At 63.9% G+C, this 95,105-nt stretch carries 72 protein-coding genes, 4 tRNA genes and 15 pseudogenes; 58 read left to right on the plus strand and 33 right to left on the minus strand.

The genetic code is table 11. The annotated features are described in order from the left end of the window. Positions 1–210: 210 nt before the first annotated feature. A pseudogene (locus BQ7477_RS12740) lies at positions 211–453 on the plus strand (class I SAM-dependent methyltransferase); the annotation flags it as partial. Here the strand turns inward: BQ7477_RS12740 and BQ7477_RS02400 are convergent. Next, positions 447–1,001, minus strand: a pseudogene (locus tag BQ7477_RS02400) (chorismate-binding protein); the annotation flags it as partial. The pseudogenes BQ7477_RS12740 and BQ7477_RS02400 sit on opposite strands and share 7 nt — an antisense overlap. 2 nt (positions 1,002–1,003) lie before the next feature. On the opposite strand from BQ7477_RS02400, the pseudogene BQ7477_RS02405 reads away from it, so the two are divergent. The 18 genes and pseudogenes from BQ7477_RS02405 to BQ7477_RS02500 all read left to right on the plus strand — a co-directional run. Continuing rightward, positions 1,004–1,426: pseudogene (locus BQ7477_RS02405) on the plus strand (ubiquinone/menaquinone biosynthesis methyltransferase); the annotation flags it as partial. 317 nt (positions 1,427–1,743) lie between these two features. After that, a complete protein-coding gene (locus BQ7477_RS12255) occupies positions 1,744–2,775 on the plus strand; it encodes an FAD-dependent oxidoreductase (protein ID WP_234968651.1) in 1,032 nt (343 codons plus the stop codon). After that, positions 2,666–3,355 (plus strand): annotated as a pseudogene (locus BQ7477_RS02425) (geranylgeranyl reductase family protein); the annotation flags it as partial. The gene BQ7477_RS12255 and the pseudogene BQ7477_RS02425, both read left to right, overlap by 110 nt. Before the next feature lie 28 nt (positions 3,356–3,383). Further along, positions 3,384–3,743: an NADH-quinone oxidoreductase subunit A gene (gene ndhC / locus BQ7477_RS02430; RefSeq protein ID WP_073982685.1), complete on the plus strand. Its 360-nt coding sequence runs from the start codon at positions 3,384–3,386 to the stop codon at positions 3,741–3,743. A 22-nt stretch (positions 3,744–3,765) separates the two neighbouring features. Beyond that, positions 3,766–4,320 carry an NADH-quinone oxidoreductase subunit B gene (locus tag BQ7477_RS02435; protein ID WP_073982686.1) on the plus strand — a complete coding sequence of 185 codons (555 nt, stop codon included), beginning with the start codon at positions 3,766–3,768 and terminating at the stop codon, positions 4,318–4,320. Further along, positions 4,317–5,054 (plus strand): NADH-quinone oxidoreductase subunit C, encoded by a 738-nt coding sequence (locus BQ7477_RS02440; RefSeq protein ID WP_073982687.1) that lies wholly within the window; start codon positions 4,317–4,319, stop codon positions 5,052–5,054. Before BQ7477_RS02435 ends, BQ7477_RS02440 begins: the two co-directional genes overlap by 4 nt. Next, the gene (locus BQ7477_RS02445) at positions 5,054–6,400 is read left to right on the plus strand and encodes an NADH-quinone oxidoreductase subunit D (protein WP_073982688.1); all 1,347 of its coding nucleotides are present in this window, start codon (positions 5,054–5,056) and stop codon (positions 6,398–6,400) included. The genes BQ7477_RS02440 and BQ7477_RS02445 overlap by 1 nt, the downstream gene beginning before the upstream one ends. Continuing rightward, positions 6,397–7,182 (plus strand): NADH-quinone oxidoreductase subunit NuoE, encoded by a 786-nt coding sequence (gene nuoE / locus BQ7477_RS02450; protein WP_073982689.1) that lies wholly within the window; start codon positions 6,397–6,399, stop codon positions 7,180–7,182. The genes BQ7477_RS02445 and nuoE overlap by 4 nt, the downstream gene beginning before the upstream one ends. Then, complete coding sequence (gene nuoF / locus BQ7477_RS02455; RefSeq protein WP_073982690.1) at positions 7,179–8,483, plus strand: NADH-quinone oxidoreductase subunit NuoF; 1,305 nt, start codon at positions 7,179–7,181, stop codon at positions 8,481–8,483. Before nuoE ends, nuoF begins: the two co-directional genes overlap by 4 nt. Continuing rightward, complete coding sequence (locus BQ7477_RS02460; protein ID WP_073982691.1) at positions 8,480–10,912, plus strand: NADH-quinone oxidoreductase subunit G; 2,433 nt, start codon at positions 8,480–8,482, stop codon at positions 10,910–10,912. Before nuoF ends, BQ7477_RS02460 begins: the two co-directional genes overlap by 4 nt. After that, positions 10,909–12,237 carry an NADH-quinone oxidoreductase subunit NuoH gene (gene nuoH / locus BQ7477_RS02465; protein WP_073982692.1) on the plus strand — a complete coding sequence of 443 codons (1,329 nt, stop codon included), beginning with the start codon at positions 10,909–10,911 and terminating at the stop codon, positions 12,235–12,237. Before BQ7477_RS02460 ends, nuoH begins: the two co-directional genes overlap by 4 nt. Then, on the plus strand, positions 12,230–12,880 hold the full coding sequence (nuoI, locus tag BQ7477_RS02470; RefSeq protein ID WP_073982693.1) for an NADH-quinone oxidoreductase subunit NuoI: 651 nt from the start codon (positions 12,230–12,232) through the stop codon (positions 12,878–12,880). Before nuoH ends, nuoI begins: the two co-directional genes overlap by 8 nt. Next, complete coding sequence (locus BQ7477_RS02475) at positions 12,880–13,857, plus strand: NADH-quinone oxidoreductase subunit J (RefSeq protein WP_073982694.1); 978 nt, start codon at positions 12,880–12,882, stop codon at positions 13,855–13,857. The genes nuoI and BQ7477_RS02475 overlap by 1 nt, the downstream gene beginning before the upstream one ends. Continuing rightward, positions 13,854–14,153: an NADH-quinone oxidoreductase subunit NuoK gene (gene nuoK / locus BQ7477_RS02480; RefSeq protein ID WP_073982695.1), complete on the plus strand. Its 300-nt coding sequence runs from the start codon at positions 13,854–13,856 to the stop codon at positions 14,151–14,153. The genes BQ7477_RS02475 and nuoK overlap by 4 nt, the downstream gene beginning before the upstream one ends. Positions 14,154–14,168: 15 nt before the next feature. Next, the gene (gene nuoL / locus BQ7477_RS02485) at positions 14,169–16,145 is read left to right on the plus strand and encodes an NADH-quinone oxidoreductase subunit L (protein ID WP_073982696.1); all 1,977 of its coding nucleotides are present in this window, start codon (positions 14,169–14,171) and stop codon (positions 16,143–16,145) included. A 25-nt stretch (positions 16,146–16,170) separates the two neighbouring features. Beyond that, positions 16,171–17,638, plus strand: a pseudogene (locus tag BQ7477_RS02490) (complex I subunit 4 family protein). 11 nt (positions 17,639–17,649) lie between these two features. Beyond that, positions 17,650–19,203, plus strand: a complete 1,554-nt coding sequence (gene nuoN / locus BQ7477_RS02495) for an NADH-quinone oxidoreductase subunit NuoN (protein WP_073982987.1) — start codon at positions 17,650–17,652, stop codon at positions 19,201–19,203. Next, on the plus strand, positions 19,200–20,213 hold the full coding sequence (locus BQ7477_RS02500; protein WP_073982697.1) for a polyprenyl synthetase family protein: 1,014 nt from the start codon (positions 19,200–19,202) through the stop codon (positions 20,211–20,213). The genes nuoN and BQ7477_RS02500 overlap by 4 nt, the downstream gene beginning before the upstream one ends. Before the next feature lie 296 nt (positions 20,214–20,509). Here BQ7477_RS02500 and BQ7477_RS12965 read toward each other — a convergent pair. Then, positions 20,510–20,650, minus strand: a pseudogene (locus tag BQ7477_RS12965) (IS3 family transposase); the annotation flags it as partial. 451 nt (positions 20,651–21,101) lie between these two features. Here BQ7477_RS12965 and BQ7477_RS02505 point away from each other — a divergent pair. Both BQ7477_RS02505 and htpX read left to right on the plus strand, forming a co-directional pair. Next, complete coding sequence (locus BQ7477_RS02505; protein ID WP_073982698.1) at positions 21,102–22,613, plus strand: FAD-dependent oxidoreductase; 1,512 nt, start codon at positions 21,102–21,104, stop codon at positions 22,611–22,613. Between the two features lie 252 nt (positions 22,614–22,865). Beyond that, a complete protein-coding gene (htpX, locus tag BQ7477_RS02510) occupies positions 22,866–23,744 on the plus strand; it encodes a zinc metalloprotease HtpX (RefSeq protein WP_073982699.1) in 879 nt (292 codons plus the stop codon). Positions 23,745–24,202: 458 nt separating this feature from the next. On the opposite strand, the gene BQ7477_RS02515 is transcribed toward htpX, so the two are convergent. Next, positions 24,203–24,706, minus strand: coding sequence for a YajQ family cyclic di-GMP-binding protein (locus BQ7477_RS02515; protein ID WP_073982700.1), 504 nt, complete (start codon positions 24,704–24,706; stop codon positions 24,203–24,205). Positions 24,707–24,805: 99 nt separating this feature from the next. Between BQ7477_RS02515 and BQ7477_RS02520 the strand changes: the two genes are divergently transcribed. From BQ7477_RS02520 to BQ7477_RS02540, 5 genes and pseudogenes are all read left to right on the plus strand, one after another. Further along, positions 24,806–24,890: transfer RNA gene (locus tag BQ7477_RS02520), tRNA-Tyr, on the plus strand. Positions 24,891–24,981: 91 nt separating this feature from the next. After that, positions 24,982–25,054, plus strand: a tRNA-Thr gene (locus BQ7477_RS02525). Between the two features lie 27 nt (positions 25,055–25,081). Then, positions 25,082–25,158 (plus strand) — tRNA-Met (locus tag BQ7477_RS02530). A 54-nt stretch (positions 25,159–25,212) separates the two neighbouring features. Further along, on the plus strand, positions 25,213–25,383 hold the full coding sequence (rpmG, locus tag BQ7477_RS02535; RefSeq protein WP_003792256.1) for a 50S ribosomal protein L33: 171 nt from the start codon (positions 25,213–25,215) through the stop codon (positions 25,381–25,383). Positions 25,384–25,485: 102 nt separating this feature from the next. Further along, positions 25,486–26,510 (plus strand): annotated as a pseudogene (locus BQ7477_RS02540) (sialidase family protein). 27 nt (positions 26,511–26,537) lie between these two features. On the opposite strand, the gene BQ7477_RS02545 reads toward BQ7477_RS02540, so the two are convergent. Next, on the minus strand, positions 26,538–27,302 hold the full coding sequence (locus tag BQ7477_RS02545) for a FadR/GntR family transcriptional regulator (RefSeq protein WP_234968652.1): 765 nt from the start codon (positions 27,300–27,302) through the stop codon (positions 26,538–26,540). 67 nt (positions 27,303–27,369) lie between these two features. On the opposite strand from BQ7477_RS02545, the gene BQ7477_RS02550 reads away from it, so the two are divergent. The 8 genes and pseudogenes from BQ7477_RS02550 (at position 27,370) to BQ7477_RS02585 (ending at position 35,320) form a co-directional block, all read left to right on the plus strand. Beyond that, a complete protein-coding gene (locus BQ7477_RS02550; protein ID WP_073982701.1) occupies positions 27,370–28,911 on the plus strand; it encodes an ABC transporter substrate-binding protein in 1,542 nt (513 codons plus the stop codon). A 115-nt stretch (positions 28,912–29,026) separates the two neighbouring features. Then, positions 29,027–29,566 (plus strand): annotated as a pseudogene (locus BQ7477_RS02555) (ABC transporter permease); the annotation flags it as partial. Between the two features lie 179 nt (positions 29,567–29,745). After that, a complete protein-coding gene (locus tag BQ7477_RS02560) occupies positions 29,746–30,867 on the plus strand; it encodes an IS1249 family transposase (RefSeq protein ID WP_073982702.1) in 1,122 nt (373 codons plus the stop codon). Positions 30,868–30,900: 33 nt separating this feature from the next. Beyond that, a pseudogene (locus BQ7477_RS02565) lies at positions 30,901–31,317 on the plus strand (ABC transporter permease); the annotation flags it as partial. Between the two features lie 3 nt (positions 31,318–31,320). Further along, on the plus strand, positions 31,321–33,378 hold the full coding sequence (locus BQ7477_RS02570; protein ID WP_073982703.1) for a dipeptide/oligopeptide/nickel ABC transporter permease/ATP-binding protein: 2,058 nt from the start codon (positions 31,321–31,323) through the stop codon (positions 33,376–33,378). Beyond that, positions 33,375–34,142 carry an ATP-binding cassette domain-containing protein gene (locus tag BQ7477_RS02575; protein ID WP_073982704.1) on the plus strand — a complete coding sequence of 256 codons (768 nt, stop codon included), beginning with the start codon at positions 33,375–33,377 and terminating at the stop codon, positions 34,140–34,142. Before BQ7477_RS02570 ends, BQ7477_RS02575 begins: the two co-directional genes overlap by 4 nt. A gap of 256 nt (positions 34,143–34,398) precedes the next feature. Next, a complete protein-coding gene (locus BQ7477_RS12970; RefSeq protein WP_478209448.1) occupies positions 34,399–34,653 on the plus strand; it encodes a hypothetical protein in 255 nt (84 codons plus the stop codon). A 31-nt stretch (positions 34,654–34,684) separates the two neighbouring features. Next, positions 34,685–35,320 (plus strand): DNA alkylation repair protein, encoded by a 636-nt coding sequence (locus BQ7477_RS02585; RefSeq protein ID WP_073982705.1) that lies wholly within the window; start codon positions 34,685–34,687, stop codon positions 35,318–35,320. 1,024 nt (positions 35,321–36,344) lie between these two features. On the opposite strand, the gene BQ7477_RS02590 is transcribed toward BQ7477_RS02585, so the two are convergent. The 5 genes from BQ7477_RS02590 to BQ7477_RS02610 form a co-directional block, all read right to left on the minus strand. Further along, a complete protein-coding gene (locus BQ7477_RS02590; protein WP_073982706.1) occupies positions 36,345–36,740 on the minus strand; it encodes a ribonuclease HepT family protein in 396 nt (131 codons plus the stop codon). After that, on the minus strand, positions 36,737–37,207 hold the full coding sequence (locus tag BQ7477_RS02595) for a helix-turn-helix domain-containing protein (RefSeq protein ID WP_073982707.1): 471 nt from the start codon (positions 37,205–37,207) through the stop codon (positions 36,737–36,739). The genes BQ7477_RS02590 and BQ7477_RS02595 overlap by 4 nt, the downstream gene beginning before the upstream one ends. Before the next feature lie 990 nt (positions 37,208–38,197). Further along, entirely contained in the window at positions 38,198–38,833 is a 636-nt protein-coding gene (locus BQ7477_RS02600) for an amidohydrolase family protein (RefSeq protein WP_073982708.1), read from the minus strand. Positions 38,834–38,836: 3 nt separating this feature from the next. Beyond that, positions 38,837–39,646: an alpha/beta hydrolase gene (locus BQ7477_RS02605; protein ID WP_073982709.1), complete on the minus strand. Its 810-nt coding sequence runs from the start codon at positions 39,644–39,646 to the stop codon at positions 38,837–38,839. Next, positions 39,646–40,851, minus strand: a complete 1,206-nt coding sequence (locus BQ7477_RS02610; RefSeq protein ID WP_073982710.1) for a pyridoxal phosphate-dependent aminotransferase — start codon at positions 40,849–40,851, stop codon at positions 39,646–39,648. Before BQ7477_RS02610 ends, BQ7477_RS02605 begins: the two co-directional genes overlap by 1 nt. Positions 40,852–41,032: 181 nt before the next feature. Here BQ7477_RS02610 and BQ7477_RS02615 point away from each other — a divergent pair. From BQ7477_RS02615 to BQ7477_RS12975, 12 genes and pseudogenes are all read left to right on the plus strand, one after another. Then, positions 41,033–41,105: transfer RNA gene (locus BQ7477_RS02615), tRNA-Trp, on the plus strand. A gap of 35 nt (positions 41,106–41,140) precedes the next feature. Continuing rightward, positions 41,141–41,437 carry a preprotein translocase subunit SecE gene (secE, locus tag BQ7477_RS02620; protein ID WP_073982711.1) on the plus strand — a complete coding sequence of 99 codons (297 nt, stop codon included), beginning with the start codon at positions 41,141–41,143 and terminating at the stop codon, positions 41,435–41,437. 75 nt (positions 41,438–41,512) lie between these two features. Continuing rightward, on the plus strand, positions 41,513–42,343 hold the full coding sequence (gene nusG / locus BQ7477_RS02625) for a transcription termination/antitermination protein NusG (RefSeq protein WP_073982712.1): 831 nt from the start codon (positions 41,513–41,515) through the stop codon (positions 42,341–42,343). Positions 42,344–42,504: 161 nt separating this feature from the next. Beyond that, complete coding sequence (gene rplK, locus BQ7477_RS02630; RefSeq protein ID WP_073982713.1) at positions 42,505–42,936, plus strand: 50S ribosomal protein L11; 432 nt, start codon at positions 42,505–42,507, stop codon at positions 42,934–42,936. Positions 42,937–43,003: 67 nt separating this feature from the next. Beyond that, on the plus strand, positions 43,004–43,711 hold the full coding sequence (rplA, locus tag BQ7477_RS02635; protein ID WP_073982714.1) for a 50S ribosomal protein L1: 708 nt from the start codon (positions 43,004–43,006) through the stop codon (positions 43,709–43,711). 186 nt (positions 43,712–43,897) lie between these two features. Beyond that, positions 43,898–44,497, plus strand: coding sequence for an MptD family putative ECF transporter S component (locus BQ7477_RS02640; RefSeq protein ID WP_073982715.1), 600 nt, complete (start codon positions 43,898–43,900; stop codon positions 44,495–44,497). A 34-nt stretch (positions 44,498–44,531) separates the two neighbouring features. Then, entirely contained in the window at positions 44,532–45,386 is an 855-nt protein-coding gene (locus BQ7477_RS13210) for an energy-coupling factor transporter transmembrane component T (protein WP_478209449.1), read from the plus strand. A 23-nt stretch (positions 45,387–45,409) separates the two neighbouring features. Next, complete coding sequence (locus BQ7477_RS02650; protein ID WP_478209445.1) at positions 45,410–45,934, plus strand: ATP-binding cassette domain-containing protein; 525 nt, start codon at positions 45,410–45,412, stop codon at positions 45,932–45,934. 95 nt (positions 45,935–46,029) lie between these two features. Continuing rightward, positions 46,030–46,551 carry a 50S ribosomal protein L10 gene (rplJ, locus tag BQ7477_RS02655; RefSeq protein WP_009057834.1) on the plus strand — a complete coding sequence of 174 codons (522 nt, stop codon included), beginning with the start codon at positions 46,030–46,032 and terminating at the stop codon, positions 46,549–46,551. A 90-nt stretch (positions 46,552–46,641) separates the two neighbouring features. Then, positions 46,642–46,794: pseudogene (locus tag BQ7477_RS02660) on the plus strand (50S ribosomal protein L7/L12); the annotation flags it as partial. 49 nt (positions 46,795–46,843) lie between these two features. Beyond that, positions 46,844–48,433: an ABC transporter ATP-binding protein gene (locus tag BQ7477_RS02665; RefSeq protein WP_234968654.1), complete on the plus strand. Its 1,590-nt coding sequence runs from the start codon at positions 46,844–46,846 to the stop codon at positions 48,431–48,433. 1 nt (position 48,434) lies between these two features. Further along, positions 48,435–50,409: pseudogene (locus tag BQ7477_RS12975) on the plus strand (ABC transporter ATP-binding protein). A gap of 426 nt (positions 50,410–50,835) precedes the next feature. Here the strand turns inward: BQ7477_RS12975 and BQ7477_RS11830 are convergent. The 3 genes from BQ7477_RS11830 to BQ7477_RS02690 form a co-directional block, all read right to left on the minus strand. Next, on the minus strand, positions 50,836–50,979 hold the full coding sequence (locus tag BQ7477_RS11830; RefSeq protein ID WP_159430574.1) for a hypothetical protein: 144 nt from the start codon (positions 50,977–50,979) through the stop codon (positions 50,836–50,838). A 134-nt stretch (positions 50,980–51,113) separates the two neighbouring features. Continuing rightward, entirely contained in the window at positions 51,114–51,647 is a 534-nt protein-coding gene (locus BQ7477_RS02685; RefSeq protein ID WP_073982716.1) for an antirestriction protein ArdA, read from the minus strand. Positions 51,648–51,789: 142 nt separating this feature from the next. Beyond that, positions 51,790–54,774 carry a UPF0182 family membrane protein gene (locus BQ7477_RS02690; RefSeq protein ID WP_073982989.1) on the minus strand — a complete coding sequence of 995 codons (2,985 nt, stop codon included), beginning with the start codon at positions 54,772–54,774 and terminating at the stop codon, positions 51,790–51,792. Positions 54,775–54,949: 175 nt separating this feature from the next. Between BQ7477_RS02690 and BQ7477_RS02695 the strand changes: the two genes are divergently transcribed. Further along, positions 54,950–55,519, plus strand: coding sequence for a PPA1309 family protein (locus BQ7477_RS02695; RefSeq protein ID WP_073982717.1), 570 nt, complete (start codon positions 54,950–54,952; stop codon positions 55,517–55,519). Positions 55,520–55,614: 95 nt separating this feature from the next. Here the strand turns inward: BQ7477_RS02695 and BQ7477_RS02700 are convergent, their stop codons facing one another. Next, entirely contained in the window at positions 55,615–56,793 is a 1,179-nt protein-coding gene (locus BQ7477_RS02700) for a YlbL family protein (protein WP_073982718.1), read from the minus strand. A gap of 136 nt (positions 56,794–56,929) precedes the next feature. On the opposite strand from BQ7477_RS02700, the gene BQ7477_RS02705 reads away from it, so the two are divergent. Both BQ7477_RS02705 and BQ7477_RS02710 read left to right on the plus strand, forming a co-directional pair. Beyond that, entirely contained in the window at positions 56,930–58,399 is a 1,470-nt protein-coding gene (locus BQ7477_RS02705) for a zinc-dependent metalloprotease (RefSeq protein WP_073982719.1), read from the plus strand. A 95-nt stretch (positions 58,400–58,494) separates the two neighbouring features. Beyond that, on the plus strand, positions 58,495–59,373 hold the full coding sequence (locus BQ7477_RS02710) for a hypothetical protein (RefSeq protein WP_073982720.1): 879 nt from the start codon (positions 58,495–58,497) through the stop codon (positions 59,371–59,373). Between the two features lies 1 nt (position 59,374). Here BQ7477_RS02710 and BQ7477_RS02715 read toward each other — a convergent pair whose 3' ends face one another. Together BQ7477_RS02715 and nudC are read right to left on the minus strand one after the other, a co-directional pair. Further along, entirely contained in the window at positions 59,375–61,387 is a 2,013-nt protein-coding gene (locus BQ7477_RS02715; RefSeq protein ID WP_073982721.1) for an ATP-dependent DNA helicase UvrD2, read from the minus strand. A gap of 25 nt (positions 61,388–61,412) precedes the next feature. Continuing rightward, positions 61,413–62,348, minus strand: a complete 936-nt coding sequence (gene nudC / locus BQ7477_RS02720) for an NAD(+) diphosphatase (RefSeq protein ID WP_073982722.1) — start codon at positions 62,346–62,348, stop codon at positions 61,413–61,415. A 36-nt stretch (positions 62,349–62,384) separates the two neighbouring features. Between nudC and rph the strand changes: the two genes are divergently transcribed. Next, positions 62,385–63,152, plus strand: a complete 768-nt coding sequence (rph, locus tag BQ7477_RS02725; RefSeq protein WP_073982723.1) for a ribonuclease PH — start codon at positions 62,385–62,387, stop codon at positions 63,150–63,152. Continuing rightward, positions 63,149–63,763, plus strand: coding sequence for an RdgB/HAM1 family non-canonical purine NTP pyrophosphatase (rdgB, locus tag BQ7477_RS02730; protein WP_073982724.1), 615 nt, complete (start codon positions 63,149–63,151; stop codon positions 63,761–63,763). Before rph ends, rdgB begins: the two co-directional genes overlap by 4 nt. Before the next feature lie 111 nt (positions 63,764–63,874). Here the strand turns inward: rdgB and BQ7477_RS12665 are convergent, their stop codons facing one another. Together BQ7477_RS12665 and BQ7477_RS02735 are read right to left on the minus strand one after the other, a co-directional pair. Beyond that, positions 63,875–63,997: a hypothetical protein gene (locus BQ7477_RS12665; RefSeq protein WP_268753698.1), complete on the minus strand. Its 123-nt coding sequence runs from the start codon at positions 63,995–63,997 to the stop codon at positions 63,875–63,877. A gap of 249 nt (positions 63,998–64,246) precedes the next feature. Further along, positions 64,247–64,576 carry a CBU_0592 family membrane protein gene (locus BQ7477_RS02735; protein ID WP_073982725.1) on the minus strand — a complete coding sequence of 110 codons (330 nt, stop codon included), beginning with the start codon at positions 64,574–64,576 and terminating at the stop codon, positions 64,247–64,249. A gap of 86 nt (positions 64,577–64,662) precedes the next feature. Between BQ7477_RS02735 and BQ7477_RS02740 the strand changes: the two genes are divergently transcribed. Beyond that, positions 64,663–65,577, plus strand: a complete 915-nt coding sequence (locus tag BQ7477_RS02740; protein ID WP_073982726.1) for a LysR family transcriptional regulator — start codon at positions 64,663–64,665, stop codon at positions 65,575–65,577. A gap of 48 nt (positions 65,578–65,625) precedes the next feature. Here the strand turns inward: BQ7477_RS02740 and BQ7477_RS02745 are convergent, their stop codons facing one another. The 4 genes from BQ7477_RS02745 to clpS are packed head-to-tail and all read right to left on the minus strand — an operon-like array spanning position 65,626 to position 68,134. Beyond that, positions 65,626–66,426 (minus strand): MBL fold metallo-hydrolase, encoded by an 801-nt coding sequence (locus BQ7477_RS02745; protein ID WP_073982727.1) that lies wholly within the window; start codon positions 66,424–66,426, stop codon positions 65,626–65,628. Beyond that, complete coding sequence (gene murI, locus BQ7477_RS02750; RefSeq protein ID WP_073982728.1) at positions 66,423–67,253, minus strand: glutamate racemase; 831 nt, start codon at positions 67,251–67,253, stop codon at positions 66,423–66,425. The genes BQ7477_RS02745 and murI overlap by 4 nt, the downstream gene beginning before the upstream one ends. A 16-nt stretch (positions 67,254–67,269) precedes the next feature. Next, positions 67,270–67,842 carry a DUF2017 family protein gene (locus tag BQ7477_RS02755; RefSeq protein ID WP_073982729.1) on the minus strand — a complete coding sequence of 191 codons (573 nt, stop codon included), beginning with the start codon at positions 67,840–67,842 and terminating at the stop codon, positions 67,270–67,272. 4 nt (positions 67,843–67,846) lie between these two features. Beyond that, positions 67,847–68,134, minus strand: coding sequence for an ATP-dependent Clp protease adapter ClpS (gene clpS / locus BQ7477_RS02760; protein WP_073982730.1), 288 nt, complete (start codon positions 68,132–68,134; stop codon positions 67,847–67,849). An 81-nt stretch (positions 68,135–68,215) separates the two neighbouring features. Here clpS and BQ7477_RS02765 point away from each other — a divergent pair, with 81 nt between their 5' ends. Next, positions 68,216–69,559, plus strand: a complete 1,344-nt coding sequence (locus BQ7477_RS02765) for a nicotinate phosphoribosyltransferase (RefSeq protein ID WP_073982731.1) — start codon at positions 68,216–68,218, stop codon at positions 69,557–69,559. Positions 69,560–69,661: 102 nt separating this feature from the next. Here BQ7477_RS02765 and BQ7477_RS02770 read toward each other — a convergent pair. The 7 genes and pseudogenes from BQ7477_RS02770 to BQ7477_RS02800 all read right to left on the minus strand — a co-directional run. Next, positions 69,662–70,987: pseudogene (locus BQ7477_RS02770) on the minus strand (DEAD/DEAH box helicase); the annotation flags it as partial. After that, entirely contained in the window at positions 70,879–71,238 is a 360-nt protein-coding gene (locus tag BQ7477_RS02775; RefSeq protein WP_420884429.1) for a DUF3039 domain-containing protein, read from the minus strand. The pseudogene BQ7477_RS02770 and the gene BQ7477_RS02775, both read right to left, overlap by 109 nt. A gap of 129 nt (positions 71,239–71,367) precedes the next feature. Then, on the minus strand, positions 71,368–72,141 hold the full coding sequence (nagB, locus tag BQ7477_RS02780) for a glucosamine-6-phosphate deaminase (RefSeq protein WP_073982732.1): 774 nt from the start codon (positions 72,139–72,141) through the stop codon (positions 71,368–71,370). Positions 72,142–72,214: 73 nt separating this feature from the next. Further along, complete coding sequence (locus BQ7477_RS02785; protein ID WP_073982733.1) at positions 72,215–72,895, minus strand: copper homeostasis protein CutC; 681 nt, start codon at positions 72,893–72,895, stop codon at positions 72,215–72,217. After that, entirely contained in the window at positions 72,892–73,824 is a 933-nt protein-coding gene (locus tag BQ7477_RS02790) for an ROK family protein (protein WP_073982734.1), read from the minus strand. The genes BQ7477_RS02785 and BQ7477_RS02790 overlap by 4 nt, the downstream gene beginning before the upstream one ends. Further along, entirely contained in the window at positions 73,821–75,278 is a 1,458-nt protein-coding gene (locus BQ7477_RS02795; protein ID WP_073982735.1) for a M81 family metallopeptidase, read from the minus strand. The genes BQ7477_RS02790 and BQ7477_RS02795 overlap by 4 nt, the downstream gene beginning before the upstream one ends. Beyond that, a complete protein-coding gene (locus BQ7477_RS02800) occupies positions 75,275–76,423 on the minus strand; it encodes an ROK family transcriptional regulator (protein WP_073982736.1) in 1,149 nt (382 codons plus the stop codon). Before BQ7477_RS02800 ends, BQ7477_RS02795 begins: the two co-directional genes overlap by 4 nt. Before the next feature lie 249 nt (positions 76,424–76,672). Between BQ7477_RS02800 and BQ7477_RS02805 the strand changes: the two genes are divergently transcribed. The 4 genes from BQ7477_RS02805 to BQ7477_RS02820 all read left to right on the plus strand — a co-directional run bounded on the left by BQ7477_RS02805 (position 76,673) and on the right by BQ7477_RS02820 (position 82,531). Continuing rightward, complete coding sequence (locus BQ7477_RS02805; RefSeq protein WP_073982737.1) at positions 76,673–78,469, plus strand: peptide ABC transporter substrate-binding protein; 1,797 nt, start codon at positions 76,673–76,675, stop codon at positions 78,467–78,469. Positions 78,470–78,522: 53 nt separating this feature from the next. Next, entirely contained in the window at positions 78,523–79,566 is a 1,044-nt protein-coding gene (locus BQ7477_RS02810) for an ABC transporter permease (RefSeq protein ID WP_073982738.1), read from the plus strand. Further along, positions 79,563–80,462, plus strand: a complete 900-nt coding sequence (locus BQ7477_RS02815) for an ABC transporter permease (RefSeq protein WP_073982739.1) — start codon at positions 79,563–79,565, stop codon at positions 80,460–80,462. The genes BQ7477_RS02810 and BQ7477_RS02815 overlap by 4 nt, the downstream gene beginning before the upstream one ends. 8 nt (positions 80,463–80,470) lie before the next feature. Continuing rightward, entirely contained in the window at positions 80,471–82,531 is a 2,061-nt protein-coding gene (locus BQ7477_RS02820) for an ABC transporter ATP-binding protein (RefSeq protein WP_073982740.1), read from the plus strand. A 174-nt stretch (positions 82,532–82,705) separates the two neighbouring features. On the opposite strand, the gene BQ7477_RS02825 is transcribed toward BQ7477_RS02820, so the two are convergent. Further along, positions 82,706–82,987: an HU family DNA-binding protein gene (locus BQ7477_RS02825; protein WP_003790058.1), complete on the minus strand. Its 282-nt coding sequence runs from the start codon at positions 82,985–82,987 to the stop codon at positions 82,706–82,708. 478 nt (positions 82,988–83,465) lie between these two features. On the opposite strand from BQ7477_RS02825, the gene BQ7477_RS02830 reads away from it, so the two are divergent. Beyond that, the gene (locus BQ7477_RS02830; RefSeq protein WP_073982741.1) at positions 83,466–85,406 is read left to right on the plus strand and encodes a solute carrier family 23 protein; all 1,941 of its coding nucleotides are present in this window, start codon (positions 83,466–83,468) and stop codon (positions 85,404–85,406) included. A gap of 1,210 nt (positions 85,407–86,616) precedes the next feature. Here the strand turns inward: BQ7477_RS02830 and BQ7477_RS02835 are convergent. The 4 genes and pseudogenes from BQ7477_RS02835 to BQ7477_RS02865 all read right to left on the minus strand — a co-directional run. Further along, positions 86,617–87,471: a hypothetical protein gene (locus tag BQ7477_RS02835; RefSeq protein ID WP_159430575.1), complete on the minus strand. Its 855-nt coding sequence runs from the start codon at positions 87,469–87,471 to the stop codon at positions 86,617–86,619. Positions 87,472–87,900: 429 nt separating this feature from the next. Then, positions 87,901–89,604, minus strand: a pseudogene (locus BQ7477_RS02840) (Ig-like domain-containing protein); the annotation flags it as partial. Positions 89,605–90,210: 606 nt separating this feature from the next. Further along, positions 90,211–94,072: pseudogene (locus BQ7477_RS12260) on the minus strand (leucine-rich repeat domain-containing protein); the annotation flags it as partial. A 385-nt stretch (positions 94,073–94,457) separates the two neighbouring features. Then, positions 94,458–95,105, minus strand: a pseudogene (locus BQ7477_RS02865) (S8 family serine peptidase); the annotation flags it as partial.

Below are 95,105 nucleotides of genomic sequence, written 5' to 3' on the forward strand. Positions count from 1 at the left end.
CCGAGGCCCACCATCTGGCGGCGCTCGCCCAGCCACGCCGCGCCACCCGACGCAGGCAGCAGGGACGTCAGTGAGCAAGTAGACCCCGGGTGCTCGGCGGGCAGGCCCAACGCCCGAAAAACAAGGCGCGAGCAACCAAAGTCTTCATGCATGGGTCCAATGGTAGGAGCAGGGGCGGCGGCGCGCTAAAAGACGTGGGAGGATTAACGCATGACACAAGCCCCACGCGCCGACCTCACAAAGGTCCCCGAAGAGATTGCAACGATGTTCGACTCCGTCGCCACGCGTTACGACATGATGGACACGCTGATGACGGGCGGTTTGAACCATGTCTGGATGACCGCGCTGCGCAAGGCAGTCGCCCCCCACCCCGGCGAACGCATCCTCGACCTGGCAGCCGGCACGGGGGCGTCCGCGGCTGCGCTAGCCAAAGGGGGCGCCGAANGCGCGGCCACCAGGTCCAGCAGGTGAGCTGCCCCCAAACGCGCACGCACATCCGTCGCCAAGTGCACGACGTTGGGGAGAGACAGCAGGAACGGGCCCTGCGAGCGCACATCGGAACACAGAGACGTCAGAATCGACGACACGGATTCCGACGCCAGCGCGTGTTCGCGCAGGTCCTTCGCACTCGACGCCAAGGCCTGCCCCTCGCCCGGCTTGCAGGTGCCAGCCAGGACGCGCGACGACACGGTCCCGTGCGAAGCAGCAATCAGCATCTCCGGGGACGCCCCCACCAGCGAATCCACGCTAAAACGCCACGTCGACGGATACAGCTCGGTCAGGCGCTCCAACAGGAAACGCTCATCAAAGCCCCACGAGCACCGAATCGTCATGTCGCGCGCCATCACGGCCTTGTCGGCGGCGCCCTCGCGCAGGCGAGCCGCCATCGAGCGCACCGAATCACGCCACTGGGTCCGCGACATCGACCCCTGCCCAAACGTCAAGGACTCCGGCACACGGGGAGCGGGCCTCGCCTCGGCCAGGGCAGCATCAACCGCCGCNCCACCCCGAACTCGAATTCGTCCACGGTAACGCCATGGACCTCGACTTCGAAGACGGCTCCTTCGACGCGGTCACCATCTCCTGGGGCCTGCGCAACATCCCCGATCCCGCGCTCGCGCTGCGTGAAATGGCTCGCGTCGTGCGCCCCCGCGGGCGCCTCGTCATCCTAGAGTTCTCGACGCCGCCCTCGCGCGCGTTCCGCAGCCTGTACAACGTCTACCAGAAGACGGTCATGCCGACGATTGCGCGCCTGGCCTCCACGAACGACGGGGCCTACGACTACCTCGTCGAGTCGATCCGCCAGTGGCCCGCGCAGGAGGTAATCGCGCGCATGGTGGCCGCCAACGGCTGGAGTGAGGTCGAATACCGCAACCTGACCGGCGGCATCGCCTGCATGCACCGCGCCGTCAAGCCGCTCCCGTAACGATCGCGACGACGAGGCCGGGACCCCCTGCGTGGTGCCCCGGCCTTTGTCGTGTGCAGGTAAGGCGGGTTCTGCGAGTGCGCTCGCGAGAACGAGCCCCGGCGGACATTTACGACAGAGAAACGTTGCGCAAATGATGTGTGCGCGTGAGGATCGCGACGGCCTCCTCGCCCGACAATGCGCCGAAAAATGCCCCTACCCGGCGAGGTGAGGGTGACCTAGCTAGGCTGACGAGCGGATCGGGGTGACGTGCACACCTCATCCGCCTTGCACACTTGCGCGGATGCACCCGCGCGCCCACACAACGGAGGAATGCCGTGGCATCCACCATGCCCAGCGACATGAGCGCTGACGTCGTCGTCGTCGGCGCAGGCCCGGGCGGGTCCTCCACCGCCTATCACCTGGCCGCAGCCGGCCTCGACGTCATCCTCCTGGAGAAAAGCCCCTTCCCGCGCGAAAAAGTCTGCGGCGACGGACTCACCCCCGCAGCCGTGCACGAACTCATCGCGATGGGCGTGGACACCACCGGATGGATGCGCAACCGTGGCCTCACCGTCATCGGCGGCGGCCACACCGTCCACATGGACTGGCCCGACCAAAAATCCCTGCCCGGCTACGGCATGACACGAGCCCGCGTGGACCTCGACCACGCGCTCGCGCGCCGCGCCGTCGAAGCCGGAGCACGCCTCTACGAGGGCGTCACCGTCACCGGAGCAATCCAGGACGGCTCCGGCCNCCCCTACTCCAACCAGCCGATCACCGACCTGGCGATCACCCTGTTCCAGGAGCACTGGCTGAGCATGGAACTCGCCGGTGGCCTGCTGATCGTGGCTGCCGTCGGCGCGATGCTGCTCACCCACTCTGACCGCCTGCGCCCCAAAGCCGACCAAGCTGAGACGGCGCGCTCCAAGATGCGTGCCTTCGCCGACAAGGGTTCGCGCATCGGTCAGCTGCCCGCCCCCGGCGTCTACGCCCAGTCGAACGCGGCCGACGTGCCCGCCATCTCGGGTGAGACCCTCAGCGCCCTCGAAGAATCCGTGCCCCGCGTGCTGCGCGTGCGCGGCCTCGTCCGTACGATCGGTGAAGTCACCCCCGAGGTGTCCGAACAGCTCGCCATCGCGCGCAGCGAGGCTGACGCCGCCGAAGCATTCGAGGAATCGCCCTACACCATCGGGCGCACGCCCGACGTCCCCCGCTCCGGCTCCTTCGGGATGCCCGGCGCCGCCGCGCCCACCNGCGAGCCCCCGCGGCGACGAAGAATGGATGGAATCCCACCTCGAACTGTGGAGCGGCACCCCGGGCGCCTCCGACCTGCTTCCCGGCTACGGCTGGATCTTCCCCATGGGTAACGGCGTCGTCAACGTCGGCCTCGGCTCCGTCGCCTCGCGCGCCGGCGCCACCGACCTGCCCTACCGCGAGGTCTTCAAGACCTGGACCGCGAACCTCCCCAAGGAATGGGGCTTGACCCCCGACAACCAGATCGGCCAGCTTCGCTCCGCGGCCCTGCCCATGAGCTTCAACCGCAAGCCCCACTACACCCAGGGCCTCGTCCTCGTCGGCGACGCCGGTGGCATGGTCTCCCCCTACAACGGCGAAGGCATCGCCCCCGCCATGAAAGCCGGACGCTACGCCGCATCCTGCATCGCCCAGGCCCGCTCCCGCTCCCACCGCGCCGGCATCGACCGCGCCATGAGCGAATACCCCCACATGCTCCGCGACGAATACGGCGGCTACTACCAGCTGGGCCGCATCTTCGTCGCGCTCATCGAAAACCCGACGATCATGCGCGCCTGCACGAACGTCGGGCTGCCCATCCCGCGCCTCATGACACTCGTCCACAAGCTCCTATCGGACGGGTACGAGAGGAGCGGAGGCGACTTCGACGACCAACTCATCACCATGCTGACCAAGGTGGTGCGACCCGCATGACCACCACCACCCATAACCGGGAGGAACGATGACGAATCCCTACGTGCCGCTGCTCATCATGTCGGCAGCCGCCCTCGTCCTAGCCTTCGGAGGCCTGGTCGCCTCCGCGATCCTTGGCCCCACCAAGAAGTCCACAACCAAGGCCGACAACTACGAGTGCGGCATCCAGCCGACCAGCGCTCACCTCACCGAGGGCCGCTTCCCGGTGCGCTACTACCTGGTCGCCATAACATTTCTCCTCTTCGACATCGAAGTTGTGTTCATGTACCCGTGGGCCGTCAGTTTTAACCACCTGGGCCTATTCGGACTGGTCGTCATGATGAGCTTCCTGGTCACGCTCTGCGTCCCCTACGCCTACGAATGGCGACGCGGCGGCCTGGATTACTGAGATATAAGTAAGGAACAGACAAGTGGGACTTGAAGAATCCCTGCCTGCGGGCATCGCGCTCACCAGCGTCGAAAAGGTCCTCGGGCTCGCACGCAAGTACAGCCAGTGGCCCGTCACCATGGGTCTGGCGTGCTGCGCCATCGAAATGATGGCCGCCGGTACCCCCCGTTTCGACATGGCGCGCTTCGGCCTCGAAGTCTTCCGCGCTTCGCCGCGTCACTCCGACATGATGATCGTGTCCGGTCGTGTCTCGCACAAGATGGCTCCCATCATCCGACGCGTCTACGACTCAATGCCCGAACCCAAGTGGGTCATCTCCATGGGCGCGTGCGCGTCCTCCGGCGGCGTCTTCAACAACTACGCCGTCGTCCAGGGCTGCGACCACATCGTCCCCGTCGACGTTTACCTGCCCGGCTGCCCGCCCCGCCCCGAGGCCCTCATCCACGCTGTCCTCGTCCTGCGTGAGCAAATCGGCAAGGAACCCCTCGGCGTCCACCGCCGCGAGATCGCCCGAGCAGCCGAGAAAGCCGCCCTCGAAGCGACCCCCACCCACCAGATGAAGGGACTCCTCGCATGAGTGACGTGTCCATCCCCGAAGGTGACGCGCCCGCCGAAGCCACCCGGGCCTCGTCCCAGCGCGGCTTCGCCCTGCCCGAACCCATCGCCCACCGCGAGGGCCTCTTCGGCGCGGGCACCGACTCCTCAACCTCCGGTTTTGGCGGCCTCGTGACCGACTCCTTCCTGCCCGGCGAGGCCTCCCGCCCCTACGGCGGCTGGTTCGACCAGGTCGTCGACGTCCTCGAAGAGCTCATCGCCGCCGATGGCCTCAACGTCGCCGACGTCATCGAAAAGGTCACGATCGACCGCGGACAGCTCGCCATCTTCATCGCGCGTGAGCACATCAAACGCGTCGCCACCTACCTGCGCGACGACGCGGACCTGCGCTTCGAAATGTGCCTGGGCACCAACGGCGCCCACTACCCCCTCGACAAGGGCCGCGAGCTGCACGCCATCTACCCCCTGTACTCGATCACGCACAACCGCATGATCCGCCTCGAAGTCACGTGCCCCGACGAAGACCCCCGCATCCCCTCCATCGTTTCCGTCTACCCCGGAAACGACTGGCAAGAACGCGAAACCTGGGACCTCATCGGCATCGTCTTCACCGGGCACCCCTCGCTGACGCGCACCGCGCTGCCCGACGACTGGGTTGGGCACCCCCAGCGCAAGGACTACCCGCTGGGCGGCATCCCCGTCGAATTCAAGGGCGCCGTCAACGCTTCCGCTGACGTCCGTAGGAGTGTGAACTGATGACCACCGCCTTCCACGCGCCTGCTGGCCAGGCCGACCTGCCCATCGAAGACATCCCCGAAGTCCTCACCCAGGGCGGCGACTGGGACGACGTCCTGCACGAGATCGAGGCCATCACATCCGAACGTATCGTCGTCAACCTGGGTCCCGTCCACCCCTCGACCCACGGCGTCCTGCGTCTCATCCTCGAGCTCGACGGAGAAAAGGTCCGCGAGACCCGCGTCGACACCGGATACCTGCACACCGGCATCGAGAAGAACATGGAATACCGCACGTGGACCCAGGGCGTCGCCTACTGCACGCGCATGGACTACGTCGCCCCCTTCTTCCAGGAGACCGCCTACTGCCTCGGCGTCGAAAAGCTCCTCGGCATCGAAGAGGACGTACCCGAGCGCGCGACCCTCATTCGTGTCGTCATGATGGAGCTGTGTCGTATCGCCTCACACCTGGTCGCCATCGGCTCCACCGGCAACGAAATGGGCGCCACGACGATCATGACGATCGGCTTCCGCGCCCGTGAGGAAATCCTGCGCGTCTTCGAACGCATCACCGGCCTGCGCATGAACCACGAGTACATTCGCCCCGGCGGCGTCGTACAGGACATCGGCGAAGGGACGACAGACTACATCCGTGATCGCCTGCGCCGGGCCCGCAAGGACATCGGCGAGCTGCAGGACATCCTGGTCGAGAACCCGATCTTTAAGAAGCGCCTGTGTGACGTGGCCGTCATGCCGCTGAGCGCCCTCATGGCTCTGGGCCACACCGGCCCCGGCGTGCGCGCCGCCGGCCTGCCCCTGGACCTGCGCAAGAGCCAGCCGTACTGCGGCTACGAGAACTTCGAGTTCGACGTTCCCACACGCGACCACTCCGACGTCTACAACCGCACGATGGTTCGATTCGACGAGTGCTACCAGTCGATGCGCATCGTGTGGCAGGCCCTGGCCAAGCTCGACGAATGCGAGGGCGCGCCCACCATGGTTGCGGACCCGGAGATCGCATGGCCGGCGCGTCTGGCGGTCGCCACCGACGGCCAGGGCAACTGCGCCGAGCACGTGCGTGAAATCATGGGGGAGTCCATGGAATCCCTCATTCACCACTTCAAGCTCGTCACGGAGGGCTTCCACGTGCCCGCCGGCCAGGTCTATCAGACCGTCGAGCACGCGAAGGGCATCCTGGGCGTTCACCTCGTCTCCGACGGTGGCACCCGCCCGTTCCGCGCACACTTCCGCGACCCCTCCTTCGCTAACCTGCAATCACTGGCCATGATGACTGAGGGCGGCCAACTGGCCGACGTGGTTGTTTCCCTGGCCGCTATCGACCCCGTTCTCGGAGGCGTTGATCGATGAGCTATACACCCGACACACTGGCACGCCTGGAGGCGGATGCCGCCCAGATTATCGCCCGCTACCCGGACGGTCACGCGCGCTCGGCACTGCTGCCCATGTTGCACCTGGTCCAGTCCGTCGACGGCTACGTCAGCCCGGACGGCATCGACTTCATCGCCGCCACGCTGGACCTGCCCCGCGCAGAGATCAGCGCGGTCGCGACCTTCTACACGCAGTACAAGCGCCACCCCACCGGCGACTACCTGGTGGGCGTGTGCACGAACGCGCTGTGCGCCGTCATGGGCGGGGATGAGATCTGGGAAAAGGTCTCCGAGAAGGTCGGTGTCGGCAGCGACGAGACCAGCGAAGACGGCAGGATCACGCTCGAGCGCATCGAGTGCAACGCGGCGTGCGACTACGCGCCCGTCGTCATGGTCAACTGGGAATTCTTCGACAACCAGACCCCGTCCTCGGCGCTGGCCATGATTGATGACATCCAGGCTGGTCGCGATATTCACCCGACGCGCGGACCGATCGTGGCCCCCACGTTCAAGGAGAACGAGCGAGTCCTCGCTGGCTTCCTGGACGGCCACGAGGACGAGGGTCCCTCCGCTGGCCCCTCGACCCTGCTGGGCCGAAAGATCGCCGCGGCGAAGGGCTGGACCGAGCCGGTGGCTGACAAGGCCGCCGACCAGGCCCCCACGAAGGCCTCGAAGGCATCCACGAAGGCCACGAAGGCCCCCACGAAGGCCACGAAGGCATCCGCGAAGGCCTCGAATAAGAAGGGAGTGAAGGCGAAGTGAGCACCACATATGTTGCGCCTGGGCCGCTGACCCCGATCCTCACGAATGGGTGGGGAGAGGAACGTTCCTGGACGCTGGACTCCTACCGGGCGCGAGGAGGCTACCGGGGCCTCGAGAAGGCCCGTACGATGGAGCCCGCCGACATTATCGCGGCCGTGAAGGATTCGGGTCTACGAGGCCGTGGCGGCGCCGGTTTCCCCTCCGGCCTCAAGTGGTCCTTCCTGCCCCCCGCTGATGGTGGTCCCCGTTATCTCGTGGTGAACGCTGACGAGTCCGAGCCGGGCACCTGCAAGGACATCCCGCTCATCATGGGCAACCCGCATGTTCTCATTGAAGGTATCGCGATCACGTCGCGTGCGATTGGCTGCGACCACGCGTTCGTCTACTTGCGCGGCGAGGTTACGCACGTGTATCGCCGTTTGCTTCAGGCTGTGCGTGAGGCCAGTGAGGCTGGCGTGCTCGGCGACCTGCGTATCACCGCTCACGCGGGCGCCGGCGCCTACATCTGCGGTGAAGAGACGGCCCTGTTGGATTCCCTTGAGGGGCGTCGAGGCCACCCGCGTCTGAAGCCCCCGTTCCCCGCGGTTGCCGGCCTGTATGCCCGTCCCACGGTGGTTAACAACGTGGAGACTATCTCCCAGGTGGCGGGTATCTTCCGTAACTCGCCTGAGTGGTATGCGTCGATGGGCACTGAGAAGTCTAAGGGTCACGGCATTTTCTCTGTGTCGGGTCACGTGGAAAACCCAGGCCAGTTCGAGGCTCCCTTCGGTATCACGATGCGTGAGCTCATTGAGATGGCGGGCGGTATCCGTTCGGGCCACCAGCTGAAGTTCTGGACCCCCGGCGGTTCTTCTACCCCGATTTTCACCGAGGATGAGCTGGATACTCCCCTGGATTATGAGTCCGTGGGCGCAGCCGGGTCGATGTTGGGTACGCGTGCGCTGCAGGTGTTCGATGAGACGGTCTCGGTTGTGCGCGTCATCGCCCGCTGGTCGGAGTTTTATCAGCATGAGTCCTGCGGTAAGTGCACGCCCTGCCGTGAAGGCACCTATTGGATGAAGCAGATTATGCTGCGTCTCGAGCGGGGTGAGGGTCGCCCCGGCGACGTGGATCTGCTTGACGAGATCGCGCATAACATTGCGGGCCGTAGCTTCTGCCCGCTGGGTGATGCTGCAGCAACTCCGATTATGTCGGGCATCAAGTGCTTCCGCGACGAGTTCGAGGCCGGGCTGGCCACGCCCGCACGCGAGCTTTTCCCCTACGAGGCGTCCGCTAACTACGCGCGAGGAGGTGGCCGATGAGCGACGCGCCCAAGATGATCGACGTCACCATCGACGACGTTCAGGTTTCTGTCCCCCAGGGTACGCTCGTGATCCGCGCGGCCGAGCAGGCCGGCATCAGGATCCCGCGTTTTTGTGATCACCCGCTCCTGGCTCCGGTGGCCGCGTGTCGCCAGTGCCTGGTCGAGGTCGGCATGCCCGACCGCAACACGGGTCAGCTGCGTTTCATGCCCAAGCCTCAGCCCTCGTGTGCGCAGACGGTTACCCCGGGCATGGTCGTCAAGACCCAGCACACCTCCAAGGTGGCGGATCGCGCTCAGCGTGGCGTCATGGAGTTCCTGCTGATCAACCACCCGCTAGACTGCCCGGTTTGCGACAAGGGCGGCGAGTGTCCCTTGCAGAACCAGGCGATGAAGGAGGGACGCGGCAAGTCCCGCTTCACGGACGCTAAGCGCACTTTCAAGAAGCCGCTGCGTCTGACCTCCCAGATTCTGCTGGATCGCGAGCGCTGCATCCTGTGCCAGCGCTGCGTGCGTTTCGGCAAGGAAATTTCGGGCGACGTGTTCATGGACCTGCAGGGTCGTGGCGGTGGCACTGCCCCCACGGACGACCATTACTTCATGGGCGAGCAGGTCGGCGGATTCGACACGACCACCCTCGGCTTCTTCGACCCTGCTGCCAAGGAGGCGTCGACCTCGTCATTGTCGTCCCCGTTCGGCACGGACGCGATCGTCGGTTCGCTCAACGAGGGCGAGCTTTCCGTCGCCGAGCGTGACGTGTCGGGCCGCGCTTTCGCGTCCTATTTTTCGGGCAACATTATCCAGATTTGCCCGGTCGGTGCTCTGACTGCCGCGTCGTACCGCTTCCGCGCGCGCCCCTTCGACTTGGTTTCCACGGCCTCGGTCACGGAACACGATGCGTCCGGCTCCGCGATCCGTCAGGATATGCGTCGCGGTGAGGTGGTGCGTCGGATGAGTGGCAACGACCCGGAAGTGAACGAAGAGTGGATCACCGACAAGGACCGCTTCGCCTTCGAGTGGGACAAGGTTGATCGTTTGACGTACCCGCTCGTGCGCGTGGATGGCGAGTTGGTGCCCACCTCCTGGTCTGACGCGCTTGACCGCGTCCGTGAGGGCCTGGAGCAGGCCGGTTCGTCCGTGGGTTTCCTGCCCGGCGGCCGCCTCACCTTCGAGGACGCGTGGGCGTGGTCGAAGTTTGCGCGCATGGTCGTGGGTTCCGATTCGATTGACTTTCGTTCGCGCCCGTCTTCCGAGGAGGAGCGCTCGTTCCTGGCCTCGTTCGTGGCGGGGTCCGGCCTCGAGGTCACGTACGCGGACCTGGAGAGCGCGGGTCAGGTTTTGTTGGTCGCTCTCGAACCTGAGGACGAGTGCGGTGCCGTGTTCCTGCGCCTGCGCAAGGCGGCGCGCAAGTCGGGCGTCAAGGTCGCGACTGTCGCGCCCTTCACCTCCAACGGTTCGCGTAAGATGAGCGCGCGGGTTCTGCACGCCGCCCCCGGCGCTGAGCCGGGCGTCGTGGACTCCATTAAGGCGGGTGGCGCCTGCGCTGACCTGGCGCAGGCCCTGTCTGGCGGCGTCGTCCTCGTGGGCGAGCGCGCTGCGCAGACCCCCGGCTTGCTTTCAGCCGTCGTTGCTCTCGCGGAGCGTACGGGCGCCCGCCTCGCGTGGGTTCCTCGCCGCGCCGGTGATCGTGCCGCCGTCGAGGCCGGTCTCCTCCCGGGTTTGCTTCCCTTCGGCCGTACGATCGACGAGGCCGGGGCCGCCTCCCTGGGGTGGGGTGAGCTGCCTGAGCGCGGCTTGGATGCCGCGGCCATGATTGAGGCGGCTGCCTCCGGTGAGCTTGCGGCTCTCGTCGTCGGCGGCGTCGACGTGCGCGACTTTAGTGATCCGGCCCGCGTGCGCGCCGCGCTCGACGAGGTCCCCTTCCTGGTCTCCCTCGAGGTTCGTGCCTCTGAGGTCACTGAGCGCGCCGACGTTGTCCTTCCCGTGGCCCCCGCGGTCGAGAAGAACGGTACGTTCATCAACTGGGAGGGACGTCTGCGTCCCTTCGGCCAGGCCCGCTCCGCGACGTCCCTGACGGACCGCGACGTGCTCGTGCGCCTCACCGAGGAGTTCGATACTGACCTGGGGATCACCACCCTGGCCGACCTGTACGAGGAAGTCAACCCCCTCATGGAGTGGGACGCAGCACCGCAGGGCTTTACCCCGGTTCCGGCGCAGGTCCCCGTCACCGCCGGGAAAGGCGAGGTCGTTCTCGCTTCCCATAAGCCGATGATCGACGCCGGTCGCCTCCAGGATGGTGCCCCGTGGCTGGCCGGTTCGGCCCGCTGCCCGATCCTCCTGGCCTCGGCCGCGACGCTGGCCGCCGCGGGTATCGCNGGCGGTGTCGGCACCGTCGTAACCCTGCGTCCTTCGCAGGAGGTGGCACGATGACACTGACACCCTTTGCAGTTCCGGAATACACCGCCGCGGACTTCAGCGACGAAACATGGTGGCTCAGCCTCATCAAGGCCGTGTTCATCATCGTCTTCCTGATCGCCAACGTGCTGCTGGCCCTGTGGGTCGAGCGCAGAGGCCTGGGCCGCATGCAGACGCGTCCCGGCCCGAACGTGGCTGGTCCCCTCGGCCTGTTCCAGGCGTTCGCCGACGCCGGTAAGCTCCTCTTCAAGGAGGACATGTGGACCCGCCGAGCCGAGAGGTTCCTGTACTTCCTGGCTCCCGCGATCGCGGCTTTCGCGGCGTTCAGCGTCTACGCGGTCATCCCGATGGGTCCGAACGTGACGATCGGAAACATCTCGACGCCGCTGCAGCTGACCGACATGCCCGTCGCCTCCCTGTACATTCTGGCGATCGCCTCGCTGGGCCTGTACGGCATTGTTCTGGGTGGCTGGTCGACCCGCTCGACCCTGCCCCTGTACGGCGCCGTGCGTTCCTCCGCGCAGGTCATCTCCTATGAACTGGCCATGGGACTGTCCCTCGTGAGCGTGTTCCTCATGTCGGGTTCCATGTCCACCTCGCAGATTGTGGCTGCTCAGGGACAGTTCTGGTGGGCGTTCACCCTGTTCCCCGCGTTCGTCATCTACTGCATCAGCGCCACCGGCGAAGTTAACCGCCTGCCCTTCGACCTGCCCGAAGCCGAAGGCGAACTCGTCGCCGGCCACATGACCGAGTACTCGTCGATGAAGTTCGGCTGGTACTACCTGTCCGAATACGTCAACATGCTCAATGTCTCGGCCGTGGCCACCACGATGTTCCTCGGCGGCTGGCACGCCCCCTGGCCGTTCTCCCACGTCGAATTCCTCAACTCCGGCTGGTGGGGGATGCTGTGGTTCTTCCTGAAGATCTGGTTCTTCATGTTCCTGCTCATCTGGACGCGCGCCACGCTGCTGCGCTTCCGCTACGACCAGTTCATGAACCTGGGGTGGAAGCGCCTCATGCCCATCGCACTGGGCTGGCTCGTGCTCGTCGCCCTCGTGCGCGGCATCACCCAGTTCGTCCAGCTCTCCACGCCGGTCCTCTTCGGCAGCGTCGGCGGACTCTTCCTGATTGCCCTGGCGATCATCTGGCTCACCGACAAACCCGAACCAGAGCCGATCCCAGCGTCCGAACGCGAATACACCGGCTTCGAAGACGGCTTCCCCGTCCCACCGCTGCCAGGACAAACCCCCATCCCCAGCCCGCGCGCCACCGTCACCATTGACGGCGAACTGGCCACGGCCTCGGCAATTAAGAACCCGAAGGAGGCCACCGATGAGTGAGAAGACCACCGACGAGGAGATGCTCTTCGAGCACGACCCCAAGGGCGCTTTCGCCCAGTTCGTCGCGCCCATGGCCGGCTACGGAGTCACCCTGTCTTCCTTCTTCCGGCCCACCGTCACCGAGCAGTACCCGCGCGAACCCGCGCGCGTCATGCCCCGCTTCCACGGACGGCACCAGCTCAACCGCTACGACGACGGCCTCGAAAAGTGCGTCGGCTGTGAACTGTGCGCTTGGGCCTGCCCCGCCGACGCGATCTTCGTGGAGGCCGCATCCAACACGCCCGACGAGCAGTACTCCGCGGGTGAGCGTTACGGTCGCGTCTACCAGATCAACTACCTGCGATGCATCTTCTGCGGCATGTGCATCGAGGCGTGCCCAACGCGCGCTCTGACGATGACGAACGACTTCGAACTCGCCAAGTACACGCGCGCGGACGACATCTACCAGAAGGAAGACCTGCTGGTCCCGCTCGCAGACGGCATGCTTGCAGCACCCCACCCGATGGTCGAGGGTAAGAATGACATCGACTACTACCGTGGGGAGGTCACCGGCCCCACCGCCGCCCAGGTCGACTGGGTCGCGAGCCGTCGGCCCGACGACCCGTCCCTCGAGACGGTAAGAGTCGTGAAGGAGACACACTGATGAACCTGTCCAACGGTTGGCCCATGATGGGGTCAACGGGGGAGATCATCCTCTTCGCATGCACGGCCATCGTCATGGTTGCCTGCGCTCTGGGTGTCCTCTTCTGTAAGAAGGCCGCACACTCGGTCATCTGCATGGTCGGCGTCATGCTCGGCCTGGCCGTCCTGTACATCGCCAATAGCGCCCCCTTCCTGGGTGTCGCGCAGATCGTCGTGTACACCGGCGCGATCCTGATGCTCTTCCTCTTTGTCATCATGCTGATCGGCATCGGCACCTCCGACGACTACGCCCGCCAGAGCCGCGGCGCGATCGTCGCGTCGGTGCTCGGCGGCCTCGGCATAATCGTGATCATGACGACCGCGATCCTGAAGTCCATGCCCGCCGCCTACGCGCCCAGAGAGGCCGACCCCTACTCCAACCAGCCGATCACCGACCTGGCGATCACCCTGTTCCAGGAGCACTGGCTGAGCATGGAACTCGCCGGTGGCCTGCTGATCGTGGCTGCCGTCGGCGCGATGCTGCTCACCCACTCTGACCGCCTGCGCCCCAAAGCCGACCAAGCTGAGACGGCGCGCTCCAAGATGCGTGCCTTCGCCGACAAGGGTTCGCGCATCGGTCAGCTGCCCGCCCCCGGCGTCTACGCCCAGTCGAACGCGGCCGACGTGCCCGCCATCTCGGGTGAGACCCTCAGCGCCCTCGAAGAATCCGTGCCCCGCGTGCTGCGCGTGCGCGGCCTCGTCCGTACGATCGGTGAAGTCACCCCCGAGGTGTCCGAACAGCTCGCCATCGCGCGCAGCGAGGCTGACGCCGCCGAAGCATTCGAGGAATCGCCCTACACCATCGGGCGCACGCCCGACGTCCCCCGCTCCGGCTCCTTCGGGATGCCCGGCGCCGCCGCGCCCACCGGACTAGCCCAGCCGCGGGCCCGAAAAGCGCGCACCACCACCCCCACTGAGAAGAAGGAGGAGAGCAAATGAGTCTCGCCTGGTACCTCATCCTCGCGGGTGTGCTGTTCGCCATCGGAGCGACCACGGTCCTCGTGCGCCGCAGCGCGGTTATCGCGCTCATGGGTGTCGAAATGATGCTCAACGCCGCGAACCTCGTCCTCGTGACGTTCTCGCGCATCAACTCGAACGTCGACGGAGAGATCATGGCGTTCTTCGTCATGGTCGTGGCGGCCGCTGAAGTTGTCGTCGGCCTGTCGATCATCGTGTCCATCTACCGTTCCCGCTCGACCACGAGCGTGGACGACATGAACCTGCTGAAGAACTGAAGGAGGACGTAACTCATGACCACCTTCATGTCCGCGCAGGCTCCCAGCGCCGCCCAGACGGTCGACGTCACCGGAGCCGCCTCCTACGCGTGGCTCCTCATCCTCATCCCACTCGTCAGCGCAGGACTGCTTCTGCTGGCGGGACGCTCAGCCGACAAGTGGGGCCACCTGCTGGCGACCCTCGCATCCTGGTCGACCTTCGTCATCGGTGCGACCATCGCCGCCCAAATGTTGGGTTCCCCCGAAGACGCGCGTCGCTACGCGCAAACCCTCTTCACGTGGATCCCCGCCGGTGATTTCACTGTGAACTTCGGCCTGCTCGTCGATCCGCTGTCCATCACCTTCGTCCTCCTCGTCACCTTCGTCGGCTCGCTCATCCACGTGTACGCGATCGCCTACATGGAGCACGACGAGGCCCGCCGACGTTTCTTCGCCTACCTGAACTTCTTCATCGCTGCGATGCTCACGCTGGTGCTGGCCGACTCTTACGTCGGCCTCTTCGCCGGGTGGGAAGGCGTAGGCCTGGCCTCGTACCTGCTCATCGGCTTCTGGAACCACGTGCCCGCCAACGCGGTGGCCGCCAAGAAGGCGTTCGTCATGAACCGCGTCGGCGATATGGGCATGCTCATCGCCATGATGGCCATGGTCGCCTCCTTCCATTCCGTGTCCTTCGCGGACGTTTCAGCCCAGGCCTCGACGATTCCCGTCGCCTCCGCCACGTTCATCGGCTTCTTCCTGCTCGTGGCTGCCTGCGGTAAGTCCGCTCAGTTCCCACTGCAAGCATGGTTGGGCGACGCCATGGCGGGTCCCACCCCCGTGTCCGCCCTCATTCACGCGGCCACGATGGTCACCGCAGGCGTCTACCTGATCGTCCGCTCAGGCGCCATCTTCGTCGCCGCGCCCGTGGCCTCCACCGCTGTCGCCATTGTCGGTGCGATCACCCTCCTCTTCGGAGCGATCGTCGGCTGTGCGAAGGACGACATGAAGAAGGTCCTCGCAGCCTCAACCATGAGCCAGATCGGCTACATGATGCTCGGCGCGGGCCTGGGTCCCATCGGCTGGGCCTTCGCGATCTTCCACCTCTTCACGCACGGCTTCTTCAAGGCCCTCATGTTCCTCGGTGCTGGTTCCGTCATGCACGGCATGGGCGACCAGGTCAACATGCGCCGCTTTGGGGCCCTGCGCGGTGCCATGAAAGTCACGTGGCTGACCTTCATGATGGGCTGGCTCGCGATCCTCGGCGTCCCGCCCTTCGCCGGTTACTGGTCGAAGGACAAGATCATCGAGGCCGCGTTCAGCGCCCACACCTTCGCCACCACAGAAGCCACCTGGATCGGTTGGGTCTACGGAACCGTCGCGCTGGTTGGCGCCGGCGTGACAGCGTTCTACATGTCCCGCCTCTTCTTCATGACGTTCCACGGCAAGGCCCGCTGGACCACCGAAGCTGAGGGCGCGCCCGTGCACCCGCACGAGTCCGGTCCCCTCATGACGATCCCCATGATCATCCTCGCGATCGGCGCGGTTGTCCTGGGCGGTGCCCTGTCCGTGGGCGACGCGTTCGTCACCTGGCTGGCCCCCTCTATCGGCCAGCTCGAACACGGACACCCCGTCATGAACGAGTACGTTATCCAGGGAGCCACGCTCGCCCTCGTCATCGTCGGCGCGCTCATCGCGTGGATGAAGTACGGGCGCGACGAAGTCCCCACCTCCGTCCCCGCAGGTAACGCCCTGACCGAGGCCGCTCGCCGCGACCTCTACCAGGACACCGTCAACGAAACCCTGTTCATGATGCCCGCCAAAGGCCTCGTCACCGTCGCAACCGTCGGCGATGCGAGTGCCATCGATGGAGCACTGAACGGCCTCGGAGGCGGCTCGCAACTGCTCGGACGCCTCGTCGGTGTCACCCAGAACGGCCTCGTACGCACGTACGCCGCCTACATCCTGGGAGGCGTCATCCTCGCCCTGGCCATCGTCCTCGGATTCAGGCTCTAAGGGGTTTACGACAATGGAAAGTGCAATGGTTGCTGCTAACTTCCCGTGGCTGACCGTCCTCGTGGCCATCCCGGCCGCGGGCGCGGCCCTCCTCGGCTTCGTCCCGCNCCGCCACCGCGTTCAACTGGTCGGCCCCGGCCTCGTACCAGCTCTACGAGTCCCGCACGTGGATCCCGCAGATCGGCGTGACCTGGTCCGTGGCCGTTACGTCTCTCGGCCTCGTCATGATTCTCCTGGCTCTCGTCCTCGTCCCGATCGTTCTGGTCGCAGGCTGGAACGAGAACGAGGACCGAGGAGCACAGCCCGCCCTGGTCCTGTCACTCCAGGCCTTCATGGTCCTCATCTTCGCGGCCTTCGACCTGGCGGTCTTCTACATCGCGTTCGAAGCGATGCTGGTCCCGCTCTACCTGATGATCGGACGCTACGGCCTCGGCGAGGCGTCAGCGCGCCACAAGGCCGCGATGAAGTTCCTGCTTTACTCGCTCTTCGGCGGCCTCGTCATGCTTGGTGGCATCATCTACATTTGGGCGCGCCTGGCCGCCACCCAGGCGGACACGACGGCCTTCTTCCGCATGGACACCCTCGCAGGTATCCTGCCGACCCAGTCCATGCCCGCGCAGATGGTCATCTTCGTGACCTTCATGGTCGCCTTCGCGATCAAGGCCCCGATGGTTCCCGTTCACACGTGGCTGCCTGATGCGGCCGCCGTTGCTCGCCCCGGCACGTCCGTGCTGTTGGTCGGCGTCCTGGACAAGATCGGCACCTTCGGCATGATCACGATGTGCTTGCAGCTCACCCCCGGCGCCTCCGCGTCCGCCAAGTGGGTCATGTGCGTCCTCGCCGTCATCTCGATCCTGTGGGGCGGCCTGTCAGCCAACGGACAAAACGACATCATGCGCCTCGTGTCCTACACCTCCGTGTCGCACTTCGGGTTCATGGTGCTGGGCATCTTCATCGGCTCGCAGATCGCCCTGGTTGGCGCCATGTTCTACATGGTCGCTCACGGCGTCTCCATCGCCGCGATGTTCCTCCTGTCCGGCTGGCTCTCGCGTCGCGGCGGCACACAGGATATGCGCGAGTACGTCGGCATGCAGAAAGTTACGCCGGTCCTCGCCGGCCTGTGGCTCATCTCTGGGCTTGCTTCCATCGCGCTGCCAGGCCTGTCCGGCTTCGTCCCCGAGTACCTCGTGCTCATGGGCACATGGACGGTCAACGGCCCGCTGGCGCTCTTCGCGGTCCTCGGCGTCGTCATCGCCGCCCTCTACATCCTCATGCCCTACCAGCGTGTCTTCACGGGCGCGCCCGGCAAAGGCAAGGAGGACCTGGCGGACCTTGGGGCGCGCGAACGCGGCGTCATGGCACCGCTCGTGGCCGCGATGCTCATCCTTGGTATCTGGTCGGCGCCCCTCGTGAGCGCCCTGACCCCGGTTGCTTCAGACCTCGACCTGGCCACTTCGCAGGTCGGCGCCACCTCTGAAGGGAGCGCACAGTGAACGTCCTACCCATGGCTAACTTCCAGGCCCCCGAGGTTCACTGGTTGAGCCTCGCGCCTATCCTCCTCGTGCTGGGTGGTGCCGTCTTCGGCATTCTCGTTGAGGCCTTCGCCCCAGCCAAGGCGCGCCGCCCCATCGTCATCGCTCTGTCGGTCCTAGCGACCGCTGGCGCCGCCGTCATACTTGCTTTGCGTTGGGCACCTGTCCTCGCTTCCCCGGCCTCGCTGGGGGAGTACATCGAGGACCCGCTTTCGGTTGGCGCTCAGTCCATCCTCGTGATCATCGGGTTCCTGGCCGTCCTGGTCATGGCGGACCGTACCAGCGTCGGCGACGGCGCGTTTGCGGGCCAGCCCTCCGACCGCCCTGAATCGGCGGCTGAGGAACTCACGGAACGCGCAAACTACCAGCGTTCTGAAATGTTCCCGCTCACCCTCTTCTCGCTGGGCGGCATGATGATCTTCCCAGCAGCCGATAACTTCGTGACCCTGTTCGTGGCGCTCGAAGTTATGTCGCTGCCTCTGTACACCATGGCCGCGACGGCACGCTACCGTCGACAGTTGTCGTACGAGTCTGCGCTCAAATACTTCGTGCTCGGCGCATTCTCCTCCGCTTTCATGCTCATGGGTATCGCGTTCCTTTTCGGGTTCGGCAACACGTTGCAGATGTCCGCGCTGGGCGCGGCTATCTCCGCTCACACGAACATGGACTGGATGGTCCTGGTTGGCGTGTTCTGCGTGATGGTGGGCTTGCTGTTTAAGGTGGGTGCCGCGCCCTTCCATGCGTGGACTCCGGACGTCTACACGGGCGCCCCGACCCCGGTGACGGGTTTCATGGCCGCAGCCGTGAAGATCGCTGCCTTCGCCGCGATGGCGCGCTTCTATCAGGCCGTTGCCGCCTACCTGCAGTGGGACTTCCTGTACGTCTTCGCGGCGGTCGCCGTGCTGACGATCATTGTCGGTACCTTCGCGGGCCTTGTGCAAGACGACGTCAAGCGGATGCTGGCCTTCTCGTCCATCGCTCATGCGGGCTTCATCCTGATGGGTATCCTCGCGATCCAGAAGGGCGGCACGGGCCATGTGTTGTTCTACACGTTGGGTTACGGCCTGGCCACGGTCGGAGCATTCGGTGTGGTTGCGCTCGTGCGCGGTCGCGATTCCGAGGGCAACGTCCTGGGTGAGGCGACGAGCATGCGTAAGTGGGCGGGTATTGGCCGCACGAACCCGTGGATCGCGGGTTCGATGCTGGTCTTCCTCCTTTCCTTCGCGGGTATCCCGCTGACCGGTGGATTCATCGGGAAGTTCGTGATTTTCTCCGATGCGATCAAGGGTGGCATCGGCTGGCTCGCGGTCGTTGGCCTCGTTGCTTCGGCGATTACCGCGTTCTACTATTTCCGCCTGGTGCGCGTCATGTTCTTCACCGAGCCTGGTGAGGATTCTGTCGTGGTTCGCTCTGAAGGTCTGTCCGCTTTGGCGATCGTGGTGTGTGCCGTCGGAACCGTTGCGCTTGGCGTGTTCCCTGGCCCCGTGTTGAGCCTGCTTGAAAAGATCGTCATACTGATCCCGTGAGTGCTCAAACACCCGATCTTCATGTTCCCGACCTCGAGGCCCGTATCACGCCGGGGCTCGAGGTCGTCGAGCGTCGTTTGCTCGAGGCGGTGTCCTCGTCTCGTGACCTCATTGACGAGATGACGCGTCATCTGGCGGTGGCGGGCGGCAAGCGGATGCGTCCGCTGCTGACCCTCGTGTGTGCGCAGTTGGGTGATCCCGAGCGCGCACTCGGCGATAAGGTCATCGCGGCCGCGACGGCTGTCGAGCTGACGCACCTGGCGTCGCTGTATCACGACGATGTCATGGATTCTGCTCCGACGCGTCGAGGGGTGCCCTCCGCCCAGCACCTTTGGGGTAATAATCGCGCGATCCTGGCGGGCGACATTCTGTTCGCTCGTGCGTCGCTGCTTATCGCCTCCCTGGGTCCTGACATGGTCGCTAGCCATGCGCGTACCTTTGAACGGCTGTGCGAGGGGCAGCTCAATGAGACGTTCGGGCCGACCGACGGGGTGGATCGTGTGGACTTCTACCTGCAGGTTTTGGCCGACAAAACGGGTTCGCTTGTGTCAGCCGCCGCGTCTTTCGGCGCGCTGCTGGCGGGCGCTGGGTCGCTCGTTAGTGATGTCTTGGCCGAGTTCGGGGAAAAGGTGGGGGTCGCCTTTCAGATCGCTGACGACGTGCTGGATCTTGCTTCGTCGGGTGAGCAGTCCGGTAAGACGCCCGGCACTGACTTGCGTGAAGGCGTGGATACGCTGCCGGTTTTGCTGCTGCGTCGCCGGGAAGCCGCCGGCACGATCGACCAGGCGGGGGAGCGCATTCTGCGGGATCTGAGCGGAGATCTGTCGTCCGATGAGGCTCTCGCGTCCGTCGTGGAGCAGTTGCGCTGCCATGACGTGCTTGGAGAGACGCGCGAGCTTGCGCGCACGTGGGCGGATGACGCGGTTGCAACGCTCGCGCCGCTGCCGAAGGGCGAGCCGAAGAAGGCGCTGGAGGCCTTCGCGCATCTCATGGTGGATCGCTTGGCTTGATTTTTTCACGAGGCCGGGGATCGGTCGTGCTGTTGCGCGCGGCTGGCCCCGGCCTCGTCGTATGTGTGCCCCGCGTCCGGGCTCGTTGTATGTGTGCCCCGCGTCCGGGCTCGTTGTATGTGTGCCCTGCGCCCGGGCTTGATGCCGCGCAGCGCCGCGANTTCTGTTCGGGTGCAGCGCGACGTAACGGGTGCAGCGCGACGTAACGGGTGCAGCGCCACGTAAAGGGTGCAGCGCCACGTAACGGGTGCAATGCCCCTTAGCGGGTGTGTCAAATCCCGGGTTTTGTGGAGGCTTGTTGAGGCCGCTTCCTTTCGTGTTGTTGTGTGTTGATTTTCTGCTTGTTGTGGTGTGATGCCGCCCAGGGAGAGGGGGCGGCGGGTGTTGTACCAGTGGACCCAGGCGGCGGTTTCGCGTTCGCATGTCTCTCGACCTGTCCCGGTCGTGGCCGGATCATGTATGGGGCATCGTCGTGGTTCCCCAACAATGTTGCATGCAATTTCCCTGTTAACCTTTTATGTATTGAAATAGTGTCGTTGCAATTCCAACGTTTCTGGGTGATGAGAAGAGTTCGGTCAACCGAATTGCATGCGACTTTTGGGAGGGCGGCGCAGAGGTTGCCTCTGAACCGAACATGCCAAGGCCTCGTCCGTGGGGGATCCGCCGCGCCCCGGCCTCGTCCGTGGGGGATCCGCCGCGCCCCGGCCTCGTCCGTGGGGGATCCGCCGCGCCCCGGCCTCGTCCGTGGGGGAGCCGCCCAGGCCTCGTCCCGCGCGACGGCCGAGGCTGTGTTTGGTGTCTCAGCTTAGGATGCCCTTGGCCTTGGGGCGCTAAACTTGGTGCCCAGGTGCGCGCATTCGCGCGCGGTCACGAAGAAGGAGAACTCGCTTGGCACCGCTCAACGTTGCCGTCATCGGCGCCGGTCCCGCTGGCATCTACGCGTCGGACATCCTCTCGAAGTCTGGGCTCGAGGTGAACATCGACCTGTTTGAGCGGCTTCCCGCCCCGTACGGACTGGTGCGCTACGGAGTGGCCCCCGACCATCCGCGCATCAAGCAGATCATTGTGGCCCTGTACAAGATTCTTCAGCGCGGTGACATCCGCCTGCTCGGTAATGTTGAGGTGGGCCGTGATGTGACGATCGATGACCTGCGCGACCACTACGACGCGATCATTATTGCGACCGGCGCGGACCGTGATCACCCGCTTGACATTCCTGGCGTGGACCTGCCCGAGTCGTACGGTGCCGCGGACTTTGTGTCCTGGTATGACGGCAACCCGGATTACCCGCGCACGTGGCCGTTGAAGGCTCGCGAGGTCGCGGTCTTGGGTGTTGGTAACGTGGCTTTGGACGTCTCGCGCGTCCTCGCCAAGCACGCTGAGGACATGCTCAAGACCGAGGTGCCGGCTAATGTCGCCGAGGCCCTGGCCGACAATCCGATCACGGACGTGCACGTGTTCGGCCGCCGCGGTCCGGCGCAGGTGAAGTTCACGCCGCTGGAGCTGCGCGAGCTGGGCAAGGTGCCGGACGTGGACGTCATCGTCTCGGAGGAGGATTTCGACTTCGACGAGGGCTCTGAGGAGGCGCTGCGCGCGTCGAACCAGCAGCGCCAGGTGGTTAAGACGCTGACGAACTACGCGATGGCCGATCCTGAGGAGCACACGGCGTCGCGTCGCATCCATATTCACTTGTTCCAGGCGCCCGTGGAGATCGTCGCCGACGAGCGCGGTCACGTGAAGGCGCTACGTACCGAGCGCACGGCTCTGAACGGCGACGGCACGGTGTCGGGCACGGGCGTGATCACGACGTGGCCCGTGCAGGCCGTGTACCGCGCGGTGGGCTACTATTCGTCGCCGATCCCGGGCCTGCCCTTCGACACTCGCGCCGGCGTAGTCCCTAACGTTGAGGGGCGCGTCATTGAGGGTGACACCACGAAGGATGAGTCTGCCCCTGTTATTCCTGGCGTGTATGCGACCGGCTGGATCAAGCGTGGCCCTGTTGGCCTCATTGGCTCGACGAAGTCCGACGCGCAGCAGACGATCACGCACCTCGTCGAGGATGCGTCTGAGGGGCGCCTGCATGCGAAGACTGCCGAGGTGGGGCACGATGCGATGGTGGCGCTCTTGGAGTCCCGCGGCGTCGAGTTCACCACCTGGGAGGGCTGGGAGCTCCTCGACGCCTACGAGCAGGCCTTGGGTGAGGGTTACGGTGAGCTGCCCGGTGGTCGCGGCAAGCGCGAGCGCATCAAGGTCGTGTCCCGTCGCGCGATGACCGACATTTCGCGTGGCGCGCAGGTGGACGCCGCCTCCGCCGACCTGATCGGCGAGATGGGCGAGATGGGCGTGCCCACCGCCCCCGAACGTTTCGACGACTACACGGGTCCGGGACGACGCAACTGAGGTCGTTTCGTTTCCTGACGAGGCCGTGGCCGGTTACTCCGGTTGCGGCCTCGTTTGTGTGGGGGAGGTGAAGGCGGCGGCTGTTAATGTGGCTTCGTCCGCGCGGTGGAGTTGCCGGTGTCCGAGGGGGAACGGTACTGCTGGTAGTGTGCCCAGGTTTCGTCCGCGTCCTTGTGTTTGTCTGAAAGATTCCCACTCGTGTTGCGGCTGGCTTTCAGGGCCTTCCCAGGTAACCCCTTTAGGCTCTCGATCATGGTGCATCGCAACTATCACAATGGACTGAAGACGACGCTCCTGCTGGGCGGCATGTGGGCGTTGCTCGTGTGCATTGGGGCACTCGTCGCGCAGGGCACTGGGCATGCAATATGGATCCTGGTGTTCGCCGGTATCGGCCTGGCACAGACCGCGTTCTCCTACTGGAATTCCGCTTCCATTGCGCTGCGTTCCATGAACGCCTACCCGGTCAGCGAGTTTGAGCGCCCTGAACTCTACGCCATTGTGCGCGAACTGTCGCAGCGCGCGGGACAGCCTATGCCCCTCATTTGGGTTGCACCTACGATGACGCCGAACGCGTTCGCGACCGGCCGCAATCCGGGCAATGCGGCCGTGTGCTGTACGGAGGGTATCCTCGAAATCTTGAACGAGCGTGAGCTGCGTGGGGTCCTCGGGCACGAACTCATGCACGTGTATAACCGTGACATTCTCACCTCTTCCGTGGCAGCGGCGATGGGCGGGGTCGTGACGTCGGTCGCGCAGTTCCTGATGTTTTTTGGGGGCGGTCGCCGCGATGATGAGGACGGGGGAGTGGGCGTCCTTGGCCTGCTCGCGATGAGTATCCTCGCGCCGATCGCGTCGATGCTTATTCAGTTGTCGCTCTCGCGCACCCGCGAGTTTGACGCTGATGAGGACGGGGCGATGCTCACACAGGATCCGTTGGCGCTCGCTTCGGCGTTGCGCAAATTGGAGATGATGACGGATCGGCGTCCGATGGCCGACACTCCTCGCACTCGCACGGTCGCCGCGATGATGATCGCGAATCCTTTCAGAGGGCGTTCTTTTGCTCGCTTGTTTTCCACCCACCCGCCGATGGAGCAGCGCATCGCTCGCCTGGAGGAGATCGCGGGGTACTGAGGCCACTGGTCGCGCGTCGACCTGTCTGTCTGGCCGTCCGTTGGTGTTATGTGCTCACGTGTTGAGCCATGTACCGTAAGGAGTTATTAAGCGATGACGCGCGCCTACAATGGTTTCTTTGAGCCGGCGAAGCGTTTGCAACGATCGTTTCCGGCAGTGTTTCCGCGCCTGCGAGCCAAAAGTCCTAGCGTCATCAACGCGTCGCGTCGTAGGGGGCTATGAGGGCGCTCTTCGACTGCCACCTGCCGGGACCTCTGTGAGATCGGCTTGGTGATCCAGTGGAGTTGGTAACAAAACGGTAGGGGGGTGACTAGGGGCAGGATCATCTCATCGCCCCGCCCCGCGTCTGCTTAACGCGTCCGCCCCGTGCCTTCCCCTGTGACGCTTGTCCCGTCGCCCCGCGTCCGCTTACCGTAATGTGGCTCAAAGGCGGCCTGTCTGACACGTGCGGGAGGCGATTAGCGGTAGTTCACAAACTGGAGTGCGACATCTAGTTCCTCGCCCTTGGGTCCTTTCAGAAGGGCAATGACGGCCTGCAGGTCGTCGCGAGACTTGGAAGAAACGCGAAGTTCGTCACCCTGAATCTGGGCTTTGACTCCCTTGGGTCCCTCCTCACGGATCAGCTTGGAAATTTTCTTTGCGGTGTCCTGGGGGATGCCTTCCTTCAGTGGGCAGACCAGCTTGAAGAGCTTGCCGGAGGCCTTGGGTTCGCGGTCCTTGTAGTCGAGGACTTTCAGTGATAGGCCGCGGCGGATGAGCTTGGACTGCAGGACGTCGAGGATTGCCATGACGCGGGAAGCTGAGTTTGCTTCCATCGCGATCGTGTCGCCGCTGAGGGTGATGGCGGCGTCGACGCCGCGGAAGTCGTAGCGGTTGGCGATCTCCTTGGCGGTCTGGTTGACGGCGTTATCGACTTCTTGGCGGTCGAGTTTGGAGACGACGTCGAAGGAGGAGTCTGCCATGAGGGGCACCTTTCGTTGGTATTCCGCCGATCTGTGTTTCGATTGGCGTTCGAGTCTATTTTAATGCTATTCTTTCACGGCACCGCGAGAGCGGCGCATGGCAGGTTACCAAAGCGGCCAAATGGACCTGACTGTAAATCAGATGCTTCGTGCTTCGGGGGTTCGAATCCCTCACCTGCCACCACTCACTGGTTCCAGTGAGAAACGCCTGTGAGGTCATTCTCAGGTTCTGGGATTGCTTCGGCACCCGGGCATGAGATACGCTTTGCGGCGTTGCCCCGATAGCTCAGTAGGCAGAGCGTCTCCATGGTAAGGAGAAGGTCAAGGGTTCGATTCCCTTTCGGGGCTCCGGTTGCGGATGTATCCGCTTCCGGCGGCGGGGTAGCTCAGCTGGTCAGAGCGCACGACTCATAATCGTGAGGTCGCGGGTTCGAGCCCCGCCCCCGCTACCAATTCTTTGATCCGACAGGTCGCATGAGCGACGAAACTAAGCGAGGGAAACAACCGTGGCAAGCAAGTCTCAGGACGTTCGCCCCAAGATCACTCTGGCCTGCTCGGAGTGCAAGGAGCGCAACTACATCACCAAGAAGAACCGTCGTAACACGCCGGATCGTCTCGAGCTGGCGAAGTATTGCCCGCGCTGCCATAAGTCGACGGCGCATCGCGAGACCCGCTGACGGTTTCTAAGCGAGAACCCCGAGGAATGTGTTTCCTCGGGGTTTTCTGTCTGTCTGTTGAGGCCTTCACGCGTGGTGTGGGTGCTCGTGTATGCTGGACAAATGAGTGAGAGGTATGACACACCTGTTCGGGTGGGTGTTCGCCAGATCGTCGCACCGATCGGCGCGGGCGAGGCGCGCATCCCAGCCCTGGTGAGGCTACCCGATGCGAGCATCCTGCTCTTCTATGATGAGCGCCCCGCCCCGGCCTCGGGCACGGGATCTGACTTCAACGGGCTGACCATGGCCTCGGACCTGCCGAACCCGAACCGGATCCGCTGGATGGAGTGCGACGCGCGCGGTGAGTGGTCGGACCCGCGTTCTTTGCCGGAGGGTGCGCCTCCCGTGTCTTCGGACGCGTGCGTCGGCGTTGATGCCGACGGTGTCATGCACCTGGCGTTTGCGTCGAGCGAGGGTGCAGTCGGCTACATGGATTCGCGTGCGCACGGTGAGCGGCTGCGGGCTTGGTGGGCGTGGGGGAGTGGGCCTGAGGACCTGACCTACGCTGACGTGACCGATGCGCTGTATGAGTGCACGGGTGCGGACGCCTTGTTTGCGACTTCTGGCGGCGCCGCGAGCGTCGACGGCGACGTCGCCATGCCCTACGTGGTGCGTGTGGGGGAGCGAACCTGCGTGCGGGTCGTCTATGCGCGGGGTGGGTGTATTGTGCGCCTTGCTGACTGCCTTGTGGGGCCGGAGGGTATCCTCCTGGATGAGACGTCGGTGACGGTGTGGGGTGGCCGCGTCGTCGCGAACTGTCGTCTGCAGGGCTTCGAGGGGCGTGGTTCGGGTGCGCGCTATCTGGCGTGGGGTGATGGTCAGTGCTGGGAGGGTGGGTGCTTGTGGGAGTTGGACGACCCGGGGTGTAATGCGTGTCAGATCGGTGATGTCTTTGTGCATCCCGGTGGGCGAGGCGCCCGGGCGTTGGGCCAGATCGTGCGAGTGAGTCCGCCGTGACGGGGGCCGGTGNTTCGGATGCTCTCATTGGTGGGGGCGAGGCCGTGGTGGTCTTCGAGCGTGGGCGCGGTCTGTGGGAGGTTTCGTGTTTCCCGGAGCAATGGGAAATGGCGGTCCCGGCGCCGGGCTGAACTTGAACTGTGCGCCGTGACTTCTTGTCAGCGGCCTTCGATGATGGCGATGAGAGGCGCGTAGTGAGCGTCGACTGCTGCAGTGTAGGCGTCTGTATCTCCGGCTTCGCATGCTCGCAGGATGGCGGCGTGTGCGGCGGCGGTGTCGACCATTTCTTGGCGCGAGGCCGTGGCCAGTTGTGGGGTGACGCTTTGGTGGACCAGCCACATGGCTGCGACGAGTTGGTGCATGAGTGGGTTGTTGAGGTAGGCGAGCAGGCGGGAGTGGAATGCGATGTCCTCGTCGAGGTAGGAGATGCCGGCGTGTGCGTGTTTTGTCATCGTGTGCACGAGTTTCCACAGCTGTGGGTTGGAGGTGCCTGTCATGGCGCGCGTGAGGGGTAGGGCGATTCCGAGGTCGAGGGCTCGGCGTGTTTCGATGATCGAGTGCAGGGATTGAATGCCGTTGATGTCGTCGAGGGCTGCGCGCAGCACGAGTGTTTCGACGAGGGGTTGCATGGACATGTTGCCGACGTAGGAGCCTGATCCTTGTCGTACGGTGACGATGTCGAGGGCTTGGAGCTTACGTAGTGCTTCGCGTACGGAGGAGCGGGAGACTCCGAGGTCGGCGCACAGTGCTGACTCGGTGGGTAGGCGGTCGCCGGGTCGCAGCCCGTGGCGCAGGATGTAGGACTTGATTGCGTCCATTGTGACCGTGGAGCGCATATCAGTCTGCGCTGCTGCTGGGCGCTGTGTGTTGGTGGTGTCGGGTACTTGTGCTGTAATCTCTTGCACGGATTTGTCTGACAACATAGGATTAGTATAGCGAGCGGAACAAAAGATCCGCACGTTCCATTTCTCAAAGATGAGGAGCGAGAGCATGCGAATGCGCAAACACTTCGCAACCGGCGCTGCGCTGGCAGCAGCAGCCGCGATGGCCCTGACCGCTTGCGGCGGCACCGGAACGGTCGACACCGGTACTCAACTCAACGTTGGCCCGGCCTACACCACGACCGACTACGGCCCTCTGACCAGCTCAGCGCTGGCCATGGGCAGCAACTGGCAGGTCCTGGAGGGCCTATACCGCCTGGACCGGACTGACTACAGCGTCACCCCCGCCCTGGCCTCCGGCGATCCCGTGAAGGTGTCCGACACCGAATATGAGGTCACGCTGCGTGAAGGCGCCAAGTTCTCCGACGGTACCGATGTGAGCGCCGCCGACGTCGTTGCAGCCTATGGAAAGGCCACTGCGGAAGGCTCGCTCTTCGCGCAGTTCTACACCTTCGTCGACTCAGTCGAAGCCAAGGATGACAAGACCGTCACCATCCACCTGAAGTACCCCTTCGCTGCCCTGAAGGAGCGCTTCGCGATCCTCATGGTGACCCCCGCCTCGGCTGACGCGGACGCTATGAAGGCCAAGCCTATCGGCTCGGGTCCCTACAAGTACACCGAGGTCGGCGAGCAGAAGATCGTCGCGGTTCCCAACGAACACTACAACGGCAACACCCCCGCGACCGTTGACACGATCAACTGGAACCCCCTGAAGGATGACGCTGCGCGTCTGACCGCCGCCCTCGATGGCACGATCGACGTCGTTGAGTCCGTCCCGGCGTCTTCGCAGAAGGACCTGACGGACGCCGGTTGGACCGTCGAATCCAAACCCGGCTACGGTAACGCCTTCATGATGTTCAACACGCAGAAGGCGCCCTTCGACCAGCCCGAGGTTCGTCGCGCGTTCCTGAAGGCCATCAACAAGAAGGCCATTATCGAGACCGCGTTGGACGGCGAGGCCGTTGAGGCCACCTCCTTCCTGCCCGAGGTCAGTTCCGCTTACAAGAAGCCGACGACCGACCTGTCCTATGACAAGGATGCCGCCGCGCAGCTCCTGAACGATGCGGGCGTCTCCGGTATGAAAGTCAACCTGCTCACCACGGATCACCCGTGGATCGTGGCCATGGTCCCCCAGATCACGGCTGACCTCGAGGCCCTTGGCCTGACCGTTAACCACACCAGCCAGGCGACCGGCGACCTGTACAGCAACGTGACTGACGTCAAGGATGCTGTGCCCAGCTACGACGTCATTATCGCCCCCGGAGACCCTTCGGTCTTCGGCAACGATCCCGGCATCATCATCTCCTGGTGGAACGGCAACAATAACTGGACCAAACAGCGTGACGGCTGGCAGGTCTCGGATCCTGAGTCCTTCAACCAGCTTCAGACCATCATCGAGGAGGCCGGCCAGCTCGAGGGCGATGCAGCCAACGCGAAGTGGGGCGAAGCGCAGGATCTTCTCGCCGAAAAGACCGTCCTGTACCCGCTCGTGTTCCGCAACGTGCTCACCGGATCCAACCCAGCCAAGGTTCAGGGCTTCCACGCGATTCCCACGACCGGCCTGCAGTTGGTCGGCGTGAACGTTCAGTAGGCCCCCTCGGGGGCACATCGAAAGGAGGGGTGGCGCCCGCCCTGAGGCAGACGCCGCAGCCGGGCGCCACCCCTCCTTTTTCGTAACCAAAATCCGTTGAAATGGAGGTCTAGCAGTGAATAACCTTCTGCGTCTCATCGGACGACGACTGGTGGCCTTGCCGATCATGGTGGTCGGCGTGTCCTTCCTCGTCTTCTTCATCATGTCGCTGTCTCCCGTGGACCCCGCATACTCGGCCCTGGGTGAGTCAGCGACGCCCGAAGCTCTCGAAGCCTACCGAGAACAGCACGGTCTCAACGAACCGTTTTTAGTCCAGTACGGCACGTACCTGTGGAACATGCTCCACGGCGACCTCGGTACCTACGGTGCCGGTTCCTCCAGCGTGACGGATCTGGTGGCTAAGGCCCTGCCCATCACCCTACAGTTGACATTCCTTGGTCTCTTTTTCGCCGTTCTGATCTCATTCCCCCTCGGGGTCCTTGCCGCCCTGTACCGTGATCGCTGGCCCGATCAGGTCATCCGCGTCTTCTCCGTGGTCGGCATCGGCACCCCCTCGTTCTGGCTGGCAACGCTGCTGGTCATGGCTTTCGTCGGGAAGCTCCCGGTCTCTGGTCCCCTGCCTGATGTCACGGTGAACCCGAGCGGTTGGTTCCTGGGCTTATAGGTCAGGTTGTGTTGGTTTTTGGGCTGTCTTTCGTTGCTACAAAGCCGAAAGGTGGGGGTTGGACTCGTTGTGACTTGAGTTCTTGGTTGGCCAGGTCGTGTTGGTTTTATCCCGGTTTTTGATTGATATTCCGCGGTAAGGTCGGGGTTTGAATCGGCTTGGATTGGGGGATGGGAAATCCTCGATGCAAAATCTGTGGTGGCACGACGCAAAAATGGGGCTCAACTCGAGCAGGTAGGCCAAGGTTCCGCTGTCTTGCGTGTAGGGCAAGCCAGTCTCGGCGTAACGATACCCGTGCCCGGCATTTCAGTGCGTTTTTAGACTTCGTCACCGGCAAATACACCCTGGCCGATTACGGGCCCAAGGGACGCACCATACGACGGCGTAACGAACCATTTTGGCATCTATGGCCAGTTTCTCCATTGGTTGACGAGGTTCACCATGTGGTCTTTGTTGACGGAATCTACCTGTCCCACAAGCTGGTGGTTCTTATTGCCTGCACCAAGACCCATGTGCTTGGCTGGTACGTGGCCAAGGGTGAGACCACCCGCGCCTGGCAAGCACTGATGTCTAGGATCGCGCCCCCAGATGTTGTCGTGTGCGATGGTGGGCAAGGCATCGCCAGCGCGGTGAAGACCACCTGGCCTACCACCCGGATCCAACGCTGTGTCTTTCACGCCTATAGCGCGGTCAAGCGTAAGACCACCACCCGGCCACGCACTCAGGCAGGTGTTGATCTCTACAGTCTTGCTCAGGCCTTGCTCGAGGTCACTACCTTTGACCAGGCAGTGGCATGGATGAGCAAACTCGCCACCTGGAACACCACCTACAAGGAATTCCTAGCCCAGCGCACCCGGCTACCAGACGGACGTTGGGTTGCCACCCATGCCCGGCTGATCCAGGCCAAGAACTCCCTCAACACGCTGGTCAAACAAGGCACGCTGTTTACCTACCTCGATCCCGCCCTTGACCTTGAAGGTGACCCCATTGCCAGGACGTCGAACCTGATCGAGGGCGGGATTAATACCCAACTACGCTGCGTGCTACGAGCCCACCGTGGCATGAGTCTTAATCACCAGGTCAAGACCGTGTTGTGGTGGTGCTACCTGCACACCGAGTTCCCTGCCACCCCAGCACACATCCTTAAAACCACGCTCACCGACCAACAGATCATTGACCAATTCGACAAGGCCAGCCACCGCGCCCAAGCGCAAGCCGAGATCGACAGGTGGGGAACCGCAGTTAACTGGACCGACTTCCACCACAGCGGAACCTGGCACGAAACCTACTAAACCGAAACCAACACGTTTTGGCCTATAAGCCGGTTCCTGCGTATGCTCCTGCCTGCGATCGCACTGGCCGTTCCTGTCGTCGGCCAGATGACGCGCGTCGTGCGTACCTCGATGGTTGAGGAACTCGACCGCGACTACGTTCGCACCGCCGTTGGCGCGGGCATCCCCAAGCGCATCGTTGTGGCGCGCAATGTCCTGCGCAATGCGCTCATCACCCCGGTCACTGTTCTTGGTCTGCGCGTCGGGTACCTGATGGGCGGTGCGGTCGTCATCGAAATTATCTTCTCTATCAACGGCATGGGCACGGTCGTCCTGCTGAAGGGCATCCAGGAAAACTGGGTCACTCTGGTGCAGGGAGGCGCTCTCGTTGTTGCGATCGCCTTCATCGTCGTCAACATCATCGTCGACATGCTCTACCTGCTCATCAATCCACGTATTAGGTCGGTGTGAGGCATGACCCAGAAAGAAAGACTCGCAAAGGTCACGAAGAAGGGCGTGCGTTTCTCTCGCATTGGCGCCATGTCCATGGGATCCAAGATCGCGATGGGCGTCCTGGCGCTCGTCGTCCTCGTATCGATCCTGTCGCCCCTCATCGCCCCCTACGGACCCGATGACATCACCAGCAAGTGGTTGCCTCCCTCCAGCGAGCACTTTTTCGGCACTGACCACGTGGGTCGAGATGTGTTCGCCCGCGTACTCTACGGTGGTCGTTTTTCGCTGCTGATCGGCTTGTGCTCGACGCTGGTCGCTCTCTTTTTTGGCGCGATCATCGGTTCTGTTGCCGCTGTTGTGCGTCGGAGTATCTCCGAGACGATCATGCGTATCCTTGACATCATCATGGCGGTTCCTGGTATCGCCATGGCTGCGGTGACGGTCTTGGTCTTCGGTCGTACCCTCACAAAGTCGGGTAACACGTCCGGCCTGGTCTTCATCATCATTTGTTCGATCGCTTTCGTTTACATCCCGCAGCTGGCACGTATCGTTCGCGCGAACGTGATGGCCGCCTACGGAGAGGACTATGTGCGAGCGGTCATCGTTTCCGGTGCGCGTGCCCCTTGGATCCTCGTCAAGCACGTCATGCGTAATACGGCCGCGCCGGTCCTGGTCTTTGCGACCGTTCTCGTCGCCGACGCGATCATTCTCGAGGCTTCGCTGACCTTTATTGGTTCTGGGCTCCAGGCCACCACCGTGGCCACGTGGGGTAACGTCCTGTCCGAGGCTTCCTCGAACTTGTCGGTCCTGCGAGGCATGTGGTGGACGGCCTTCTTCCCCGGCCTCTTCATTATGATCACGGTCCTGTGCTTAAACCTCCTGTCTGAGGGCATCACTGACGCGATGGTTGCGGCTCCCTCGTCGGCGGTCGTCGCCCAGGTCGACAAGGACGCTGACCGCGAGGCCGACCGCCTCCTGCTGGACCCGCGCCTGGCGTACGCCGAGCAGGCCGCTTCCCTTCAAGCTCGCCTGGATGACCTGAAGTCCGTCGAAGAAAGGCGCACTGACCGCTTTGAGGCCTCCTTCGAGAAGACGCCGCTGCTCGAAGTCAGGGACCTGTGTATTAAGTTCGAGCGTCACGGGGACGTCAATGTCGTCGATCACGTGTCTTTCAAGGTTCGCCCCGGCGAGACCATGGGCCTCGTCGGCGAGTCGGGCTGTGGCAAATCGATCACGGCGCTGACCATCATGGGTCTCATCGACCCTAAGGCCACGATCACCGGTGAGATCCTCTACGAGGGCGAGAACCTGCTGACCAAGTCGACTGAAGAACGTCGCGCGCTCCTCGGCCACGAAATGGCCATGATCTACCAGGACGCGCTCTCCTCGCTGAACCCCGCCATGCTGATCAAGGCGCAGATGAAGCAGCTGACCAGCCGCGGAGGCACTCGCAGTGCTGAAGAGCTCCTCGAGCTGGTGGGCCTGGATCCCAAGCGCACCCTCGAGTCATACCCGCACGAACTCTCGGGTGGTCAGCGTCAGCGCGTCCTCATCGCCATGGCCCTGACCCGCGACCCGAAGCTCATCATCGCGGACGAGCCGACGACCGCCCTGGACGTCACAGTCCAGAAGCAGGTCATCGCCCTGCTCAACGAGCTGCGTGAGAAGCTCGGCTTCGCCATGATCTTCGTGTCCCACGACCTGGCACTCGTCGCCGAGGTGGCCCACCACATCACCGTCATGTACGCCGGTCAGGTCATCGAGCAGGCACCTACGAGGGAACTGCTCACGCACCCCACCCACGAGTACACGCGTGGCCTGCTGGGCGCAGTCCTCTCGATCGAGTCGGGGTCCGGACGCCTGCACCAGGTCCCCGGAACGGTGCCCTCGCCTCGTGATTTCCCCGAGGGCGATCGTTTCGCCCCCAGGTCTTCGCACCCAGATTACGGACTGGACATTCGCCCGGTCCTCACCGAGGTAGGTACTGAGCACGTGTATGCGGCGCTGCCGCCGCGCGACGAGGTTCTCGTGGCGAGCGAGACCATCATCATCGAAGAAGGTCAGGAGGAGCAGCGATGAGCACCGACACTCTGATTGTCGAAACCGAGACGATGATTGCCACGCCCGAACCTGCGATCATTGAGCTGAAGGACGTTGAGGTCACCTTCACATCGCGTACCGGCTCTCTGTTCAAGCCTCATAAGGTACACGCGGTGCGCGGCGTCAGCATGCGCATTGAGCGAGGGCTAACGCTTGGCATCGTCGGCGAGTCCGGCTGCGGTAAGTCCACGACTGCGAACGTCATGTGCGGCCTCCAGATGCCGACGAAGGGCAAGGTGTTCTTTGGCGGCAAGGAAGTCACGAAGCGCAGCGCGGCAGCCCGCCGCGAGATCGGTCGCGTCGTCTCCGTGGTCTTCCAGGACCCCGCTACCGCCCTGAACCCCCGCATGCACGTCGCGGACCAGCTCGCTGACCCGCTGCGCGTGCACGGTATCGGGGACGAGGCCTCGCGGGCCAAGCGCGTGCAAGAGTTGATCTCGCTCGTCGGCCTGCCCTCCAGCGCCCTGGACGCGCTGCCGGGCCAGCTGTCGNTGGACATCGTGTCCACGACCCTGGCTGGCTACACGGGCGACCGCGTCAAGACCGACGGCCCCGACCTGGAGCTGCTCGCCGAGGTCGTCGCCGCGTTCCCGGACGTCCCCGTGATCTGCGAGGGCCGCGTCCACACGCCCGAGCAGGCCGCCGCGGCCATCGAGGCCGGCGCCTTCGCCGTCATCGTCGGCACTGCCATCACGCACCCCACGTCGATCACGACGTGGTTTAAGGCGGCCGTGGAGGGCTGACTTGTTGGGGTCGTGACGGGGCGCGGACCTCGCCTTCGGCGACTAGGTAATCGGCGTTCCCGGCCTGTTCTTGAGCCTTCCGCCGGCGACTGCGCGGGCGTATCCTGGTGTACGAGAACGCCTGTGACGTGGCGCTCAGTGTCATTCTGAGGGAAGAAGGGGAATCGTGGCGCGAATCATCGGGTACCGCCGTTTCGGAGGCGTCGAAGTTCTTGAGGAAGGCTCGGTGCCACTCCCCGCGCCCGGTGAAGGACAGGTGCTCGTGAGTGTGCGGGCCGCCGGCATCAACCCCGTCGACTACAAGCTCTTCGGTGGATTGACGAGGCCCCTCGAGGTCCTCCGCACGATCGTTCACCCGAGCCGGTGGTTCGCTCGCGGGGCGGACCGGTCGCTGCGCGGCGTCGGGCAGGATTTCGCGGGAGTCGTGGCCGCCGTGGGTCCGGGAGTNGTTTTTGAGGCCTTCGGCGTCACCCTGGTGCCCGAGCCGGTCACGGTCGGCATCGCCTGGTAGTGGGACGGTGTAAGCGCGCGGAGGGGCAGCCTTGAAGGAGTACGTGGAGGGTCTGGGGCGAGAGTTTTCTGCTCATGAAAGGGGATTCCTGCACGAGCAGCGGCGCGCCCGCTCCGACTACGCTTCCTTCGACCGTGAACAGGCGCTGCGCGCGGCGTACCTGGCGTATCGCTCCGAGGTCTATCAGGTACGCATGTACGCAGTTTTTCTGCTGGGACACCTGTCGCAAGACCCGGATATTCTGTCTTTCCTTCGGAACGAGGTTTCCGCAGACTCCAATTGGAGGGTCCAAGAGGTCCTGGCGAAGGCATTCGACGAATTCTGCGCTGTCAAGGGGTACGAGGAGGCTCTTCCCGTCATCGACGAGTGGCTGAGCGACCCGCACCCCAACGTGCGCAGGGCCGTTACGGAAGGCTTGAGGATCTGGACGAGCCGCCCCTACTTTCGGGACCATCCCGGCGATGCTGTCTCAAGGTTGTCGAGGTTGCGCGGTGATTCAAGCGAGTACGTCCGCAAATCCGTGGGAAATGCGTTGCGGGACATCAGCAAGAAACATCCGGACCTGGTTGCAGCCGAACTGGAAACCTGGAGTCTGGAGACTAAGGAAGTCTCGCAAGTGTACCGCCTGGCTTCCAAACTCATCGAGCGCGTGGCTGATCGGCGATAGCAGCTCACTACACAGGGGCATGACGGTACTGGCTGATAGACGCGTTGGAGAGTGCGAGGGAGATGTCGGTTGAGGCCAAACTGGCCTGCGCTCGCGGATCCGTTACGCGGATAGGTTGTCACGATCCGGATAGGTTATGCGCATCCGGATAGGTTAGTAACCTATCCATATCTTCATAACCTATCCGCGTGTTCATAACCTATCCGCATGCGAGCAGGCTGTCGTCGAGGTGGTGTCGGCAGTCGCTGTGTGCTGGTGAGGATGGTCCTCGTCGGCAATTTGCCCAAAGTGCAGACCATCTCGGCCACAATGGCTGTATTTTGGTGGTTTGAGCAGAGGTGGTCTGCGTTTTGGGCACCGCTGTGGCTGCGGGCCACGGGTGACCGGGCAACGACTGTCTTTGCATCCTCCCGTAAATCCCGTCGATACCGTCGATACCGTCGATTCCGCAGGTTCCGCTGAGCAACCTCCCCAAATTTCGCACGTAATTCCCCGGAGCGTGTTCTGGGACACCCCTTGAAAACCGCGGAATATCAACGATCCGATTTCAAAGTTGAAAAAGTTGACATGGGAATTACGTGCGAGATTGTCGGTGAACTGTGTGGAATCGTGCGAGTGTTGAGGCCGATCTGGCCTGCGCTCGCGGATCCGTTACGCGAACAGGTTGTCATGATCCGGATAGGTTATGCGCATCCGGATAGGTTAATAACCTATCCATATCTTCGTAACCTATCCGCGTGCGAACCCTCGTGGCCTGGTCTGGTTTTGTGGACCGGGTGTTTTGAGGGTCGTTGGTTGTTATTGGTGGTGTTGTGTCCTTGTCCCAAAGTGCAGTCCACTTCGCTTGAAATGGGTGTTTTTGGCTGTTTTTGGTCGAGGTGGTCTACGGTTTGAGCACATCGGTGTGCTGGCTGCCCTTCGGTGCTTGCCCTGTGGGCCTGAGGTGACGGTGGGATCCGGGGCTCCGTCGCTCGCGGATAGGGTATGCGCATCCGGATAGGTTAACTATCCATATCTTTATAACCTATCCACGTGAGGCTGCGGCGCGCAGGCGCTCGATCATGTCGGGCACCTTGCGGGTGATGGCCGCCCACAGGAGCTGGTCGTCCATGCTCTGGTACCCCGAGTGCGCCGCGATGTTGCGGGTCGTGCGCAGGGCACGCTTCTCAGAGGAAGTCAGGGCATCCATGTAGGGTGCGTACTCTTCGCGTTCCAGGAACGCGGCCAGCCGAATGATCACCATGCAAGCCGAGTCGTACTCCGGGCAATCGGCACTGAAAGCCTCTGCGGGGACAGCGGCAACCCGTTCGATGCGATGGGCGATGACGTCGAGTTCGCGCAGGAAGTTCTCAGCGTCGAAGCTGGGCGCGTGCCTCCGCGCTGCTCGGGGTCGAGGAACGAAGGGAGCCGATTCGTTCATAGCGCGACCGCCTCGTCAACGGCAGCTCGCAGTGCTTCGGGCACATGTGTGTCCACGTGAACCTCTGTCGGGAAGCCGGTGAGCTCGCTCGCGAACGAGGCGATGTCCGCCAACTCGAACAGCGACAGGTCTCGGGTAGGCGTGCCGATCAGGTCAATGTCTGAATCGAATCCGTCCGTGCCCCGGGCGACCGAGCCGAAGACGCGGAGGAAACCGAGGCCTCGTTCCTGGGCGTAGCCGCTGATCGAGGACGCGTAGCGGGCGAGCGGCACGGAGGGGCGGTAGTCAGCGGCGCGGAGGATGCGTTCGAGCAGTTCGGCTGAGACTACGCGTTTGCCGGACTCTATCTGCGCGAGGGTTGACTGGCTCATTCCGGTCATCCCCGCCAGCTCGGCCTGCGTGAGGGACGCGTCCTGACGTGCAGCGCGCACGAGGGACGGCGCATCGTCACGACGAAACCGGCTCATATCTCCATGATAGTGCACGCGTGCACTATTGGTGAAGCGGTCGGTAGGTACGAGGCCGGGGCCTGTGATCGTCCCGAGGTGGCCGACTCGGGTGATCAGACGGGAAAGAAACAACCGGACTGAGAGAGGGTTCCCCACATTTCGCACGTAATTCCCCGGAGGATGTTTTGGATCACGTCCTGAAAACCGCGGAATATCAACGTTCTGGTTTCAAAGTTTGAAAGAGGTGTGGGGGAATTACGTGCGAGATTGTGGGAGAACTGTGCTGATCCTGCGCTCGCGGATAGTTCGAGGATGGGCGGGGAGGTGTTGTCGTCAATGAAGTGGGTGCCTGTGCTCGCGGATGCGTGACGCGGATAGGTTGTCACGATCCGGATAGGTTATTCGCATCCGGATAGGTTAATAACCTATCCATATCTTCATAACCTATCCGCGTGTTCACAACCTATCCGCGTGTTCACAACCTATCCGCGTGCGAGCCGTCGGCCGCCGCGGTGGTGTCGGCAGTCGATGCATGCTGGTGAGGATGGCCCTCACCGGCAATCTGCCCAAAGTGCAGACCACCTCGGCCATAATGGCTGTATTTTAGTGGTTTGAGCAGAGGTGGTCTGCGTTTTGGGCACCGCTGTGGCTGTGGGCCACGGGTGACCGGGCAACGACTGCGTTTACATCCTCCCGTAAATACCGTCGATACCGCATGTTCCGCTGAGACCTCCCAAAATTTCGCACGTAATTCCCCGGAGTGTGTTCTGGATCACGCCTTGAATACCGCGGAATATCAACGATCCGATTTCAAAGTTTAAAAAGTTGACATGGAAATTACGTGCGACATTTATGGGTAAACGTGCCGAATTGTGAGAATCGTGAGGGCGGTGAGAAACAGCTGCTGCGCGCTGCCTCGCGTGACAACCGTTGTTGCTCGCGCGCGGGCAGCACCTCACAGATCAGGTGCGCACCCCACACAGGCACTACGCTGCGGGTGCCGCAGTACTACGCCGCAGGCGCCAGCCACGCGTCGATGTCGGCCTTCCAGGCCGCCTTGCGCGAGGGCGAGGCCAGTGACGCGTCGATCGAGGAGCGCGCCAACGATGCCAGGGCCTGGTCGGACAGGCCGAACACGTCGCGCGCGACCTCGTACTGGGCGACCAGGCGCGAACGGAACAGTAGCGGGTCGTCGGCAGCCAGCGCAACGGTAGCCCCAGCAGACAACAGCGTCGGCAGCGGCACCTGCGAGAAATCCGTGTACACGCCCAGGTGCACGTTCGACNTCGTGGGGTCGGCCTGGATCTCCATCCGCACCGAGCCCTCCGCGGCGTCGTCTTCGGCGGCCTCACGGATGAGGCGGCGCATCGCGGCCTCGGAGCGCACGAGGTGTCGCGCGGAGTCGTAGGCGCGCTGGAAGCGGAACCAGCCGCGCCCGTCGGCGGGCATGGAGGCGGCGTCGATGTGCAGCAGGTTCGGGGGCAGGCGCACGCCCTGCACGCGCGCCATGTCCACCATCGTGGTGGGGCGCATGGCTCCCGTGAAATGTAGGTGCAGGTGGGCTTTGGGGAGGGTCACGAGGTCGCGCCTGCCCGCCGGGGTGGGGCGTGGTGCCGTCAGGTTGGGGACGGAGGGCGCGTCCACGACCTAGTGCTCCTTGAGCCAGATGATGATGTCTCTGATCAGGCCGGGGCCTTCGGGTTCGTTGAGGAGTTCGTGGTAGGCGCCGTCGATGATGCGCAGGTGGATGTCGGCGTCGGGGTGGGCTGCGCAGGCGGAGCGCACGAGTTCGCGTGACCCGCGCAGGTCTGCCATCAGGTCGTGCGACCCGTGCATGACGAGCGTCGGGGTGGCCAGGCGGTTGGCGTGCGCGATGACTTCGTCGCCTTGGATGACCATGGTCACTCCCGTGAGGATGGGTACGCCGCCCTTGTAGGTGAGCGGGTCCGCGTCGAAGTCGCGTTGGACGTGCGGGTCGCGTGAGAGGGGGGAGACCTCCATGTCGGAAGCTCCCTTTGCTACGACGAGGCCGGGGCTGATTCGCGCGAGCGGCGCCAGTTTGCGGGCGCGGGAGGGGGAGATGTGGGGGAGGGGGCGCAGCGCGGGCGCGGACAGGACGGTGCCGCGCAGCCGCGTCGGGTCGAGGATTGTGGAGGCGGCCGCGATGATGCCGCCCATCGAGTGTCCGAACAGGAATAGCTCGGGCGTGCGCGCGTGGGCGAGGGTCGCCCGGCGCGCGTCACCGAAGTCGCGGATCAGTGCGCCCACGTCCACGCGGGCGCGGGGGCCCTCGGAGGTCCCGTGGCCCGCGTGGTCGTAGTAGGCGACGTCGTAGCCGGCGCGGGTGAGGGCGGAGCGCAGGTGGGTGTAGCGCCCGCAGTGTTCCGCGTACCCGTGGGCGAGGAGGACCGTCCCGAGGGGGTGCTCCTCGTCTGTCTGTTCGAACGAGACGTGCATCAGGCGAAGAGCTCCTGGATGCGGGTGATGCCCTCGACGAGGTCGTCGTCGGACAGGGCGTAGGAGAAGCGCAGGAAGCCGGAGCGTCCGAAGGCTTCGCCGGGAACCGCTGCGACCTCGACCTGGTCGAGGATCAGGTCGGCGAGTTCGCCCGACGTGTTGGCGACGCGGCCGCGGATGTCGCGTCCCAGCAGGCGTTCGACGGAGGGGTAGACGTAGAACGCGCCCTTGGGCGTGGGGACGTCGAAGCCGTCGATCTGGCGCAGCATGTCGACGATTGTGCGGCGGCGACGGTCGAAGGCGACGCGCATCTCGTTTACGGCGTCCAGGGAGCCGGACACGGCGGCGCGCGCGGCCTCCTGGGCGATGTTGTTGACGTTGGAGGTCAGGTGCGACTGGAAGGACAGGGCGGCCTTGATGACGTCGGAGGGGCCGATCATCCAGCCCACTCGCCAGCCGGTCATCGCGTAGGTCTTGGCTACGCCGTTGAGGATGACGGCCTGGTTTGCGAGTTCGGGCACGAGCTTGACGATGTGTGCGCTCTGCGCGTCTTCGTACAGCAGGTGCTCGTAGATTTCGTCGGAGATGACCCAGATGCCGTGATCGAGGGCCCACTGGCCGATTGCGGTGAGCTCTTCGGGCGTGTAGACGCTGCCCGTCGGGTTGGACGGCGAGCACATGAGGAGGACTTTCGTGCGCGGCGTGCGCGCGGCCTCGAGCTGTTCGACGGTCACCTTGTAGTCCTGGTCGGCGCCCGCGAACACCTCGACGGGGGTGGCGCCGGCGAGCTTGACGACCTCGGGGTAGGTGGTCCAGTAGGGGGTCGGCAGGATTGCTTCGTCGCCGGGGCCCAGCAGCGCGGCGAAGGCCTGGAACACGGCCTGCTTGCCGCCGTTGGTGACGACGATGTCGGCGGGGGAGACCTCGTAGCCGGAGTCGCGCAGGGTCTTTTCTGCGATGGCCTCGCGCAGCGCGGGCAGGCCGGCGGCGGGCGTGTAGCGGTGCATCGCGGGGTTGCGGGCAGCCTTGACGGCGGCCTCGACAATGTAATCGGGCGTGGCGAAGTCGGGTTCGCCGGCGCCGAAGCCGATGACGGGGCGACCGGCGGCCTTGAGGGCCTTAGCCTTCGCGTCGACGGCCAGGGTCGCGGACGGCGTGATGGCGTTGAAACGATCAGAGACACGGGTGCGAGGAGTATTGGTCACCCCTCCATGGTCCCACGTCGTGCGCCCGCGTGGGTTTTCGCCCCCGTAATGCGCGCGTGGGCTACCTCTCATTTACGAGGTCGTGGCTGGTTTCTCGGGGATTGGTGGGCCTGGGTGTGCCTTAGCGTTGGACAAACCGGATGCGTATCCACTAATGTACGTCAGGCAGGTTTTCCTGCGTAGGGCAGTGGCGCAATTGGTAGCGCACCGGTCTCCAAAACCGGCGGTTGTGGGTTCGAGTCCCGCCTGCCCTGCGGATAAGGCTGATCATTGTCGCAGGAGGGTTCCCATGGCCAAAGATAAAGCCTCGGACGTCGAATCCTCGCGCCGAGATCGTACGAAGAGCGGCGCTACCCGCAAGCGTGGAGCTGTCGCCAGTCAGAAGGCGAAGAAGCCGGGCTTCTTCGCGGGCATTTTCCTTTTCTTCAAGCAGGTCATCGATGAGATGAAGAAGGTGACCTATCCGTCCGGTTCTGAGACCTGGACCTACTTCGTTGTCGTCGTTGTGTTTGTCGCCGCAATCATGCTTTTCGCTGGCCTACTCGACTTCGGATTCGGTAAGCTAAGTGCATTGATCTTCGGCTGAGACCGACGAACCCGCCCGCAGGAACCTGCAGGCGGGTTTCTTTCACGGTCCGGCCCTTTCTCAGGAGGAATAGTCGTGAGCGACGAAAACTACACCGAGGCCCAGTCCTTCGAGGCTTCCCACGAGGCCGTCGAGCAGGAGACCGCCGAGGCGCTGGCCGACGGCCAGGCCCTGGAGGTCGTTGAAGAAGCGATTGAGGAGACCGCTGCGCGGGAAGTGACCGCCGATGAGCCTGCGCAGGGCGAGGATGGCGTCCAGGACGAGGATGCTGCCGAAGAGGCCGCCCCGACCTCGGCGGAAGAGGAGGCGATTGCGAAGCTGCGCCGTAAGCTTTACATGTCCCCCGGCGACTGGTATGTCATCCACACGTACTCCGGCCACGAGCGCAAGGTGAAGGCGAACCTCGAGCAGCGCATTGCCACGCAGAACATGGAAGACTACATCTTCGGTGTCGAGGTGCCGGACGAGTATGTCATGGAGTATCGCGGCACCACGAAGAAGCGCGTGCGCCACGTGCGTATTCCCGGCTACGCGATCGTGTGCATGGACTTTAATGAGGCCTCGTACCGTGTCGTCAAGGAAACCCCGGCTGTCACCGGCTTCGTGGGTGATCAGCACAACCCGGTTCCGCTGTCCATCGACGAGGTCGTTATGCTCCTGACGCCCAACGTCCTCGAGGAGGCCGCCGAGGCTGCCAAGGATCAGCCTGCTCCGGTTCAGGCCGTTCAGACCCAGTTCGAGGTCGGCGAGATTGTCACCGTCACTGACGGTCCCTTTGAGACGATGTCAGCCACGATTTCTGAGATCATGCCCGAAACGCAGAAGCTCAAGGTGCTTGTCACCATCTTCGAGCGTGAAACGCCGTTGGAGCTCGGCTTTGACCAGGTGGAGAAGCTCGAGCAGTGATGTCACCCACCCGGGCTTGGGGACAGGCCTAGGTTGGAGTTATCATGCATATTTGTGTGCGTTGGGTGCATTGTGTCCGCTGACTCTCAGTGGGGTCGGCCCCGGCGCTCCATCCTGGTCGACATCCGTCGGCCAGAACTTCAGTAGAAAGACCCGCATTCATGGCAAAGAAGAAGAAGGTCACCGGCCTGATCAAGCTTCAGATCGCAGCCGGTGCCGCTACCCCCGCACCCCCCGTTGGCCCCGCACTGGGCCAGCACGGCGTGAACATCGTTGAGTTCACCAAGGCGTATAACGCGGCTACCGAATCGCAGCGCGGCAACATTGTTCCCGTCGAGATCACTGTCTACGAGGATCGTTCTTTCACGTTCGTCCTCAAGACCCCGCCTGCCGCTGAACTCATCAAGAAGGCTGCTGGCGTCCAGAAGGGTTCCGGCACCCCGAACACCGTTAAGGTTGGTTCGATCACGATGGCTCAGGCTCGCGAAATCGGCGAGTCTAAGATGGCTGACCTCAACGCCAACGACGTCGAGGCCGCTGCCAAGATCATCGCCGGTACTGCCCGCTCTATGGGCATCACGGTCGAGGCCTGACACCAACCACCCCCCGTGGTAGGGCAGGCGCTGCCCGACACCCACGACTGCAAGGAGAAGAAGCAGAATGACTAAGCGCTCCAAGAGCTACCGCGCAGCGGCCGAGAAGGTCCACGCGGACGTGCTGTACACCCCCTTCGAGGCCATGAAGCTGGCCAAGGAGACCACCGTCACCAAGTTCGATTCGACCGTTGAGGTTGTCTTCCGACTCGGTGTCGATCCCCGCCAGGCGGACCAGATGGTCCGTGGTACCGTTTCCCTGCCGCACGGCACCGGCAAGACCGCCCGGGTCTTGGTCTTCGCCGTTGGTCCGCGCGCTCAGGAAGCGATCGACGCAGGCGCCGACGAGGTCGGCGGCGACGAGCTCATTGAGAAGGTCGCCAAGGGCTACACCGACTTCGATGTCGCCGTTGCTACCCCCGACCTGATGGGCAAGGTTGGCCGCCTCGGTCGCGTCCTCGGCCCCCGTGGCCTCATGCCGAACCCCAAGACGGGCACCGTGACCATGGACGTCGCGAAGGCCGTCAAGGAGATCAAGGGTGGTCGTATCGAGTTCCGCGTTGACAAGCACGCCAACCTGGCGTTCATCGTCGGCAAGGCTTCCTTCACCGCCGAGCAGCTCACCGAGAACTACGCCGCCGTTCTGGACGAGGTTCTGCGTCTGAAGCCGACCTCGTCGAAGGGCCGTTACCTGATCAAGGGAACCGTTGCTACGACGATGGGTCCCGGCATCCCGCTGGATGTCACCAAGGTTAAGGACCTGCTCGAGAAGTGAGCCTCGCTCGCTGACGAAGCGATCCGGGTCCCCGCGCAGCCAAGCTGCGCGGGGACCCGCTTGTTGTCGCGGCGCGGGGGTGTGTGGGGCGCGCGATCAATTAGGGACGTAGGTCACAACATATAAGGTGAGGATAGTGTAGCCTTAATTCGCTTGTATCAACCTATATTCGACAAGGGTCGCAACATGTCTCAGGTTACGGGTTCGGGCGTCACAAAGGCGCGCTCGGCCGTCACGATCGGTGCTTTCACCGCCGTCTACTTTGTCCTCATGTGGTGCTCGGCGATGCTCGGCTTCTTCGGGCCGGCGTTCATGTTCGTCGGCGGGATTGTTGGCCTCCTCCTGAACGGGCCGGTCATCATGCTCATGCTGGTGCGTTCGCGCATGTTTGGGACGATGACGATCATGGCGGGCATCGTCGCCTTCTTCATGGTCGTGACAGGGCATGCGTGGGTGACCGTACCGGTCGCCCTCGTTCTCGGTTTCCTGGCTGACCTTATCGCCCACAGTGGCGGCTATCTTAGTGCCCCTCGAAACATTGCAGCATACATGCTGTTTTCCCTGTGGGGGATTGGCCCGCTTGCTCCGATTTTCTTTGCTCCCGACTCCTACTACGCGGATGTCGCGTCCCAGATGGGCCAGGACTACGCGGATGGTATGCGTGCCCTCTTTAGCCCCGCGGTCATCAGCGTGTGGGTGGTTGTTACGATGATCGTCGCGTGCCTCGGCGGGCTTATTGGTCGTTTCTTGCTGCGCAAGCACTTCGCGAAGGCTGGCGTTGCCTGAGATCTCGCTCGCCGAGGACGCCCCAGGCCAGTTAGTGAGCAGGCTGGATCCGCGCACCAAGCTTCTTGCCCTCCTCGTCCTCAACGCGTTTGTCATGCGCGCGAGCCCCACGTCCACGCTGCTGGCGGTGCAGCTGCTCGCGGTGCTTGCCCTCCTGTGGGAGGTGGGTGGCGCCACCGCGGCGCGCACCGGGCTTGGGTGCCTCGTCTGCGACGCGTTTAGCCTCGGCTCGCCCCTCCTCGTCGCGTGGCTCGGGGGCATGGGGGCGCCGCGTGGCGCGGTGCTCGTGATCGGCACGTGCAGTGCGATCCTGTACTGGTTTGCGCGGTTCTTCGCGGGATTCGGCATCGCGCTTTACGTGTACCGCACGACGAGAGTTGGCCAGATGAAGGCAGCCCTGCGTGCCGTTCACCTGCCGCGGGTGTTCGTCGACGCCCTCGTTGTCGCGTTCCGTGTCCTCCCGACCGTGGCAGCCGAGGCGGTCGCCATCCGTGAGGCCATGGAGATGCGCGGGGTCGACCTCGGGGTACGCGGAGTTGTCCGCCACCCCCTCGTGATCGCCGAGCGCTTCCTGGTCCCGCTGCTGTCCTCCATCGCGCGCGTGGCCGACGACCTGGCTGCCTCGAGCGTCGTCCGAGGCCTGGGTGGCCCCACGCGCCCCNCCACTTCCTGCGAGGGCTCGCCGACCAGGTTCTCCTCATGGAAGACGGATCGGTCACGCGCGCGTGGAGCGGCGAGGAGTTCTACTCGATGGGCGAGGAGGAACGCAGGTCGCTCGGCTTGCGGACCCTCGTGGATCCCGGTCCGCCCGAGGCCTGGGTGGCCTCACGGGAGAGCGATGCGCACGCCGCGCCTACCGCGGATGGGCGCCTGTCCTGCCGGGACCTGAGCTTCTCCTACGGAAACACGCCCGTGTTTGAGGGGTTTGACGCGGATTTTCCGGCCGGGCAGATCACCTGCATCGCGGGAGAGAACGGCGCCGGGAAAACGACCCTCGTGCGCGTGCTGTGCGGGCTGGCCGCTCCCGGTTCCGGGACGATCACCCTGGACGGACGGACGACGAGTCGACGGCAGCGGCGCTCCGCGTGTGCGCTCGTCATGCAGGACACCGGACGTCAGCTATTCTCCGACACGCTCGAGGGCGAGCTGACGGTCGGCGCGTCGGATGCCAGCGGCGAGGCCGGGGAGAAGCTCCTGGCCGACTTCGACCTCGCTCACCTGGGAGAGCGCCACCCCCTCAGCCTGTCGGGCGGGCAGAAACAACGCCTCGTCATCGCGGCCGCGCGAGCCACCGGGCGTCCCGTTGTGATCCTCGACGAACCAACGTCGGGGGTCGACGCCCGACACCTCACCTCCATCACGTCCACCCTGCGCCGCATCGCGGACGAAGGAGCGGCCGTCATCGTCGTCACCCACGACGGCGANCAACGCAGGTGAGTGAGCCGCCCCGCGCGGCATTCGAGCATGCGCCCGACACGAACCTGCGTGTCGGGTTTTTTCTTACCTGCGGTCACGTATCTGGAAGGAGGACCATGGCGAAGTCCGACAAGGTGGCAGCAGTTGCCGAGCTCGTGGAGCGTTTCCGCGCAGCCGACGCTGTTCTGCTGACCGAGTACCGCGGCCTGACCGTCGGCCAGCTCAAGCAGCTGCGTCGCGGCCTGGGCGAGAACGCGACCTACGCCGTGGCAAAGAACACGCTGGCGCGCCTGGCGGCCAAGGAGGTCGGTCTCGACTTCCTGGCTGAGGACCTCAAGGGTCCCACGGCCATCGCTTTCGTCTCCGGCGAGCCCGTTGAGGCCGCCAAGACCCTGCGTGATTTTGCTAAGGACAACCCCGCCCTCGTGCTGAAGTCCGGCGCGATGGACGGCGCTCCCCTGAGCGCCGAGGGTGTCAAGAAGCTTGCCGATCTCGAGTCCCGCGAGGTCCTGTTGGCCAAGGCCGCAGGCGTCCTCAAGGCCAAGATTGGTCAGGCGGCGTTCGCATTCAACGCTCTGCCCGTCAAGGCAGTGCGCACCATCGATGCTCTGCGCGAAAAGCAGAGCGAGGCGGCCTGACGAGACAGGCCATGTTCCACGCCGCCACCGGCTGCGTGAAACAAACCAACAATCTGCACTCGTGCAGGCCAATTAGGAAGGATGCCACTCATGGCTAAGCTCTCCAATGACGAGCTCATCGCAGCTTTCAAGGAAATGACCCTCATCGAGCTCTCCGACTTCGTGAAGCTCTTCGAGGAGACCTTCGACGTTGAGGCCGCTGCCCCCGCAGCCGTCGCCGTTGCCGCCCCGGCCGCCGACGCCCCNTGCGCTCGCGGTCGCCCCCTACGTCGTCCTCGTCCAGCTCGGGCAGGTGCTGCTGGAGGCGGCCCGCTCGGGTGCCTCGCCTGATCGCGCCGAGGTGATGACACTGCTCATGTGGCTGACCGGTGCCTTTGGCCTTCGATACGGTATCTACTTCGTCGCGCTGGCCGTCACCCACTTCGCGGACGTGCGCTTTGGACACATCGTGCGCTCCCGCATGGTCAGTGTCCTCGCCGCCGCGCCCCTCGCTTGGTTTACCTCCACGAACTCGGGGGCCGTGCGCAAGGCCATCCAGGACGACACACACGACGTACACACGGTCATCGCACACGCGCCCGTCGAATCCGCGGCCGCAATCAGCGCGCCAGTCTCCCTGCTCATCTACGCCTTCGTCGTCGACTGGCGGCTCGGGCTCCTCTCGATCGCGACGCTGCCCCTCTATGGACTCCTCAATGCGTGGATGATGCGAGGCATGGGGGAGAAAACCGCGCAGATGGACCGACACCTCTCGCGCGTCTCGTCGACGATGGTCGAATTCGTGTCCGGCATCAGCGTCGTCAAGGCGTTCGGAACCGTCGGGCGCTCACACGAGCGATTCACCCGGGCTGCCGAGGACTTCTCGCGCTTCTACGTCGACTGGTGCGGCCCGCTGCTGAAAGGCTCCGCGCTCGGGCAGGCCAGCGTGTCTCCCTCCCTGATCCTGCTCGTCTCGACGGCGGGGGGTTCCGCGCTCGCGGCGGCGGGGATCGTCAGTCCGGTCCAGGTCATCACCTGCGCTCTCATTGCCCTCGTCATCCCGGCGGCCATCGAGGTTCTGGGGACAACGACATGGGCCTACCAGATCGCCGGGGCCGCCGCGCTGCGCATCGTGGACCTACTCTCGGTCGCCCCGTTGCCCGCCGAGGGAAGGTCAGTGCCAAAGGGTGCTGACATCGAGATTGATGGTGTTTCCTTCTCCTACGGGTCAACTCTCGCGCTGGACGACGTGAGCCTGACGATCCCCGAGGGATCGGTGACCGCCCTCGTGGGTTCCTCCGGCTCGGGAAAATCGACGCTTGCGACGCTGGTCGCGCGCTTCGCCGACCCGGACCGGGGGGCTGTCCGCATCGGTGGGGTCGATGCGCGTGAGATCGCTGCGGACGTCCTCTACCGGCACGTCTCCTTCGTCCTCCAGGACCCGCAGCTCCTCGACATCTCCGTGCGTGACAACATCGTGCTCGGAGTCCCGGACGCCAGCGACGAAGCGGTGTGGGCTGCCGCTGGGGCCGCTCGCATCGACGATTACCTGCGTTCCCTGCCCCGAGGCCTCGACGCCGTCATCGGGGAGGACGCCCACCCCTCGGGTGGTCAGGCGCAACGCATCGCAATCGCTCGAGCCCTCCTCGTCGATGCGCCCATCCTCGTCCTCGACGAGGCCACCGCCTTCACCGACCCGGAAGCCGAAGCCGATATTCAGGCGGCGCTCACCCGCCTCGTCCAGGGAAAGACGGTTCTGGTCATCGCGCACCGCACAGCATCCATCGTCGGCGTCGACCAGATCGCCATCCTCGACGCTGGTCGTCTCATCGCGCTGGGCACGCCCGACCAGCTCGCCGATCATCCCTACATGCGTCGCATGAGCGCAGTGAAAGGACACTGACATGCTCGACCTCATTCCCCGGCTGCGCGAACCCCTCTCCGAGCAGGGACGAGCCGACTTCCTTCAAGCAACCGTGCTGTCCTGTGTCGTCGGAGCGGTACGCGGCGTCTCCTTGGTCGCCTTCATCCCGGCTGCGATTGCCCTGACCTCGGGCGCGCCCGCGTGGGGTATGAGCCTGGGATCGTGGCTCGTTGTGCTCGCTCTGTGCGCCCTTACCTCCTTTGTCGTCGAGTACCTGCTCGCCATGCGCTCCTATTCGGTGGCCTTCGACTTCCTGTCGAACATGCACCGTGCGATCGGCGACAAGGTGGCGTCCCTGCCGCTCGGGTCGTTCCGCGCGGACACGGCTGGAAAGACGTCGCGCCTCGTCTCGCGCGAGCTCATGGTTCTGGGCGAGATCTTCGCGCACATGTATTCGCCCCTCATCGCCGCGATTGTCACCTCGGCGACGATGCTCGTTGGTATCGCCGCCTTTTCGCCGGTCCTCGGGCTGGTGTGCCTGGTCGCGATTCCGATCGTCGCAGGGGGAGTGTGGGTGGCGCGCCGATGCCTGCAGTCGGGGGCCGCCCTGAAGGAGCCTCCCGCCCGCGAGCTGTCGCACCGCATCGTCGAATACGCGACGAAGCAGGGGGCGCTGCGCGCGTGCGGGCGCTCCGCCTCCTACGAGCCCCTCCAGCGTGCCGAAGACGCCTACGGGGTGGCCGCGCGTCGCTCACTCATGAGGGAGACGGTTGGCCAGATCGTCAACGGCATGGCCGCTCAGCTCGTCGTCGTGACGCTCATCTGCGCGATGGGGTGGCTCGCGGTCGCCGGTAGCGTCAGCCCCGTGGAGGCCGTCGTCTCCATCGGCCTGCTCCTGCGCTTCACGCAGATCCTTGTCGACATCGGGACGCTCACCTCCGCGTTCGAAACCCGGCGTCCGGTCCTCGACCTCAGCCACGAGATCCTCTCCGCACCCGAACTGCCCGCCCCCANTCGTCGTCGTGACGCTCATCTGCGCGATGGGGTGGCTCGCGGTCGCCGGTAGCGTCAGCCCCGTGGAGGCCGTCGTCTCCATCGGCCTGCTCCTGCGCTTCACGCAGATCCTTGTCGACATCGGGACGCTCACCTCCGCGTTCGAAACCCGGCGTCCGGTCCTCGACCTCAGCCACGAGATCCTCTCCGCACCCGAACTGCCCGCCCCCAAGGGCGTGCGACGCGCGGACGAGGCCCCGGCCTCGTCGGGCTCGTCGGTTTCCCTCGAGGACGTGTCCTTCTCCTACGAGGCCGACCACCCCGTCCTGCAAGGCGTGTCCTTCCGCGTCGAACCGGAGACGATGACGGCGATCGTCGGCCCATCCGGCTGCGGCAAAACCACAATCGCGCGCCTCATCGCGCGCTTCTACGACGTGGACGCGGGAAGCGTGCGCGTCTGCGACGAAGATGTGCGCGACTGGGACACCGCCGACCTCATGGCGCAGCTCTCCCTCGTCTTCCAGGACGTCTACCTCTTCGACGACACCCTCGAAGCCAACGTGCGCGTCGGCAACCCCGACGCGACCCGAGCGGACATCGAAGAAGCGGCACGCCTGAGCGGAGTGAGCGAAATCGTCGAGCGCCTGCCGCTTCGCTGGGACACCCCCGTCGGGGAAGGAGGCCGCGCATTGTCCGGAGGGGAACGCCAGCGCGTCTCCATCGCCCGCGCGCTCCTGAAGGCCGCGCCCATCGTCCTCTTCGACGAGGCCACGAGCGCCCTCGACCCCGAGAACGAATCACGCATCACCGACGCCATGGCCGCCCTGCGACGCGACGCAACACTCATCGTCATCGCCCACAAGCTCGACACGATCACGGCAGCCGACCAGATCGTCGTCCTCGACGAGGGCGGCCGCGTCGCCCAGATCGGCACGCACGCAGAACTCTACTCGCAGGCGGACGGCCAGTACCGGGCCTTCTGGGACGCGCGCTCGCGGGCATCGGGGTGGAAGCTCGTCTGACGGCTATCACGCCGCGAGGCCGGGGCCCACAGTGCGCATCTTCGGACGTCGAGCTCGTGTGTCGTGTTCACACATCCAGCACGCGAACACCAGCCCAGCCAGGTGCATCCTTCCCGGGGCGCCCCGCAAGCCCGCCCCGGCCTCGCACATTCAGTGATGTGCCGGGCGGTTGCTCGTTCGCGCGGTCGGCCCCGGCCTCGCGCATCTTCCGGTCTGCCACCGTTGGGCCGCGCGCCAGGCCCCTTCGTTTTATTCCGCTATCACGAAGGCTATTTCCGGCTCTTCCGAGTTGAGTGTGGGTGACCGGGTATTGGTCGGGGGTTGTGGGTAGAGGTCGAGGTCCTTGATGATGAGCGGACTTCTACCACCGCGATCTTCAAAGGACCTCGACAATGTCGGGTTATGGGACATTTCGTGTTACTGGGGTTAGTCCCAGGTGTTGTGGTAGGGGGTGGTGTGGTGGAGTTCGTTCCAGCAAATTGCGTCGCCCCAGCCGGGGATGGTGCCGGCGGCTTGGCGGGTTTGACAGGCTTGGTACCAGGCGTTTTCGAGGGCTGCGTCGGTGGGCATGGTGGCCAGGATTGTCGCTGCTGGCTGGGGGGGCAGAGTGGGTGTAGCACCACCCCCTACCAGCAACACGTAGTGTCCTATAACCCAGAAAGAAAGCTCTCCCTGGAAGCCACTGAGGCTTCCAGGGAGAGCAGTCAGAGAGTGCGAAAGACGAATACACCGCTATCAACGGCATCCGCAACGGTGTAGTCGAATTCGAGGTCGTGAATCCACGCGTCCCAGTCGAAGAAACGCTTCGCCTCCTCAGGCCATCCGTCCATCAGACAGATGTCCTCAGCGAGCTGTGTCGCGTAGTCCTCGAACGAGTCCCAGCAACCACAGTAGCGCTCCTTAAAGTCGGAGACGCTCGGTAGTGTATCCCCACACGCTACGTAACAGCCTGTTTCAATCCATGCGAGCAGTGCAGGCCACTGTTCTTCTCCGATCTCATCGAAGACTTCACCCCAAAGCTGTGCTGTATCGGGTGACATTTCGCTGGTTCCTGTGGGGAACCCCTCGTGATCAAAGATCCATAGCTCGTCGTGATATGTGGGGCCAAGGTGTAGGTCTTCAGGTGTTACCTCACCGGCTTCTTCTGCCGGGAACCATCTCCCGTTGAGTATGCCTTCGTTATAGCAGGCTAGACAGCCGATCCAGACCGACGGACGAACAGTAGTTTGAGTAATCATTCCAACCTCCCGAGTAGGTGGAGGTGAGGCCGGGCAGTCCAGCTCGGGTAAGGACGCACACAGGCGACCTCACCTCCAACGAGTGGCTCGGGGTCGCTTTGCGACCTTCTCAGGGGATGAGCGGGAGGAGGACCTTTATCGCTCATGAGGTGGGGAATTNGGGGGCCGGAGTCGCACCCGTTCCCCCACCCAGCGCGCGCTGGGCTTCCTCGGCGCGCTTCAGTGCGTCGTGCAGACGGTTCTGAGCCTCGCCATAGGCCGTCCAGTCGGAGTTAGTCATCGCGCTATCCGCGTCACGCATGGCTTGGGCCGCATCGGTCACTGCCTGGTTGAGCTGGGCGCCAGCGTCACCGGGAACGGCGGTCTGACTGGTTTGCGTGTCAGTGCTGTGAGTGGTCGTTGCCGTTGACCCGTCATCCGAAACCAGTTGACGCAGAGATTCCTCCAATGTCGGCGCGAAGCCAACCTTGTCACCGAATGCCGTCAGCACGGAACGAAGCACCGGGTAGGACGCCGATCCGGTTCCCTGGACGTAGACGGGCTGGACGTAGAGCAGTCCGCCGCCCACCGGCAGGGTCAGGAGATTGCCTCGGATGACGGTCGAGTCGGCCTGGTTGAGCAGATTCAGCTGGGTGGCAATCTTCTCGTCGGAATCGTACTTGTTCTGCACTTGGCCGGGGCCGGGCACGGTCGTCGACGAGGGTAGAGCGAGCAGCCGAAGCTTGCCGTACCCCTCGCGCACCTGGCCGGGGCTGTTACCGGTTTCGGAATCCACGGCGAGGAATCCCGCCATGGCCTCGCGCCGCCCCTCGCCGCCGCCACCGGGCACAAACACGGAGGTCAGCGAGAACTCGGCGCTCTCCTGGCCGGGCATCTGCATGGTCAGGTAGTACGGGGGCTGAAGCGTGGTTGGAGCAGCTACGGGGTTGCCGTTAGCGTCCACGCGCGGGGACGTTTCAGACGACGCGGCGTTATCCCCGTAGGTCGAGGTCTCCTCGGCCAGACGCCACCGGTCGCCGCCCGAGTAGAAGCCGGCTGCATCAGTCACGTGATAGGTGGCCAACAGGTTGCGCTGAACCTTGAACATGTCCTCCGGGTAACGAAGGTGGCTCATGAGGTCGCCGGAGATAGCCGACATGGGTTCGACACTGCCGGGGTAAATCTTCTCCCAGGTACGCAAGATGGGGTCCTGATCGTCCCAACGGAACAGGCGTACGGACCCGTCGTACGCGTCGACGACGGCCTTGACGGAGTTACGCATGTAGTTGATCTTGTTGTCCTGCACGTACTGGCCCATCTGCGTGGACTGAGAGTCTACGGTGGCATCGGAAAGTGTCTCGTGCTGGGCGTAGGGGTAGTTGTTCGTCGTCGTGTAGGCGTCGACGACCCACACGAGGCGCTTGGGGGTCGAGGGGTCCCCGTCCATGTCGACGACCGCGGGGTAAGCGGATTGTTCGAGAGTCAGGTAGGGAGCAACCTTGGAGACACGCTGGAGTGGATCGCGGTCGTAGAGGATCTGCGAGGCCTCGTTGGTTTGGGAGGAGAAGAACAGGTCGGTGGAGGCGAACTTGATGGCGTACAGAAGCTTGTTCCACGTGTTGCCCACGGAGGGGCCGCCGTTGCCCGTGAAGGTCGTCGAGACCTGGCCGCCAACCGCCGTGTCGTCCGGGTAGTCGAGTTCCTGGGGCTCGGCGCCTTCAGGGGCGCCGACGATGGAGTAGTCGGGCGAGCCGGGGCTGAAGTAGACGCGCTCCTCGTACTCCCCCATTTCGCCGACCGAGGGCACAGACTGCTCCCAATAGGAGGGCAGGCCGTCGCTGGTCAGCTGGTTGCCGTAGGCGGCGACCATACCGTAGCCGTGCGTGTAGACAGTGTGCTGGTTGACCCAGGTCTGCTGCTCGGCGGACAGGCCCGAGAGGTTGAGCTCGCGCACGGAGATGACGGTGTCACGCCGCTCGCCGCCGACATTGTATCGGTCTACTTTCATGCCGGAATTGAAGCCGTAGTACAGGCGGGACTGCTGGAGTTGTTGGACGGTCTTCGTGATGACTTTAGGGTCGAGCAGGCGCACCTGAGAAGTGAGCGCCTCATTGTCGAACTGGCCCGCCGAGGCCGTGGTGGCCGCGTCGTAATTCGTCTGATAGTCGACGTCGTCCAGGCCGTAGGCCGCCAAAGTGGCATCGATGTTGCGCTGAATGTAGGGCGACTCGAGGGTGCGCTGGTTGGGGCGCACGCGGAACTGTTCGATGAGCGCGGGGTATGCGCCGGCCAGGACCAGAGCGGCGATGACGGTGACGGCCACGCCCGTGACAGGCAGACGCCACGTGCCGCGGAAGGCGGCAATCACGAACAGCGCTGCAACGAGGAAGGAAATGACCGCGAGGATAGAGTGTGCTGGCAGTGTCGCGTTAATGTCGGAGTACATGGCGCCGTGGATTGAACCGGAGTCCGAAGTGAGCAGCTCGTAGCGCTCCAGCCAGTAGTTGATACCGATGAGGAGCGACAGGGTGGCGGCCATGAGGCCGGTCTGCAGGCGCGCGTGCTTGGAGGCGTGGGGGCGGGGCGCCAGCCGAATGGTGCCATAGAGGTAGGACACGACGAGGGCGGCTGCCAGCCCGATGCCAGTAACGGTCATGAGGAAGGAGACGAGGACCTTCAGCGCGGGCAGGATGAACACGAAGAAGGAGATGTCCAGGCCGAACTGCGGGTCAGTTTGACCGAAGGAAGATGCGTTCAAGAATTGCAAGAGAGTGCGCCACTGTGCTCCCAGGCGGGCGCCGGTCGTGACACCGAAGAAAAGTGCGACTCCCCAGAACGCGAGGCGGCGTACAGGCGCGAGCGCCTCCTGGTAGTTGCGCAGAGCAGCGGAGGCCTCACCGCGCGCGGAGGAAGCGCGATGCCGGTACGCGTAGGCCATGGAAAAATAAAGCAGACCCGTGGCAACCAGCAGACCAACGGCAAAGAGGCCGACGTGGGCTCCCCACTGGGTGAGGATGACGCGCGTGGCGTGCATCTGACGGAACCAGAGAATCTCTGTCCACACGATGGATGCCAGGTAGATAATCGCTGCAACGGCAACCAGCGCGATAGCCGTAATGGTACCGGGGCCCGGCTTACGTAGTGTTATCTCCGCCCGTGGTGCTCGTGGCTTTCGCGGCTGGCGCGGGTCACGGGATCCGAAGACCGAAAATGGGAAGCTCACAGCAATCCTCTCTGTTCAACCGAAAGCTAGATCCCAGTCTACCGGCGCGCACGTTTTTCTTCGTCGCTGTTTTGTCCGCTCTCCGTGAGATTATGGGGTTATGACTGTTGAAATGATGCCGAGTGCACGTGAGATTGCACTGGCCAACGTTGTTGTTGACATTGAGAAGGGTGCGGCTCGTGTGGGTTGGGATCATGCTCCTTCCATCTACGCGCTGGTTCCGACGGCGTTACTGTTGGCGGATCCGAACTTGCCCGCCGACATCGCGGCTCAGCTGCGCGCCGGTTGGGATGGAAGCGAGGAGCACCTGAGCGCGGTTATCCAGGAGGACTTCGCTGATGACGACATTGAGCAGGTCCTGGCTCACCTGGCGTGGCCAGAGACGGTCCCGGGCGCCGCACTCACTGTTGAGCGCATCGTGGTTCCGCCCGAGGTTGAGGACGAGGCCCCCGAGGATCCGGAGGAAGCCCTCGCTTTCGTCGCGAACCATCCGCTACGAACGGATGTTCGTCTGGCTGTGGGCGTCATGCGCACGGGAGAATCTTGGTGCGCATTGCGTACCCGCGCCTTCGATTCCGACGACAAGGTCGGGCAAGGCTCGGCGCTGGTCCCCGCACTGGTGGACGCCCTGCGCGCATCCCTCGAGCCGGTGACGGACGAGGACGCCTGACGTGATAAGAGGCCCCGGCCTCGTCCGGACCAGAATGAACGAGGTCGGGGTCCTTGCGCCCCATCTGCAGCTGGCAGTGGGCGAGTCTATGAGGATTAGTGGCAGGTGGGAAGCGTCTGTCCTTCCCCCTGCGCGATGGTCTCGACGGCAGCGACCGCCTCGTCGAGGGTGGACACTGACACGACGTTCAGACCACCGGGGACGTGCCCAACGACCTCGGAGCAATTCTCGGAGGGGGCGAGGAACCACTGGGCACCATCGTCGTGGGCGCCCCACATCTTCTGCTGGATGCCACCGATCGCGCCAACCTGTCCATCGAAGGACATCGTGCCGGTTCCAGCGATCGTGGCTCCGCCCGTCATGTCACCCGGGGTCAGGCGATCAATGATACCCAGGGAGAACATCATGCCTGCGCTCGGGCCACCCACTCCCTCGAGGTTGAAGGAGATGTTGACTGGGAGGGATGGATTCACCGTCAAGTAGATGCCGAGCTTTGAGCCGGATTCTGTCGCGGAGGGTGCGACCGAATCGAACGAGAGGTCCTGGAGGCTTCCGTCACGCTCAACCGTGATTGTCATGGGACTCCCTGGCGGAACGGTGCGCATGAGCGCGAAGGGAATCGACCCGTCTTCCACCTCGTGACGCGTGCCGTCGGGGGTCGTGATTGCGCGCAGAGTATCACCCTGTTGGACGATGCCTTCCGCGTTGGACCCTTCCACGGCTCCTTCAATCGTCACGGTCGCAGGCACGTCCCAGCCGAGGTATTCCAGCGCGGCGACCTGCGAGGTCATCTGCGAGTTGCGCATCATCGCGACCTGCGCGTCACTGACGTCGGTTTCAGTTTGTCCCTGCGGGTACACGGAGTCATAGTCGACGATTTTGCTGTGCGGATCCGCGTAGGCGACCAAGAGCTGCGCGAAGTTCAGGCGGTTGCCGGGTCCGCCGGATTCAGAGACGGTCACCATGCGTAACTGTCCCTGCCCTGGTTTGGCCTTGTCGGTCACGGACGCGGATTGCGGCTCGTCGAGCTGGAGTGCATCACCCGTCGTCGGATCGGTTCCCTCAATCGCAATCATGGGTTCACCTTCCGATGAGCCCAGCACGTTGAATGTTGGTCCGGGGCTGGACACCACGAACGGCACGGGGACCCAGAAGAGGATAGCAACCATCGCCAGGAGGGCCAGGAGGGCCGTCACCAGCCGCCAGCTGATGAGGGGGATACGCTGTTTTTCACTGTCCGCGGGGGACGCCAAGCCGTCGATTGTCGAGGTCATATCCGTTTCGCTCACCGTGCAATTGTGTCTCACCTGGGCGCTGGACGCACGCATGGGGACCAGCGTTCCTTATGCTCTCAGCATTTTTGGAGGTTTTTGTCAGCCCAGGCGCACGAGGGGACGCTAGTCTGTTTCCATGAATGAGAACGAGTCCGGCACCCCATTTGAGGATTTCCTGCGCTCCATCCTGGGGGACGAAGCGGCCGCCGAGGCCGCGCGCGCCCTTGAGGCTCAGGGCTTCGACCCTGCGAACCTGCCTCCTGAGTTCTCCGATCCCGCGCGCATGCGGGCGGCGATGGGGCAGTTCCAGTTCCTGATGAACACGACGGCGGGGCCGGTCAATTGGCGCATCGTGGAGGACAGCGCCAAACAGGCGGCCTACGCGAGCGGCGATCCCGCTCCCACGGCGACGGAGGCTGAAGCGGCTCGCCAGGCGATGACCGTCGCGGACCTCTGGCTCGATGCCGTCACCGACTTTGCTTCCGGTCCGGTGACTCGCGACGTGTGGAGCAAAGTCGCGTGGGTGGAGCACACGATCCCGAGGTGGAGGCGCATCTGTGAGCCGGTCGCGCTCAACGTGTCGCGTGCCCTGTCGGCAGCGTTGTCGGAGCAATTTGGCCCTGACGGCTTGGACGAGGGCGCGTCGTTGCCCGACGGCATGGCGGCGATGTTAGGAAAGACGCAGGAGATGATGCCGCGCCTGTCGGCGATGATGTTCTCGGCGCAGATTGCCCGCGCCTTGGCAGCGCTGGCCGGTGAGTCCTTCGGAACCTACGACACGGGTATTCCCCTGTCGGAGACGTCACACGCAGCGCTTGTGCCGCACAACATTGCCGAGTTCGCTGACGGCCTGGATGTGCCTTTTGACGAGGTTCGACAGTTCCTGGCCGTACGTGAGGCCGCTCACCGCCGTCTCTTTGCCTCGGTCCCGTGGCTTGAAGGCGACCTGGTGCGCGCGGTTGAGCGCTACGCTTCGCAGATCGCGATCGACACGGACGCTATTTCAGAGGCGGCGCGTTCGGTGGATCCCTCGGATCCGGCTTCGGTGGAGAACGCACTGAACGGCGGCGTGTTTGCGCTATCAACGACGCCCGATCAGCGCCGCGCTCTAACGCGCCTGGAGACGATGCTCGCCCTCATCGAGGGCTGGGTTGAGGTGGTGACGGCTCGCGCGACACAACCCTACCTGCCTCACGCGGATGCGCTGCGGGAGATGATGCGACGTCGCCGCGCCTCGGGGGGTCCAGCCGAGGAGGTTTTGGGGACTCTCATGGGCCTGAAGATGCGGCCGCGCCAGGCGCGCGGAGCCGCCTCGATTGTTGCGCTGGTGGAGGCTGACGGTGGGCGCGATGCTCGCGAGGCCCTCTGGGCTCACCCGGATATGGTGCCCTCCGAGACGGAGCTGGCCACGCCTGATACCTTCCTGACGCTGAGGCGTGCGGCCGCAGAGGAAGACGCGGACATTGATGCCGCTCTCACTTCCCTTCTGGATGGGACGCTCGGGTGGGCGGAAGGACTCGAGCCTGGTGACGAGGATGGGGCTGGGGCGGACGGGCGCTCTCCCGACACGGGTGGCGAGGACTCGAACCCACACGAAAAAAAGTAATCCGACAAGTTATCCACAGATTTATCAAAACCCTGTGCGTTGCCCCCATCCGGGTTCATGATGGTCTTAACAGACATGAAGTAAAGGAGACCATCATGAACCTGGCACACAATACAGCGATCCTGTGGCATGGACCCGGAACCGTCCAAGTCGGTGGGGACCGCAGCCGACACGTCCTACTCGAGGACCTCCACGCGAACGATCAGCTCTGGCTCAGCAGCCAGGTTCGCTCAGCGCGATCTCCTTGCCCGCTCCAAGCCTCGCCCGAGTTGATGGCAGCGCTTGAGCGCGCCCACCTACTCGACGAAGGCGACCGGAGAGCGTCACTGCGCGTCGCAGTCATTGGCGCGGTTCCCGCCACCGTCCTGGCACTGCACGCCCTGGTTGACACGCTCGCCCTGACGATGCGCATCGAAGCCGAACAGCTCGTAGACCAGGACTGGGACCGCGTGTTCGGAGGCACATTCACCGGAACTGCTCGTTCCAGAGCAATCCGACGCATGCTAGCGGACCTCGTGCCCCTACCCAACCTCCATCATCAAGGCGATGTCGATGTCGCCCTCATCAGCGCCGACCGAGTCATCGACCCCGGTATCCCCTTCGACCTGACTGTGAACGACACGCCACACCTGATCATCACGCGCGGTGAACACTCCTACGAGATCGGCCCCTTCGTCATCCCAGGCATCACCCCCTGCTACCAGTGCTTCGAACACGCAGAAACACAAGAGGACCCGTTTCGTCTCACGCACCTGCGTGAACTCACCCGATGGCCACTGGGACGCCTCGCAATGCTCACCCACATGGCGGCGGCGCTGCGCGTCGCACGCCTGCTGCGCGACTTTGCCTCGGGCACACTGACCACGCAGCTATGCGCCGAGGTCGCCACGGTCGACGAGGATGGAACCATCAGCGTCGAACGAGTATCACCCGCCCATGAATGCGTGTGCGGAATCTGCGGGATTGCCTCCTGACTCAGGCGCCCTCATCGACGATGACGTCATCGCCACGCACGAGCGCCAGGACCGGGGCTGCGAAACGCTGCACTTTGACGTCGCCGATTCCGCGTATCACACGCAGCTGCGTCGTGTTCCTCGGCATCGCAGAAGCAATGTCGCGCAACGTCTGATCAGTAAAGATCGCGAAGGGAGGCACGCCCGCCTGGCGGGCCACCTCCAGACGCCAGGCTTTGAGGCGGGAGAACAATTCAACGGCCTGCGGGGAGGCATGCTCCTCAAAGGCCTGGTGACGAGCGCGCGCGGAGGCCCGCTTCTTCTTCTTGGGCGCGCCCACACCACGATGCTCAGGCCAGATCCCATCAAGCAAGCGACTGCGCTTACGTGTGCCACGTCCATCCGCGCCCCGCGAGCGCGCCCACGACAACGTCAGCAGGTCACGGGCTCGGGTCACGGCCACGTAGAGGAGACGACGCTCTTCCTCGCGAGCTTCGGGGGTCTTCGCATAGGAAATAGGCAGGAGCCCCTCGGCGACACCGACCAGAAAGACGGCATCCCACTCGAGACCCTTGGCGGCGTGGATCGTGGCCAGTTCGACGCCTTCCTTATCAGGCTCGACCTGGTAGGCGATCCGCTCGTCGAGTTCGGCGACGAAGGCGGCCAGCGTGAGAGCCTGGGAGTCGTCAGCCCATCCGACGATGGCGTTCATGTTCGACCACCGCTCGGAACCCGCTTGACCGGAAGGGGCCTCGGGTGCCCAGCCGACGCTGGTCAGGACGTCGCGCACGACCTCACCCACGGTTCCCTCTTCCGATACTGCGGCGGCTGCACGCAGGCGAGAGATCGCAGTGCGCACGTCGTCGCGGGCGAAGAAGGGTTTGCCTCCAGCGACGGCGACGGGAATACCGCGTGCTCCCAGGGCCTCCTCGAAAGCCTGAGACTGGCCGTTCGTGCGCATGAGGACGGCGATGTTGTGAGGAGCGACGCCACCAGCGATGAGGTCACCGATCTGCGCGGCAACGCCCACCGCCTCCGCATGGTCATCCTCGTAGGTGCAGTAGCCAACGTGCGCGCCGTCGCCCCGCTGACTGGACAGGCGCACGGTCCCCTCACGCTCAGTGGCGCGGGCCAAGACATCGTTTGCCAGGGTGACGATCTGCGGGGTGGAACGGTAGTCGCGAGTCAACTCGACGATGCGCGCGCCGGGATGCTTGCGCCCAAAACCCGTCAGATAGTCGGGGGAAGCTCCCGTGAAAGAGTAGATGGTCTGCGCGACATCGCCGACGACGCACACATCGTGGCGCCCACCAAGCCACAGGTCAAGGAGGCGAGCCTGGAGCAGGTTGACGTCCTGGAATTCGTCGACCACGAATGAGCGATACTGCTGACGCACGATGGAGGCGACGTCGGCGCGTTCCTGAAGCATGCCGCACAGATAGATAAGGATGTCCTCGAAGTCGATGACGCCACGCTCATTTTTCGCGTCCTCATACACGTCGAGGAAGCGGGCCATGTCGTCGGCATCGAGTCCTGCGGGCACGTCGCGCCTCATGCGGGCCACGCGCGAGGCGTAGTGTGCGGAGTCGATCATGGATACCTTCGCCCACTCGACTTCGGCGGCAATGTCGCGCACGTTGGTGCGGTCGATGGCGATCCCGAGACGGGCGGCGGAGGCGGCAACCAGGGACGCCTTATGCGCGATGACGTCGGGCAGCGGTCCGCCGACCACAGAGGGCCAAAAATGGCGCAGCTGGCGCAGCGCCGCGGAGTGGAATGTACGCGCCTGCGCCTTCGGGACACCCAATTGGGCCAGACGGTGGCGCATCTCAAAGGCGGCACGCTGGGTGAAAGTCACCGCCAACACGTTGGAAGGGTCGACGGCGCCGACGGTCGCGCCGTAGGCGATACGGTAAGTGATCGCGCGTGTCTTGCCCGTTCCCGCGCCGGCGAGGACAGCGAGAGGCCCAGCGACCTGGGTAGCGACGGCTCGTTGGTCGGGATCTAGGGCGTCAAGCAACTCCTCGGGGGTCATGAACTCATTGTCCCATCGCCCGCCTTCAGTTGCGTCCCGCGTGCTGCGGCCCGCTTGGCAAATCGGAGCCATACCAAGAGGCCAGCAAAGCGTAGGCGATGGAAGCGCGCCCGGGTGCGCTAATCTCACCGCTCTCAAGCGCGCGCGTGAGTTCCTCGCGGCTGAAGAAGCGCGCCCACTCTATCTCCACGCCATCCGCCTTGGGGGCCGGGCACGGCTTAACCGTCAACGCACGGTACCCCATCATCTGGGAGCGCCCGAACGGCCAGGGCTGGGACGCCACATAGGTCGGGGGTTCGATGGCAATATCCGTCTCTTCAGCAACCTCGCGCGCGACCGTGTTATCCGGGGATTCACCAGCCTCGACGTATCCTGCGACGAGAGATACGAAGCCGGGCTTCCACAGGGCGTTATGGGCGAGCAGCACGCGCCCGTCGTGGTCCTGAACGAGAACGATGATCGCGGGGTCCTGGCGTGGGTATTCGAGCCGATCGCACCCCTGGCAGCGCGCCGTCCATCCGCCGTCCTCCAGGGAAACAGGAGAGCCGCAACGTCCGCAGTAACGATAGTTCGCGTGCCAGCCCGCCAACGCCACGGCGGTCAGCGCCAGGGCCGAGTCGTCGCCCCCGAGCTGCCAACCAACCGCGCGCAGATGCTCCCAGCGGCCCCGGGCCTCGTCCCGGCTGGTCTCGATCGCGACGACGCTGCGTCCACCCGCCACCCCAATGAACGAGGCCGTGGTTCCCTCGAGATCGCGCGCGGCCTCTTCCCCGGCCAGGCGTCGCAGAGTCGGCGTATCCGAGGGCCGCACCCCAGCCTCGTCGAGGAGGACGAATCCGGAGGAATCAACGACGATAACATCCGCCTCACCCGAGGAGATCAGGTCACGCGGCGACGCGGATTCACGCAGCGCCACCGCCGGATCGACGTCACCGCGAACGAGAGGAAGGTCAATGCTCATATCTCCACGGTATCGCGGTGGACTACGCTAGGCACTATGACTACTAACTCCCTGCGCGCCGATGGGCGCACCCCGTCCCAGCTTCGTCCTGTCTCCATCACCCGCGGGTGGGCGGGCACCGGCGAGGGCTCCGTCCTCATCGAGTTCGGCAACACCCGCGTCCTGTGCGTGGCATCCTTCACCGAGGGCGTGCCGCGCTGGAAGCGAGACTCGGGCGAAGGCTGGGTGACCGGCGAGTACTCGATGCTCCCGCGCGCCACCGAACAGCGTTCTTCCCGCGAGTCCGTTAAAGGCAAGGTGGGCGGGCGCACCCAGGAGATCTCGCGCCTCATCGGTCGTTCCCTGCGCGGCATCGTCGATGTTAGTGCCCTCGGCGAGAACACCATCGTCCTGGACTGCGACGTCCTGCGTGCCGACGGCGGTACCCGCACGGCGGCCATCACGGGCGCCTACGTGGCCCTGGCGGACGCTGTCGCCTGGGCCAAGGAGCGCGGCATCCTCAAGCCTTCCGCCACGGTCCTGACCGACTCGATCTCCGCGATCTCCGTGGGAGTCATCGACGGCACTCCCATGCTGGATCTGCCCTACGTCGAGGACGTGCGCGCGCAGACCGACATGAACGTCGTCCAGACAGGCGACGGTCGCTTCATCGAGGTGCAGGGGACCGCCGAGCACGCGCCCTTCGACCGCGACGAATTGAACGAGCTGCTGGATCTGGCGACCCTGGGAAACGCTCAGCTCGCCCGCGCGCAGAAGCTTGCGCTCGAGGCTCCTCTCATGGAGCGTATCGAGGTGCGCCCGTGAGAGCGCGCTTGGTTTTTGCCACTTCCAACGCCCACAAGGTCAGCGAACTCGAAGCTATCCTCGCCCCCGCCTGGGAGGGCTTCGAGGCGGGGTGCATCGCGCGCATGAGCGACTTCGACGTACCTTCCCCTGTCGAGGACGGGGTGACTTTTGAGGAAAATTCGCTCATCAAGGCCCGCGCCTTAGCCGACGCCACAGGCCTGGCGGCGATCGCCGACGACTCCGGCATCACCGTTGACGTGCTGGGCGGGGCGCCCGGCATCTTCTCCGCGCGTTGGTCCGGCTCGCACGGGGACGATGAGGCAAACCTGCGCCTGCTCCTCGATCAGCTCTCCGATGTGCCCGACCGCCACCGCGGCGCCGCCTTCGTGTCGGCAGCCGTCCTGGTGACCCCAGACGGTCGCGAGTTCACCCGGCGCGGCGAGGTGCGTGGCACCTTGACACGTTCCCCGCGAGGCGAGGGTGGTTTCGGCTACGACCCAATCTTCGTACCCGATGGCTTCGAGGTCACGACCGCGCAGATGAGCGCCGAGCAGAAGAATGCGATCAGCCACCGCGGCATCGCATTCCGCGCGCTCATGCCCCACATCGTGGACTACCTGCGCGGTTAAGATTCCCGCGCGCGCCAACCGCCAGCCCATGGGACATCGTTGCTCGTCAACACGGGTGTGCCGGGCACCCTAAGGGTGTCCGGCACGTGGCTGCGCCCGGCGGGCGCTCCATCAGCGGGCCACGAGGTTACCGAAGAAGGGCCGGTCCATCGAGAATTGCAGCGGGTTGCGCTGTTGGCGTCCGCGCCCGTAATAGGCGAGTCGCTGAAGGACTGATGCGATGAAACGAGACATGGTGGGCTCCTCTTTGAGTACGTGCGATGGATCTGTCATCGCACTGTGACTCTATGATGACGCGCGCGAGGACTTCTTTCCATCGATTCTTTCTAATTTTTCACTGAAGTATTTCTTACAGACTTTTCCTTGATATGCCTTGATAAATCGTTGACTCTTCGAAGCTTCTATCCTTAATTTATGGGGTGGTGAATACAGTGAGGAGGCAGGCCCGCGACCCGCCCCCTCACTATCCCGAGTCAACAAGAGTCAGCGAGCGCGTGCCACGCGACACCCGGACAAGAAGCGGCGCACGTCAAGGAAGCGCACCACCTGCATAAGGCGACGCACCAGGCGGTCGCGCACACGCCAGATCATGGTGAGACCAACACCGATGAAGATCGCATTAGTCAGGAAAGAAGGCCAGGCGCCCGTGGACGCACAGGCAAGAGCCAGGAGAATGCAGCTAGACGCGTTCAACGTGTGATAACGCAGAGAGTCGGGCGCTACGCGCTTGGTGGACACGAGGTAATAAGCGGTGATGGAGGCTGCGGCGCCAACCCATCCGAGGATCACAATTGCCAGGTGCGAGAAGGTCATGACAAAAATTGTGCACCCTCCACTAGTCAAGCACAATTGAATGGTTCTATAGTTATCTTGCAGTTTCACTTAATTATGGAGTGTTCATGGACATCGACCCCCGTCGCCTACCGTTTCTGCTCTCGGTGGCACGCGAAGGCGGCATCGTAGCCGCCGCAGACATCCTCATGGTCTCCCCCTCTGCGGTCTCCCAGCAGATCCAAAAACTCGAGGAAGAAGTCGGCCTCAAACTGGTCGAGCGTACAACCTCTGGGGCAATCCTGACCCCCGCCGGCACAATCGTCGCCGAAGCCGGGGAACGCATCAACGCAGACATCGCCGAAGCCCTCAAAGCACTGCGGCCCCTGACAGGCCAAGTCACGGGCACAGTCACGCTCGGTGCGTTCCTCACCATTTGCCGCTCAACCCTCATCCCCGCGCTCCCCGACCTCTCCCAGGCACTACCCGGCATTGACCTACACATTGAGGAAACAGAGGAAACACCCGGGATGGCAGCACTGCGCACGGGTCACTTCGACATTCTCGTCATCGAACGAGACGAGGACCCCGGCATGCCGCCACGCGGCTACACGGATATACCATTCATCGACGAACCGTGGGTACTCGTCACTCCTGACTCCGCTCCCCCCATCGGCTCCATCGAGGACCTCGCAGACCTGACCTGGCTGCGCGTCAGCCCCGGTTCAAGCGGCGACCACGTCATGCGCCGCATCACGAAGGCATTCCCCGACAGACGCTGGGCACCTCACCTGTACACGACTTACGAGGCCGCCCGCTCCCTCGTGCGAGCACGCGCAGGATCAACGATCCTGCCCGCAATGGCGCTCGCCGGCGCGCACACCGAAGGAATGCGAATCACTCCCCTGCCGTCGCTGGGCACACGAAAAATCCTGCTACGACATAAAAACCATGGGTGGAGCGAAGGCGGCGGCCCCGCGCGCGTCGCTACATTCCTGGCCGAATGGCAGCGACACAACTCCTACTCCGCCCCGGCGGACTAAAGAGCGCCACGCAACCACGGCCTCGCGCGAACGAGACCGTGGTTGCCTCTAGAGGGAAACGACCATCGACCGGGTCGCGAAGTCAAGGGACCCAGACCAAGTCTGGCGAACCTCGGACGCCACACGATCGCGGGAAACCCACGGCTGAATGTGGGTGGCGATCATACGCCCAACGCCCGCGCGCGAGGCCAACTCACCCGCGCGCCGACCATCCATATGCATATCGGGCGCTGTCTCATCGGAGGTAAAGCCAACCTCACTCAGGAGAACGTCAACGCCGCGCGCTCCCTCGACGATCGAGTCGCACAAATCCGTGTCGCCCGTGTAAAACAGGGTCACGCGACGGGAAGGATCCTCCTCCGAAGGCCCCTCGATGCGCAGGCCAAAAGCCTCCACTGGGTGCAGCGCACGGACAGGCCACATCGTCATCGGCCCCACCTCGTAGGAACGGCCAAGCACCAAGGGGGAAAACGCAAACTCACCCTCGTAGGACTCCTCGTGCGATGCACCCTCAATCTGACGCACCCGATGCAACGTGTCAGCAGGACCGAAAAGAGCAACGGGCGAAACAGCGCCCGCACCGGGCCCCCACCTGCGATACACCTGCAACGAAATGATGTCGCCCATATGGTCCGCGTGACAGTGCGACAGCGCCAGAGCATCCAGCTCGCACGGGCACATGCGCTCCCATAGCGCGCCGAAAGAGCCAGGCCCTATGTCACACACCAGAGAGAAGATCCGCTCCTGACCGGACGCACCGTCAACGCCGCGCGCCTGAACCAGATAGGAAGAGGCGGGAGACTCCGGTCCCGACATGGAACCTGTCGCGCCGATGACAGTGAGCTTCACGCGAGACCCCCACGGGTGTTCACGCGGACAACCGAACCGACCTCGGGCCCCAGAAAGCGGCGCGCCAAGCGCGGGAAATTCTCTGACGCACCAGTAGCCAAGAACTGATGCTGCGGCCCCGTCCCTTCGGGCCACGGATCGTGCAGGAGACCACGATCCACCAACTCGTTGTACGTCACGTTCGCGGTGGCCTCCGAGGAAGTCACCAAGGCGACACCCTCACCCATGACGCGCCCAATGACGCCGGTGAGCAGCGGGTAGTGCGTACACCCCAGGATCAGAGTATCGACACCCGCCTCCTTCAGCGGCGTGAGGTATTCACGCGCCACAGCCTCGATCTCCTCACCCGTGGTCACCCCAGCCTCAACAAAATCAACGAAAGCGGGACAGGCCTGCTGGCTGACCGTCAGCCCGGGCACAGCCGCGAGCGCACGCAGGTAGGCCTCGGACTGAATCGTCGCCTTCGTCCCGATGACGCCGACATGATGGTTACGCGTCGCGATGACGCTCTGGCGTGCGGCGGGCGTGATGACCTCAACGACAGGAATGCCAGCATCGATCCAGTAGCGTTCGCGTGCGTCCGCGAGCGCGGCAGCCGTCGCCGTATTGCACGCGATCACCAGGGCTTTGACTCCGCGCGAAGCCAATTCGTCGAGGGCAGACAGCGTCAGTGAGCGCACCTGCGCGATCGCGCGCGGACCGTAGGGAGTGTGCTCGGTGTCGCCCAGGTAGATGATCTCTTCGTCGGGCAGCTTATCGATGACCGCACGGGCTACCGTCAGCCCACCCAGGCCCGAGTCGAAGATTCCGATCGGGGCATTATTCATGCTTCGACCTTATTCCTTACTGAGAATTATTCACGGCGTCCAGCAGTGAGTCCTGCCACCATGTCACGAGGACGTAGATCGCAGCAACCGCCTGTGTGCGCTCCCCCGTCGGCTCGCTCATCGCCAGTCGTTCGATTCGCTGAGCGTCCCCCTGATCGGAAAGGTCCAGCTCACCGGCTAAGCCGAGGCGAATGTCGTTGAGAGCTCCCAACCACGACCACACGGACTCCCGAGGAATGACGAGGGTATCCCCCTCCCCATGAGTAATGTGTTCAAGATCGCTGACCATGGCGCGCAGCCGAACCGACTTTTCGGTACGCAGCAGGTCTTCCGTGAGGGCACGCATCCGCCCCGCGTCCTCCTCGTCATCGCTCATGGAGGGCAGCAGCATCGTCAGGGAGCGCTCGCGGGGCGCTTCCCTGCGCTGCTCAGTTTCGGTGACTGCTCTAATCATGGACGAGGTCGTAGCGAAGTCCCCGGGGTCGTCGAGGACCACCAGGACCTCGCTGGCAAGCTGGCGTAGGAGGAGGGCTTCGCCGGTGCTCATCGACGCTGCGAAGCCCCCGTCACGGTAAGCGAAGGCTTCCATGGAGCTAGTCCCTGTCTGCTTCGATGGTGGCGCGCAGGCCGTAGGAGTGCATGGCCATGACGTCGGCCTCGACGCGTTCGCGCACGCCCGTGGACACGGTCGCGCGTCCGCGCGTGTGGACGGTCATCATGAGTTCTTCGGCGCGCGCAGCGGAGTATCCGAAGTACTCGCGGAAGACAGCGCTCACGTAGCTCATGAGGTTGACGGGGTCGTCCCACACGACGGTACGCCAGCGTGGCACGGCGGTGGGGGCCTCGTGCGTGCGCGGTACCGGTTGGACGATGGTGGTCATGTGTCAACCCTAAGTCGATTTGTGCGTCCACGGAAGCGTTTTCGCACACCGGTGACACGCTTCTCAGGGTAGGCTCACAGTATGCCTGCATCGACATTCACTTCATTGCTAACTGATATGTACGAACTCACGATGCTCGACGCTGCCCTAAAGGACGGGACCGCGCATCGCCGTTGCACGTTCGAGCTGTTCGGGCGTCGTCTCCCCGCCACGCGCCGCTTCGGAGTTGTGGCCGGTACTGGTCGAATCCTCGAGGCCCTGGAGCGTTTCGCGTTCGACGCCGACCAAATCGATTGGCTCCGCGAGGGGGGTGTCATTTCCCAACAGGCCGCTGATTTCCTGTCGTCGTGGCGTTTCACTGGCGACATCTGGGGCTATGCGGAAGGCGAATGCTACTTCTCGGGTTCTCCCCTGCTCACCGTTGAGGGTTCCTTCGCGGATTGCACGCTCCTGGAAACGCTGCTCCTGTCGATCCTCAACCACGACTGCGCGGTGGCGTCAGCGGCCTCGCGTATGACGATCGCCGCGCATGGTCGCCCCTGCATGGATATGGGCGCGCGGCGCGCCCATGAGCGCGCCGCGGTATCGGCTGCCCGGGCGGCGGTCATCGGCGGGTTCCAGGGCACTTCCGACCTGGAAGCCGCCAAGCGCTATGGCATTCGTTGTATCGGCACGGCAGCACACGCGTTCACGCTTCTGCATGACACGGAACGTGACGCCTTTGATTCGCAGGTGGCTCTGCTGGGCGCGGGCACGACCCTGCTGGTGGACACCTACGACATCACGCGGGGTGTCGTCAACGCTGTTGAGGCCGCACGCGCGGCTGGCGGCGAATTGGGTGCGGTACGCCTGGACTCGGGCGACCTGGTCGCCGAGGCGTTCAAGGTGCGTGGCCAGCTCGACGCGATGGGCGCGACCTCGACGAAGATTACCGTGACCTCGGACCTGGATGAGTACGCGATCGCTGCCCTGGGCGCGGCGCCCGTGGATTCCTACGGCGTTGGCACGAAGCTGGTGACGGGATCGGGCGTGCCCACGGCTGCCTTGGTCTACAAGATCGTTCAGCGCGAGGACGAAGACGGCAAGACCGTGCTGGTCGCTAAGAAGGCCGAGTCGAAGTCCACGGTCGGTGGACGCAAGGTCGCCGGTCGCGTTCTGGGCGAGGACGGCTACGCCACCGAGGAGCTTCTCCTCGTGGGTACCACCTTCGAGGAGGGACAGGCCCTCCTGGCTGAGCGCGGCGCCCGCCCCTTGCAGGTCCCGCTCGTACGCGGTGGCGTCATCGATGCGCAGGCATGGGGCGAGGGTGCGCTTGTGGCCGCCCAGGAGCGTCACCTGCGCGCACGTAATGAGCTGCCTTACCAGGCCTGGCGCCTATCCGAAGGCGAGGCAGCAATTCCGACGCGCTACGAGAAAGTCGGCTGAGGACGTCCGTTCCCACAGCGACGCCCCGGCCTCGTCCTTCTCACGGAGGGACGAGGCCGGAGTTCGTGATGCGTCAGGGCGCGCCGAGTGCGGCGGGCTGGGTCAGTGACGCCCGACGAACCACTCGCGCAGCAGCGCGATGCGGGCTTCGATCTGTTCGGTCGTTGCCTGGGCGACTTCGGGGCCGCCGCACCGAGAGCGCAGGCGCGAGTGGATGGTCGCATGCGTCTCCCCGGAGCGTCGCGACCAGGTGGAAACCAGGTGCTGGAGTTCTTTGCGTTTGGCTGCGCGCAGCTTGTGGGCGGGAATACCGGCGTTGTCCTCGCGCATCTTCTGGGCGGCACGGCTCTTCTTCTGGGCGGCCACCTGGTCGGCTTGGCGAGCGCGCAGTAGGGTCGTGACTTGCTCGGCGTCGAGGAGGCCGGGAATGCCCAGGTATTCCTGCTCTTCCTCGGATCCGACTTCCGCGCCCGCACCCCACGCGGCGCCGTCGAAGAGGACGCCGTCGAACTCGGCGTCCGCGCCGAGAACCTCGAACTGGGAGAGCAGGTCAGAAGAAGCCTTTTCTTCACGGTTCGCGGCCGCCATCAGGGCGTCTTCGGGGTTCCACATGTCGTCTTCGCTGGCCTCCTCGCGTCGGGGGCGGTCGAGCGCGTGGTCGCGTTCGACCTCCATATCTCCCGCCAGGGCGAGAAGCGGAACAACGGAGGGGATGAAGACGGTGGCTGTCTCGCCGCGGCGCCGGGCTCGCACGTAGCGGCCAATCGCTTGGGCGAAGAACAGCGGCGTGGAGGCGTTAGTGGCATAGACGCCGACCGCGAGGCGGGGCACGTCCACGCCTTCGGACACCATGCGCACGGCGACCATCCACTTGTCGGTGGAGTCAGCGAATTCGGAGATGCGGTCGGAGGCGTCCGCGTCGTCAGAGAGGACGACTGTGGGGGCCTTGCCGGTGATGAGGCGCAGGTGGCGGGCGTAGGCGCGCGCGTGTTCCTGGTTGGAGGCGATGACGAGGCCACCAGCGTCGGGAACGGCGCGACGTACTTCTTCGAGGCGCAGGTCGGCCGCGCGCAGGACGGCGGGAATCCACTCGCCTGTGGGGTCCAGCGCGGTGCGCCAGGCCTGCTTCATCATGTCCTTGGTGAGGGGCTCGCCCAGGCGTGCGCTGACCTCGTCGCCCGCGTTGGTGCGCCACGCCATCTGTCCGGAGTAGGACATGAACAGGACGGGACGCACGACGCCATCCTTGAGGGCGTCGCCGTAGCCGTAGGTGTAGTCGGCGCGCGAGCGGCGGATGCCCTCGGCGTCCTCCGCGTAGGTCACGAAGGGGATCGGCGAGGTGTCGGAACGGAAGGGCGTGCCCGTGAGGGCCAGGCGACGGGTCGCGTCCGTGAAGGCCTCGCGCACGCCGTCGCCCCACGAGAGGGCGTNGGGCACACGGGGTACTGGGATGCGTCGCGGGTAGGAATCCAGACCTTGCCGCACAGGGCAACGACGGGCTGGCCAGTCAGCATTGAAGAGTTCGCCTTGTCCTTGCGTACGAAGTGCGCGAAGCGGTCCCCGTCGCCGTCGGTGCGCTCCTTGCGGGTCTCGGTGCGCTCCAGCAGACCAGTCGAGGAAGCGGTGGAGGGACCGGAGGGCGCGGAGGGACCGGTGGGTTCGTCAAGGGCGTTACGCATGGGGTCTATTGTACGACCCGAAGGGGGCCGGGGGCAGGAGGCGGTGTACGCGGGGAGCGCAAACGCGGGCATGATAATGCCCCGGCCTCGGGCGAACGAGGTCGGGGCTTGGTGGGAGGGGAAACTATCTCACAGGTGTTCCTTCTCCCAGACTTCCTTGTAGAAGTCTGCGAGCTCGAGCTTGGAGGCGGCCGCCTCGTCAAGGAGCACGGTGACGTCGGGGTGGTGCTGGAGGATGGAGGCTGGCCAGCGCTGGGTGACGCCGCCCTCGATCATGGCCTTGACAGCGTCAGCTTTTCCTTCACCCGTGGCGATGAAGATGTGGGCGCGCGAATCCATGATCGTGCCCAGGCCCTGGGTCACGCAGTGCGTGGGGACCTGGTCGATGTCGCCGTCGAAGAAGCGGGAGTTGTCGCGGCGGGTCTGCTCGGTGAGGACGCCGACGTGGGTGCGCGAGGAGAGGGTGCCGCCGGGCTCGTTGAAGCCGATGTGGCCGTCGCTTCCGATGCCGAGGACCTGGATGTCGATACCTCCGTCGGCTTTGATGGCTTCGTCGTAGGCGGCTGCCCCGGCTTCGAGGTTTTCGCACCATCCGTCGGGGCCGTGTGCCGCACCCTCGGGCATGTCGACCAGGTCGACGAGGTTGCGGTGGATGAAGTTCGCGTAGCCCTCGTAGTGGTCGCGGGGCAGGCCCACGTACTCGTCGAGGTTGTAGGAGCGAACCTGGGCGAAGGAGATCTGACCGGCCTGGTAGCGGCGCACGAGTTCCGCGTAGAGCTTCAGCGGTGAGGAGCCTGTGGCCAGGCCGAGCACGAAGTTTGGCTTGGCGCGGTACACCTGAAGGATACGGTCCGCTGCGAGGGATGCGATCTGATCTTCGTCGTTGAAAATTCCAATTCTCATGTGTTTAACCTTACACCCTTAACGCCGATTTGTCAGACGAATCGGCGGTATTTGTGAGGACGCTCGAACTGCGTTAGCCGCGCAAAGCAGCCACGATCCGTTCAACCTCGCTGCGATCGGTTCCAGAGGTGCCCGGCGCACGCATATGGACTTCACGGGCGCCACACGCCGCCACGACCTCGGCAACGTTATGAGCCCGCAGCCCCCCCGACACCAAGATGACGATGTCCGCTCCCCCGCGCTCCACGAGCCGAGCGAGGGCGCCCGGCTGGGCAACCGCCGGATCTCCGCCCGTCGTCAGAACCCGGTCATAGCCCAGCTCCATCAGGACATCAAGACCACGATCCTGGTCGCGCACCTGGTCGAAGCCCCGATGGAAAGTCAACGGCGCATCCTCGGCGACGTCGCGCAGGCGGGCGGCCGCCCCCACGTTGATAGTTCCCTCATCAGTAAGGACACCAACGACGAAACCAAGGCGAATACCAGCGCCAGTACCAAGAGCACGAAGCGCCACAATGTCGGAGGCGATGCGGTCAACTTCTTCGCGCGAATGCACAAAGTCTCCAGGGCGCGGGCGCACGAGCACCTGAACGCCGCCAGCCGGTCCAACCTCGAGGGCGGCGCCCACCTCGTCGAAGGCGGGGGTCAGTCCCCCGCACGACAGGTCAGCACAAATTTCGATGCGATCGGCTCCCCCGTCACGCGCACGGCGCGCACCAAGGGCATCCTCAACGCAGATTTCCACGATGGTCACGGCTGCCACCTTTCATAGCACGACGATCCGCCCACGCGGGCGGCCAGGATCGCGGCACCCCAACGACCGCCTGCCCCACCTAGGGCGGCGCGCACGATCTCGGGGGCATCACGGAAGGTCAACATCGACGCGAACTGCGCCCGCAGCGGCGCGAGCAGGTTGTCCCCCGCGTGCGACAGACCACCACCAATAATGATGCGCTCGACGTCAACGGTGAGAGTCATGTGAGTAAGCGACAGTGCGAGGGCTTGCACCGCCGTCCCCCACACCTCGGTGGCCACAGGATCAGTACCGACCGCCTTCTCAATTGCCTTCGCGCCAGTGTCCTCACCGGTGGCCTGTTCGTAGCGCCTGGCGATACCCTTCGCGGAGGCGTAGACCTCCAGGCAGCCGCGCGACCCGCAGCGACAGGACTCGCCACCCGGAAAGACGGGCGCATGACCCACCTCGCCGGCGCTGAAGGTCGCGCCGCTCCACAGGCTTCCTCCGAGCATGAGAGCCACGGAAATACCGGTACCGATGGGCATCATGAGGAAGGACGAAGCCCCACGCCCGGCACCTAGCAGTCCTTCGGCCAGGCCAGCGGCCCGCCCATCATGCATGAGGGCGGCAGGCACGCCCGTGGCATCTTCGACAGCACGCGCGAGCTCAACTCCGCGCAACTCCAGGTTCGCTGCGTAGATAACTGCCCCCTTCTCCTCATCAACGAGGCCGGGGCAGATAAGGCCGAAACCGACCAGTCCCGGGAACTCCCCCGCCAGGCGCGCGCCGATGCGCCCCACCTGAGGGGCCACGGCCTCGCGATCGGTCCGTTCGTTGCCCTGGGTCGCAATCGCACCGGCCTCATCGACGATCATCCACTTGATGGACGTTCCCCCAATATCAATGCCCGCAAATACCGGACCCGTCGACGCCATGACGGGACTCATGGCACGACCACCTGAGCGCACAGATCGGGTTCCGTCATATCCGGGTCGAAGGGGAACATTGGGCGTTCAATCTTGTGATGTCCCAGGCGGATCAGATCTTGGTCCACGCCGCCGGGGGTCAGTGCCATGAGCCAACCCTTCTGGGTGTCGTACAGATCGGGTTCGAGGTAGCCGATCTTGACGACGACCACGTCGGCGACAGTGATGTCGACGCCGAGCAGCTCAAACTGGCTAAACATCGTGTACTGGTTGCGGTTCGTGGTGACGATGAAGCGCAGGCCGCCTGTGCGCGCCAGCGCGGTGTGGCCGCCCATCGGATCGTCAGCCAAGGCCTCGACAGTGGCGCGGACCTTGAGAGTTCCAGGCTCGCGCGTGTCGATGTGTCCGCCGACCTCGAGGTCCACCTCGGCGCCGACACCCGCCTCCCAGGCGAGACCGGCTGCGACCGGGTCGATGATCGAGGCGTAGACGACGTCAAGCGTGGCCTCCTGGACGGGCTTCCACGCGAGCAGGGCTGCGAGCGCGACGGTCACGTCGTCGGCGCCGCCCGCACCCGGGTTGTCGCCGGAGTCGGAGATAAAGAAGGGCTTGGACCCCTCCTCGGCGGCGGCCAGGCACTCCTCCATGGAGGCGACGGGGGCGACGAACTCGAAGCGGTCGTGCACGTCCCAGAAGTATTGGCCGATACGCTCGGCCTGTTCCTTGACGAGGTCTGCGTCGTCGCCGGTGACGACGACCGCACCCTTGCAGCGCGGCTGGTCGGCCCACGCGAAGCCGATCCAGATGGCGGCGTCGAGAATGCCGTCCATCGCCTCGATGGGATCGATCATCTTGTAGAGCGACTTGGCCGGTTCGATGCGGGTTGAGGTTTTTTCGCCGGGCAGCAGGACCGGCACGTGGACGAGTGCTTTGATGGGTTTGGGCGCTCCGTTAAGCAGGCGCATGCCTAGGTTGTAAGCGGCGCGTCGGCGCGACTCGAGGGCGTCCTCGTGGGGGGCCAGACGGTAGCAGGTGAGCAGGTCACAGCCGTCGAACAAATCCTGGGAGACGTTGCCGTGCAGGTCCATGGAGGCGCTGACCATGGGCTCCGGGCCGATGACCGCTCGAATGGCGTTAATGAGGTCGCCCTCGGCGTCGTCCATGCCCTGGACGCTCATCGCGCCGTGGATGTCGAAGAAGAGACCATCGAGAGGTCCGGCAGCCGCGAGTCCTTCGAGGATCTCGGCCTTCCACGCCTCGTAGGCGCCACGCTCGACGACGCCGCCGGGCAGGGCACGCGCGTGCAGGACGGGGATCCATTCGATCTGGGTGGCCCAGCCTTCGTCTCGCCAGTAGAAGCGTTCCATCAGCTCCTCGCCGCGCGTGACGATGAAGTCGTCAGCAGTGGAGATATATGGGGTGAAGGTCGACGATTCGATGTGGATGCCGGCGACCGCGATGCGGGGCTTGGTCATGAGTGATTCTCCTTTGAGATCTTGTGTGGCGTGAGTGTCGACAGGCCCCAGAGCGCGGCGTCACGTCCGGAGCGGGATGATTCGATCACGAGGTCTTCCATGATGGATGGCAGACAGGACTGGTGAAGCGCGGCTCGCACGCCAGCGCTGAAGGCGTCGACGGCGGACAGGGCTCCGCCGAGGATGACGCCCTGTGGTGCCAGGAAGGACACGAGGTGTGCGAGGCTATGGCCCAGGAGAGCTCCCGCGTGACGGATGGCGGTTGCTACTGCGGGGATTCCGTCGCGGGCTGCCGCCAACAGTTGTGCGTTGTTTGTGTAGATCAGACCTGAGGCGGCTAGGTCGGTTCGAATGGAGTCGGCGGAAGCGATTGTTTCCAGGCACCCGATGTTGCCGCATGTGCATGGGCGCCCCGCGGCTGCATCGACGGGGATGTGCGAGATGTCCCCGGCCAGGCCTCCTTCTCCCACGTGGGGGATGCCCTCGATCAGGTAGGCTCCGCCGATCGCTGAGCCTGCTTTGACGTAGATGAGAGTATCGATCGGGGTGACTCCTTGAAGTCGACGTCGATAGATGGATTCACCGATGGCCCCAGCGCGCGCGTCGTTTTCGATGATGGCGGGTAGGCCGCAGTGGCGGGCCACTTCCTCGGCGACGTTGATGCCATCCCAACCGGGCATGCGGGCGGGGCGGATAACTCGCGTGCGTTCGGCATCGACGGGGCCGGGCACGGCCAGTGCGAGGCCGCCTACGCGCACGCCAGCTGCTTTCTCCTGGCGGCTGATTTCTTCCATGACAGCTGTAAGGACCGCCTCGGGTCCGTCTGCAATGTCGACGAGGAGGCTGGTGGCGCGCCCGATACCGCGGGTCGGGTCAGTCAGGGCGACGAGGCCGTGGTGGGCTCCCAGCTCGACGAGAGCGAGTGCACCGGCTCCCTCAGATGTGACGAGGCGGCGGGCCCTGCGTCCGCCCGTCGAGACGGACTCGTCTGCTTCTGCGATGACTCCAGCTTCGACGAGTCGCGACACGGCCGCTGACACGGTCGACGCCGCGAGTCCGGTTTGTTTGACAATTGCGGGCCGGGTGTCTGCTTGGCCGGAGCCAATCAGTGTCAATACAGTCTCATCGACATCGTGGGTCGCCATGACACCTCCCCTGATTAGTTATTCGGTAACTGCAATGTTACATGGCACTCAACACTGAGGACAGGACCCATTATGCCTCACTGGCAAAAGTTTGCTACTTCTTTCGCCGAAATTTCCTGTTATTTTTTCGTAACATTTGCACATCTATCGAAACTGGCAGCATCGGCTGACAATCTGTCATATGATGGGATTCATCTGGTGGGACCATGTTCCGTCAGAGTCCCCGATCAACGTTGATTTGGAGCAGTCATGAACCTTAGATTGAAGCGGTGGATCACCGCCGGCGCGACTCTCGCCATGGTCGCCACCATGGGCTTGTCCGCCTGTAGCACCAACCGTGCGCTCAGCTCAGAGACAGGAAAGAACGAGGTCACCATGGCCTCACGCACACCGAACTGGATCTTCCCCATCTCCGCCAAGGGCTACACGCAGGGCGAAAACGGCCAGTTCATCCAGTCGCTGTACCGCCCGCTCTTCGCCTACAAATCCACCTCCGAGACCCCCTACAAGATCAACCTCCCCAAGTCCCTAGGTCAGGTCCCCGACGTCTCCGAGGACGGCAAGACCTACACCATCACCCTGCGCGATGATGCCAAGTGGTCCGACGGCACCCCCGTATCCACCCGCGACATCGAGTTCTGGTGGAACCTGGTGACCAACAACAAGGATCAGTGGGCCTCCTATAAGGAGGGCTTCTTCCCCGACGGAGCCTCGCTCGCCGTCTTGGACGAGCACACCTTCTCCATCACGACCACCGACGCCTTCAACCCGTCCTGGTTCATTGACAACCAGATCAACAAGGTTGCGTTGCTCCCCCAGCACGCCTGGGACAAGACCAGCGCCGACGAGGCCGTCTCCGACCTGGACCGCACCCCCGAGGGCGCTCAAGCAGTCTTCGCCTACCTGCAGGGCGAAGCCAAAGACCTGTCCTCCTACGCCAAGAACCCGCTGTGGCAGACGGTGAACGGCCCGTGGAAGCTCTCCTCTTTCACCCCCGACCAGGGCCTCGAACTGGTCCCCAACGAGAACTACTGGGGCGAGGACAAGCCCAAGATCGACAAGCTGATCTACAAAGCCTTCACGGGTGACGACGCCGAGTTCAACTCCGTGCGCTCAGGCGCCATCGACTTCGGTTATATCCCGGCCGCGTCATACAACCAGCGCAGCGCCGTCGAGAGCAAGGGCTACAACGTCTTCCTGTGGCCCGGTAACACCATCACCTATCTGGCCCTGAACTTCGCACCCCAAGCACCAGGCTCGAAGTTCATCAACCAGAAGTACATCCGCCAGGCGATGCAGCAGCTCATCGACCAGCCGACCCTGTCGGAAAAAATCTGGTCCAACACAGCCTCCCCCACCTGCGGCCCCGTCCCCATGCCCGCCGATAAGGTCGGCACCACCGACGGCTGCGTCTACAAGTTCGATCCGGACGCCGCCAAGAAGCTCCTCGAGGACCACGGCTGGAAGGTCGTCCCCGACGGCTCCACCACCTGCGAGAACCCCGGCACCGGGGATAACCAGTGCGGCGAGGGCATCGAAGCCGGCGACGCCCTGAGCTTCAAGCTCGTCTCCCAGTCGGGCTTCGTCTCCACGCACCAGATGTTCGAAGAGATCATCTCCCAGTTCGGCAAGCTCGGCATCAAGATCGACATGAACGAGGTCCCCGACTCGGTCGGCGCGTCGCAGGCATGTGACGACGAGACCCCCTGCACGTGGGACCTGTCCTTCTTCGGATCCCAGACCTCGTGGGGATTCCCGATCTATGCCTCCGGTGAACGTCTCTTCGCCACCGACGCGCCGGTCAACCTCGGTCAGTACTCCAACCCCGAGGCCGACAAGCTCATCGAAGAGTCGACGCGCTCGACCGAACCCGACGCCCTCCAGGCGTACAACGACTTCCTCGCGGAGGACCTCCCCGTCCTGTGGATGCCCAACCCGTACTACCAGATCACCGCAGTGAAGAACACGCTTGACCTGGGAGAACTCGACGCCACGGGTGACACCTGGCCCGAGGACTGGGCGTGGAAGACCGACGGGGCTAAGTAAGCGCTCGTCCCACCGGCGACGACGAAACCCCTCAGGCCGTCCTAGCCGGCACCATGAAAACCCAACGATTTGCGCTCGGCCTCCTCGACGGACGCACCGTCCTGGTCGTCACCTCCGGCATCGGACTGGCCAACGCCGCTTCCGCCACCGCGCGCGCCCTCACCCTCGTCGACGCTCCCATCGTCATCGTCGCCGGCACCACCGGCGGANTCCTGCTCCAGTCCCAGCCGGGCGGCGCCGCCCGAGCCGCACTGGGCAAGGACGCGACAAAAGAACAGCTCGCGGCTTTCGACCACGAAAACGGCTACGACCGGCCGATCCCCGAGCAATACGTCACCTACCTGGGCAAAATTGCGCACGGCGATTTCGGCTACTCCTACCAGCACAACCAGTCCGTCAACGACCTGCTAGCCGCCCGCCTACCGCGCACCATCTTCCTCTCCCTGCTCTCCACCATCCTCGCCCTCATCATCGCGGTACCCCTGGGCGTGTGGCAGGCAGTGAAGAGAAACAAAGCACCCGACTACATCGTGACGATCGCATGTCTGCTGGCCTACTCGACGCCCATCTTCTTCGCGGGCCTCCTCCTCATCGTCCTCTTCTCCCAGGTGTGGCCCATCCTGCCCAACGACGCCCCACAGGGCGAGAATCTCTCCGTCATGTGGGAACAGTGGGATCACCTGATCCTGCCGGTGTGCGCCCTATCGATCGGCACGATCGCCGCCTACGCCCGCTACGTGCGCTCCTCAATGGTGGATAACCTCAACGAGCAGTACGTGCGCACTGCACGCGCCAAGGGCCTATCAGAGTTCCGCGTCGTCTTCGTGCACACGCTGCGCAACGCCATGTTCCCCGTCATCACCATGATCGGCTTATACATTCCCGCGATGTTCTGTGGCGCCCTCGTCATCGAGACGCTCTTCAACTTCAACGGCATGGGCTACCTGTACTACCAGGCCACCGGCAGGCGAGACTACCCGATCCTCCTGGGCGTGGCGCTCATCGTCTCCTTCGCAACCGTCATCGGCGCCCTCCTGGCTGACTTCCTGTACGCCATTGCCGATCCTCGAATCCGACTGGCAGGACGATCCAAATGAGCACAGCAACCGCCACCCCCACCGCGCCCGCGAAGGCGCGCACCGCCCGCAAGTCCACCAAGCTCCAGGGCCTGCAAGTCTTCATGGAGAACCGGCTCGCCGTCTTCGGCGTGTGCATGCTCCTGATTCTGCTGGCGTTCTCCTTCATCGGTCCACTCTTCTACGTCACCGACCAGGTTCACACCGACCTCATGAACTCGGCGCTGCCCCCCTCCTCCGAGCACCCCCTCGGCACGGACATGGTCGGCTACGACCAGCTCGGGCGCCTCATGAAGGGTGGACAGACCTCGATCATCGTCGGCCTCTTCGCCGGCATCATCGCGACGACGATCGGCACCCTGTACGGCGCCATCGCTGGCTTCGTGGGCGGCTGGATCGACGCGATCATGATGCGCATCGTTGACGCGCTCATGTCCGTGCCCGTCCTGTTCCTCTTCATGCTGATCGCCACGATGATTCCCCCGACGGTCCCCGTCCTGATCATCATCATGTCGGCACTGTCCTGGCTGGGCACGTCCCGACTGATCCGCGGCGAAGCACTGTCTCTTCGCACCCGCGAGTACGTCGTGGCAATGCGCGGCATGGGCGGATCGATGCCCCGAGCGATCCGCACGCACATCGTGCGCAATACGATCGGTACCGTCATCGTGAACGCGACCTTCCAAGTCGCCGACGCTGTCCTCTACGTCGCTTACCTGTCGTTCCTTGGCCTGGGCGCGCAGCCTCCCGCCACCGACTGGGGAGCCATGCTCTCCAACAGCCAGTCGCACGTTTATTCGGGCAACTGGTGGCTGCTCTACCCGCCGGGCGTCCTCATCATTGTTCTGGTCCTGTCGTTCAACTTCATCGGCGACGGCCTGCGTGACGCCTTCGAAGTTCGACTGCGCAAGAGGTGAGAACTACCATGGATTACTCTCCGCTCCTGGACATCCAGGATCTCCATACGGACATTGAGATTCGCTCCGGCGTGGTCCACGCCCTCTCGGGTGTCGACCTGCACGTGAACCCCGGCGAGACCCTGGGTATCGTGGGCGAATCGGGCTCCGGCAAGACGATGACTGCCCTATCACTCATGGGCTTGCTTCCCCAGGGAGGCCGGGTATCCTCCGGCTCGATCATCCTTGACGGGCAGGACCTAACGAAGATGTCACTGCGCGAGAAGCGTAGGCTACGCGGCACGAAGGTCGGCATGATCTTCCAGGACCCGCTCACCTCGCTGAACCCGACCATGAAGATCGGCTTGCAGGTCTGTGAGCCGCTGCGCGTGCACAAGAAAATGTCGAAGAAGGACGCGCTCGAGCGCGCCGTCGAGATTCTTAGGCGCGTGGGCATGCCCCGACCCGAGATCGTCATCAACAACTACCCGCACCAGCTCTCGGGCGGTATGCGCCAGCGCGTCATGATCGCCATGGCCCTCGTGTGCGAACCACGTATCCTCATCGCTGACGAACCAACGACGGCCCTGGACGTGACGACTCAGATGCAGATCCTTGATCTCATCGACGAGCTGCGCGACGAATACCAGATGGGCGTCATTCTCATCACCCACGACCTGGGTGTGGTCGCCGGCCACACGGACCGTGTGGCAGTCATGTACGCGGGCCGCATCGTGGAGACAGCACCCACCAAGACGCTCTTCACGGAACCTAAGCACCGCTACACGAGTTCCCTCATGGCAGCGTTACCCGAGCGGGCGCTCGCCGCGGGCACGAAGCTGTTCTCGATTCCGGGTGCTCCCCCCTCGCTGACTAACCTGCCGGTGGGATGTCGTTTCGCCTCCCGCTGCCTGTGGGCCGGAGCCGAGTGCGTGGACCGTTACCCGGGTCTGTCGGGCGAGGACTTCCACACATACTCCTGCTTCCATCCTGTCCAGAAGGGCGACGAGTCACCTGCCCAGCTGCAGGCAAAGATCGATGCCGTTTCATCCTCGAACGAGGCCGTGGAAGCATCGGGGGGAACACCGGTACAGCAAGCAGACTCGTGCGAGGTCCTCCTTGAAGTCAATGAGGCATCTCGCGAATACGAGTCCTCCGGCTCCGGTTTCCTCAAGCGGGACAAGGGTGTCGTTTCCGCGGTAGACCGCGTCTCAATCACTTTGAAGAAGGGTGAGACCTACGGTTTGGTCGGCGAGTCGGGTTGCGGCAAATCAACGATGGGACGTCTGATTGCGGGACTCGAATCCCCCTCGGGCGGCTCCATTGAGTTGGGTGGACGTGACCTGGCTAAGCTGAAAGGCCGCGACGCGATTCGTATCCACCGCGACGTGCAGATGATGTTCCAGGATTCCTACGCGGCAATGGACCCGCGCATGCGTATTGACCAGATCCTGGCCGAACCTATGAGCATTCAGAAGACGGGGAACACGCGTCAGATCGCTGAGCGCATCATGGAGATCATCGAGCAGGTCGGCCTGACCGAAGAAATCTTGGATCGCTACCCGCACGAGTTCTCGGGCGGCCAGCTCCAGCGCATCGGCTTCGCACGTTCCTTGACGCTGGCACCGGACCTCATCGTCGCCGACGAGCCCGTGTCCGCCCTGGACGTGTCTGTCCAAGCGCAGGTCCTGAACCTCATGAAGGACCTGCAGACCGAACTGGGGCTGTCTTACCTGTTCATTAGTCACGACCTGGCGGTCGTCCAGTACATGGCGGACCGTATCGGCGTCATGTATCTGGGTCGCATCGTCGAAGAGGGGCCGGCCAAGGAGGTCGTTAAGAACCCGAAGCACCCCTACACGAAGGCACTCATCGATTCAATTCCCGTGCCCGACCCCGAGTTCTCTCACAACGATCGGGCCATTAAACTGGAGGGTGAGCCACCGAGTGCCGTCAACCCGCCAAAGGGCTGCCGTTTCCGCCCGCGCTGCCCCTTCGCTGGCGAAGAGTGCAAGGTGCAACCTCTCCTGACGGACGAGACACACCGGGTGGCGTGCCACCACCCGCTCGTGCAGGCCAACGAAGGATGAGCTAGGCATGTAAGCACGCAGACGTTCATGGCGGACTCCAACGCGACCCCGACCCGAGCAATCAGGTCGGGGTCGCTTTCTGCGCTCCCCCGCTGAGGCGACGCGACGCGGGTATGGGTGTGGGGTGCGACCGTCAGGTCGCACCCCACACCCGAGATACTTTCGGTCAGCGCGTCACTTGGAGACGGCCTTCTTCAGCGTGGAGCCAGCGGAGAGCTTGACGCCGTAGCCGGCGGGAATCTTGATCTCTTCACCGGTACGGGGGTTACGACCGGTACGGGCGGCGCGCTCGACGCGCTCGACGGAGAGGAGACCGGTGACCTTCACGGCCTCACCCTTGGCCAGGGACTCAACGAGGACGGCCTGGAAAGCTGCCAGGGCCTCGTCGGCCTTCGCCTTGGTCAGGTCGGCACGTTCGGCAATCTGAGCAACAAGCTCGGTACGGTTCACGGACATTGAGAAACCTCATTCCTGTTCGTTCTTAGTTACCACTTTCGTGGCCACGAATGAAACAGTACGAAATCTCTGGCGATTTCGCCGACTTTAGCGCGATATTTCGCGGATTTCACGAAAATTGCTCGAATTTTAGGCCCAAAACCGCACTTTTTGTAACCTCTATCACACAAACTTTCCACTTGTTCAATACGTCCACGTCCCCAAACACACGATAACCGGCTTATTTTTCAGTAATGAACACCCTCGACATCAGGCCACAGCCCGCCCCATAGCCACCCACTGTCAAACCCACAAACGACCAACCCACCACCCGGGTGAACTAACGCGCACCATCAGCCCCCGCCTCGTCCCCCATTCCCCACCCCACCTGCGAACAGACAGACGAGCCACAGCGTCATGACTTAGGATGAACATGCCTTCACGCAACAAACATTGAAGGCATCCCCATCACACATGAACATACGTTCAGGAGACACGCATGGCATCTCGCCTCTCGTCCGCTCCCCATCCCGTCGACCAAGTCCCACCCATCGGCAAACTGACAGTCCTCGGAATCCAGCACGTCCTCGCGTTCTACGCGGGCGCCGTCGTCGTTCCCCTCGTCATCGCCTCAGGCCTCGGACTCGATAACCACACCCTGGTCCACCTCATCAACGCCGACCTGCTCACCTGCGGTATCGCCACGATCATCCAGTCCGCCGGCATCGGTCGTTTCATCGGCGTGAAACTCCCCCTCATCCAAGGCGTCACCTTCACAGCCGTCTCCCCCCTCATCGCGATCGGCGCGGCAGCGACACCGTCCGGCGCAGACCCGAGGACCGGCCTCGCCACCATGTACGGCTCCATCATCGCCGTCGGCCTGCTCGTCTTCCTAGTTGCACCCTTCTTCGCAAAGCTCCTGCGTTTCTTCCCGCCGATCGTCACCGGCACGCTCCTGACCGTCATGGGCACAACTCTGCTATCCGTGTCCGCTGGCGACATCGTCGCCTGGGCCGACAAAGCAACCGACGACGCCGCCAAAACGACCGCCACCTTCGAAGCCCTCGGCTTTGCCTTCGGCACGATCGCGATCATCGTCATCATCCAACGACTCTTCAAGGGCTTCATGGGGACCCTCTCCGTCCTCCTCGCCCTGCTGATCATGACAGCCGTCGCCTTCGCGTTAGGCAAGACCGACTTTTCGGGCGTGGGAGAAGCCACCTGGCTCGGCATCACCACGCCCTTCTACTTCGGCATCCCCAGGTTCTCCGCAACCGCCATCCTGGCGATGAGCATCGTCATGGCGGTGACCGCCGTGGAGACAACCGGCGACGTCTTCGCTACCGGCGAGGTCGTAGGCAAACGCATCACGCCACGCGACATCGCCAACGCACTGCGCGCCGACGGCCTGTCCACCCTGCTGGGCGGCGTCCTCAACTCCTTCCCCTACACCTGCTTCGCGCAGAACGTCGGCCTGGTGCGCCTGACCCGCGTGAAGTCCCGCTGGGTCGTCACCGCGGCAGGCGTCTTCATGATTGTCCTGGGTCTGCTGCCCAAGGCCGCGGCCATCGTCGCAGCCATCCCTCAGCCCGTCATCGGTGGCGCATCCCTGGCGATGTTCGCCAACGTCGCTGTCGTTGGCATCCAGACCCTGGCCAAGGTGGACCTGCGCGATAACCGCAACGCCGTCATTGTTTCAACGTCGATCGGCATGGCACTACTGGTCACTCTGAAGCCCGGCATCGTTAGCGTCATGCCGTCCTGGCTGCAGATCATCTTTGGCTCGGGCGTCACAATCGGTTCGCTGACGGCCATCATTTTGAACCTCTTGTTCTTCCACATCGGGCGCCAAGCGTCACCGGATGTTGCCGTGGTGAACGGCAAGAAGATCAACCTGGATGACGTGAATGCGATGGATCGCGCGACCTTCGTGTCCACGTTCTCCCAGATGTTCACGTCGCAGACGTGGCCGGCGGAACGCGCCTGGGAGGCACGCCCCTTCGCGTCCGTGTCCGAGCTGCGTTCTTCCTTCGAGGACGCGGTCTTGGCGGCGACTCCTCAGGAGGCGGAGGAACTCATTGCCTCCTATGACGACATCGTCTCCCTGGTCCTCGATGGGCAGGGTGACGATCAGTCGCTGGCGGACACGTCGAACCTGTCCGTCGGTGAGTTGACAGACAAGGAGGCCGAGGAGCTGCGTGCCCTGGGTGGCGCTTACCGTAAGAAGTTTGGGCGCCCGCTCATCATCTGCGTGAGTAACGTGGTGGACCGTAAGCATTTGCTTGAGTCCGGGTGGCGTCGCGTCGAGCACTCGCCTGCCCGCGAGGCCCGCTTCGCTCTCGGCGAAGTTATCGACATCGCCGACCTGCGCTTCGATCAGCTGGTCGCCGACGCGAACCCCATGCGCGCAGCGTGGGACGCGGGGGTCGAGCGCCTCTAGAATCGCTCGTCTCGTCGTTGACGAGGCCGGGGCGCGTCGGGTCTTCACTTGGAAGTCCGGGGCGCCCCGGTTTTTCCATGTTATGGGACGCCATGCGTTGAGCCTGGCTGTGGCGCCGGTGGCGGCGTTATGAGGTGAGAACCGCGCTCAACGCCAGAAGGCACTGCGTGCAATCCCACCGTTAACCCGGTAAGTGGCGTGTTAACCCGACAACTGGCACCCTCAACCCCTCAATGCGCACGTTAACCCCTTAGGTGGAGCGTGGGCAGGTGTGCCCATACTCCACTAGTAGGGTCCAGCTGCGCATTGAAGGGTTGACACAGCCACCCATGGGGCCAGGCCGCCACAGGCCAAGCACGCACCAGCCCCACGAAGCCCCACACATCCACAGATCCGAGGCGCTCACACCAGTCACGAGCCAGCCGCGACGCGAATCGCTCGGACCTGAGCGGCACTACAACACTCTCTCACGTAACACGAAGCCGCAGGTGCCAGGCGCCGGTTTCACGTTCGACCTCGCGCCGATCGTGCCACACGGCAAGTGACAGGCGACACAAAGACCACACCGAAGGGAGCGAGAAGCACCGGATCCACCATGTTGCTTGTTACCGATGAGGTGTTACACCCGATCAGGTGGAACCCTCCCAATAGAGCCAACACCCACCGACCCCGCCATGTTCGAGGACTACCCCTGGGGTTAGGCTTGTGTTGTTGACACTTCGTTAAGCGGGTGTGTGTGCCTGCGGAAAGTGAGGTGCCTGTTATGGGAACTCGTCGTCGTTTTACACCGGAGTATCGTCGTGATGTGGCGAGTCTGGTGTTGGATACAGGGTNACACGTTTTGTCCATCCTTCAAGTTGGCTCCCACCAACTTCAATACCGATCTTTCCCGCACCAGCAAGCCGAAAAGTCGCCACAAAACCAACACGTTTTGTCCTATAACCCTAAATGCAAAGGGATCTATAATCTCGGCGGGCGGATGCGCCTAGATACGCTGAGGGGCCGACCTTTCGGTCGACCCCTCAGCGTATCCCATCAACACAGTGCAGTTGCTCTCAGATGACTCCTCTTGAATGTTTCGTCGGCATGCGCCGGACCCGTGTGGCCCGTGCCGTATTCCCCTGTGATGACACCTACTGTAGAGGGTGAGCCTGTGGACATCACCGGAAGAGCCTGTGAAAACTCTGGGATTGTGCGCAGCTCCGTGGCATTAGCTGATCCACTTGCCACTGCCATCAAACTGGTACCACTGCCATCCAATTTGGAACCAGCCGGTCACCATCGCTCCGCTGCCAGGCCTCAGGTAGTACCAACCATCTGCGGTGCGCAGCCAGCCCGTCACCATCTTTCCGCTGAAAGTACTCAGGTAGTACCACGATGACCCGTCCTGGAACCATCCTTTGACCATCGTCCCAGTGCCAGGCCTCAGGTAGTACCAGGAACCTTCGACATTGACCCAGCCGGTGATCATGACGCCAGAGGAGGAGTGGTAATACCAGGAGCGACCATCGTAGGCCCAGCCTGTTTCCATATACCCACTTGAGTCGAAACGGTAGACCTTTCCGTCAATCGTCACTGCCTGGTTCCTCGGGTAGCTTCCATCCGGATACCTGTACCACCAGCCGAGGAGGGCGCGCTCCCACTTACCATCCGCAACAACAGATGTCACCGCATCCTCGTTTGCACGTTGGACGCTCAGATGCGTAAGGCCACGAGACTCGATGTGCACTGAAGCGGTCGTATCGTCGAGCGCCCACGTGGCGGTCAGGGAGGAGACACTCCCCTGCCCTACGCTCAAAGCAGTCCTGCCTTGCACAAGCGACCCACCCTGCACGGTATCGACGCGCCCCACAGCGGAAGGCAACAGGCTCCACATGGTCGCACCAACACGGAACGAGGGGACCAGTAGGGCGTTCAAAAAGGCGTCACGCCGATCGGTGCGGCGCTCCACCTCGCCGAGGGCGAGAGCGGTTGAGTTCTGCCAAATGTCCTGACTCGTTGTTTCGACGTCAGGGCTGGGGGCGAGCAGCATCGCGGATGGGATCGCACTAGCATGGCTCGCCATGCTCGTTCGCGCAGCGTCGGCGAATGGGACGCAGACCGCGGTCAGGGTCATCACTCCGGTCGTTATCAGCGCCAGTGATGCGAATTTGTGATGAGACATCGGTACCTCACATGGTGGTCGACTGCTGGACGGCGAGCAACGCCAACAATGTGACGCGCTCCACTATCTAGACTAGCCCGCATCTCCCTCAAGCGCCGTTTAAATTACTTATTTTCTCACAATGTGTCAAACTTGTGATGCGCTTAAATATGCGCATTTCTATGCACCTGCTCAGAATATAGACGACCGAATGCAGGGATTCTTCAACCACCCAACATACAAGGAGCCATCCCAATCGGAACAGCTCATCTGACCACCGACCACCGCAGCGCCGCGCCCCCGGAGAGTGTCCGGGGGCGCGGGCCTAGGGTCAGCGATCTCGATCGCGAATTAGCCGATGAGCTGGCCGTTATCAGCGAAGTGGTACCACGTACCCCAAATGCGCAGCCACCCGGTCGCCATCGCCCCCGAGGTCCGATCCAGGTAATACCAGTGACCGCCCTCCTTCAGCCACCCCGTGGCCATCGCGCCACCAGAGGGACTCAGGTAGTACCAGGTGCCACCAACCTTGACCCAACCGGTCGACATGACACCCGTGGCGGGATCCAGGTAGTACCAGCGCACACCCGAGAGCACCCAGCCACTGGCCTGAGCGCCCGACGCCTTGTGGTAGTACCACTGCCCGCCCTCGCTCGCCCACCCCGTGCGCATGTACCCCGACGCATCGAAACGGTAGGTCGCCCCATCAAGCACGAGCGCCGTATCCGACGGGTAGGAGCCATCCTCGTAGCGGTACCACCAGCCGCGCCCATCCCACTTCCACACACCCGTCTTCGGCGCGGGAGCAGGAGCCTCAACGCGGATCGTAGCGCTCGCGGACACAAGCGAAGGCTGCGTCGGATCAGCCACGGTGATGATCGCCTCACCCGCACCCACCGCGCTCACCACACCATCCGCACTCACCGTCGCCACGGCCTCGTTCGAGGAAGACCAGGTAAGTGCCGTCACGTTGGCGTCCGCGGGCTCGTGGGTCGCGCCGAGCGTCAGCGTCTCACCGACGCTCAACGCCACGGATGTCTGGGAGAGAGCCAGCGACGTCATGGGGATCGCCTTGAGGTCCACCTTCACGCTTGCCCTATTGACCGGCCAGTCCCACACCTGCAGGTAGACGCTCGAGGGGTCACCACCCGCACGCTCGGCAATCTGGGAGAGCGGCACCTCGAAGTGGACGTGGTGCAGCCCGTCGTCCCCGATCTCGCCCCAGCCGTAGTACTTCTCGCGCATGAAAGGCTCACCGTCCTGCGTCCACGAGAATCCGTATCCCGGGAAGGGCGACGCGTCGGTGGCATCAAAGGACAGCGTGCGCCCATCCCCCTCGCCCGAAATCGCCACGTTCGAGATGACGGGCGGGGCCGTGTCCAGCGTGATCACGTGGGTCAGCTTCTCGGTGACAGGAGAGGCGCCACCGGTGGTGCCTTCGATGGTGAGCGTGTAGTGGGCGTCCGGCAGCTCGTTGCCGTTCTCGTCGTACCCATCAAACAGGGGAGCTCTGTCGAACGCGTCTTCCGCCCGGGTGACCTCCCAGTAGCGTCCGTTGGAGTAGGACCTGCTCTTGGGTGCGCCACCGTACGTGTAGGAGCGCACGACCTCCCCCGCCTCGTTTGTGTAGGTGTACGTCAGCGAGACGACGTCGCGCAGCAGCACGGTACCAGGGGTGGCATACGTTCGTGCGTATTCGTCCGTCGACCGGGAGATGATGTACAGGTCACGGTCATTCGTACTGATGGCGATGTCCTCTTCCGGGTCGAACGGGTTCAGCTGCCCGAGAGTCAATCCATGGAAGGTCATCGCGGATGTGCCGATGGTTTCCTCACCGTACACGGGGCTGTCGAAGATTGGCGTGTCGCCACCCGCGCCGTAAAAGCCCAGGTAAGGAACGGTGAGATCGGGCTGTCCGTCCGCGCTCGTGAAGGTCACCGCGCCTTCAACGAACGTGCCGTTGGGCGTCTGCTCGGTCGCGAACGAGGCGAACTCGGCCCTCGGGTTCACGGTGACGGTCACCGTGGCGCTGGAGGCGGCGGGTGTCACCGTCGCCGTGGTGGTGAGGGATGAATAGTAGGGGTAGGTGCCGCCCACTCGAATCTCCACCGCGCCACCTGCGGGCAAGACCGGGATTGTGGCAGTAAGTTTGCCTCCACCTGAAGTGGCTGCTCCGTNAACGAGGGCGGCACACTCATGGTGGTGACGGCTAGGGCACCGGTCGCAACCAACGCCAGTGCCGACAATCGACGGTGACACATCTAGGACCCACTCTCTTGACAACTGGTTAAACGGGGCGAACATCGCGGCACGACCCCTTGCTTTAAGAGTAACTCACGTTCCCCCATCAAGGCATAGTTATCCCGAATTTTTCTCACGATCTGTCAACCGCTTAATGGGCTTATTTGTAAGACAAACCGCTTCATTGCTCAGTGCGGCACAACGTTCGTAGGACAATGTCTGACCACATCATTGAAACACCTTTCATCGACTGCCAATAAGTCACACTTCACGCCCTCAACAGAGCACATCAGAGTACATAAACGCCCGCGCCCCCGGAGAGTGTCCGGGGGCGCGGGCCTAGGGTCAGCGATCTCGATCGCGAATTAGCCGATGAGCTGGCCGTTATCAGCGAAGTGGTACCACGTACCCCAAATGCGCAGCCACCCGGTCGCCATCGCCCCCGAGGNCACGTACCAGCGTTTCGGCGCCATCGGCACCGACCTCGAAAGCGCGAACCTGCTGGGTGCCCGCGATACCGCCCGTCACCGAGGCAGTAATCTCCACCGCAGACCCAGCCGGGTCCGCGAGCGTGTACCCCGCCTCGGCCTCGGCGATGCCCACGCCAGACAGAGCCACGGACGGCGCTGTGTAGGCGTGCAGCTGCGCCACATTAATACCAGCCGCTTCGAGCGCGGCCTTCGCGACAGCCCAAGCCTGCGAGTCTTCGCCGCCCGCAACGTAGACCTGCGTGTCTTCCTTCTTCTCATCGCTCAAATCCTGCTCGAGGTCGAGGCGGGTGAGCGTCGAAGGCAGGACGAGGACGCGCGGAACGTCCACGCCGAAGGAGATAGACGTCATGCCCTCGCCGAAGAAAGCACTCTCGCGACGCCCGTTCGTCGGCCAACCGTCGTACACGAAAGAGCCATCTACGCCGCCGCGCACGACGATGCGACGAGGCATCGGCACCCAGCTGCCCTCCATGCGAATCGAGCGCACCTTCGTACCGTACTCGACCAACTCCACGGAGTTGCCCACGACACCCGTTGAGGTCTCCACCGAATCCGGTATGACCAGCTCAGTCAGGGCCGCGGCACCACTGAACGCCTCGTCGCCGATAGTCCTCACCCCCTCGGGCAGGACGACGCGGGTCAGCGTCTTGTTGTTGGCGAAAGCCGAGGCGCCGACCTCGACCGTGCCCGCGCGCACCGTGTAGTCGGTGATGGTATTCGCCGCCGGGGAGAGCAGGAGGTGCAGCCCGTCGGCGCCCGTGCGGTACAGGACGTTGCGCTCGGCCGAGTACACCGCGTTATCGGCGGACACGGTCAACGTGGCGATCGTGCGGTCGCCATACAGAGCGGTCTCGCCGAAGGAGGAGACGCCCGCGCCGATGTGGAACGAGGCCAGGGCCGTGTTCTCCGAGAAAGCCTGTTCGCCAACCGTGGTCACCGAGTCGGGCAGACTCACGGTAGGAACCGCGGTGCGGCTCAACGCGAAGTCGCCAATCGTCGTCAGGCGCCCCAGCTCGGGACGGAAGTTGACTCCATTCTTGGCGCTCGTGGACTCGAACGCGCTGCCGCCCAGGAAGATCGCGCCTCCCAGATCAATGCTGTCCAGCTTGCCAGCAGAGCAGAAGGCACAGGTGCCGACCGTCTCGAACTTCTCGGGCAGGGTCAGCGCTGTGAGCGCGGAGAGGCGGAACGCCTCGTCCCCGATCGCGCGCAGGCTGTCGGGCAGCGCCACGGTGGTGATGCCCGCCTTCTGGAAGGCCTTGGGTGCGATGCTCGCGACCCCGTCCAGCACCGTGTACGAGCCGCCTGTGTTCTTGGCTGCCGGGTAGAGGATCAGGCGCGAGTGGTCCTTGGAGTACAAGACCCCGTCGATGCTCTCGTAGTTCGGGTTCGCGGGGTCGACCTCGACGCCGGTCAGCGCGGTAGTCTCTGAGTACCCCGAGGCCAGTGCATCAGCGGCGACGTTCGGCCCCAGCTTGATCGACGTGAGCGCCGAGTCGTAGTCGAAGACCTCGGCGCCGATCGTCACCACGGAGCGAGGCAGCCCAATGGCTTCCAGGCTCGTGTTCGCGAACGTGCGCTCACCGATCGTCGTGAGCTGGGAGGGGTGGGCCGGATCGTCCTGGAAGGTGACCTTCGTTAGCGAGGAATAAATGAAGGCCTCGTTGCCGATGCTGCGCACGGCGGCGGGAATCGTCACGTGTTCCACGGTCGAGCTCGCGAACGCGCGCTCGCCGATGTCGGTGACGCCCTCAGGGATGACGACGTCGGTCGCACTGCCCTTGTAGGCCGTGAGAACGCCGTTCTCGTCGATCTCGAAGTCGTCGGCGTCGGCTGCTCGCACCGTAACGGGGATCGAGGCGGTCTTGGCAGCGCCCGCCGCGTCGGTGACGGTCGCGCTCAGCGTGCCCGCTCCAGCGTGATCTGCGCCCNGCGCCCGACACACTCACCTGGAGGGCCGTGTACTCGAAGAGGCTCTCCGTGTTGTAGCCGGCGTCCTTCATAGCAGCCTCGGTGAGCGTCCACGCCTTCGAATCCTTGGGGGCAGCGACGTAGATCTCTGTACCCGCCTTGAGGTCGTCGTCCATGTCGGCGGCGAGCTTGATCTCCTCGACGGTCGAGGGCAGCACCAGGACGCGGGGAGTGTCGAACCAGAACGTGAAGCGGGTCATCCCCTCACCGAAGTAGGCGCTGTCCGGACGCCCGTTGGAGGCCTTGCCCTCGTAGTAGAACTCGCCGTCGTTACCGCCGCGCACGATGATGTGGCGCGGGGTGGTGGTCCCACGCGGGGTCATCCACAGTTCCGTGACCTTCGAGCCCAGCTCGATCGTGTCCAGGCCGTTGTTGACCAGGCCGCGGGCAACCGTCACCGAATCAGGAATGACGAGATCGGTGAGGTTCGTATCGCCATCGAAGGCGCCGTAGCCGATAGTCGTCAGCCCCTCGGGCAGGACGACGCGGCGCAGGGAAGTGTTGTTCGCGAAAGCAGAGTCAGCGATCGCGACCGTGCCCTCGGGAACCGTGACGTCGGCGTCCGTCTTCGTGGGCAGGTACAGGACGAGGGTGCGCCCCCCGTCATCCTTGCTGTACAGGACGCCGTCTTCTTGCGAGAAAACCGTGTTAGCGGGGTCCACGGTCAGCGAGGAGAGGCTGCTCGCGTCCACGAACGCGGATTCGCCGATGGTGGCAAGGCCCGAGCCCAAGTGGACAGACCTGAGGGCAGTGTTGGAGGAAAACGCCCCCTGACCGATCGAAGTCACCGAGTCGGGCAGCGTCACAGAGATGAGAGCCGTGCCCACGAAAGCATAGTCGCCGACATCGGTCAGTCGGTTCAGGTCGGGGCGGAAGTTCACCTCGGCGAGCGCCTTGTCGTAGCGGAATGCGCTATTGGGCAGCGCCGTGGTGCCGCCCAGGTCGACGCGCTCCAGCTTAGGCATGTACCAGAAAGCCGTGTCATCCATGGACTCGAAGCCGTCGGGCAGGGTCAGGGAGGTGATCTGCGAGCCCACGAACGCGCCCTTGTTCACGGAGCGCAGGCTCGAGGGCAGGGTCAGGGAGGTGATCTGCGCAGAGGAGAAGGCGCCCTCGTCAATGGTCGAGGTTCCCTCAGCGACCGCGTAGGCCCCTCCCTTATTCTTTGCCTGCGGGTAAGTCGCCAGGTGCGTGCCGCCCTGCGCGTACAGGACACCGTCGAGGCTCTGGTAGTTCAGGTTCGCGGCGTCAACCTCGATGCTCTCCAGGAGCGGGGTTCGCGCGAATGCGGCGAAGAGGCCATCCTCCTCGACATTCGCACCGATGTGCACGGAGCGCAGCTTCTCCATGTCACTGAAAGTTTCCTGACCCACGGTCTTGACCGATCGCGGCAGCGTGACGCTCTCAAGAGCCGTGTATGTGAAGGCGCGGTCCCCGATCGTCTCCAGCTGCGAGGGGTGCGCATCCTCGTCCTGGAAGGTGACCTGGGTGAGCGGCTGGCCGGCGAATGCAGAGTCGTCGATCGCGCGCACACTCGCGGGAATCCACACGCTCGTCAGCTGCGCATTAGTGAAGGCGTTCGAGCTGATCTCGGTCACACCCTCGGGGATACGAACGTCCGTCGCAGTGCCCGTGTACGACACGAGTACGCCGTCGGCGTCGATAGTGAATCCATCATTATTGGCTTGCGGCGCGGCGGCTACTTTCACCTGAGCGCCCGCGCTCGGGCTGGCCGCGAAAGCGGCGGGCATACTGACGGCGGTCAGCGACAGCGCACCGGCGAGCGCTAACGCCAGCACCGAAACTTTCCCACGGGACATAAGTGACCCTCTCTGTTGACATTGGGTAAAACAAAGGCCCATGCCATCATAGTGTAAAAACCCTGAACTATATCCCTCGTAGGAATATTCCGTCCGTCGCGAAACCCCCCTTCTTGCCACCCATCGTCTGTTAACCATCCGTTTTCCACGATGTATCAAAAGCAAGCTCATGACAACAGGGATACACGGACACAGTCAGACACGCGTCACAAATGGCACGATCAATGTCACATAAGCATGCTAACCACATGGTCTGACAAACTCAATGCGCGTGTTTAGCAACGAATCAATCACGCCAGGCCACGCGCGCCGCAGGCAGCTACGTCGGGGGGCCGGCCGACCGGTCCCCCGACGCCTTCTCGTCTCAACCGCTATGATCACGCGGTCATGTCCACTGGCCAGAATCAGAGAAGAAATACCATGTCTGCCCGATCCGCACCCACCCGGTGGCCATCGCACCCGAGGCCTTCAGGTAGTACCAGGAATCACCTCGGTGCAGCCAACCGGTGACCATAGCACCATCAGCAGGATTGAAGTAGTACCAGGTCCCGCGGATCATCATCCACCCCGTCGCCATTGCGCCACTATCGGGATTCAAGAAGAACCACGAGGCACCGTCCCTCAGCCACCCGGTCGTCATCGCGCCACTGCCGGGCGTCATGTAGAACCAGGACGACCCGAGGCGCAACCAGCCAGTAGCCATCGCACCCGTCTCCTCATCCAGGTAGAACCACGACGAACCGTCCCTCACCCAGCCGAGCGCCTGAGCACCCGACTCCTGGTGATAAAACCACAAGCCGCGGTCCAGCACCCATCCAGTACGCATGTACCCATCCGCACCAAAACGGAACACAGAACCACCGATGGTTACCGCTTGGCTCGAAGGGAACGACCCATCAGCGTAGCGGTACCACCAACCCCGCGCATCACAGACCCACGCGCCACTCGTCGGGGCAGGCTCCGGGGCAGGCTCCGGGGTCGGAGCGGGGTCGGGGGTCGGGTCCGGCGTCGGCGCGGGGTCGGGGGTCGGAGC

It is taken from the genome of Actinomyces bouchesdurhonensis, from assembly GCF_900128465.1.
GTDB lineage: Bacteria > Actinomycetota > Actinomycetes > Actinomycetales > Actinomycetaceae > Pauljensenia > Pauljensenia bouchesdurhonensis.

Coding starts and splice junctions, on each gene's coding strand:
- ndhC (WP_073982685.1), top strand. CDS start 3,384: ATGACGAATCCCTACGTGCCGCTGCTCATCATGTCGGCAGCCGCCCTC.
- BQ7477_RS02440 (WP_073982687.1), top strand. CDS start 4,317: ATGAGTGACGTGTCCATCCCCGAAGGTGACGCGCCCGCCGAAGCCACC.
- BQ7477_RS02445 (WP_073982688.1), top strand. CDS start 5,054: ATGACCACCGCCTTCCACGCGCCTGCTGGCCAGGCCGACCTGCCCATC.
- nuoE (WP_073982689.1), top strand. CDS start 6,397: ATGAGCTATACACCCGACACACTGGCACGCCTGGAGGCGGATGCCGCC.
- nuoH (WP_073982692.1), top strand. CDS start 10,909: ATGACACTGACACCCTTTGCAGTTCCGGAATACACCGCCGCGGACTTC.
- nuoI (WP_073982693.1), top strand. CDS start 12,230: ATGAGTGAGAAGACCACCGACGAGGAGATGCTCTTCGAGCACGACCCC.
- BQ7477_RS02475 (WP_073982694.1), top strand. CDS start 12,880: ATGAACCTGTCCAACGGTTGGCCCATGATGGGGTCAACGGGGGAGATC.
- nuoK (WP_073982695.1), top strand. CDS start 13,854: ATGAGTCTCGCCTGGTACCTCATCCTCGCGGGTGTGCTGTTCGCCATC.
- nuoL (WP_073982696.1), top strand. CDS start 14,169: ATGACCACCTTCATGTCCGCGCAGGCTCCCAGCGCCGCCCAGACGGTC.
- nuoN (WP_073982987.1), top strand. CDS start 17,650: ATGGCTAACTTCCAGGCCCCCGAGGTTCACTGGTTGAGCCTCGCGCCT.
- htpX (WP_073982699.1), top strand. CDS start 22,866: ATGGTGCATCGCAACTATCACAATGGACTGAAGACGACGCTCCTGCTG.
- BQ7477_RS02515 (WP_073982700.1), bottom strand. CDS start 24,706: ATGGCAGACTCCTCCTTCGACGTCGTCTCCAAACTCGACCGCCAAGAA.
- BQ7477_RS02545 (WP_234968652.1), bottom strand. CDS start 27,302: ATGTTGTCAGACAAATCCGTGCAAGAGATTACAGCACAAGTACCCGAC.
- BQ7477_RS02550 (WP_073982701.1), top strand. CDS start 27,370: ATGCGAATGCGCAAACACTTCGCAACCGGCGCTGCGCTGGCAGCAGCA.
- BQ7477_RS02560 (WP_073982702.1), top strand. CDS start 29,746: ATGGGAAATCCTCGATGCAAAATCTGTGGTGGCACGACGCAAAAATGG.
- BQ7477_RS02570 (WP_073982703.1), top strand. CDS start 31,321: ATGACCCAGAAAGAAAGACTCGCAAAGGTCACGAAGAAGGGCGTGCGT.
- BQ7477_RS02590 (WP_073982706.1), bottom strand. CDS start 36,740: ATGAACGAATCGGCTCCCTTCGTTCCTCGACCCCGAGCAGCGCGGAGG.
- BQ7477_RS02595 (WP_073982707.1), bottom strand. CDS start 37,207: ATGAGCCGGTTTCGTCGTGACGATGCGCCGTCCCTCGTGCGCGCTGCA.
- BQ7477_RS02605 (WP_073982709.1), bottom strand. CDS start 39,646: ATGCACGTCTCGTTCGAACAGACAGACGAGGAGCACCCCCTCGGGACG.
- secE (WP_073982711.1), top strand. CDS start 41,141: ATGGCCAAAGATAAAGCCTCGGACGTCGAATCCTCGCGCCGAGATCGT.
- rplK (WP_073982713.1), top strand. CDS start 42,505: ATGGCAAAGAAGAAGAAGGTCACCGGCCTGATCAAGCTTCAGATCGCA.
- rplA (WP_073982714.1), top strand. CDS start 43,004: ATGACTAAGCGCTCCAAGAGCTACCGCGCAGCGGCCGAGAAGGTCCAC.
- BQ7477_RS02640 (WP_073982715.1), top strand. CDS start 43,898: ATGTCTCAGGTTACGGGTTCGGGCGTCACAAAGGCGCGCTCGGCCGTC.
- rplJ (WP_009057834.1), top strand. CDS start 46,030: ATGGCGAAGTCCGACAAGGTGGCAGCAGTTGCCGAGCTCGTGGAGCGT.
- BQ7477_RS11830 (WP_159430574.1), bottom strand. CDS start 50,979: ATGCCCACCGACGCAGCCCTCGAAAACGCCTGGTACCAAGCCTGTCAA.
- BQ7477_RS02685 (WP_073982716.1), bottom strand. CDS start 51,647: ATGATTACTCAAACTACTGTTCGTCCGTCGGTCTGGATCGGCTGTCTA.
- BQ7477_RS02695 (WP_073982717.1), top strand. CDS start 54,950: ATGACTGTTGAAATGATGCCGAGTGCACGTGAGATTGCACTGGCCAAC.
- BQ7477_RS02700 (WP_073982718.1), bottom strand. CDS start 56,793: ATGACCTCGACAATCGACGGCTTGGCGTCCCCCGCGGACAGTGAAAAA.
- BQ7477_RS02705 (WP_073982719.1), top strand. CDS start 56,930: ATGAATGAGAACGAGTCCGGCACCCCATTTGAGGATTTCCTGCGCTCC.
- BQ7477_RS02710 (WP_073982720.1), top strand. CDS start 58,495: ATGAACCTGGCACACAATACAGCGATCCTGTGGCATGGACCCGGAACC.
- BQ7477_RS02715 (WP_073982721.1), bottom strand. CDS start 61,387: ATGACCCCCGAGGAGTTGCTTGACGCCCTAGATCCCGACCAACGAGCC.
- nudC (WP_073982722.1), bottom strand. CDS start 62,348: ATGAGCATTGACCTTCCTCTCGTTCGCGGTGACGTCGATCCGGCGGTG.
- rph (WP_073982723.1), top strand. CDS start 62,385: ATGACTACTAACTCCCTGCGCGCCGATGGGCGCACCCCGTCCCAGCTT.
- BQ7477_RS12665 (WP_268753698.1), bottom strand. CDS start 63,997: ATGTCTCGTTTCATCGCATCAGTCCTTCAGCGACTCGCCTATTACGGG.
- BQ7477_RS02735 (WP_073982725.1), bottom strand. CDS start 64,576: ATGACCTTCTCGCACCTGGCAATTGTGATCCTCGGATGGGTTGGCGCC.
- BQ7477_RS02740 (WP_073982726.1), top strand. CDS start 64,663: ATGGACATCGACCCCCGTCGCCTACCGTTTCTGCTCTCGGTGGCACGC.
- murI (WP_073982728.1), bottom strand. CDS start 67,253: ATGAATAATGCCCCGATCGGAATCTTCGACTCGGGCCTGGGTGGGCTG.
- BQ7477_RS02755 (WP_073982729.1), bottom strand. CDS start 67,842: ATGGAAGCCTTCGCTTACCGTGACGGGGGCTTCGCAGCGTCGATGAGC.
- clpS (WP_073982730.1), bottom strand. CDS start 68,134: ATGACCACCATCGTCCAACCGGTACCGCGCACGCACGAGGCCCCCACC.
- BQ7477_RS02765 (WP_073982731.1), top strand. CDS start 68,216: ATGCCTGCATCGACATTCACTTCATTGCTAACTGATATGTACGAACTC.
- nagB (WP_073982732.1), bottom strand. CDS start 72,141: ATGAGAATTGGAATTTTCAACGACGAAGATCAGATCGCATCCCTCGCA.
- BQ7477_RS02790 (WP_073982734.1), bottom strand. CDS start 73,824: ATGAGTCCCGTCATGGCGTCGACGGGTCCGGTATTTGCGGGCATTGAT.
- BQ7477_RS02795 (WP_073982735.1), bottom strand. CDS start 75,278: ATGACCAAGCCCCGCATCGCGGTCGCCGGCATCCACATCGAATCGTCG.
- BQ7477_RS02800 (WP_073982736.1), bottom strand. CDS start 76,423: ATGGCGACCCACGATGTCGATGAGACTGTATTGACACTGATTGGCTCC.
- BQ7477_RS02805 (WP_073982737.1), top strand. CDS start 76,673: ATGAACCTTAGATTGAAGCGGTGGATCACCGCCGGCGCGACTCTCGCC.
- BQ7477_RS02815 (WP_073982739.1), top strand. CDS start 79,563: ATGAGCACAGCAACCGCCACCCCCACCGCGCCCGCGAAGGCGCGCACC.
- BQ7477_RS02820 (WP_073982740.1), top strand. CDS start 80,471: ATGGATTACTCTCCGCTCCTGGACATCCAGGATCTCCATACGGACATT.
- BQ7477_RS02825 (WP_003790058.1), bottom strand. CDS start 82,987: ATGTCCGTGAACCGTACCGAGCTTGTTGCTCAGATTGCCGAACGTGCC.
- BQ7477_RS02830 (WP_073982741.1), top strand. CDS start 83,466: ATGGCATCTCGCCTCTCGTCCGCTCCCCATCCCGTCGACCAAGTCCCA.
- BQ7477_RS02835 (WP_159430575.1), bottom strand. CDS start 87,471: ATGGCGAGCCATGCTAGTGCGATCCCATCCGCGATGCTGCTCGCCCCC.